This window comes from Streptomyces sp. S4.7, assembly GCF_010384365.1.
In the GTDB taxonomy this organism is placed as follows: domain Bacteria; phylum Actinomycetota; class Actinomycetes; order Streptomycetales; family Streptomycetaceae; genus Streptomyces.
On sequence record NZ_CP048397.1, the window covers coordinates 5425813 to 5541155 of the forward strand.

Annotated in this window: 90 protein-coding genes and 3 pseudogenes (1 of these 93 running past the window's edge); 62 read left to right on the forward strand and 31 right to left on the reverse strand. The window is 70.6% G+C overall.

All coding sequences use genetic code 11. The annotated features are described in order from the left end of the window. The 7 genes from SSPS47_RS24285 to SSPS47_RS24315 all read left to right on the forward strand — a co-directional run. A protein-coding gene (locus SSPS47_RS24285) for an ABC transporter substrate-binding protein (RefSeq protein WP_164252862.1) crosses the window boundary here: on the forward strand, positions 1–93 show its final stretch. 1578 nt of this gene lie to the left of the window's left edge; only the last 93 of its 1671 coding nucleotides appear in the window; its start codon lies off the left edge, out of view; it ends in the stop codon at positions 91–93. A 182-nt stretch (positions 94–275) separates the two neighbouring features. Beyond that, positions 276–1280, forward strand: a complete 1005-nt coding sequence (locus SSPS47_RS24290; protein ID WP_164252863.1) for an ABC transporter permease — start codon at positions 276–278, stop codon at positions 1278–1280. A 19-nt stretch (positions 1281–1299) separates the two neighbouring features. Further along, positions 1300–2253, forward strand: coding sequence for an ABC transporter permease (locus SSPS47_RS24295; RefSeq protein WP_147873755.1), 954 nt, complete (start codon positions 1300–1302; stop codon positions 2251–2253). 6 nt (positions 2254–2259) lie between these two features. Further along, positions 2260–3357 (forward strand): ABC transporter ATP-binding protein, encoded by a 1098-nt coding sequence (locus SSPS47_RS24300; RefSeq protein WP_164252864.1) that lies wholly within the window; start codon positions 2260–2262, stop codon positions 3355–3357. Then, on the forward strand, positions 3354–4439 hold the full coding sequence (locus SSPS47_RS24305) for an oligopeptide/dipeptide ABC transporter ATP-binding protein (protein ID WP_164252865.1): 1086 nt from the start codon (positions 3354–3356) through the stop codon (positions 4437–4439). Before SSPS47_RS24300 ends, SSPS47_RS24305 begins: the two co-directional genes overlap by 4 nt. Before the next feature lie 438 nt (positions 4440–4877). Continuing rightward, positions 4878–5552, forward strand: coding sequence for a trimeric intracellular cation channel family protein (locus SSPS47_RS24310; protein WP_147873728.1), 675 nt, complete (start codon positions 4878–4880; stop codon positions 5550–5552). 38 nt (positions 5553–5590) lie between these two features. Next, positions 5591–6457 carry a thioesterase family protein gene (locus tag SSPS47_RS24315; RefSeq protein ID WP_164252866.1) on the forward strand — a complete coding sequence of 289 codons (867 nt, stop codon included), beginning with the start codon at positions 5591–5593 and terminating at the stop codon, positions 6455–6457. A 76-nt stretch (positions 6458–6533) separates the two neighbouring features. Here SSPS47_RS24315 and SSPS47_RS24320 read toward each other — a convergent pair whose 3' ends face one another. Both SSPS47_RS24320 and SSPS47_RS24325 read right to left on the reverse strand, forming a co-directional pair. Further along, the gene (locus tag SSPS47_RS24320) at positions 6534–7367 is read right to left on the reverse strand and encodes an alpha/beta hydrolase (RefSeq protein ID WP_164252867.1); all 834 of its coding nucleotides are present in this window, start codon (positions 7365–7367) and stop codon (positions 6534–6536) included. A gap of 66 nt (positions 7368–7433) precedes the next feature. Beyond that, the gene (locus SSPS47_RS24325) at positions 7434–7985 is read right to left on the reverse strand and encodes a DinB family protein (RefSeq protein WP_164252868.1); all 552 of its coding nucleotides are present in this window, start codon (positions 7983–7985) and stop codon (positions 7434–7436) included. Positions 7986–8161: 176 nt separating this feature from the next. On the opposite strand from SSPS47_RS24325, the gene SSPS47_RS24330 reads away from it, so the two are divergent. Further along, on the forward strand, positions 8162–9325 hold the full coding sequence (locus SSPS47_RS24330) for a cysteine desulfurase family protein (protein WP_164252869.1): 1164 nt from the start codon (positions 8162–8164) through the stop codon (positions 9323–9325). A gap of 417 nt (positions 9326–9742) precedes the next feature. Here the strand turns inward: SSPS47_RS24330 and SSPS47_RS24335 are convergent, their stop codons facing one another. Further along, on the reverse strand, positions 9743–10486 hold the full coding sequence (locus tag SSPS47_RS24335; protein ID WP_164252870.1) for an N-acetylmuramoyl-L-alanine amidase: 744 nt from the start codon (positions 10484–10486) through the stop codon (positions 9743–9745). A gap of 60 nt (positions 10487–10546) precedes the next feature. On the opposite strand from SSPS47_RS24335, the gene mnmA reads away from it, so the two are divergent. The 5 genes from mnmA to SSPS47_RS24360 all read left to right on the forward strand — a co-directional run bounded on the left by mnmA (position 10547) and on the right by SSPS47_RS24360 (position 17849). Continuing rightward, a complete protein-coding gene (gene mnmA / locus SSPS47_RS24340) occupies positions 10547–11677 on the forward strand; it encodes a tRNA 2-thiouridine(34) synthase MnmA (RefSeq protein ID WP_164252871.1) in 1131 nt (376 codons plus the stop codon). A gap of 121 nt (positions 11678–11798) precedes the next feature. Further along, a complete protein-coding gene (locus SSPS47_RS24345) occupies positions 11799–13073 on the forward strand; it encodes an AAA family ATPase (RefSeq protein WP_239065038.1) in 1275 nt (424 codons plus the stop codon). Then, positions 13070–13960: an RloB family protein gene (locus tag SSPS47_RS24350; protein ID WP_164252872.1), complete on the forward strand. Its 891-nt coding sequence runs from the start codon at positions 13070–13072 to the stop codon at positions 13958–13960. Before SSPS47_RS24345 ends, SSPS47_RS24350 begins: the two co-directional genes overlap by 4 nt. A gap of 54 nt (positions 13961–14014) precedes the next feature. Next, complete coding sequence (locus tag SSPS47_RS24355) at positions 14015–16627, forward strand: class I SAM-dependent DNA methyltransferase (protein ID WP_164252873.1); 2613 nt, start codon at positions 14015–14017, stop codon at positions 16625–16627. Then, the gene (locus SSPS47_RS24360) at positions 16611–17849 is read left to right on the forward strand and encodes a hypothetical protein (protein ID WP_164252874.1); all 1239 of its coding nucleotides are present in this window, start codon (positions 16611–16613) and stop codon (positions 17847–17849) included. The genes SSPS47_RS24355 and SSPS47_RS24360 overlap by 17 nt, the downstream gene beginning before the upstream one ends. 28 nt (positions 17850–17877) lie before the next feature. On the opposite strand, the gene SSPS47_RS24365 is transcribed toward SSPS47_RS24360, so the two are convergent. Then, positions 17878–18087: a DUF397 domain-containing protein gene (locus SSPS47_RS24365; protein WP_239065039.1), complete on the reverse strand. Its 210-nt coding sequence runs from the start codon at positions 18085–18087 to the stop codon at positions 17878–17880. Continuing rightward, entirely contained in the window at positions 18084–18938 is an 855-nt protein-coding gene (locus SSPS47_RS24370) for a Scr1 family TA system antitoxin-like transcriptional regulator (RefSeq protein WP_164252876.1), read from the reverse strand. Before SSPS47_RS24370 ends, SSPS47_RS24365 begins: the two co-directional genes overlap by 4 nt. A 296-nt stretch (positions 18939–19234) precedes the next feature. On the opposite strand from SSPS47_RS24370, the gene SSPS47_RS24375 reads away from it, so the two are divergent. From SSPS47_RS24375 to SSPS47_RS24395, 5 genes are all read left to right on the forward strand, one after another. Then, positions 19235–19789, forward strand: coding sequence for an ATP-binding protein (locus SSPS47_RS24375; RefSeq protein ID WP_343234901.1), 555 nt, complete (start codon positions 19235–19237; stop codon positions 19787–19789). Positions 19790–19913: 124 nt separating this feature from the next. Continuing rightward, positions 19914–23630 carry a DEAD/DEAH box helicase family protein gene (locus SSPS47_RS24380; protein ID WP_164252877.1) on the forward strand — a complete coding sequence of 1239 codons (3717 nt, stop codon included), beginning with the start codon at positions 19914–19916 and terminating at the stop codon, positions 23628–23630. Positions 23631–23685: 55 nt separating this feature from the next. Beyond that, positions 23686–24420, forward strand: a complete 735-nt coding sequence (locus SSPS47_RS24385) for a YgjP-like metallopeptidase domain-containing protein (protein WP_164252878.1) — start codon at positions 23686–23688, stop codon at positions 24418–24420. Between the two features lie 281 nt (positions 24421–24701). Continuing rightward, complete coding sequence (locus SSPS47_RS24390; RefSeq protein ID WP_164252879.1) at positions 24702–27242, forward strand: beta-galactosidase; 2541 nt, start codon at positions 24702–24704, stop codon at positions 27240–27242. Positions 27243–27434: 192 nt separating this feature from the next. Then, the gene (locus tag SSPS47_RS24395) at positions 27435–28358 is read left to right on the forward strand and encodes an acetamidase/formamidase family protein (protein WP_164252880.1); all 924 of its coding nucleotides are present in this window, start codon (positions 27435–27437) and stop codon (positions 28356–28358) included. 90 nt (positions 28359–28448) lie between these two features. Here the strand turns inward: SSPS47_RS24395 and SSPS47_RS24400 are convergent, their stop codons facing one another. Both SSPS47_RS24400 and SSPS47_RS24405 read right to left on the reverse strand, forming a co-directional pair. Next, the gene (locus tag SSPS47_RS24400) at positions 28449–29243 is read right to left on the reverse strand and encodes an alpha/beta hydrolase (RefSeq protein ID WP_164254946.1); all 795 of its coding nucleotides are present in this window, start codon (positions 29241–29243) and stop codon (positions 28449–28451) included. Positions 29244–29331: 88 nt separating this feature from the next. Continuing rightward, positions 29332–29667, reverse strand: coding sequence for a DUF427 domain-containing protein (locus SSPS47_RS24405; RefSeq protein ID WP_164254948.1), 336 nt, complete (start codon positions 29665–29667; stop codon positions 29332–29334). Between the two features lie 119 nt (positions 29668–29786). Between SSPS47_RS24405 and SSPS47_RS24410 the strand changes: the two genes are divergently transcribed. The 12 genes and pseudogenes from SSPS47_RS24410 (at position 29787) to SSPS47_RS24465 (ending at position 43266) form a co-directional block, all read left to right on the forward strand. Continuing rightward, positions 29787–30326, forward strand: coding sequence for a TIGR00730 family Rossman fold protein (locus SSPS47_RS24410; RefSeq protein ID WP_164252881.1), 540 nt, complete (start codon positions 29787–29789; stop codon positions 30324–30326). Positions 30327–30399: 73 nt separating this feature from the next. Then, positions 30400–31089: an SDR family oxidoreductase gene (locus SSPS47_RS24415; protein ID WP_164252882.1), complete on the forward strand. Its 690-nt coding sequence runs from the start codon at positions 30400–30402 to the stop codon at positions 31087–31089. A gap of 86 nt (positions 31090–31175) precedes the next feature. Beyond that, positions 31176–32129, forward strand: a complete 954-nt coding sequence (locus SSPS47_RS24420; RefSeq protein WP_239065330.1) for a methionine synthase — start codon at positions 31176–31178, stop codon at positions 32127–32129. A gap of 70 nt (positions 32130–32199) precedes the next feature. After that, entirely contained in the window at positions 32200–34464 is a 2265-nt protein-coding gene (gene ligA, locus SSPS47_RS24425) for an NAD-dependent DNA ligase LigA (RefSeq protein ID WP_239065331.1), read from the forward strand. Positions 34465–34699: 235 nt separating this feature from the next. Next, a complete protein-coding gene (locus SSPS47_RS24430) occupies positions 34700–36826 on the forward strand; it encodes a bifunctional diguanylate cyclase/phosphodiesterase (RefSeq protein WP_164252885.1) in 2127 nt (708 codons plus the stop codon). 141 nt (positions 36827–36967) lie between these two features. Beyond that, positions 36968–37264, forward strand: a complete 297-nt coding sequence (gene gatC, locus SSPS47_RS24435) for an Asp-tRNA(Asn)/Glu-tRNA(Gln) amidotransferase subunit GatC (protein ID WP_015036350.1) — start codon at positions 36968–36970, stop codon at positions 37262–37264. A 5-nt stretch (positions 37265–37269) separates the two neighbouring features. Beyond that, a complete protein-coding gene (gene gatA / locus SSPS47_RS24440; protein WP_164252886.1) occupies positions 37270–38775 on the forward strand; it encodes an Asp-tRNA(Asn)/Glu-tRNA(Gln) amidotransferase subunit GatA in 1506 nt (501 codons plus the stop codon). Beyond that, positions 38772–39014, forward strand: coding sequence for a hypothetical protein (locus SSPS47_RS24445; protein ID WP_147873715.1), 243 nt, complete (start codon positions 38772–38774; stop codon positions 39012–39014). The genes gatA and SSPS47_RS24445 overlap by 4 nt, the downstream gene beginning before the upstream one ends. Positions 39015–39039: 25 nt before the next feature. Continuing rightward, positions 39040–40557, forward strand: coding sequence for an Asp-tRNA(Asn)/Glu-tRNA(Gln) amidotransferase subunit GatB (gene gatB, locus SSPS47_RS24450; RefSeq protein WP_164252887.1), 1518 nt, complete (start codon positions 39040–39042; stop codon positions 40555–40557). A gap of 421 nt (positions 40558–40978) precedes the next feature. Next, positions 40979–42213 (forward strand): annotated as a pseudogene (locus SSPS47_RS24455) (SLC13 family permease). After that, on the forward strand, positions 42210–42674 hold the full coding sequence (locus SSPS47_RS24460; RefSeq protein WP_329036013.1) for a universal stress protein: 465 nt from the start codon (positions 42210–42212) through the stop codon (positions 42672–42674). Before SSPS47_RS24455 ends, SSPS47_RS24460 begins: the two are co-directional and overlap by 4 nt. A gap of 37 nt (positions 42675–42711) precedes the next feature. Then, on the forward strand, positions 42712–43266 hold the full coding sequence (locus SSPS47_RS24465; protein ID WP_164252888.1) for a tetratricopeptide repeat protein: 555 nt from the start codon (positions 42712–42714) through the stop codon (positions 43264–43266). A gap of 185 nt (positions 43267–43451) precedes the next feature. On the opposite strand, the gene SSPS47_RS24470 is transcribed toward SSPS47_RS24465, so the two are convergent. Continuing rightward, positions 43452–44069 (reverse strand): NAD(P)H-binding protein, encoded by a 618-nt coding sequence (locus tag SSPS47_RS24470; protein WP_164252889.1) that lies wholly within the window; start codon positions 44067–44069, stop codon positions 43452–43454. Between the two features lie 299 nt (positions 44070–44368). Between SSPS47_RS24470 and SSPS47_RS24475 the strand changes: the two genes are divergently transcribed. The 6 genes from SSPS47_RS24475 (at position 44369) to SSPS47_RS24500 (ending at position 53818) form a co-directional block, all read left to right on the forward strand. Then, positions 44369–46516, forward strand: a complete 2148-nt coding sequence (locus tag SSPS47_RS24475) for a phospholipase C, phosphocholine-specific (protein WP_164252890.1) — start codon at positions 44369–44371, stop codon at positions 46514–46516. 128 nt (positions 46517–46644) lie between these two features. Beyond that, complete coding sequence (locus SSPS47_RS24480) at positions 46645–48927, forward strand: MMPL family transporter (protein ID WP_164252891.1); 2283 nt, start codon at positions 46645–46647, stop codon at positions 48925–48927. 23 nt (positions 48928–48950) lie between these two features. After that, positions 48951–49511: a GNAT family protein gene (locus SSPS47_RS24485; RefSeq protein ID WP_164252892.1), complete on the forward strand. Its 561-nt coding sequence runs from the start codon at positions 48951–48953 to the stop codon at positions 49509–49511. Positions 49512–49557: 46 nt separating this feature from the next. Continuing rightward, positions 49558–50220 carry a hypothetical protein gene (locus tag SSPS47_RS24490; RefSeq protein WP_164252893.1) on the forward strand — a complete coding sequence of 221 codons (663 nt, stop codon included), beginning with the start codon at positions 49558–49560 and terminating at the stop codon, positions 50218–50220. A 240-nt stretch (positions 50221–50460) separates the two neighbouring features. Continuing rightward, on the forward strand, positions 50461–50652 hold the full coding sequence (locus SSPS47_RS24495) for a hypothetical protein (protein WP_164247431.1): 192 nt from the start codon (positions 50461–50463) through the stop codon (positions 50650–50652). Between the two features lie 124 nt (positions 50653–50776). Beyond that, positions 50777–53818 (forward strand): helix-turn-helix transcriptional regulator, encoded by a 3042-nt coding sequence (locus tag SSPS47_RS24500; RefSeq protein ID WP_164252894.1) that lies wholly within the window; start codon positions 50777–50779, stop codon positions 53816–53818. 27 nt (positions 53819–53845) lie between these two features. Here the strand turns inward: SSPS47_RS24500 and SSPS47_RS24505 are convergent, their stop codons facing one another. Next, entirely contained in the window at positions 53846–55000 is a 1155-nt protein-coding gene (locus SSPS47_RS24505; RefSeq protein ID WP_164252895.1) for a PQQ-dependent sugar dehydrogenase, read from the reverse strand. Between the two features lie 92 nt (positions 55001–55092). After that, a complete protein-coding gene (locus SSPS47_RS24510) occupies positions 55093–56085 on the reverse strand; it encodes an aldo/keto reductase (RefSeq protein WP_147873706.1) in 993 nt (330 codons plus the stop codon). A gap of 174 nt (positions 56086–56259) precedes the next feature. On the opposite strand from SSPS47_RS24510, the gene SSPS47_RS24515 reads away from it, so the two are divergent. The 6 genes from SSPS47_RS24515 (at position 56260) to serA (ending at position 66225) form a co-directional block, all read left to right on the forward strand. Then, complete coding sequence (locus tag SSPS47_RS24515; protein WP_164252896.1) at positions 56260–57198, forward strand: 2-hydroxyacid dehydrogenase; 939 nt, start codon at positions 56260–56262, stop codon at positions 57196–57198. A gap of 176 nt (positions 57199–57374) precedes the next feature. After that, entirely contained in the window at positions 57375–60491 is a 3117-nt protein-coding gene (locus SSPS47_RS24520; RefSeq protein ID WP_239065040.1) for an EAL domain-containing protein, read from the forward strand. Positions 60492–60701: 210 nt separating this feature from the next. Next, the gene (locus tag SSPS47_RS24525) at positions 60702–62588 is read left to right on the forward strand and encodes an acetolactate synthase large subunit (protein ID WP_164252898.1); all 1887 of its coding nucleotides are present in this window, start codon (positions 60702–60704) and stop codon (positions 62586–62588) included. A 35-nt stretch (positions 62589–62623) separates the two neighbouring features. Then, entirely contained in the window at positions 62624–63151 is a 528-nt protein-coding gene (gene ilvN / locus SSPS47_RS24530) for an acetolactate synthase small subunit (protein WP_078074922.1), read from the forward strand. A 153-nt stretch (positions 63152–63304) separates the two neighbouring features. After that, a complete protein-coding gene (gene ilvC, locus SSPS47_RS24535) occupies positions 63305–64306 on the forward strand; it encodes a ketol-acid reductoisomerase (protein ID WP_164252899.1) in 1002 nt (333 codons plus the stop codon). 314 nt (positions 64307–64620) lie between these two features. Beyond that, positions 64621–66225: a phosphoglycerate dehydrogenase gene (gene serA, locus SSPS47_RS24540; RefSeq protein ID WP_147873700.1), complete on the forward strand. Its 1605-nt coding sequence runs from the start codon at positions 64621–64623 to the stop codon at positions 66223–66225. A gap of 289 nt (positions 66226–66514) precedes the next feature. Here serA and SSPS47_RS24545 read toward each other — a convergent pair whose 3' ends face one another. From SSPS47_RS24545 to SSPS47_RS24560, 4 genes are all read right to left on the reverse strand, one after another. Next, positions 66515–67765, reverse strand: coding sequence for an FAD-dependent oxidoreductase (locus SSPS47_RS24545; RefSeq protein ID WP_164252900.1), 1251 nt, complete (start codon positions 67763–67765; stop codon positions 66515–66517). Further along, complete coding sequence (locus tag SSPS47_RS24550; RefSeq protein ID WP_164252901.1) at positions 67741–67935, reverse strand: hypothetical protein; 195 nt, start codon at positions 67933–67935, stop codon at positions 67741–67743. The genes SSPS47_RS24545 and SSPS47_RS24550 overlap by 25 nt, the downstream gene beginning before the upstream one ends. 76 nt (positions 67936–68011) lie before the next feature. Further along, entirely contained in the window at positions 68012–69130 is a 1119-nt protein-coding gene (gene tal / locus SSPS47_RS24555) for a transaldolase (protein WP_164252902.1), read from the reverse strand. Positions 69131–69253: 123 nt separating this feature from the next. Further along, entirely contained in the window at positions 69254–70396 is a 1143-nt protein-coding gene (locus SSPS47_RS24560) for a PucR family transcriptional regulator (RefSeq protein WP_164252903.1), read from the reverse strand. 175 nt (positions 70397–70571) lie between these two features. On the opposite strand from SSPS47_RS24560, the gene SSPS47_RS24565 reads away from it, so the two are divergent. Beyond that, positions 70572–71498 (forward strand): proline dehydrogenase family protein, encoded by a 927-nt coding sequence (locus tag SSPS47_RS24565; protein ID WP_164252904.1) that lies wholly within the window; start codon positions 70572–70574, stop codon positions 71496–71498. Positions 71499–71576: 78 nt separating this feature from the next. After that, a complete protein-coding gene (gene pruA, locus SSPS47_RS24570; protein WP_164252905.1) occupies positions 71577–73208 on the forward strand; it encodes an L-glutamate gamma-semialdehyde dehydrogenase in 1632 nt (543 codons plus the stop codon). 148 nt (positions 73209–73356) lie between these two features. On the opposite strand, the gene SSPS47_RS24575 is transcribed toward pruA, so the two are convergent. From SSPS47_RS24575 to SSPS47_RS24590, 4 genes are all read right to left on the reverse strand, one after another. Then, positions 73357–74190 carry a DUF1206 domain-containing protein gene (locus tag SSPS47_RS24575; protein WP_164252906.1) on the reverse strand — a complete coding sequence of 278 codons (834 nt, stop codon included), beginning with the start codon at positions 74188–74190 and terminating at the stop codon, positions 73357–73359. 80 nt (positions 74191–74270) lie between these two features. Further along, positions 74271–75737 (reverse strand): lysophospholipid acyltransferase family protein, encoded by a 1467-nt coding sequence (locus SSPS47_RS24580; RefSeq protein ID WP_239065041.1) that lies wholly within the window; start codon positions 75735–75737, stop codon positions 74271–74273. Next, the gene (locus tag SSPS47_RS24585) at positions 75734–76612 is read right to left on the reverse strand and encodes a phosphatidate cytidylyltransferase (RefSeq protein WP_164252907.1); all 879 of its coding nucleotides are present in this window, start codon (positions 76610–76612) and stop codon (positions 75734–75736) included. Before SSPS47_RS24585 ends, SSPS47_RS24580 begins: the two co-directional genes overlap by 4 nt. Continuing rightward, the gene (locus SSPS47_RS24590) at positions 76609–77184 is read right to left on the reverse strand and encodes a CDP-alcohol phosphatidyltransferase family protein (protein ID WP_164252908.1); all 576 of its coding nucleotides are present in this window, start codon (positions 77182–77184) and stop codon (positions 76609–76611) included. The genes SSPS47_RS24585 and SSPS47_RS24590 overlap by 4 nt, the downstream gene beginning before the upstream one ends. A 100-nt stretch (positions 77185–77284) precedes the next feature. Here SSPS47_RS24590 and SSPS47_RS24595 point away from each other — a divergent pair, with 100 nt between their 5' ends. Beyond that, positions 77285–77830: a GNAT family N-acetyltransferase gene (locus SSPS47_RS24595; protein WP_164252909.1), complete on the forward strand. Its 546-nt coding sequence runs from the start codon at positions 77285–77287 to the stop codon at positions 77828–77830. A 57-nt stretch (positions 77831–77887) separates the two neighbouring features. Here the strand turns inward: SSPS47_RS24595 and SSPS47_RS24600 are convergent, their stop codons facing one another. Together SSPS47_RS24600 and SSPS47_RS24605 are read right to left on the reverse strand one after the other, a co-directional pair. After that, a complete protein-coding gene (locus SSPS47_RS24600; RefSeq protein ID WP_164252910.1) occupies positions 77888–78658 on the reverse strand; it encodes a hypothetical protein in 771 nt (256 codons plus the stop codon). Next, positions 78655–78993, reverse strand: coding sequence for a PadR family transcriptional regulator (locus tag SSPS47_RS24605; protein ID WP_147873688.1), 339 nt, complete (start codon positions 78991–78993; stop codon positions 78655–78657). Before SSPS47_RS24605 ends, SSPS47_RS24600 begins: the two co-directional genes overlap by 4 nt. Positions 78994–79286: 293 nt before the next feature. On the opposite strand from SSPS47_RS24605, the gene SSPS47_RS36035 reads away from it, so the two are divergent. The 5 genes from SSPS47_RS36035 to cimA all read left to right on the forward strand — a co-directional run bounded on the left by SSPS47_RS36035 (position 79287) and on the right by cimA (position 84687). Further along, entirely contained in the window at positions 79287–79418 is a 132-nt protein-coding gene (locus SSPS47_RS36035) for a hypothetical protein (RefSeq protein WP_107433819.1), read from the forward strand. Between the two features lie 179 nt (positions 79419–79597). Further along, positions 79598–80638, forward strand: a complete 1041-nt coding sequence (locus SSPS47_RS24610) for a 3-isopropylmalate dehydrogenase (RefSeq protein ID WP_164252911.1) — start codon at positions 79598–79600, stop codon at positions 80636–80638. Between the two features lie 226 nt (positions 80639–80864). Further along, entirely contained in the window at positions 80865–81968 is a 1104-nt protein-coding gene (locus SSPS47_RS24615; protein WP_164252912.1) for a branched-chain amino acid aminotransferase, read from the forward strand. A 160-nt stretch (positions 81969–82128) separates the two neighbouring features. After that, the gene (locus SSPS47_RS24620) at positions 82129–82728 is read left to right on the forward strand and encodes a TetR/AcrR family transcriptional regulator (RefSeq protein WP_164252913.1); all 600 of its coding nucleotides are present in this window, start codon (positions 82129–82131) and stop codon (positions 82726–82728) included. A gap of 351 nt (positions 82729–83079) precedes the next feature. Then, complete coding sequence (gene cimA / locus SSPS47_RS24625) at positions 83080–84687, forward strand: citramalate synthase (RefSeq protein WP_164252914.1); 1608 nt, start codon at positions 83080–83082, stop codon at positions 84685–84687. A 128-nt stretch (positions 84688–84815) separates the two neighbouring features. Here cimA and SSPS47_RS24630 read toward each other — a convergent pair. Then, a pseudogene (locus tag SSPS47_RS24630) lies at positions 84816–86663 on the reverse strand (RICIN domain-containing protein). Positions 86664–87007: 344 nt separating this feature from the next. Between SSPS47_RS24630 and SSPS47_RS24635 the strand changes: the two are divergent. From SSPS47_RS24635 to SSPS47_RS24675, 9 genes and pseudogenes are all read left to right on the forward strand, one after another. Further along, positions 87008–87982: pseudogene (locus tag SSPS47_RS24635) on the forward strand (LacI family DNA-binding transcriptional regulator); the annotation flags it as partial. A gap of 319 nt (positions 87983–88301) precedes the next feature. Next, a complete protein-coding gene (locus tag SSPS47_RS24640) occupies positions 88302–89972 on the forward strand; it encodes an ABC transporter substrate-binding protein (RefSeq protein ID WP_164252916.1) in 1671 nt (556 codons plus the stop codon). A gap of 12 nt (positions 89973–89984) precedes the next feature. Further along, positions 89985–91133 carry an ABC transporter ATP-binding protein gene (locus SSPS47_RS24645; RefSeq protein WP_164252917.1) on the forward strand — a complete coding sequence of 383 codons (1149 nt, stop codon included), beginning with the start codon at positions 89985–89987 and terminating at the stop codon, positions 91131–91133. Beyond that, positions 91130–92110: an ABC transporter permease gene (locus SSPS47_RS24650; protein ID WP_164252918.1), complete on the forward strand. Its 981-nt coding sequence runs from the start codon at positions 91130–91132 to the stop codon at positions 92108–92110. Before SSPS47_RS24645 ends, SSPS47_RS24650 begins: the two co-directional genes overlap by 4 nt. A 3-nt stretch (positions 92111–92113) precedes the next feature. Beyond that, entirely contained in the window at positions 92114–93247 is a 1134-nt protein-coding gene (locus SSPS47_RS24655; protein ID WP_239065042.1) for an ABC transporter permease, read from the forward strand. After that, positions 93244–94356, forward strand: a complete 1113-nt coding sequence (locus tag SSPS47_RS24660) for an ABC transporter ATP-binding protein (RefSeq protein ID WP_164252919.1) — start codon at positions 93244–93246, stop codon at positions 94354–94356. The genes SSPS47_RS24655 and SSPS47_RS24660 overlap by 4 nt, the downstream gene beginning before the upstream one ends. Before the next feature lie 89 nt (positions 94357–94445). Next, a complete protein-coding gene (locus tag SSPS47_RS24665; RefSeq protein WP_164252920.1) occupies positions 94446–95855 on the forward strand; it encodes a GH1 family beta-glucosidase in 1410 nt (469 codons plus the stop codon). Between the two features lie 142 nt (positions 95856–95997). After that, on the forward strand, positions 95998–97305 hold the full coding sequence (locus SSPS47_RS24670; RefSeq protein WP_164252921.1) for a discoidin domain-containing protein: 1308 nt from the start codon (positions 95998–96000) through the stop codon (positions 97303–97305). 220 nt (positions 97306–97525) lie between these two features. Then, positions 97526–98884, forward strand: coding sequence for a hypothetical protein (locus tag SSPS47_RS24675; protein WP_164252922.1), 1359 nt, complete (start codon positions 97526–97528; stop codon positions 98882–98884). 122 nt (positions 98885–99006) lie between these two features. Here SSPS47_RS24675 and SSPS47_RS24680 read toward each other — a convergent pair whose 3' ends face one another. After that, on the reverse strand, positions 99007–99633 hold the full coding sequence (locus tag SSPS47_RS24680) for a YceI family protein (protein ID WP_164252923.1): 627 nt from the start codon (positions 99631–99633) through the stop codon (positions 99007–99009). Positions 99634–99853: 220 nt separating this feature from the next. Beyond that, a complete protein-coding gene (locus SSPS47_RS24685; protein ID WP_187280040.1) occupies positions 99854–101065 on the reverse strand; it encodes a glycoside hydrolase family 64 protein in 1212 nt (403 codons plus the stop codon). Between the two features lie 480 nt (positions 101066–101545). Here SSPS47_RS24685 and SSPS47_RS24690 point away from each other — a divergent pair, with 480 nt between their 5' ends. Together SSPS47_RS24690 and SSPS47_RS24695 are read left to right on the forward strand one after the other, a co-directional pair. Beyond that, positions 101546–103129, forward strand: a complete 1584-nt coding sequence (locus SSPS47_RS24690; RefSeq protein ID WP_164252924.1) for an acyl-CoA carboxylase subunit beta — start codon at positions 101546–101548, stop codon at positions 103127–103129. 74 nt (positions 103130–103203) lie between these two features. Beyond that, positions 103204–103416: an acyl-CoA carboxylase subunit epsilon gene (locus SSPS47_RS24695; protein ID WP_147873672.1), complete on the forward strand. Its 213-nt coding sequence runs from the start codon at positions 103204–103206 to the stop codon at positions 103414–103416. Between the two features lie 200 nt (positions 103417–103616). Here SSPS47_RS24695 and SSPS47_RS24700 read toward each other — a convergent pair whose 3' ends face one another. The 8 genes from SSPS47_RS24700 to SSPS47_RS24735 form a co-directional block, all read right to left on the reverse strand. Further along, the gene (locus SSPS47_RS24700; protein WP_031229389.1) at positions 103617–104198 is read right to left on the reverse strand and encodes an ATP/GTP-binding protein; all 582 of its coding nucleotides are present in this window, start codon (positions 104196–104198) and stop codon (positions 103617–103619) included. Then, entirely contained in the window at positions 104179–104811 is a 633-nt protein-coding gene (locus SSPS47_RS24705) for a DUF742 domain-containing protein (protein WP_164252925.1), read from the reverse strand. The genes SSPS47_RS24700 and SSPS47_RS24705 overlap by 20 nt, the downstream gene beginning before the upstream one ends. A 95-nt stretch (positions 104812–104906) precedes the next feature. After that, positions 104907–105320 (reverse strand): roadblock/LC7 domain-containing protein, encoded by a 414-nt coding sequence (locus SSPS47_RS24710; RefSeq protein WP_078079450.1) that lies wholly within the window; start codon positions 105318–105320, stop codon positions 104907–104909. A 10-nt stretch (positions 105321–105330) separates the two neighbouring features. Beyond that, on the reverse strand, positions 105331–108822 hold the full coding sequence (locus SSPS47_RS24715; protein WP_164252926.1) for a nitrate- and nitrite sensing domain-containing protein: 3492 nt from the start codon (positions 108820–108822) through the stop codon (positions 105331–105333). A 339-nt stretch (positions 108823–109161) separates the two neighbouring features. After that, a complete protein-coding gene (locus tag SSPS47_RS24720; RefSeq protein ID WP_078074889.1) occupies positions 109162–109743 on the reverse strand; it encodes an ATP/GTP-binding protein in 582 nt (193 codons plus the stop codon). Further along, positions 109724–110131 (reverse strand): DUF742 domain-containing protein, encoded by a 408-nt coding sequence (locus tag SSPS47_RS24725; RefSeq protein ID WP_023538417.1) that lies wholly within the window; start codon positions 110129–110131, stop codon positions 109724–109726. Before SSPS47_RS24725 ends, SSPS47_RS24720 begins: the two co-directional genes overlap by 20 nt. Before the next feature lie 109 nt (positions 110132–110240). Continuing rightward, positions 110241–110654 carry a roadblock/LC7 domain-containing protein gene (locus SSPS47_RS24730; RefSeq protein ID WP_023538416.1) on the reverse strand — a complete coding sequence of 138 codons (414 nt, stop codon included), beginning with the start codon at positions 110652–110654 and terminating at the stop codon, positions 110241–110243. 9 nt (positions 110655–110663) lie between these two features. Continuing rightward, the gene (locus SSPS47_RS24735; RefSeq protein WP_164252927.1) at positions 110664–114557 is read right to left on the reverse strand and encodes a nitrate- and nitrite sensing domain-containing protein; all 3894 of its coding nucleotides are present in this window, start codon (positions 114555–114557) and stop codon (positions 110664–110666) included. Positions 114558–115136: 579 nt separating this feature from the next. On the opposite strand from SSPS47_RS24735, the gene SSPS47_RS34910 reads away from it, so the two are divergent. Next, positions 115137–115313 (forward strand): hypothetical protein, encoded by a 177-nt coding sequence (locus SSPS47_RS34910; protein WP_203557921.1) that lies wholly within the window; start codon positions 115137–115139, stop codon positions 115311–115313. Positions 115314–115343 lie beyond the last annotated feature (30 nt).

The following is a 115343-nucleotide window of genomic DNA, read 5'->3' on the forward strand; positions in this document are numbered from 1 at the left end:
TCGCCGCCGGCGATCGCCTTCGCCGCCGACGTCAACCCGCCGAAGGTCTCCCCGCTGACGCAGGAGAACTTCGCCGAGGTGTCCTTCAAGTAAGGACAGCGCGCACGCCGGGTCCGCCCGGTCGCGGAGCACGTCCCGACCGCGGCCGGGCGGACCCGTCTCGCTGACGGCCCGTCCCGCGCACGGACATGCCCGGGTCGGTCCCACGCACGGACGACCCGGACGAACACGGATGAACGACGCCAGGAGTACGCAATGAGAAAGGGGCACGCGGGGTGCTGCGACTCGTCGCACGACGACTGCTACAGCTGATACCCACCCTGCTCGGTCTGTCGGTTCTGCTCTTCCTGTGGCTGAACCGGCTGCCCGGCGGACCCGCTTCGGCGATCCTGGGTGAGCGGGCCACCGACGCCGAAGTGGCCCGGATCAACCGGGCGCTGGGACTCGACGAGCCGGTCTGGGTCCAGTACTGGCGGTTCATCAAACGGATCTTCGAACTGGACCTCGGTACCTCCACGCAGACCGGCCAGCCGGTGTGGGAGGAATTCACCCTGCGCTTCCCGGCGACCGTCGAACTCAGCGTCGCCGCGATACTCATCGCGGTCGTGATCGGCGTCCCGGTGGGCTACTTCGCCGCGCGGCGCCGCGGCAGCTGGCTGGACGTGACCGCGGTCTCGGGCTCGCTGCTCGGCATCTGCATCCCGGTCTTCTTCCTGGCGCTGCTCCTCAAGGGCCTCTTCGCCGTCAACCTCGGTCTCTTCCCGAGCTACGGCCGGTTGTCGACCGGCATCGACGCGACGAAGATCACCGGATTCGCGGTCCTGGACGGCGTGCTGACGGGCGAGTTCGACGCCTCGTGGGACGCGATCACGCATCTCGTACTCCCGGCGGTCGCGCTCGCCTCCATCCCGCTCGCCGTCATCGTGCGGATGACCAGGGCCAGCGTGCTCGAAGTGCTGGGCGAGGACTACGTACGCACGGCCGAGTCCAAGGGCCTGGACAAGCGTGTCGTACGCGGCCGCCACGTCCTGCGGAACGCGCTCCTGCCGGTGATCACCGCCATCGGCCTGCTCACCGGCAGCCTGCTGTCCGGCGCGGTACTCACCGAGTCGGTCTTCACCTTCGGCGGGATCGGGTCCTTCATCCGCACGTCGATCGACGCCCGCGACTATCCCGTGCTCGTCGGCTTCATCCTCTTCATCGCGCTGGTGTACGTCCTGATCAATCTGCTGGTCGACGTGGCGTACAGCCTCATCGACCCGAGAGTGCGGGTGCACTGACGTGAACGCCGTCCCGAACATGACGAAGAAGGCCGACAAGATCGACCGGCTCGCGCAGCTCACCGAGCGGACCGAGAGCACCTCGGGCGCCGGACTGTGGCGCGAGGCCTTCCGGCGGCTGCGCACCAGTAAGACCGCGATCATCGGCGGTGTCGTGATCGGCCTGTTCGTGCTGATCGCGATCGTGGGCCCGTGGCTCGCCCCGTACAGCCCCACCGCGCAGGACTGGCGCGGCGAGGTCTTCCCCAACCAGGGACGCTTCGTCGGACCGCGCGGCGAGAACTGGTTCGGCCTGGACCACCTGGGCCGCGACGAGTTCTCCCGGATGCTCGTCGGTGCCCGCCAGACCCTGCTCGTGGGCGTCGTGTCGATGCTGATCGGCCTGGTGGCCGGCGCGATCGTCGGCGCCGTGTCCGGCGCCGCGGCAACGCTCGGCGGCGAGGCGGGCAAGCGCGTGGACACCGTCATCATGCGCGTCACCGACATGATGCTGGCGCTGCCCTCGCTGCTGCTGGCGGTGTCCGTCGCCGCCGTCCTCGGCCAGTCGCTGACCACGGTGATGATCGCGGTGGGCGTGGTCCAAGTGCCGGTGTTCGCACGGCTGCTGCGTGGCTCGATGCTCGCGCAGGGCAACTCGGACTATGTGCTGGCCGCCAAGGCGGTGGGCATCCGCAAGCGCCGTATCGTCCTCACCCAGATCCTGCCCAACTCGCTCAGCCCGGTGATCGTCCAGGCGACGCTCAGCCTCGCCACCGCGATCATCGAGGCCGCCGCCCTGTCCTATCTGGGCCTCGGCAATCCGGACCCGGCGATCCCGGAGTGGGGCGTGATGCTGTCACAGGCACAGCGCTTCTTCGACAACGCGCCGATGATGTCGGTCTATCCGGCGGTCGGGATCATCGTCACCGCTCTCGGCTTCACGCTGCTCGGTGAGGCGATGCGGGAAGCTCTCGATCCGAAGCTGCGAGGCTGAAGTCCCATGTCACTTCTCTCAGTTGACGCACTGTCGGTCACCTTTGCCGGGCACGCGACGGGCCGGGGCGCGGGGCGCGACACCCGGGCCGTCGACGGCGTCTCCTTCGACGTCGACGAGGGCCAGGTCGTCGGTCTGGTCGGCGAGTCGGGCTGCGGCAAGTCCGTCACCGCGCTCGCCCTGATGGGCCTGCTCCCGCGCAAGGGGGTGAGCGTCGGCGGGCGCGCCGAGTACGACGGCGCGGACCTGCTGTCCATGGACGAGAAGAAGATCCGAGACCTTCGCGGCAGTCGGCTCGCGATGATCTTCCAGGACCCGCTCTCCTCGCTCAACCCGGTCGTCCCCATCGGCATCCAGGTCACCGAGATCCTCAGCCGCCACCGGGGGCTGAAGGGCGAGCCCGCCCGCAAGGAGGCGGCCTCGCTGCTCGACCGCGTCGGCATCCCCGACCCGAACAGGCGGCTCAAGGAGTACCCGCACCAGCTCTCCGGCGGAATGCGGCAGCGCGCGCTCATCGCCATGGCGGTCGCGTGCGCGCCGCGCCTGCTGATCGCGGACGAGCCGACGACGGCGCTCGACGTCACCATCCAGGCCCAGATCCTCGAACTCCTCAAGGAGTTGGTGGACCAGGAGGGCACGGCCCTTCTGATGATCACTCATGACCTGGGTGTCGTCGCCGGCTTGTGCGACCAGGTGAACGTGCTCTACGCGGGGCGCGCGGTGGAGACGGCGGGCCGCCGCGAACTGTTCGCGCACCCCACCCATCCGTACGCGCACGGCCTGCTCGGCTCCATCCCGCGCCTCGACGCACCGCGCGGGGAGCCACTGAGGCCGATCCGCGGCTCGATCAACGACAAGATCGCGTGGGCCGACGGCTGCGCGTTCGCGCCGCGCTGCGACTTCTACACGATGGAGTGCCTGACGGGCACTCCGGAACTCACCGAACCGCGTGCGACCGGCCATCAGGTGCGCTGCGTCAACCCGGTCCTGCCGGCGGACCCCGCGGACGCGGTGGCCGGGGCCGAGGCGGCCGACGAGGCCGACGCGGCCGACCCGACCGGGCCGGCCGGTCCGGCCGAACCCACGGCGGAGGTCTCCTCATGAGCCTGCTCGAACTGGACGGTGTGAAGGTCCACTTCCCCGTCAAGAAGGGCGTCTTCTTCGACCGTACCGTCGGTCATGTGTACGCCGTCGACGGTGTCTCGCTGAAGGTCGAGGCCGGCCAGACGTACGGCCTGGTGGGGGAGTCGGGCTGCGGCAAGACCACCCTCGGCCGCGCCGTCCTGCGCCTCGTCGACATCACCGAGGGTGAGGTCGTCTTCGACGGCACGGATCTGGCGAAGCTTCCCGAGGAGGAGATGCGCAAGATCCGGCACCGCCTTCAGATGGTCTTCCAGGACCCGCTCGGCAGCCTCAACCCCCGGCAGAACATCGAGTCGATCCTCTCCGAGGGCATGGCGGCGCACGGCATCGGCGCCGACCAGGAGGAGCGCCGCGAGCGGATCAAGAAGATCCTCGCCGAGGTCGGCCTGCCCACCAACGCGCTCTCCCGCTACCCGCACGAGTTCTCCGGCGGCCAGCGCCAGCGCATCGGCATCGCACGGGCGCTGGTCCTCGAACCGGACGTGATCATCTGCGACGAGCCGGTCTCCGCGCTCGACGTCTCCATCCAGGCGCAGGTGATCAACCTCCTTGAGGAACTCCAGGAGTCCAAGGGTCTGACGTATCTCGTCATCGCCCACGACCTGGCCGTGGTCCGCCACATCTCGGACGTCATCGGGGTGATGTATCTGGGCTCCCTGGTCGAGGAGGCCCCGAGCGACGCGCTGTACGCCGAGCCGAGGCACCCGTACACGAAGGCGCTGATGTCGGCGGTACCGGTGCCCGACCCGGAGGCGGAGGACCGGCGCGAACGGATCCTGCTCCGCGGCGACCTCCCCTCCCCGGCGGCGCCGCCGGCCGGCTGCCGCTTCCACACGCGCTGCCCGTGGAAGCAGGAGACCCGGTGCGCGACGGAGCGCCCGGAGCTGACGGTCCTGGGCGACGGCCACCGGGTGGCGTGCCACTTCGCGGCGGAGATCGCGGCGGGGACGGTGGAGCGGACGAGGGCGACGGGGATCGCGGCGGTGACGGAGACCGGGGCCGGTGACGAGGCCGGGACAGAGGCGGTGTCGGAGCCGGTCTGAGGCGGGCGCTGACGCGGAGGCGGCGGGCCGGGCCGGTCGCCGGGTCGCGGCCCTAGGCCCTGTCCGGCGGATCTTCGGGGGCCCGGGACGCCTGGCACGGCACCTCGCCGCGTTGTCAAAGTCGTCCGAGTACGTCCAGTACGAGCACGATCCTCCGCCTTGCGGTGCACCGCACCACGTGGCACCAGCCGCTCCGCGGCGGGCCCGGGCTGATCCCCGAAGATCCGCCGGACAGGACCTAGCCGGGCGCGGCGCCGCTGCCCGCCGGCGGCCCGGTGGGTGGGCGCCTGAGGTGCGCGGCAGGCGGTCGGTGCCGACCCGCCGCACTTCCGTCCCGACGGGGGGAACGCGCCTGCCGACGGCGCCACCGCCGCCCACCACGAGCCCGGGGCGGCAGGCGCCTGTCCGGCGTTCACCCGGCCCAGGTAGAACTGTCGGGTGTTCCAGGAACTGTTCAGCCCCTCCGTCCAGCACTCGCTCGACCTCGCCGGCATCTTCGTCTTCGCGATCTCCGGCGCGCTGCTCGCCGTCCGCAAGAACTTCGACGTCTTCGGCATCGCGGTGCTCGCCGAGGTCACCGGGCTGGGCGGCGGGCTGATCCGGGACCTGGTCATCGGAGCCGTACCGCCGGCCGCGTTCACCGATCTCGGGTACTTCACCATGCCGCTGGTGGCCACCGTCCTGGTGTTCTTCCTGCACCCGCACGTCGAGCGCATCCAGGGCGCGGTCAACGTCTTCGACGCGGCGGGGCTCGGGCTGTTCTGTGTGACCGGCACGGTGAAGGCGTACGAGTACGGGCTCGGCCTCACCGCGTCCGCCGCGCTCGGGCTCGCCACGGCGGCGGGCGGCGGTGTCCTGCGTGACGTGCTCGCCAACGAGGTGCCGTCGCTGCTGCGCTGGGACCGGGACCTGTACGCCGTCCCCGCGATCGTCGGGGCGACGACGGTCGTCGTCTGCATCCGTTTCGACGCGCTGAACGGGCTGACGAGCGGGCTCGCCGTCGTCACCGCGTTCGTGCTGCGGCTGCTGGCGATGCGCTTCCACTGGCGGGCGCCGCGTGCGTACAACCGCCGTTCGACGGCGGCCGAGGACCCGGCGGGACCGAACATATAAGCTACCGCTCAGTAATGCACTGTTGTACCGTGCTTCACATGGCACAGGCAGCGCAGGCACCCACCGCGGACAACGAGTTCGACCGCGACACCTCCGTCACCCTTCGCGAACCGGGCGTCTACGACGCGGACCTCTCCGAGGGCTGGGCGATCCTCTCCGCCGTCAACGGCGGCTATCTGCTGGCGATCGTCGCCCGCGCGCTGCGCGACGCGCTGCCGCACCCCGATCCGTTCACGGTCACCGCCCACTACCTGACCCCGTCGCGGCCCGGCCCGGCCGTCGTGCGCACCGAGACCGTACGCGGCGGGCGCACCCTCGCCACCGGCCAGGCGTCGCTGTTCCAGTACGAGCCCGACGGCACGGAGGTCGAACGCGTCCGGGTCCTCGCGGCGTACGGCGCGCTGGACTCCCTCAGCGACGACGTCCGCACCTCGGTGAAGCCGCCCACGCTGCCGCCGCCCGAGGAGTGCCTGGGGACGGAGGACGGCCCCACCGCCTTCCCCGGCGACTCCGGCTTCACCCGGCGCGTGGTGGTCAAGCTGGCTCCCGAGACCACGGGCTGGGCGGTCGGCGAGCCGTCGGGGAAGGGCGAGGTGCGCGGCTGGTTCTCGCTGGCCGACCCGCGCGAGCCCGACCCGCTCTCCCTGCTGCTGACCGTGGACGCGTTCCCGCCGACCGCCTTCGACCTCGGGCTCACCGGCTGGACCCCGACGGTCGAACTGACCACGCACATCCGGTGCCGCCCCGCGCCCGGACCGCTTCGGGTCTTCGTGACCACGCGGAACCTGGCGGGCGGCTATCTGGAGGAGGACGCGGACGTCTGGGACAGCGCCGACCGCTTGGTCGCCCAGTCCCGCCAACTGGCCAGGGCGCCAAGGGAAGGCAGGGTGCCCGGGGCGCGGTGATCGGGCGCCACGTGCTTGCGGCATGGATGGCGAGCCCTCGTGGGACCGCGGCGTACGCGCCGGGCCACCGTCGCGGTTACGGAGCTGTACGGAGGAAGTCGCCCAGCGCCAGGGTGAGTTCGGCGGGGGCGTCCTCCTGTACGAGATGGCCCGCGCCCGCCACGGGACGCAGCTCGGCGCCGGGGATCAGCCCGGCGAGCTGCCTGCCCTTCGCCGGCGGGATCCAGGTGTCCTCCTCGCCCCAGCAGATCAGCACCGGCAGGTCCAACTCGCCGTAACGGCCCTCGATCTCATCGGTGAAACGCTGGTCGTTCTGCGCGATCTGCCGGTAGAACGCGGCCTGTCCCGCCTCCGTGCACCACGGCTCCACCAGCGCGTCCAGGATGTCGGCGCGCAGCCCGAGGTGGCCGGCCGAGCCGACGTACTCCCGCACGAGCGCGCGGTGCAGCCCGGCCGGCAACCGCGAGAAGACGTCGCCGTGTTCGCCCAGCAGCCGGTACGTGGGCGAGCCCCACGGCGCGAGCGCCACGGGATCCACGAGGGCCAGCCGCTCGTACACCGCGCCGTGCAGCAGCGTCGCGCGCAGGGCGACGCACCCCCCGAAGTCGTGTGCGACGACGGCGGGCCGCTCCAGCCCCCAGTGCGCCAGCAGGTCGCCGAAGACCCGCGCCTGCGCGCCCAGCGACACGTCCTGCCCCTGCCGCATCTCCGACGCCCCGAACCCGGGCATGTCCCACACGTACACCCGGCGCCGCCCCGCGAGGGCCCGCGCGACCCCCCGCCACACGTACGACGAGAACGGCGTGCCGTGCAGCAGCACGACGGGCGGTCCGCCGGCGGGCCCGAGAGAGGCCCACCTGACCTCCCCGGAGGAGCTGTTGAACGTGCGGTCCAGAGTCCATCCATCCATGCGCACCAGGCTAATTCCCGGGTCCGACAATTTCCCGGGCGCCGTGGGGTGGGCGGCGCCGCCCCGTCACAGCCCCCGCGCGCCGTCGATCCGCTCGCGGAGCAGGTCGGCATGGCCGTTGTGCCGGGCGTACTCCTCGACCATGTGGACCAGCACCCAGCGCAGCGACACCGCGCCGCGCCACGCGTCCTCGCCCACGATGTCGAGGCCGGGCGCCGCCGCGACGAAGCGGTCGGCGAAGGCCACTTCCGCGCGCCAGGCCTCCCACGCGGCGGCGACCACGGCCGGATCGGGGACCGCGCCGTCGAAGTCCCCGTCCGGGTCCGCCCCCGAGGAGAACCGGGGCGGCGCGTCCTCCCCGGCCATGACAGACCGGAACCAGCGCCGCTCCATGTCCGCGAGATGGCGCACGAGGCCGAGCAGCGAGAGCGTCGACGGCTGTACCGCGCGCTGCGACAGTCGCAGCTCCAGGCCGGCGCACTTCACCTCCAGCGTGGCCCGCTGGGCGCCGAGGAAATCCGCGAGCATCGCGCGCTCGTCGCCGGTGGTACGGGTGTCGAACCGCCGGTCGGGTCCGGCGGTGACGAACATCTCGGCTCTCCTGCTGGGACGGGTCATGGGGCCATCATTCACATGGCGGGCCCGCCCGCCCGTACCGGCCCCGTCCGGCCCTCTTCCGGATCCGGACCGGGGCCCCGGGCGCCCGCGGCCCGGCGCCCCGAGCACCGTCCGGGGCGCCCCGGCCAAGCCCAGGGCGACCCGCGCCCACCACGGCTCGTAGAATCGTCGGCACCATGGCTTATCTCGACCACGCCGCGACCACCCCCATGCTTCCCGAGGCGATCGAGGCGATGACCGCGCGGTTCGCCGACGTCGGGAACGCGTCCTCGTTGCACGCCGCCGGGCGGCGGGCCCGTCGTACCGTCGAGGAGGCGCGCGAAGAGCTCGCCGAAGCCCTCGGCGCGCGGCCCAGCGAGGTCGTCTTCACCTCCGGCGGTACGGAGGCCGACAACCTCGCGGTGAAGGGCCTCTACTGGTCCCGCCGCGACGCCGACCCGGTCAGAACGCGCGTGCTCGCCAGCCCCGTGGAGCACCATGCCGTCCTCGACGCCGTCGACTGGCTCGGCGAGCACGAGGGCGCGAACGTCGAGTACCTGCCCGTCGACGGCTACGGCAGGGTCTCCCCGGCGACCCTGCGGGAGGCCATCGAACGCAACCCCGACGACGTCGCCCTGGCCACCGTCATGTGGGCGAACAACGAGATCGGCACGATTCTCCACGTACACGGACTCGCCGAGGTGGCGGCCGAGTTCGGCGTGCCGCTGCACTCGGATGCCGTCCAGGCCTTCGGGCAGACCGAGGTCGACTTCGCCGCGTCCGGACTCGCCGCGATGACCGTCACCGGACACAAGATCGGCGGGCCCTACGGTGTCGGCGCGCTGCTCCTCGGCCGCGAGTACACCCCCGTCCCCGTTCTGCACGGCGGCGGCCAGGAACGCCACGTGCGCTCGGGCACGCTCGACGTTCCCGCGATCGCCGCGTTCGCCGTCGCGGGGCGGCTCGCCGCGGAACGGCGGGGCGAGTTCGCACGCGACGTCGGCGCCCTGCGCGACGAGCTGATCGCCTCCGTACGGAAGGCCGTGCCGGACGCGGTCCTCGGCGGCGACCCCGTCGACCGTCTCCCCGCCAACGCCCACTTCAGTTTCCCCGGCTGCGAGGGCGACTCCCTGCTCCTGCTGCTGGACGCGCAGGGCATCGAGTGCTCGACCGGATCGGCGTGTACGGCGGGGGTCGCGCAGCCCAGCCACGTACTGCTGGCCACCGGCACCGACCCCCAACTGGCGCGCGGCACGCTCCGGTTCTCCCTCGGCCACACCTCTACGGAGGCGGACGTCAAGGCGCTCGCGGCGGCGATCGGGCCGGCGGTGGGGCGGGCGCGGACGGCGGGGCTGTCTTGACGGGGTCGGTGTCGGCGCGTGCGGGTTGGTGGTGGGGGTGTCCTCACACCGGTGGCCCCGACGGTCACCTACCACCGTCCACCTCCCGCGGGAGGGAAGGGGGACGCGCAGGGGTCGTGGCCGGACACTCAGGCTGATTTGTGGCGCGTGGACAACCCGGCTCCCCCGAGACCAACGAGCCTTGCACGCGCCGTAAATCACGCCGTCCGGCCATGACCCCGGAGCGGCCCCCGGCCACCCACCCGCACCCACCCAGCCCGTCCGGCGCTTGAGGACACCCCACCACCGGCCCGCGGATTTGAAGCCCGTCCGGCGTTTGAGGACAACGACCACCGGCCCGCAGGCGCGGGCACACCCGGACCCCGCACCCCCGCCGGACGGCACACGCGGACCCCGCACCCCGCCGGACGGCAGTGGCTAGCGCCGCGCAACCCCCACCGCCCGCACCAGCTTCATGTAGCGGTCCCAGTCCCAGTGCGGACCCGGATCCGTGTGGTCCGTTCCCGGCACCTCCACGTGGCCGATGATGTGCTTCCGGTCGACCGGTATCGCGTACCGCTCACAGATGCCCGCCGTGAGCCGCGCCGACGACTCGTACATCTCGTCCGTGAAGTCCTCCGGCCGGTCCACGAACCCCTCGTGCTCGATGCCGACGCCGCGTTCGTTGTACGCGCGGTTCCCCGCCTGGTACGCCACGTCCAGCTCGCGGATCATCTGCGCCACGTGCCCGTCCTTGCGCACCACGTAGTGCGTGGCCGCCTGGTGCGCCGGGTCCTTGAAGACCTTCAGGGCCGTCAGGAAGCTGCCCTGCACGACATGGATGATCACCCTGTCCACGGTGTAGTCGTCGGGCCGGTCTGCCCGGCGCCAGTTCGCCGACGACGCCGCCACCCACTCGGCGCCCGCGTGATCCAGCTCACCCGGCTTGCGCGGCTTCTCCACCCCCGGCACCCGGTACCAGAGCCTCGTCGCGTCGTCCTGCCCCGCCACGATCGCGGTCGCTGTGCCGCCCACCACCACGGCCACGCCGCCGATCAGCAGCGTGCGCCGCCCGATCCCCGGCCCTTCTCCGGCCGGGGCCCCGCCCGTGCCGGAGCCTTCCGCACCGGCGGTGTCACCGCTCGCGCCGCTGCCCGCGGCGCCCCGCTTCCTCTTGCCCATGGTCCGACAACGGATACTCGCGCGACTCTGGTTCCCCGGCACCCTTACGCTGGTGTGGCTATGACTCAGACACCCCAGCGCCCCCTCCGTGTGCTCGCCGCCATGTCCGGCGGTGTGGATTCCGCCGTCGCCGCCGCCCGCGCCGTCGACGCCGGTCACGATGTGACCGGCGTCCACCTCGCGCTCTCCGCGAACCCGCAGTCGTTCCGTACGGGCGCGCGGGGCTGCTGCACCATCGAGGACTCGCGCGACGCGCGACGGGCCGCCGACGTCATCGGCATCCCCTTCTACGTATGGGACCTCGCCGAGCGCTTCCGTGAGGATGTCGTCGAGGACTTCATCGCCGAGTACGAGGCAGGGCGCACCCCGAACCCGTGTCTGCGGTGCAACGAGAAGATCAAGTTCGCGGCGCTGCTCGACAAGGCGATCGCGCTCGGGTTCGACGCCGTCTGCACCGGCCACTACGCGACGGTCGTCACCGGCCCCGACGGGGTCCGTGAGCTGCACCGCGCGAGCGACATGGCCAAGGACCAGTCGTACGTCCTCGGTGTGCTCGACGAGCGCCAGCTCGCGCACGCCATGTTCCCGCTCGGGGACACCCTCACCACGAAGGACGAGATCCGCGCGGAGGCCGAGCGCCGCGACCTGGCCGTCGCGAAGAAGCCCGACAGCCACGACATCTGCTTCATCGCCGACGGCGACACCCAGGGCTTCCTCGCCGCCCGTCTGGGCAGGGCCGAGGGGGACATCGTGGACGAGGCGGGCGCCAAGGTCGGCACCCACGACGGCGCGCACGGTTTCACCATCGGCCAGCGCAAGGGCCTGCGGATCGGCCACCCGGCGCCGGACGGCAAGCCGCGCTACGTGCTGGACATCTCGCCCGTCGACAACACCGTGACGGTCGGCCCCGTGGCCGCCCTCGACATCGGCGCCCTGACGGCCATCAGGCCCCGCTGGTGCGGCGGCACCGCCCCGTCCGGCCGCGGCACGTACACGGCGCAGCTGCGCGCCCACGGCGACGAGACGGCGGTCAGGGCCGAACTGATCGACGGCACCCTGCACGTCGAGTTCGCCGAGCCCGTACGGGGCGTGGCGCCGGGCCAGGCGATCGTGCTGTACGACGGCACGCGCGTGGTCGGCTCGGCCACGATCGCGACGACGGAGCGCCGCACGGGAGCCCTGGCAGGCTGACCGGCCGGTCAATCGATCAACAGGGCTGGCCCCGTCCGTCCGCCCGTCATAGGCTGCCCATGCGGATCGTCCGCACGTGTACCTATACGGCGGGGACTCTCCCCGTTCCGTCGGGAGGTCGATGGTGCTCCTGCGATTTCGGGTGGCCAATCACCGCTCGATTCGTGACGAGCGCGAGCTGTCGCTCATCGGCACGGACCTGAACGAGGGCACCGCTCGTGATACCGGCCTGCGCCATGACGAGCGTGCCGTGACGGCCCTTCCGGCCATCGGCGTCTTCGGAGCCAACGCCTCCGGCAAGACCAATCTGATGAGCGCGCTGCGCGACATGCGTGACGCCGTCAGGGTCTCCTTCGCCGACTGGCAGAAGTCGCCCGGCGTGCCCCGTAAGCCTTTCAAGCTCGATCCTGGCTCTGCCGAGGAAACAAGCCTTTACGAAGTCGATCTCACACTCGGCCGGAAGCCGGTCCGTTTCACCTACGGGTTCGAGCTCTCGGACGACCGCGTGGAGGCCGAATGGCTGCACGCGTACCCGCGGGGCGTGCGTGAGATCTGGTTCGACCGGGAGGCCGACCGACCGGAGTCGGAGGGTGGCGAGTTCGTCTTCGAGAGCGACACCTTCACGGGGCAGCGGGAAGCGCTGGTCGGCTTCACCCGGCCCGATGCCCTCTTCCTGTCCACCGGCGCCACCGCCAACGACCCGCAGCTGTCCGCGCTGTACCGGTGGTTCCTCGACAACCTGTGGCTGATGACTCCTGGTGAGGACGTTGTCCACCGGACCAAGTGGACTACAGGTCTCCTCCAGGACCCGGGCCTCAAGGGCGGGTACAACGAGCGGATCCTGCATCTGCTGTCCGTGGCCGACCTCGGTGTGACAGGTATTGAGATCGACCGTGAGACGGATGAGATCCGCCTGCGGCACCGCACGACAGGGGGCAAGGACGTATCGCTGGACTTCCTTGCCGAGGAGTCGTTCGGCACGCACGCGTGGTTCGCCTTCCTCGGCCCGATGCTCACCGTGCTCGACAAGGGTGCGGTGCTCCTCGTGGACGAGCTGGATTCCAGCCTGCACCCCACGCTGGCGGCGGAGGTGGTACGGATCTTCCAGGATCCCAAGGCCAATCCGAACAACGCCCAACTGATCTTCACCACACATGACGCCACCCTGCTGGGCAGCGAGGTTCTGGACCGGCCGCTCGGCCGCGACCAGGTGTGGATCACGGCGAAGGACCGGTCGGGAGCGACCGAGTTGTATCCGCTGACCGCCGCCCACCCGGCGGACGGCGAGAACCTGGAACGCGGCTATCTGCGGGGCCGGTACGGCGGTGTGCCGCGGGTGAGTGCGGGCGAGATCGCCCGAGAAGTGTCCTGGCAGGAGGCGAAGGCGACAGCGTGAGTACGCGGGGTGGCGGGCAGCGGGATGGCGAGTCGGGGGAGAACACGACGCCGAAGCGGAAGAAGCGCAGGGGGAGCAAGGGGGACGAGCAGCCGCTGGCACCGCCCCCGCCTCCGCCGCCGACCGAATCCCGTGCTGAGCGTGTGCTCTATGTCGGCTGCGAGGGCGAGTCCACCGAGCCTGACTACCTCAACCTCCTCAACTCCGCGTTCGGGGGCGGCAGTGGGCACGAGGGCCAGCGCTTCCGTATCCAGCCGGTCTATGCCAAGAACGGCATGACCCCCGCGCAGGCCGTCGCATCCGTACGCGACACCGCGAAGGAGGACGAGGCATGGGCCCTGTTCGACCGCGACGGCCACCACGACATTCCACAGGCGCTGCGGGAAGCCGCCGAGGACTCGACGGAGATCTGTTTCTCCCATCCGTCCTTCGATCTGTGGCTGCTGCTCCACTTCCAGGCGTTCGGCGGGAGTCAGAGCGGGAGCAGCAAGCTCGTGGTCGAGAAACTGCGGCAGGCCCATCCGGCCTTCAAGGGATTCGACAAGAGGAACGACAAGAGCATCAAGGACGACCGGCGCGCGGCGCTGAGTGACCCGCAGAAGGTGAAGGACGCCGTGTCCAACGCCAAGAGCCTGGTCAAGCAGTGCGAGCACGGATCATGCAGGGCGGACAACGCCAAGACGCACCCTTACGATCGCGACAAGCCGGCGAAGTCGACTACCGCGTGGTCCGCACGCTCCGGGCACGCCCCCGAATGCGAAGTACTCCGAAGGGACCCGTCGACCGACGTATGGCGGCTGGTGGTGAGTCTGGGGATCGTTCCGGATTCCACACGGTCGGCATCGCGCCGAGGATACGGTTACGCGGGAGCGGGCCAGGGCGCTTAGGCTGCCGGAGCACTCCGGAGCACTCCGGCCTCCCAGCGTACGAAGGAATGGCGCGTGGCCAGAATCACCCTGCCCGAACTCGAACGGCACCTCTTCTCGGCCGCTGACATCCTGCGCGGACGGATGGACGCCTCGGAGTACCGCGACTACATCTTCGGGATGCTGTTCCTGAAGCGGGCCTCGGACGAGTTCGAACCCGAGTGGACGCGGGAGTACGAGGCGGCGCTGGAGAAGTTCGGCGACGAGGCCAAGGCGCTGAAGCGGGCCAACGACCCGGATCGCTACCCCCGGGTGTTCTTCGTGCCGCCACGGGCGCGCTGGTGGAAGGGCCCGCATGTCCTTGATCCCGAGCGTCCGGACGAGGCCGTGCCCGGAGTCGGCCGCCTCACCAGCCAGGTGGGCGAGAAGCTGGACCAGGCGCTGGACGCCCTTCAGGAGGGCAACAGGAAGCTGGCCGGAGTCACCTCACACATCACGTTCAATGAGGTCGTCGGCACGAAACCCCGCTTCACCGACCCGGAACTCCGTTCGCTGATCCGCCACTTCAGCCTTTACCGGTTGCGCAACGAGGATTTCGAGTTCCCGGACATGCTGGGTGCCGCGTACGAGTACCTGCTCGGCCGGTTCGCGGACTCGGCCGGGCAGAAGGGCGGCGAGTTCTACACGCCGCGCGCGGTGGTGCGGATGATGGTCCGCCTTGTCGATCCGAAGCCCACGGAGTCCGTCTACGACCCGTGCGCGGGATCGGGCGGCATGCTGATCGCGGCGCGCGAACATGTCGAGGAGCACGGCGGCAACCCCGAGGAGCTGGGCGTCAACGGGCAGGACAAGAACGGCCCTTCCTGGGCAATGGCCAGTATGAACATGGTGCTTCACGGCATTCGCGACGCCGACTTGAAGCACGGCGACACACTCACGGAGCCACTGCATCTGGATGGGGACAAACGGCTCCGCACCTTCACCAAGGTGCTCTCGAATCCACCGTTCTCACTGAACTACGACGCGGACGCGGTGGCACGTGCCGACAAGGACCACGGCACGCGGATGGAATGGGGCTGGGCGCCCGAGAGCGGCAAGAAGGCCGACCTGATGTTCGTCCAGCACATGGTGTCCGTGCTGGAGGAGCGCGGTGTGGCGGCGATCGTCATGCCGCACGGCGTGCTGTTCCGGGGCGGTAAGGAACGCGACATCCGTAAGGCGCTGCTCGCGAAGGACTGCGTCGAGGCGGTGATCGGCCTCGGTCCGAACCTGTTCTACGGGACCGGTATCCCGGCGTGTGTGCTCGTGCTGCGACGGCCGTACCAGAAGCGGGGTAAACGGGAGAAGAAGGTCCTGTTCATCAACGCGGACCGCGACTATACGGTGGGTCGAAACCAGAATGAACTGGGCCCCGAGCACGTGGAGAAGATCGTCACCGTCTTCCACGAGTGGCGCCAACTCCCCGGCTACTCACGAGAAGTGAACGTGGCGGACCTGCTGGCGGTGGATGCCAACCTCAACATCCGCCGGTGGGTGGACAATTCACCGCCGGCCGAGACCCAGGACGTACGAGCGCACTTGTACGGGGGCGTTCCGGTGGCGGAGGTCGCGGACCAGAAGCCGCTCTTCACGGCGTACGGGGTCGACGCGGCGGCGCTCTTCGCCGAGCGGGAGGACGACCCGGAGTACTACGACTTCCTGGACGAGGGACCGGAGGCGACGGCGAAGCGCATTCCCGGCCTCGCGGCGGAGTCCGAGAAGCGGTTGTGGGTGGAGTACGAAGACTGGTGGACGAAGCAGAGGCCCCGCTTCGGCCAACTGGCGGCGGACCGACGGCTGATGGAGCTTCGCGGTTCGCTGGTGAGCGGGTTCACCTCGTCGGTGGGCGGGGTCGGTGTCCTGGACGATTACACGACGGCCGGCATCATGGCCGACTGGTGGATGGCGAACCGCTACGACCTCAAGGCGTTGGCGGCGGGTGGGTTCGAGCGGGTATTGACGGGCTGGGTCGACGCGGTCGAGGCGATCGTGGATCCGGTGATGCCGCCGGATCCGGAGAGCGACGGTGGCACACCGGCGAAGAAGCCGACGGTCCCGACGGCGGACCGCCGCCGCGCGATGGACCACCCGGTGGTACGGGAGCTGATCCCCGAGTTCCTGGACGCGGTCGCGACGGCCGACTCCGCGGTGGCGACGGCGGACACGGCGCAGCGGACGGCGCTGGATCGGTTGGCGGAGGCCAGGCCGGCGCCGGTGGCCGAGGACGACGAAGGTGAGGACGGCGCGGAGGAGCCGGGCGACGAGGTCGCGGCGGCGGAGCCGGTGTCCCCGGAGGAGATCACCCGGCTGGAGAAGGTGCTTGCGGCGCGGAAGCGGGAACTGACGGCCGCCAAGAAGAAGCGCAAGGCGCTGGACGACCAGTTCCTGAAGGACCTGCGCGCGGCTGCGGATGTCGCGATCGCGACGGAGGGTGAGGCGGAGCGGGTGGTGCTGGAGGTCCTGGACGGCGACTTGAGCCGCCGCTTGGGCGCGGCGGTCGCTTCGGGGCGGCGGGAGTTGGTGGCGGCGTTCCGTCGTTGGGCGGAGAAGTACGAGGTGTCCCTGACGGAGCTTGAGGCGGAGAGCGACGGGGCGGCGGGGGAGCTGACGGGGTGGCTGAGGGAGCTGGGTTATGCGCGCACCAACTAACTCGGACGGCAGGGTCGGCCGGACAGTGCTCGCTCGTTACCTGCGGGGCATTGAGACGGGAAAGAGTCCCGTCGCGGAGGACACTCCTGCTGGTGATGGCGAGTGGGGGGTACTCAAGGTGAGTGCGGTTCAGCCTGGCGGTTTTCAGGCGTTGGAGAACAAAGTTGTCCGAGATGCAGTGCATATCCGCCCATCATTTCAAGTGCGGTCGGGCGATCTGCTTATGACGCGAGCCAATACGGAGGCGCTCGTCGGACTGGCTTGCGTGGTGGACTCACCTCCCCAACGATTGATGCTGAGCGACAAGACACTCCGCCTTCAGGTCGATGAGGATGTAGCTGATCCGAGATTCGTTGCGCTGGCCTTGTTGCAGCCCGCTACGCGCGCGCAAATTCGAGGGTTGGCGACCGGTACGAGCGCCAGCATGAAAAATATCAGCCAGGCTCATATCCGCTCGCTCCGGGTGCCGGAGATTCCTCTGACTCAGCAGCAGAGCATCGTTGCCGCTCACACGGCGTTCGCGCGGCGGATCGGCGCTCTGGAAGGGGTGCTCGGCAAGCTAGGTGTTGCTGAAGAGGCCATTGTCTCACGAGTGATGACGGATGCCGTTGACAGAATTCCGCTAGGGAAATGGCTCGACCGGATCGAGGCGGGAAAGAGTCCCCTGGCCGAGGACACTCCCGCAGGAGACGCGGAGTGGGGAGTGCTCAAGGTCAGTGCAGTGCAGGCGGGTTGGTTCAAGAGCATGGAGAACAAGACCGTCCGAGACCCTGCCCTCATCAATCCGCAGTACGAAGTTCGTCATGGTGACCTGATCATGACTCGTGCCAACACCGAGCAACTGGTCGGACTGGCATGTATCGCACGCAATCCGGAGCCCCGACTGATGCTGAGCGACAAGACTCTGAGACTTGTACCGGATGAAGCGGTAGGGGACTCCGGATTTATAGAACTCGTACTGCTTAGCGCTGGAGTTCGCAGGCAGGTGAAGGCGAGGGCAACCGGTACGAGTGGCAGCATGAAGAACATCGGGCAGGCCGCAATTCGTCAATTGCTTGTGCCCGATGTGCCGACGGAGGAGCAGCGTCAGATTGTCGCTGCCGTAGAGGCAAGCCGACGTCGCGTCGAGAATCTGCGGGGAAAGATCGCGAAGCTGCGAACCGTACAGCAGGGCCTGGTCGAGGACTTGCTTAGCGGGAAGGTGTGCGTTCCGGCGACCTGAGCGGTCAGGTAGCGGACATCCGCCGGTGTCATGTCAGAGGTGTGAACACTCCGGCTTTCACCCCGCGTATCAGCGCACGGAAGGCAACCTCCTTGGTCGTGAACGACCCGCTCGGCCTGCTGCTGTCGCGAAGGGCGCGGCCGTCCTCCGTCGTGGCGACTTCAACGCAATTGTTGCCGCCCCCCGCGCAGAACGATGAGCGCCGCCACTTGCTGTCAGTCAATGTCGTGCCTCTCACAAATCGCGGGCGATGGACCTGATGAGCTTCTGTGACTCGTCAGGAGGAAGCGCGGAGCGCTCCATGAGGTCCAGCAGCGAACGATAGTTCGCCAGCGGCGTCGGGGCATCTACGAAGTGGGCACCGAACGACGTATCCAGCTGGACTGTGTCCAACTCCGGCACAACTCCGTCGGCGTAGAGGATCGACTGGCCCGCGCCGTGGAAAGCGCCCGCACTGAAGGGAATGACCAGCAGCGTCACGTGAGGTTGGTCGGCTGCGTCGGCCAGATGGTGCAGCTGCTGGCGAGCGACTTCATGTCCGCCGAACTCCAGCCGGAGCGCCGCCTCATGGATGATGCCGACGTAGGGGGTCGGGTTCTCCCCTGTGAGGATGGATTGACGCCCCATGCGATGCGCGACTCTCAGCTCGACCTCCAGTCGTGGCAGCTCCGGCACAGCGAAGTCGAAAATCGCCCGCGCGTGCTCCTCGGTCTGTAGGAGGCCGGGCAAGTGCACGGTCTGTGCTGTTCTGATGGCTGCGGCGTGGTACTCGATCTCGGAAACATCGAGGTAGCCATCAGGAAGCTTGCCCCGGTATTCAGCCCACCAATATCGAGTTCGGCGGGTGGCGGCCATGGCGGCCAACGCGTCGATCAGTGCTGTGTCCGGACACTTGTAATGGCAAGCGATCTGCCGTACCCGGTCCTCGCTCAGTCCCGTCCGGCCGGCTTCGATGTTGGAGATCATTGTTCGGTCCGCGCCCAACATGGAGGCCGCACCCTGGATGGAGATGCCGGCCTGCTCGCGCATGCGGCGCATTTCGCTTGCCAGGCGCCGCTGACGGCCGGTGGGGGCGTTTCGTTGGGCCATGAGTCCTCTTCCCGTGCGCGCACAAGTGTGTCAGGGCGATCAGCCCGACGCCAGTGAGTCGACGATCGACTCACTCATTCGTGAATGATGACTCACATGTGAGTCGCAATGTTCTAGTGTGTGACTCGCGCCGCTCACCCCGCGTCAACGGAAGCGCACCGGCTCCCCCTGCCCGCCCGGGACGGCAGGTCCACACCGGCATTGCCACCGCCGACGCCCGCACCGCAAGACACCCGCAACTCCGAGCGGCCCAACGCAACCCACCCACGTCACGTCACGCACCCAGGAGGTGCCTCGTGAGCACTGACCCGCAACCGAAGCCCGTCGCGGGCCCCGAGTTTGATCTGGGCCCCGACGCGAACCCTCAACTGCACCCCGTCCCGATCCCGTTCACCGAACCCTGGCAGTACGAACTCAGCTTCCCCTGCGATCCGCGCGGCCCCCGTATCGCCCGTACCACCCTGCGGGCCGTCCTCAGCGCCCACGGGCTCACCGAACTCACCTACCGCGCCGAGCTGTTGGCCTCCGAGCTGGCCACCAACTCCGTGCGGCACACCAAAGGGCCGGCCGCCGTGCGCCTGCACTGGCTGTTTCCCGTCCTGCGCGTGAGCGTCTGGGACATGAGCCCGGATCTGCCAGAGCCCCGCCGCCGGCCCGGCGGCCCGCGCGGGGGCGCCGAACAAGAAGGCGGGCGCGGGCTGGTGATTCTCGATCTCGTCGCCGACCGGTGGGGCGGCTGCGCCATAGGGGAGGGGCCGTACGGGCCGGGCGGTAAGACCATCTGGTTCGAACTCGCCCTGAACTCGGGCCCGCCACCCGACGCTGGAGCCGCCTCCTCCCTCGCGGCCTAAGCCTTCCGCCGTACCCGTCCGTGCCACCGGCGCCCTCGATCACCCGCGGGTAGAGTTCCGCGTACGTCCCTTCGGGTGGCGCGCGGGACGCACGGTGACGGGGCGAGGGCGGTGGGAGGCCAGCGTGGGGCAACCGGAGTACGACAAGACCGAGAAGCCGCTGATCGACCAGCTGGTCGCCATGGGGTGGGAACACCTCCAAGGCGCGCCGCCGGGTGAACCCGCCACACGACCCGCCGCCTCCGGCCGTACCTCGTTCGCCCAGATCGTCTACGCGGACCGGTTCCGTACCGCCGTGGCTCGTTTCAACCCCGGTCCGACCGGCGGCACTTGGCTCTCCGGCGCGCAACTCGACCACCTGCTCGCGCGAGTCAGTGGCACAGCCCCCGGCCAAGGCCCCGTGGAGCACGGCGTGGCGGGCAACGCGGAAGTGACCAAGCTGCTCAGGCTGGGAGTCAACTCCCGGACCGTTCCCGGCTGGCGCAAGGGGGACCCGGAGCACATCCGGCTGGTCGACTGGGACGGGGAGTTCGCCACGGGGGCCGGACAGAAGAACGGAGGCGGACAAGGAAGCGGACAGGGAAAGGGACGGTACGGCGGGAACGACCTCCTCCTCGTCTCCCAGTTCCGCGTCGAGCGCGACGGCGTCCAGGCCGCCACGCCGGACCTCGTCCTGTTCGTCAACGGCCTGCCCTGGGTGGTCGTCGAGTGCAAGGCGCCCTTACTGACCGCGAACGACAGTCGCGCCGCGCTCGACGCGGCAGTCGAAGAGGCGGTCGGCTACGCCGGAGTCGGCGCGGCGACGGCCGTGGGCGAGTTCGTCCGGTACGCGCAGGTCCTCGTCGGCACGGATCGCGATCACGCCGAGCTGGGCACCGTCACCGCCGAGCCGCAGCACTTCGCTCCCTGGCGGACAGTCAGCCCGTACACCGAGGCTCATGTACGGCAAGAGGTAGGGAAGGCCGCGACCGTACCTCTCACTGCCCAGGACGTACTCGTCGCCGGAGTGCTGCGCCCCGCCCATCTGCTCACTCTCGTAAGGGACTTCACCACCTGGACCGGGAGCGGCTCCCGCACTGTCAAGATCATCGGGCGCTATCAGCAGTTCCGGGCCGTGTCGACCATCGCGCGGCGGCTCCGGAACCGGAACGCCGCCGTCTCGGCGGGGTTGGTGACCGATCAGCGGGGCGGGGTCGTCTGGCATACGCAGGGCTCGGGCAAGAGCCTGACCATGGCGTTTCTCGTACGGCACCTGCGTAGCAACCCGGACCTGTCCGGGCACAAGGTGGTCGTCATCACCGACCGGATCGACCTGGAGAAACAGATCCGGACCAGCCTCGCCGCGAGCGACGAGAAGGTACACCGGGCGGGAAGCGTCAAGGGCGCCCGCAGTTCTCTGGCCGTCCCTGTGCCTGATCTCACGCTGGTGATGATCCAGAAGGCGCAACGGGACGACACCGCGTATGACGGGACGGCGGAGTCCCTGGGAGAGGAGGAGACGGCGGACAGTGCGGACGGTCAGGAAGAAGACGAATCCGACGCACAGCACACCGGGCCCCACCTCCACAACCAGGTCGCCAACGCGGACCACGAGATCGTCGTCCTGATCGACGAAGCCCACCGCGGCCATGCCCGCTGGCAGCATGCCCGGCTGCGCGCCATGCTGCCGAACGCCGTACTGATCGGCTTCACCGGCACTCCCATCATCGACAAGCGTCGAAAGACGACCGAGGAGATCTTCGGGCCGTTCGCCGACACCTACACGCTGCGGGACGCCGAGCGGGACCGCTCGGTGGTGCCCGTACGGTACGAGGCGTTCAGCGTGCCGCTCGAAGTGGTCGAAAAGGCCGCACTGGACGCCGAGTTCGACGAGAAGGTCCCGGACGACCCGGAACGGCGCGTCCGGGTGCTCAAGAGGTTCGCACGCAGGAAAGAGATCCTGGAAGCACCCTCCGTCATCGCGGAGAAGGCCGACCACATACTGCGGCACTGGGCACGCTCAGCTCTGCCGGACCGTTTCGGGGCGCAAGTCGTGGCCGTGTCCAGGCTGGCCGCTGTCCGCTACCAGGAGGCTCTGCTCGACAAGCGCGACCTGCTACTGGCACGTCTCGACGCGCTGCCTCCGGACCTCATCCACGATCCCCTCGCCGCGCTGAACGCCACGGAGGAGCAGCGCGAGCTGCTCGACATCCTGCCGCACCGCGACGTTCTCGCGTCCATCGACGCCGCGGTGGTGATCTCCCCGGCCCAGCCCGGCAAGCCCAAGGACCCCGAGTGCTGGAGCGCCTGGACGGCCAAGTCCCACCAGGACGCGCACATCGAGCGTTTCAAGCGGGGTGTCGGCGACCCGCACGCCGCAACGGACGACCCCTCGTGGTACGTCGACCCGCATGGAACGGTGTCGCCGGGGTGGGGCACGGCGACCGGGAGCGGAGAGGTCTGGCACGAGAACCGCGTCGATGATACGAGCGAGAAGAGAGATGAGAACGCGGCGAGGGGCGCGGCCGGATCTCCGGAGACAGAGGAGGGGCCGATGGCCTTTCTCCTCGTCCAGTCCATGCTGCTCACCGGTTTCGACGCGCCTGTGGAACAGGTTCTCTACCTGGACAGGGGCATGGCGGGTGCGGGGCTCCTTCAGGCCGTCGCCCGCACCAACCGCCCCCACCACGCCAAGGCATGGGGCCAGGTCGTCGACTTCGTCGGCATCGGCCCCGAGCTGGCACGCTCCCTCGCGGCATACGACCAGGCGCATCTGCGCCACGTGTACGGCTATGACGAAGTGACGGTCGACCACCTCAACCGTGCGGACTCAAGTGACGGTTCGCACGGGGAGCCCCGAGGCGAACAGCAGCCGCGCGAGGGTCTGTTGCTCCAGTCCGACGCCGCCGCCGATGCGCTGCTGGCCGATCTGGAACGGAGGATCGGTGAGTTCCTGGCGCTGCGAGGCATCGAGGACGTCACCGACCTTGCCGACGAAGGCCCCAGCGAGGACCTGCTCGCCTCGCTCGCGGATCCATACCTGCGGGGTGAGTTCGACGAACTCGTCAGGGACTTCCTCACCTCGGTCAACGCGGTGCTGCCGCGCCCCGAGGCGCTGCGCCACGAACACGCCGCACGACTGCTTGGCGAGACCCAGATCCTGGCCAGGCACCGATATCTGGACGGGCGCGACCAGTTCAGCCCGCGACGTTACGGGGCCAAGGTGCGGCAGCTGATCTCGCAGCACCTCAAGGTCACCGGAATCGAGCAGCGCATCCCACCCCTCGAGATCTCCGACCCCACTTTCATGGCGCGCGTCGACGCCAACAGCGACACACGTGCCAGGACCGCGTACATGACGAGCCGGCTCAGCCTGCACATCACGGCGGAGATCGCTGCCGACCGGGGCCGGTACACGAAGTTCAGTGAACGGCTCGAAGAGATCACCCGCCGCATGGCGCAGGACTTCGAACAAGCCGCGGCCGACCTGACCCGCCTGATCGGCGATGTGAACACGGCGGAGGGAGAGCAGGACGACTCAAGTGGACTGGCCCCGCACACCGAACAGCCCATCTACCGGTTGCTGCGGCAGCGGCTCGTGGACGCCGGGGCCGTCGAGATGCCGCCAGGTGTGGACTTCCACCAGGCGGCACGGGGGCTGGCGGCCGACATAGCGCTGTGGGTACGGCCGCCCCAGTTCCTCACCGGCGATGACGCCCAGGACCTGGTGCGCCGGAACCTGCGCGCCAGGCTCGAAGAAGGCCTGGGCATGGACTGGGACGACACCAGCCCCCTCGCGAACCACCTGCTGGAACTCGCGCTGCGGCGGAGGGACGATTTCCTGGGCCACGGGGGTGGATGAGCGCCGCGACCGAGCCCGGGGCGGCTCTGTCCGGGGCGAGTGGTAGGAATGGCCGGTGACCACTTCCGTCCAGCAGGCGATCGCGGCTCTTCCGGTACCTGGGGATTGGCTGTGGCAGGTCGTCGTACGGCCCCGTAGGCGCACCTTGGGCATTGAGGTGGCGCCTGACGGCGGAGTGCTGTTCGCGGTACCGGCGAATGCCGACCCGGCGGCCGTCGCCGACGCCGTACGGTCCCGTTTGCCGCGACTTGTGCATGAGGTAAGGCGCAGGCAGGAGCGGTCGGCGGAGCCGGTGAAGGAGCTGGTGGGAGGCACGGGAATGGCCTACCTCGGGCGTCGCCACCGGCTGAAGCTCGTCCCTGCGGGGGAGGGTCAGCGGGTGCGTTTGTACCGCGGCCGGCTGGAACTGCCCCGGCCGGACACGCCGGACGAGGGGGCGCTGCGGATCGCCGAGTGGTACGCGGTGTGCGGCAGCCGGTGGCTCTCGGCGCGTATCCCTTCTCTCGCGTCGCGTGTAGGGGTGACCCCAGGCTCGGTCAGGGTGCGCGATCTCGGCCGCCGTTGGGGCGCTCGTGAACGCGACGGATCGATCACGGTGCACTGGGCGACCATGCAACTGGCCCCGGCTCTGGTGGACTTGGTCCTTGTCCACGAGTTGTGCCATGTGCGCGCCGCGGGACACGGCGCCGCGTTTCGGCGGGAGGTGCGCCTCGCACTCGCGGACGCCGAGGAGCGGGAGCGTTGGTTCGAGGAGGAAGAGCCTCATCTGTGGCGCGGGGCGGTTCGTTAGCGGCCGTGCGGTGTGCCGAGCTGCAACTCTGCCGCTCGGGCCTCGCCGCCCTTCGGGGCTGACCGGCTCCTGGAGGGCTCCCTGCCGAGGAGCGCCGGCCGCGCCGCGCGGGGGCTTCAGCCCGCCGTGCCCGTTACCCAAGCGTGATCAGGCGGACTCTTGTGCCCCGTGAGGGGCCTGCTCCAGGGTGCATGTATGCGCATACAGGCAGCGCATACATGCCGCCCTCCAGCTCCGTCGAGCCGCCCCCCGTTCTGCTCCCCCCAAGGAAGTACGACGCCATGACGCATGTCCCCGCCCCACGCCGCCGAACCGTTCTGGGCGGGGCCGCCCTCGGTACGCTCGCCACCGCGGGCCTGTCCGTACAGGAAGCCCTGGCCGCCCCGGTCGCAGCTCCTGCCGCCCCCGGCGACACCGCCCCGGGGGCGGTCACGTACCGGAACAAGCAGATCCTCATCGGCGGCAAGCCCGTGCTCGTACTCGCCGGAGAGATCCACTACTTCCGTCTGAAGAAGGCCGACTGGCAGTCCAGGCTCGACAAGGCCAAGGCCGCCGGCCTCAACACCATCGCCACCTACATCCCCTGGATGTGGCACGAACTGCCCGACGGCACCATCGACGTCACCGGCCGCACCCGCCCGGAGCGCGACCTCGGCGCCTTCATCGACCTCTGCCACCGCAACGGCTTCCTCTTCATAGCCCGCCCCGGTCCCTTCACCATGGCCGAGCTGAAGGGCGAGGGCGTCCCCGAGCGGGTGCGTAAGGACCACCCCGAGATCGTCTCCACCGGCTGGAACGACGCTCCCGCCACCACACCCACCGTCGACTACCTCGCGCCCGCGTTCCTCAAGGAGATGCGGCACTGGTACGCGGCGGTCATGCCCGTACTCGCGGAACGGCTGCACGGCAGCGGGGGCCCCGTCATCGCCGTACAGCTCGACAACGAGATCGGGATGCTCGCCTGGGTCAGCAACTCCCCCGACCTCACCGACCACTTGACGGCCGACTTCGACGGCTGGCTGCGCGAGGAGTACGGCGACGGGCTCGCCGGGCGCTACCCCTTCGCGGGCGAGGACCTGGCCGGGCGGCGCAAGGCGATCCGCAACCCGAAGGACGCGTACGGCGCCGCTCTGATGCACGACCTGGGCCGTTTCATGCGGGGCCGCTTCGCGCGGTATGTCGCCGAACTGCGCTCTGCCGCCGGGGAGTACGGGGTCACCGGCGTCCCGTTCGTGATCAACATCCACGGCACCTCCGACAGCCGGGCCGAGCCGTTCCCCATCGGCATCAGCCAGCTGATGGAGACCTACGGGGGGATCGAGGGGACGATCTCCGGCGCGGACTTCTACCTCGGCGATCTGACGCTGCGCAATGTCACCGACCTGTATCTCATCAACGCCTTCATGGACGCGGTCAACGACAAGGATCAGCCGGTCACGGCGCAGGAGTTCGATGCCGGGCACGCCGACTACGGCCAGAACCTGGACAGTCAGACCAGCCCCTCGGGCGTGGATCTGAAGACCCGTCTGTGTATCGCGCAAGGCGCGAAAATGGTCAACTACTACCTGTTCGCGGGCGGGTTCAATCCCAAGCTCGACAAGCCGACGGGCGACGGTAACGACCGGATCGGCATCACCGGCGAGCGCCACGGCTTCGCCGCGCCGGTCGATCCGGAGGGCCGGCCGGGGGTCAGCTACGAGCCGACGCGGCGGACGGTGCGCGCGATGGGCTCTCTCGCCGATGTCCTCGCACCGATGCGCACGACGTACGACGACGTGGCGCTCGGCTTCGTACCGGATCACTATCTGACCGAATACCACCCGCCCGAGCTGGCCTCCGTACAGAGCGTGCTGGACGAAGCGGTGGACACGCGCGGCGCCGGCCCGCGCGGCACCCTGGCCCGCGCGATGCTGCTCGGCGGCTTCCGCTACCCGAGCGTGAACCTCCAGGCGGGCGACCTCGACCCGAAGTCCGTACCGGTGCTCGCGCTGGCCACGGGCGAGCACCTGGGGGCCGAACTCCAGCGGCGCCTGGTCCGCTACGTCGAGGCGGGCGGAAAGCTGCTGCTGTCCGGGCGGCTGCCGGTCAAGGACATGGCCGACAAGCGCTGCACCGTGCTCGCGGACGCGCTGGGCCTCAAGGCCGGGAAGACACTCACCGACGCGAACCGCTTCTGGCTGTCGGTCACCGCCCACGGCTGGGCGGCGCCGCTCCCCGAAGTGCGGCTGTCACGGACCCAGTTGTGCGAGCCCTCCCGGGGCAAGACCGTGCTGCGCGAGCTGTCCACGGGCAAGGGCTGCGGCTTCGACATCCCGCTCGGCCGGGGGCGGGCCGTCGTGATCACCACGGACTACCAGTGCGACCTGACCTTCTGGGGCCGCGCCTTCCGCGCCCTGGGCGCCGCCCCCGCCCTCCGGCACAGCGCGACCGACCCGGGAGTCTTCCTGCTGACGACGGCCGACGGCGAGCGCGGACGGCTGCTGCACGCCTTCAACGTCTCTTCGGGCTACGACCAGGACTTCACCGTCACGGAGAACGGCAAGCCCCTCTTCGGCGGCGAGAAGCTGCACCTGCCCGGTCGTACGGCGGCGATCCTGCCGCTCGGGCTGACCGCGGGCGGGCTGCGCGTCGCGTACGCGACGGCGGAGATCACCGGCGCCGCCGACGGCCGGGCGGCCTTCCGCGCGCTCGGCGCTCCCGGCGGGGAATCGGTGGTCGTGGTGGAGGGCGCGGCGCGGTGCGACGGCGCGCGTGTCTCGACCGAGGGCGGCCGGACCGTACTGCGCGTACGCCGGGCGGAGTTCACCGTGCGCCGCGGCTGACCCAGGACCGCGCGGCCCGGGGACTCCTCCGCACCCCGGGCCGCGTGATCGCGTCCTGCGGGGGCCGGCGGGGGCCGGGCCGCGGGGCGGATTACGGTGACGGGGCGCCGGTCACGGGCTCCGTGCCCGCACCGTGCGCGCCGGACGTCCCGTACCGACCGCACCCGTCTCTCCGACCGAAGGAAGCCCACCGTGGCCGAGCACATCCTCGAATCCGTGCCCGGCACGGTGAGCGACGTCTTCTCGCGCGAACTGCCCCCGGTGCTGACCGTCGACCCCGGGGACACCCTCACCGTCCACACGCTCGACTGCGCGGGCCATCTGGAGCGGCGCCGTACGGCGGACGAGAACGTGCCGCGCATGTTCGACGAGCGGCGCGGCCACTGTCTGGTGGGCCCGATCGCCGTACGCGGCGCCGAGCCGGGCATGGCCCTGTCCGTAGGACTGGAGTCGCTGCGCCCCGACGAGTGGGGCTTCACCGCGGCGGCGACGTCCGACACCCCGCTCGCCCGCCGGCTGGGCATGGCCGCCGAGGACGCCGAGTGGCTGCTGTGGGACCTCGACGCGGACAAGGGCACCGGAACCGACCAGTACGGCCACACGGTCTCCCTCGCGCCCTTCCTCGGCGTCATCGGCACACCCCCCGACGAGCCGGGGGAGCACTCCACGACGCCGCCCCGCACCCTCGGCGGCGGGAACATCGACTGCCGCGAACTGGTCGCCGGATCAACCCTGTTCCTGCCCGTCACCGTGCCGGGGGCGTTGCTCGGCATCGGTGACGGCCATGCCGCGCAGGGCGACGGCGAGGTCTCCGGCACGGCGATCGAGTGCGGCATGACGACCCGCCTCACCGTCGGCCTCCGGCACTCCCCGCCGATCCCGACACCGCACGCGGTCACCCCGGCGGGCCGGATCACCTTCGGTTTCGACACGGACCTCAACGAGGCTTCCGCGCGGGCCCTGGACGCGATGCTGACGTGGATGACGTCGCTGTACGGGGTGAAGAGGGGGACGGCGCTGGCTCTGGCGAGTACGACGGTCGATCTGCGGGTGACACAGGTGGCCAATCAGGTGTGGGGCGTGCACGCGGTGCTGCCGGACGGCGCGATCCGCTGAAGCCCACGCGCCCGTGCCGGTAGCGGGCGTGGGAGGCGAGCACGCCGCCGGTCACCGTTCCCGGCGTCACCGTTCCCGGCGTCACCGTGCTCACGCCGCCCCGGCGAAGTACTCCGCGAGGACCGGCGCCAGCACATGCGGCGCCACCTCGTGCACCTGGCCCGTCAGGGTGCGGTGTCGACCGCGCGGCAGCGCGGCGGCCACCGCCCGCGCCGCCACCCGCATCGGCGGCGGGCTCGCGCCCCCGTCCACGACCATCACGCGCGCGGTGATCCGCGCGAGCCGCTCCGTCGGGACGGGGCCGGGACCCATCACGGCGTTGTCGTACGCGAGGGTGTGCGCCAGCGCCGTCATGCCCCGCCACATCGTCGCCCGGCGCATCCTCGCCACCACGTCGGGCGGCACCCCGACCATCGACAGGAACAGCTCCACGGCCTCGTCCCGCCGTCCCCGCACCAGCAGGTCGTCGAGCCGCGCCGTGTACGCCGCGCCGTCCGTGGCATTCACCGCGCCGGTGCCGTACGGAGGCTCGTACACCGCGAGTTGGGTGATCGGCAGCCCCGCCGCGGCTGCCTCCAGCGCCAGGGCCGCGCCCGACGACATGCCGTACACCGAGGCAGTGCCGCCCGCCTTCTTCAGGAGGGCGGCGATGTCCTCGACCTCGCGCTCCACCGCGTACGGCGCCGTGTCACCGCTGCCGCCGCGCCCCCGCCGGTCATAGGTGATCACACTGAAGCGCGGTGCGAGGAGCGCCGCCAGCGGTGCCTCCGCCTCCGCCGTGCTGAACGCCCCTCCCACCATGATCACCGGCGGTCCGCCGCCGCTCGTCCGCCGGTACGCGATGAGGGTGCCGTCACCCGACTCCGCCTTGCCCACTTGGTCCATACGCTGGTGGACCGGCGGGCTCACCGGAACTCATCGCCGACGGGCGGAAATCTGAGAAGTTTTTTTTCGGGCGGTCCCCGCCCGCCGCTCAGCTCCCGACGGCCTCGGGCTCGTAGAAGCAGAAGTGGTCCCTGATCCGCGCCACTTGGTCCTTCGGCTCGGGATACGCCCAGACCAGGTCCGGCGCGCCGGGCAGCGACCAGTAGGAGGCGTCGCCCTTGAACGGGCAGTGGGTCGTGGTGTCCGAGGGGCTCAGCAACTCCGTACGTACGTCCTCCGGCGGCAGGTAGTACCGGACCGGCAGCCCGGTCTCGTGCAGCAGCAGCGGGCGGCGGCTGTCCGCGACGACCTGTCCGTCGCGCACCACCCGTACGTGCTCCGTGCCCTGCTCGACGGTGATGGTGTGGCCCTTGGCCATGGCGATCCGCTCCTTCGGTGGACTCGGTCCCTGTCGTGACGCCGGTGTCACGCTGGTCCCTTCTACCGTCAGCAACGGCCGGGCACGCCCTCTTCCCAAGGAGGTCACCCGGATACCGTGGATCCATGAATATCTGTGTCTTCCTCTCCGCCGCCGATCTCGACGAGCGCTACACCCGCCCCGCCCGGGAGTTCGCCGAACTCCTCGGCAAGGGGGGGCACACGCTCGTCTGGGGCGGCTCGGACGTCGGCCTGATGAAGGTCGTCGCCGACGGCGTGGAGGAGGCCGGCGGGCGGCTCGTGGGTGTCTCCGTCGGCTTCCTGGGCGCTTCCGTACGGGAGCGGGCCGACGAGATGGTGATCGCCCAGGACCTCCCCGAGCGCAAGGCGCTGCTCCTCTCGAAGTCCGACGCCGTAGTGATCATGGTCGGCGGTACGGGCACGCTGGACGAGGCGACCGAGATCCTCGAACTGAAGAAGCACGGCTTGCACGACAAGCCCGTCGTGCTGCTCAACACGGCCGGCTTCTACGACGGACTCAAGGAGCAGTTCGTCCGTATGGACCGCGAGGGCTTCCTCCCGCTGCCGCTGACCGAGCTGGTCTTCTTCGCGGAGGAGGCGGTGGGAGCCCTCGCCTATCTGGAGGAGTCGGTCGGCGTCCGCTGACCGGCGACGGGGCCGTGGCGGACCGGGGGCGGGACCGTACGACCGCGGCATGGGGTGATGCGAACATGACCCCATGGCTACCCATCTGATCACCGGTGCGGGCTCCGGCATCGGCGCCGCCGTCGCGCGCCGGCTGCACGAGCGCGGCGACGACCTGCTGCTCTTCGCCCGCGACGCGGCCCGCGGCAAAGAACTCGCCGCGGCCCACCCCGGCTCCCGTGCGCTCGTCGGCGACCTCACGAATCCCGACCGGCTGTCCTGGGCGCTGTCGCACCAGACACTCCCCGACCGGCTGGACTCACTCCTGCACATCGCGGGCATCGTCGACCTCGGCCCGGTCGGTGAGCTGACCCCCAAGGCGTGGACGAGCCAGCTGAACGTGAATCTCGTCGCGCCCGCGGAGCTGACCCGGCTCTTCCTGCCCCAACTGCGCGCCTCGCAGGGCCAGGTGGTCTTCGTGAACTCGGGCGCCGGTCTGACCGCCCACGCGGGGTGGGCCGCGTACGGCGCCTCCAAGCACGGACTGAAGGCGCTCGCCGACGCCCTCCGTCAGGAGGAGCGACCGAACGGCGTCCGCGTCGCCTCGGTCTATCCGGGCCGCACGGCCACGCCCATGCAGCTCAAGGTGCACGGGCAGGAGGGCAAGGAGTACGACGCCTCCCGCTGGATCGACCCGGAGTCGGTCGCGACGACGATCCTCACCGCCCTGGACCTGCCGCGCGACGCGGAGATCAACGACCTGACGGTGCGGCCGGGACGATGAACGCGACCGACAGCGCAACCCACGACGAGAGCGGCACCCGCGCCCCGGCGAAAGCCCTGTGGGGCGCCGCCACCGGCGTCGGGTCGATGCCCGGCGAGGACGCGCGTGAGACGGCCAAGGGCGTCACCGGCACCTACGAGGACTTCCCGCACCTCGCCGAACTGCCCGCGCGCGGCCCCGGCGCCGACATGATCGGCCGGACCGCCGGCCTGCTCGTCGAGGTCTTCGCCCGTGTGGAGCCCAGCGGCTGGCGCATCGGTGACCGCCCCGGCCGCGACACCCGCCGGGCCCGGTCCTGGCTCGGCGAGGACCTGGACGCGCTCGAAGAGTTCACCCAGGGGTACGAGGGCCCGCTCAAGGTCCAGGCGGTCGGTCCGTGGACGCTCGCCGCCGCGCTGGAACTGCGCAACGGCGAGTCGGCGCTCAGCGACCCCGGCGCCTGCCGCGACCTCGCCGGATCCCTGGTGGAGGGCCTGACGGCGCATCTCGCCGACGTACGGCGCAGGGTGCCCGGCGCCACGCCCGTGCTCCAGCTCGACGAGCCGTCCCTCACCGCCGTACTGCGCGGGCAGATCAGAACCGCCAGCGGCTACCGGACCCACCGGGCGGTGGACCGGCAGGTCGTCGAGGACGCGCTGCGCCAGGTGATGAGGGCGAACGACGGCCCCGCCGTCGTGCACTCCTGCGCCCCCGACGTGCCGTTCGCGCTGCTGCGCCGTGCCGAGGCGGCGGCCGTGTCGTTCGACTTCTCGCTCCTCACCGAGCGTGACGAGGAGCCGATCGGTGAGGCGGTGGAGGGCGGCGTGAAACTCCTCGCCGGAGTCGTGCCGGGCACGGACACCCCGTTGTCAGACCCGGGGGGTAGCGTCATGGGTATCAGAACGCTGTGGCGCAGGCTGGGGCTGGATCCGGGGACTCTCGCGGAGTCCGTGGTGATCACCCCGTCGTGCGGGCTCGCGGGTGCTTCGCCCGAGTATGCCCGTGCCGCGATGGCGCACTGTGTCAGGGCGGCGCGGTCCCTCGCGGACAACCCTGAGTGACATTTCCGAGACACGGGTCGCGCTGATCGCGGGACTCGCGGTGATCGCGGTGAAACGGGAGGACGAAACGGTGGCCGGCGAACAGCAGACGGCAGTGCCCGCGGAAGCGCGGGAGCGACACGCGCACCTCGCCGAACAGGTCGAGGAGCACCGGTTCCGCTACTACGTGAAGGACCAGCCGGTCGTCAGCGACGGCGAGTTCGACAAGCTGCTGCGCGCCCTGGAGGCGCTGGAGGAGCAGTACGCGCAGCTGCGTACGCCCGACTCGCCGACCCAGAAGGTCGCGGGGGCGTACGAGACGGAGTTCACCGCGGTCGAGCACCGCGAGCGCATGCTCTCCCTGGACAACGCGTTCGACGACGAGGAGCTGGCCGCCTGGGCGGAGCGCGTCGCCCGGGACGTGGGCGCGCCGGGTTACCACTTCCTGTGCGAGCTGAAGGTGGACGGACTCGCCGTCAATCTGACGTACGAGCAGGGCAGGCTGACGCGTGCCGCCACCCGCGGCGACGGCCGCACCGGCGAGGACATCACACCCAACGTCCGTACGATCGCCGAGATCCCGCACCGGCTGAAGGGCGACCGCGTTCCTGAGCTGGTCGAGATCCGTGGCGAGGTCTACTTCCCGATGGACGGCTTCCAGGAGCTCAACGCACGGCTGGTCGCGGCCGGTGACAAGCCGTTCGCCAACCCGCGCAACGCGGCGGCGGGTTCGCTGCGCCAGAAGGACCCGAAGGTCACGGCGTCGCGCCCGCTGCACATGGTGGTGCACGGCATCGGCGCGCGCGAGGGCTTCGACATCGACTGCCTGTCGCACGCCTACGAACTGCTGGAGGAGTGGGGCCTGCCGACCGCCCAGCACAACAAGGTCGTCGAAGACCTGGCGGGGGTGCGGGAGTTCATCTCCTACTTCGGGGAGAACCGCCACTCCGTCCAGCACGAGATCGACGGTGTCGTGGTCAAGCTGGACGAGATCTCCCTTCAGGGGAGACTCGGCTCGACCTCCCGCGCCCCGCGCTGGGCGATCGCCTGGAAGTACGCGCCGGAGGAGGTCAACACCAAACTGGTCGACATCCGGGTCGGCGTCGGACGCACCGGCCGGGTCACTCCGTACGCGGTGGTCGAGCCGGTCCATGTCGCGGGCTCCGAGGTCGAGTTCGCGACGCTGCACAACCAGGAGGTGGTGAAGGCGAAGGGTGTCCTCATCGGTGACACGGTCGTGCTGCGCAAGGCGGGCGACGTCATCCCGGAGATCCTCGGTCCGGTCGCCGATCTGCGGGACGGCAGCGAGCGCGAGTTCGAGATGCCGGCCGTGTGTCCCGAGTGCGGCACCGAGCTGCGGGCCATGAAGGAGGGCGACATCGACCTCCGCTGCCCCAACGGCCGCTCCTGCCCGGCCCAGTTGCGCGAGCGGTTGTTCTATCTCGGCGGCCGTAAATGCCTGGACATCGAGAACTTCGGATATGTCGCCGCCGCCGCGCTGACCAAGCCTCTGGAGCCTTCGACGCCCCCGCTGCTCGACGAGGGCGACCTCTTCACCCTCACCGTGGACCAGCTGCTGCCCATCAAGGCGTATGTGCTCGACATGGACAGCGGCCTGCCCAAGCGCGACCCAAAGACCGGCGAGGAGAAGGTCGTCACCGTCTTCGCCAACCAGGAGGGCGAGCCGAAGAAGAACGCGCTGGCGATGCTGGAGCACATCGCGGCCGCCAAGGAACGCCCCCTGGCCCGGATCATCGCCGGACTGTCCATCCGGCACGTGGGACCGGTCGCCTCGGTCGCGCTGGCCAGGGAATTCCGGTCCGTCGACCGGATCGAGCGGGCCACCGAGGAGGAGCTGGCGGCCGTCGAGGGCGTCGGCCCGACCATCGCCGCCTCGCTCAAGCAGTGGTTCGAGGTGGACTGGCACCGCGAGATCCTGCGCAAGTGGCGGGAGGCCGGGGTCCGGATGGAGGACGAGGGCGGCGGCGAGGACGAGGGTCCGCGCCCGCTGGCGGGTCTCACCGTGGTCGTCACGGGCACGTTGGAAAATCACACCAGGGATGGCGCGAAAGAGGCGCTCCAGACGCTCGGAGCGAAAGTCACCGGCGCCGTGTCGAAGAAGACCGCCTTCGTGGTGGTAGGTGAGAACCCCGGCTCCAAGTTCGACAAGGCGATGCAGCTGAAGGTGCCGGTGCTCGACGAGACGGGCTTCGCCGTCCTGCTCGCCGAGGGCCCCGAAGCGGCGCGAGAGGCCGCGGTACAGGCGCCACAGGCCCCTGAGGACGGTGCGCGGGAACCGGCCAAGGACGTCCCCCGGACGGCTGACGGTACGTCTGCCGAGAGCGGGACCGACTGACCGAACGGGCACAACAAGCCCTCGTAGGTCACCCGTTCGGACGCATACCAGATGGATACGGAAGGGCGGGTTGCATTCGGGCAACAGCGGTAGAGCGCTGCCCGCCGACGCCGTTCGCGGCCTACTGTTGAGGGGTACGCCTGTCGTGCACGGCTGCGTGTGGGAAATCAGCCGTGGTGGCATGACAACGTGCCATCGCGTGGTAACGGCACTGCCGGCTGTGAGAGGGACGGGAATGAAACCGACCGAGAGCGCCGCCCCGGTCTCACGCCCGCGTGGATTCGCGGGGCCTGGAGGCATGTCGGCCAGAGTGCCCCTCGTCGTGGTGGGACTCGCCGCCGCCGTGCTGGCACTGGGCGTATCCCTGAAGCTGCGGGACGGCGACGCGCTCTTCCCGGGCGGCACCACCGGCTGGTCGCTCGCCGTGCTCACCGGCATCGTGGTCGGTCATCTCGTCGCACTCGGCCGCGACCGCTGGTGGGGCGGCACGGGTTCCGGCGCCGCCCTCACCCTCGCAGTGCTGCTCCTGTACGGCTGGGTGGCCGCCGGACTGGTCAGCTTCGCGGTCGTGGTGCTGGTCGGCATCGCCCGCAGACACCGCTGGCGGCAGGGCGCGCTGCACGGCGCCGTGGACATCCTCGGCATCGGGGCCGCCGCGCTGGTCCTGCTCGCCTTCGACGACGTACCGACGGTCGCCGAGCCGTGGCAGCCCCTCCACTGGGGGATCGGCACCGTCCCCGAAATCGTCCTGGCGGCCGGGGCGTATCTGCTGGTGACCCGGCTGCTCCTGTGGTATTCGCTGACCCCGCAGGGCGGCGGCCTGCCCACCGTGGCCCGCACGGCACTCCTGCGCCAGGGCCTGCTCGCCGTCGCGCTGCTCGGGATCACCCCGCTCATCTGTGTGGTCGCCGTGTCCCGGCCGGTGGTGCTGCCGCTGTTCGCCGTCCCGCTGATCGCCCTCGACTCCACGCTCTGGATCGCCAGGGCGCGCGCCGAGGAGCAGCTGCGCGACCCCCTGACCGGGCTGCCCAACCGGCAGTGGCTTCTCGAACGGACATGGACGGCGCTGGAGGAGGCCAAGAACCTCGGCGCACGCTCCGCGCTGGTCCTGATCGACCTCGACCGGTTCCGCTCGGTCAACGACACGCTCGGCCATCTCGCGGGCGACAGACTGCTGTTGCAGATAGCGGACCGGCTCAAGCTGGCCCTGCCGCGCGGGGCGGAGGCCGCGCGGCTCGGTGGCGACGAGTTCGCCGTACTGCTGCCGCTGGTCGACTCCACGACCAGCGCCCAGCGCGTGGCCCGCCATCTCGCGGCGGAGCTGTCCTCGCCGCTCGATCTGGACGGCCTGACGCTCGTCCTGGAGGCGAGCGCCGGCGTCGCGGTCTACCCCGAGCACGCGGTGGACGCCGAAGGGCTGCTCCAGCGGGCCGACGTCGCGATGTACCAGGCCAAGCGGGACCGTACGGGCGTGGAGGTGTACGAGTCCAAGCGCGACTCCAACACCCCCGACCGGCTCGGTCTGTTGGGCGATCTGCGGCGCGCGCTCGACGCGGGTGACGTGGAGCTTCACTACCAGCCCAAGGTCCGCTTCGACGGCCAGGTCGTCGGTCTGGAGGCACTCGTACGGTGGGTGCATCCGGACCGGGGGAGGGTGCCCCCGGACGAGTTCATCGCCATCGCCGAGTCCTCGGGTCTGATGCCGTATCTCACCGAGTACGTACTGGAATCGGCTCTCGGCCAGGTCGCCCGCTGGCGGTCCCAGGGCCTGTTCGTCCCGGTGGCCGTCAACGTCTCGCCGCGTGACGTCCACACCCCGGGCTTCGCCGGCGCGGTCGCCGCGCGGCTCGCCCGGCACGGTGTCCCGGCCGGCGCGCTCCAACTGGAGATAACCGAGCACGTGCTGCTGGAGGACCCGCAGCGGGCCGCCGACACCCTGGCGGGTCTGACGGGCCACGGCGTGAAGATGTCCCTCGACGACTTCGGCACGGGCTACTCGTCGCTGGTGCATCTGCGCCGCCTGCCGGTGAGCGAGCTGAAGATCGACCGCTCGTTCGTGGCCCGCCTCGCCATCGACACCGAGGACGCGGAGATCGTCCGCTGCACCATCGACCTCGCCCACTCGCTGGGCCTGGTGGTCGTCGCCGAGGGCGTCGAGGACGACGAGACCTGGGAGCGCCTGCGCGATCTGGGCTGCGACGCCGTCCAGGGCTGGCTCGTGGCCGCCGCGATGCCCCCGCACGAGGCGACGTCCTGGCTGCTCGCCCGCGGCGAGACGGGCTGGCACCGCCCGCCGCCCGCACCGGCCCTGGAGCCCCCGCGCAGCGACGCGTCGGGCCCGTCCAGCCGCGTCGTCCAGTAGCCCGCGCCCGCGCCCGCCGAGGGCCGGGACAGGGACCCGGGCCGGAGCCGGATCCGGGATGCGGGAAACCGTTTCGTGGGCACGGTGCCGCGCCCCATAGGATTGGGTCAAAATCCCGACACTCACCCAGAGGATCGCTGCATGCCTGGCATCACGCGCGAGGAGGTCGCCCACCTCGCACGGCTGGCGCGTCTGGAGCTGAAGGGCGAAGAGCTCGATCACTTCGCCGGTCAGCTCGACGACATCATCGGCGCGGTCGCCCGCGTATCCGAGGTCGCCGACCAAGACGTCCCGCCGACCTCGCACCCGCTGCCGCTGACGAACGTCATGCGCGCGGACGAGGTACGCCCCTCGCTCACCCCCGAGCAGGCGCTCTCCGGCGCCCCGGCCCAGGAACAGCAGCGTTTCAAGGTGCCGCAGATCCTGGGGGAGGACTAACAGCCATGACGGACATCAAGACCGACATCATCAGGCTCACCGCCGCCGAGATCGCCGAGAAGGTCGTCTCCGGCGAGCTGACGGCCGTCGAGGTCACCGAGGCCCACCTCGCCCGTATCGAGGCCGTCGACGAGAAGGTGCACGCCTTCCTGCACGTCGACCGCGAAGGCGCCCTCGCGCAGGCCCGCGCCGTGGACGAGCAGAGGGCCAGGGGCGAGAAGCTCGGCCCGCTCGCCGGCGTCCCCCTCGCGCTGAAGGACATCTTCACCACCGAGGGCATCCCCACCACCGTCGGCTCCAAGATCCTCGAAGGCTGGATCCCGCCGTACGACGCGACGGTCACCCGGCGTCTGAAGGACGCCGGAGTCGTCATCCTCGGCAAGACCAACATGGACGAGTTCGCCATGGGATCCTCCACGGAGAACAGCGCGTACGGTCCCACGGGCAACCCCTGGGACCTCACCCGCATCCCCGGCGGATCCGGCGGCGGCTCGTCGGCCTCCCTCGCCGCGTACGAGGCGCCGCTCGCCATCGGCACGGACACCGGCGGCTCCATCCGCCAGCCGGCGTCCGTCACCGGCACGGTCGGCGTCAAGCCCACCTACGGCGGCGTCTCCCGCTACGGCATGGTCGCCTTCTCGTCCTCGCTCGACCAGGGCGGTCCCTGCGCCCGTACGGTCCTGGACGCGGCCCTGCTCCACGAGGTCATCGCCGGGCACGACCCGCTCGACTCGACCTCCATCGACGCCCCCGTGCCCCCGGTGGTCGAGGCCGCCCGCAACGGCACCGTCGCCGGTATGCGCGTCGGCGTCGTCCGGCAGTTCTCCGGCGAGCACTACCAGGCCGGCGTCATGCAGCGCTTCGCCGAGTCCGTCGACCTCCTGAAGGAGCTCGGCGCGGAAGTGGTCGAGCTGGACTGCCCGTCCTTCGACCTCGGCCTCTCCGCGTACTACCTGATCGCCCCCTCCGAGTGCTCCTCGAACCTCGCGCGCTTCGACGCGATGCGCTACGGCCTGCGCGTCGGCGACGACGGCACCCGTTCGGCCGAGGACGTCACCGCCCTCACCCGTGAGGCGGGCTTCGGCGACGAGGTCAAGCGCCGCATCATGCTCGGTACGTACGCGCTCAGCTCCGGCTACTACGACGCGTACTACGGCTCCGCTCAGAAGGTCCGCACCCTCATCGTCCGGGACTTCGAGAAGGCCTTCGAGCAGGTCGACGTGATCGTCTCGCCGACCACACCCACCACCGCGTTCGCGATCGGTGAACGCGCCGACGACCCGATGGCGATGTACCTTTCCGATCTGTGCACCATCCCGACCAACCTGGCCGGAAACGCCGCCATGTCGCTGCCCTGCGGACTGGCGCCGGAGGACGGTCTGCCGGTCGGGCTGCAGATCATCGCCCCCGCGATGAAGGACGACCGTCTCTACCGGGTAGGCGCCGCGGTCGAGGCGGCGTTCGTGGAACGCTGGGGACATCCGCTGTTGGAGGAGGCACCGTCGCTATGAGCGCAATGACCAAGAAGGCCAAGAGCTTCAAGAAGTCGAAGTCCGGCATGTACCTGTCGATCGGCACGACCGCTTTCGGAGCCGTCAGCGTTCTCAAGCAGGCCAAGCTGGCCCGCGAGGACAACGACACGCTGCGGCTGATCGACGCCGCCGTCTCCGCCGCCGCCATCGTCACCGGCATCGCTCTGCTCTACCGCGAGCTGAAGCGGCTGGGCGACGACGACGTCCTGCTGGGCTGAGCCCGCAGAGAGGGAAAGTTTCACCGTGACCGTCACTGAACACGTGTCGCTCGTCCCGTACGAGGACGCTCTCGCGACGTACGACCCCGTCATGGGCCTTGAGGTCCATGTCGAGCTCGGCACCAGGACGAAGATGTTCTGCGGCTGCTCCACCGAGCTGGGCGCCGACCCCAACTCGCAGACCTGTCCCACCTGTCTCGGCATGCCGGGGGCGCTCCCGGTCGTCAACGCGATCGGCGTGGAGTCGGCCGTCAAGATCGGTCTCGCGCTGAACTGCGAGATCGCCGAGTGGTGCCGGTTCGCCCGGAAGAACTACTTCTACCCGGACATGCCGAAGAACTTCCAGACCTCCCAGTACGACGAGCCGATCGCCTACAACGGCTATCTGGACGTTCAGCTGGAGGACGGGGAGATCTTCCGTGTGGAGATCGAGCGCGCCCACATGGAGGAGGACACCGGCAAGTCGCTGCACGTCGGCGGCGCCACCGGCCGTATCCAGGGCGCGTCTCACTCCCTGCTGGACTACAACCGCGCCGGCATCCCGCTCATCGAGATCGTCACCAAGCCGATCGAGGGCGCCGGGGCGCGTGCTCCGGAGGTCGCGAAGGCGTACGTGGCGGAGCTGCGCGAGCTGATCAAGGCGCTGGACGTCTCCGAGGCCCGTATGGAACAGGGCCAGATGCGCTGCGACGTCAACCTGTCGCTGCGCCCGCACGGCCGTTCGAAGTTCGGCACGCGCTCGGAGACGAAGAACGTCAACTCGCTGCGGAGCGTGGAGCGGGCGGCGCGTTACGAGATCCAGCGGCACGCCGCGGTTCTCGACGGCGGCGGCACGATCATCCAGGAGACCCGGCACTTCCACGAGGAGGACGGTTCCACGACGTCCGGCCGTGTGAAGGAGGAGGCGGAGGACTACCGGTACTTCCCCGAGCCCGACCTCGTCCCGGTCGCTCCCCCGCGCGAGTGGGTGGAGGAGCTGCGCGGCGGTCTGCCGGAGCTGCCCCGGCTGCGGCGTAAGCGGCTTCGCGAGGAGTGGGGCGTCTCGGAGCACGACATGCAGTCGATGCTCAACGCGGGCGCGGTCGAGCTGATCACCGCCACCGTCGAGGCCGGCGCCCCCGCCGACCAGGCGCGCAAGTGGTGGATGGGCGAGCTGGCGCGCAGCGCCAACGAGAGGTCCACGGACCTCGCGGCGCTCCCGATCACCCCGGCGCAGGTCGCCCGGGTGGCGGAACTGGTCACGGCGGGCGATCTGAACGACAAGCTGGCCCGGCAGGTCCTGGAAGGTGTCCTCGCGGGCGAGGGCGACCCGGACACCGTCGTCGAGAAGCGCGGCCTGAAGGTCGTCTCCGACGAGGGCGCGCTGGGCACGGCGGTGGACGAGGCGATCGCGGCGAACCCGGCGATCGCGGACAAGATCCGCGCGGGCAAGATCGCGGCGGCGGGCGCTCTGGTGGGAGCGGTCATGAAGGCCACCCGAGGCCAGGCGGACGCGGCACGGGTACGCGAGCTGATCCTGGAACGCCTGGGCGCGGAGGGCTGAGAGGGGGTCGGTGAACGGTCTTCGATTCCGGGCGGGCCGCATGTGCGGCCCGCCCGGCGTGTGAGGACACACCCTGCCCGTCCGGCGTTCGAGGACGACCGCGGCCGGTGGTCGCCCAACCCTGTCAACGCTCCTGGCACATCGAGCCCGTCCGGCGTCCGGGGACAGGCGCGGCCGGTGGTCGCGTATCGCTGCCAGGGGCCCTGGCATGTCCAGTCCGTCCGGCGTTCGAGGACAGGCGCGGCTCGTGGTCGCGCGACCCGGCCAACGATCCCCGCCCCAGGCACATCCGCCTCCCCGCGCACCCCGCCGGGGACGTTGCGGGGCAGACCCGCGCGCGGGCCGTAAGTTGGGCGGGCGTCGCGCCCGCGACCGCTCCGTCCCCCCACCCGCACCAGCGAGAAAGGCCGCGGCGCCGCCCGTGAACAGCCTCGTCGCCGAGATCGTGTCCGTGGGGCTCCTGCTCGGCGTGCTGGTCTTCGCCGTCGCGCGGCCGAGGGGACCGCCCGAGGCCCCCGCCGCCGGGCTGGTCGTCGTACTCGGCGCCGTCTCACCCGCCGAGGCGTGGGAGCAGACCCACACCCTCCTGCCCGTCGTCGGGTTCCTCGCGGCCATTCTCGTCCTGGCTCAACTCTGCGACGACGACGGTCTGTTCGACGCGGCAGGCGACATCGTCGCCCGGTTCTGCGGCGGGCACCCGCGCCGTCTGCTCGGCGGCGTCTTCGGCGTCGCCGCCGTCACCACCGCCGTACTGAGCCTCGACGCCACCGTCGTCCTCCTCACGCCCGTCGTCTTCGTGACCGCGAGCCGGGTCGGAGCCCACCCCCGCCCGCACGTCTACGCCTGCACCCACCTCGCCAACTCCGCGTCACTGCTGCTCCCCGTCTCCAATCTGACCAACCTTCTCGCGTTCACGGCCAGCGGTCTCTCCTTCACCCGGTTCGCCCTGCTCATGACGCTCCCGTGGCTCGCGGCGATCGCCGTCGAGTACGTCGTCCTGCGCCGCTTCTTCGCCGCCGACCTGGCCGTCGTGGCGCACCCTCCCAAAGAGGTCGAGCCGCGAGCCGTACCGACGTTCACGCTCGTCGTCCTCGGCCTGATACTCGTCGCGTTCGCCGTCACCTCCCTGATCGGCATCGAACCCCTCTGGGCGGCCTGCGCCGGTGCGGCCGTGCTCGCCGCCCGCGCGCTGCGGCGCCGACGCACCACGGTCCCCGCCCTCTTCCGCGCCGCGTCCCCGCTCTTCTGCCTCTTCGTGCTCGCGCTGGGCATCGTCGTCAAGGCCGTGTCGACAACGGCCTCGACACCGGAATCGACCGGATCCTCCCGAACGGCGAATCCCTGACCACCCTGCTCGTGATCGCCGCCGTCGCCGCGCTCCTGGCCAACCTGATCAACAACCTGCCCGCGATCCTGGCCCTGCTGCCCGTCGTCGCTCCCGCGGGCCCCGGCCCCGTACTCGCCGCGCTCATCGGGGTGAATCTGGGCCCCAACCTCACGTACGTCGGTTCCCTCGCCACTCTCCTGTGGCGGCGTGTCCTGCACGAACACGATTCCGCGCCCTCGCTGGGGCAGTTCACCCGGCTCGGACTGCTCACCGTTCCCGCGACGCTGATCGCTTCGACCGTCGCTCTGTGGGGCACGCTCCAGTTGTGAGTGACGTGAAGACAACCGCCCTCGTCTGGATCAGTCCGTCCACCTGGCCCGCGTGCGTCGACGCGGCGCGGGACAGGGCGCCGGACGACCACGTCGTGCTGCTGCACGTGGGTGACGACCGGATCGCCGCCGAGGCGCACCGCGCGTACGCGGGGCTGCTCGGCCGTGGCCACGGGCCCGAGCGCGACCCCGGCAGCCGACTGGAGGCGCTGTCCGGCGTGGCGGGCGCCGACCTCCTTGAGGAGGCCGCGCACCGCCTCGGCCGGCCCTGCGAACTGCTCGACCGGCACGGCAGTCCACAGGAGGAGGTCGTCCGCGCGGCGGCCGACGTGGACCTGCTGATCTGCGCGCGCGACGGCGACCCCGACAGACCGGGTCCGCACAGCCTCGGCCCCGAGTCCCGCTTCGTGGTCGATCACGCGCCGTGCCCGGTCCTGTTGGTGTGGCCGCACCGGAACTGAGCGGCGGCGCCCACCGGCCCGGTGCGACAATCCCCGCGTGACCACAGAGAAGACAGAGAACGCGGAGCACGCGCAGAGCGCGGAGAGCGGGCCGGGCAGGGACGAGCTGCTGGCCGAAGCCGTCGCACTGCGCACCCGCGGGGAGGCGGAGCAGGCCCGGGAGCGACTGGTGGCCCTCGCCGACCGTTACCCCGGCGACGCCGTGATCGCCTATCAGACCGCCTGGACCCACGACGGCCTGGGCCTGGAGGCGGAGGCCGTCGCCTACTACGAAACCGCCCTGGCCGGAACGGACTTGTCGGACGAGGACCGACGCGGCGCGCTGGTCGGTCTCGGCAGCACGTTCCGCATCCTCGGCCGGTACGAGAAGGCCGTGGAGACCCTGCGGGGCGGGCTGGCGGAGTTTCCCGACGACGGCGCCCTGCGGACCTTCCTGGCGATGGCGCTGTTCAACACCGGGCAGCACGACGAAGCGATGCGGATCCTGCTGGAGCTGCTCGCCTCGACCAGCGAGGACCCCGGTGTGCGTTCCTACCGCTCAGCCATCAGCCACTACGCCAAGGACCTGCGCGAGGTCGTTCAGGGCCCGTGAGCGTGCCGCTGGGCCCTGTCTTCAAAGTGGCGTCGTCCGCCCGCAGGGCGGGGCTCACGGCGTCCGGTGCGTGCGATCGCAAGGCGGAGGATCGCATCCGTTCTGTGCGTACTCGGGCGAGTCCGACAACGCGGCGGGCGTGCGTGCCAGGCGTCGTGAGCCAGACGCCAGTTCGAAGACAGGACCTAGGGGTACAGGTCCCGGCCGTACGTCGCGGGGTCGTCCAGCGCGTCCAGGACGAGGTCGGCGAGGTCCGCGTAGGTCGTACGGGGCGCGAGGCCCCGGTGCGGCGTGAACGACCGGGACCGGTTGCCCCGCGCGGGGCCGTGGTGCAGCACCCCGGACCGTACGACGGTCCAGTCCAGACCGCTGGTGAGGATCACCGCGTCCTGCGCCTCCCGTTCCCGCAGGAGGGGGCGGGCCGTCGCCCGGTAGAGGGCGGCGATGGTCCGGCCCGAGAGGCCGCGTACGTGCGAGCCGTAGCCGGCCTCCGAGACGACGATCAGCCGCCGTACGCCGGGCTCGCGCATCGCGTCCACGATCAGTTCGGTGCCGCGTGAGTACAGAGGCGTCGTCCGGTTGCCCTTGAGGCCGAAGGCGATCACCGCGACGTCGGCTCCGGTGAGGGCGTCGGACACGGCGCTCTCGTCGAAGGGACTGCCGGTCACCACCCGGTCGACGGGGGCGCCGCCGAGCCGCGCGGGGTCCCGCACCTGTGCGGTCGTGCGGTGCCCGGAGCGTGCGGCGGCGGTGAGGAAGGCTTGTCCGGTACGCCCGGTGGCGCCGAACACGGTGACATTCATGGGCCGGCTGTTCCTGTCGTCTTCATGGGTCTTCTCATCATGGGTCCCATCATCGGCCCCGCCCGTGTTCGGCCCGCGAGGGCTTCTTCGGGAGGTGCGGTCGGCGGACCCGCACAGCTTGCGCCACGGGGCGTCCGGACCGCTACGGATCGGCCCGGACCCCGCGGCCGGAACGCGCTTCGACATGGCGCCGGCGGGGGCGACTCCCGGACGTTCACCGGCGGGCCGTCCATGGGTCTTCCCGCCGCCACCTGCGGTGGCTAGCTTCCGGGCCGTAGCACCTGACTCGGGAGGACCTCTTGGCCACTGACATCTCACGGCGCCGGCTCTTCGCGCTCGGCGGTGGCGCCGTCGGCGCCGCCGCGGCGGGCTCCCTGCTGCCGCCGTCCCTGCGGGCCGCCATCGCCGCCGGGGCGCCGGCCGGGGGACTGGACGCCGTCAGACATGTCGTGGTGCTGATGCAGGAGAACCGGTCGTTCGACCACTACTTCGGCACGCTGCGCGGCGTACGCGGCTTCGGGGACCGCAACGCCGTGGAACTGCCCACCGGCCGCCCCGTGTTCGCCCAGCCGAGCGCCGCGCCCACGGCGCGGGGCGACGACGACACGACCGTCCTGCCCTTCCCCGTACGCGACGCCGCCGAGGCGCAGCACAAGGACCTTCAGTACATAGGCGACCTCGACCACTCCTGGAGAGGCGGCGCCAAGGCGTGGAACAACGGCTGGATGGACGGCTGGGTCTCCGCCAAGACCGCCGCCACCATGGCGTACTACGACCGCGCCGACATCCCGCTCCACTACGAGCTGGCGGACACCTTCACCGTCTGCGACGCCTACCACTCGTCGATCCACACCTCCACGAGCCCCAACCGCAACCATCTGTGGAGCGGTTGGACCGGCCACGAGGCCGACGGGCGGCGCGCGGTCGGCAACGACGCGTACGACGAGGGCAGGCACCCCGGCTACGCGTGGCCCACGTACGCCGAGCGGCTGGAGAAGGCCGGGCGGAGCTGGAAGACGTACACCGAGTGGGAGAACTTCACCGACAACAACATCGAGTTCTTCACCTCCTTCAAGAAGATCGCGCGCAAGGCGCTCGCCAAGGCCCGTGAGCTCGAAGGCGCCGGCGACTTCGGCTACATGGAGTCCTTCTACGCCGCCGTGCGCGAGACGGACGACCCCGCCGTACGCGCGAGGCTCCTCGCCGCGCTCGACGAGGGTGTGGAGGCCCTGACCGCCCGCGAACGCTCGCTCTTCGAACGCGGGCTGCGGCGCGTCGAGTCGGGCACCCTCGCCGCGGCGTTCCGCGCCGACGTGGCCGCCGGGCGGCTGCCCGAGGTGTCGTACCTGGTGCCGTCGGCGGTCGACTCCGAGCACCCCGGCGCCTCCTCACCGGTCGCCAGCGCCGGCCTCGTCCACCAGGTGCTGGACGCGCTCGGCTCGCACCCGGAGGTCTGGCGGCACACGGTCGTACTGATCAACTACGACGAGAACGACGGCTTCTTCGACCACGTGCCGCCCCCCGTGCCGCCCGTGGACGACCCCGACGAGCGCTGGGAGGGCCGTCCGACGGGGCTCGGCATCCGTGTACCGCTGCTCGTCGTCTCGCCCTGGACCGTGGGCGGTTACGTCTGCTCGCAGGTCTTCGACCACACGTCGGTCGTCCGCTTCCTGGAGACGTGGACCGGCGTGAAGGAACCCAACATCACGCCGTGGCGGCGCGCCGTCACCGGCGATCTGACGTCCGCTTTCGACTTCGGACGGGGCCGGCCGCGCCCGGACGTCGAACAGCCGGGGCCCGTCCCCCCGTTCACGGGGCGCTGGCGGCCCGTGCCGCCCACCGTGCAGCGGATGCCGGTGCAGGAGCCCGGCACGCGCCCCGCCAGGCCGCTGCCGTACCAGCCGGACGTCCACGGCCGCCTCGCGACGGGCGATGCCGGGGAGCGGGTCCTGCGGCTCGAACTGCGCAACACGGGCCGGGCGAGCGCGCACCTGGCGCTCTATCCGTACGAGGGCGAGTTCGACGTCCCGCAGCACCGGGACGTCAGGGGCACGGCGCACTGGACGGTGCCCCTCACCGGCGACGCCTACCGCTTCACGATCACCGGCCCCAACGGCTTCCGCCGTGAATTCGCCGGCCCCGTCGCGGGCGGCGGCGCCGAGGTCACCTCGTCCGTCGACCACCACGACCGCGATCTCCATCTCACCCTCCGTAATGAGGGTGATCTGCCCCTCACCTTCACGGTGCGCTCGCTCGGTTACGCCGACGAGGCCGATCTCCGTGACTGGAAGCGCGAGTTCACGGTCAAGCCGGGACGGCGCCGCAGCGTGGTGCACTCGGCCGCGGACGCGCACGGGTGGTACGACATCGAGGTGACGGCGGGCCGGGGCTTCCGGCGACGGCTGATGGGGCACATCGAGAACGGCAAGCCGAGCGTTTCCGGCTGAACCGTAATTCTCCCCTCCGGCCGATCGAAGGCCAGGTCAACACTGTGTGAGTAACCCCACCAAACGGGCAAACGATCACGATTCGATGTCAGAATCGGGCTCTCCGAACCACGCAGGGGAGCAGACCGTTGGCAGCAGTCGCGCGGTGGTGCGTCAGGCACCGGCTCCTGGTCGTACTCCTGTGGCTGCTGGCCCTCGGCTCCACCGCCGTCGGCGCCGTCTCGGCCGGAACCTCGTACTCCAACGACTACGAGGCACCCGGCACCGAGTCCGGCCACGCCGTCGAACTCCTGGAGAGCGGATTCCCCGGCGCCGGCGGCGACAGCGACACCGTGGTCTGGCACACCGAACGCGGCTCCGTCCGCGCGCAGGACGTCGAACTGCGCATGGGCGTCACGCTCGGTGAGATCGCCAAGCTGCCCGGCGTGGCCTCCGTGACGAGCCCGTACGCCCTCACCGACGGTGCCGGGACGCCCCCGTACACACCCGGCCCGGACGACGGCGAGGGCGCCCGTCAGATCAGCGAGGACGGCCGCACCGCCTTCGCCGTCGTCACCTTCGAGCAGCAGGTCGACAACATCCCCGTCGCCCAGGCCCGGGCCGTCGTCGACACGGCGAAGAAGGCCGCCACCGACGACCTCCAGGTGGAGCTCGGCGGCAGCGCCGTCGCCCTCACCGAAGGCACCACCACGCACACGGCGGAGATCGTGGGCGTCGCCATGGCCGCCGTGGTCCTCTTCCTCGCCTTCGGCTCGCTCGCGGCGAGCCTGCTGCCCATCGCCACCGCGCTGGTGTCGGTCGGGACGGCGTACGCGGGCATCGCTCTCCTCGGTCACCTCATGACCGTGGCCGACTTCGCGCCCTTGCTCGGTCTGCTCGTCGGGCTCGGCGTCGGCATCGACTACGCGCTGTTCATCGTGACCAGGCACCGCAAGGGCCTCAAACAGGGCCTCACGGTCACGCGGGCGGCCACGGATGCCGTCGCCACCACGGGGCGCGCCGTCGTCTTCGCCGGGGCCACCGTCTGTATCGCACTGCTCGGGATGCTGGTGCTGCGGCTGAGCTTCCTCAACGGCGTCGCCATCGCCGCCTCGCTCACCGTCGCGCTGACGGTGGCCGCGTCCGTGACCCTGCTGCCGGCCCTGCTCTCGTACACCGGAGGGCGCGCGCTGAGCCGCCGCGAACGCGCCCGGCTCGCCGAACACGGTCCGCTGCCCGAGACCCCCACCGGCTTCGCCGCCCGCTGGTCCGCCTTCGTGGCACGCCACCCCCGGCTGCTCGGCGCCGCCGCCGTGGTCGTGATGCTCGTGCTCGCCCTGCCCACGTTCTCGCTCCACCTGGGGACCTCGGACCAGGGCAACAACCCGGCGACCAGCACCACCCGGCAGGCGTACGACCGGCTCGCCGAGGGATTCGGACCCGGCGTCAACGGTCCGCTGACACTCGTCGCCGAGCTGGACGGTGCCGACGACCGGCTCGCGATGGACCAACTCCCGGACACGTTGCGCGAGTCGGAGGGCGTCGCCTCCGTCGGGCCGATCGTCTTCAACGGCAGCGGCGACACCGCCCTGCTGACCGTCGTCCCCGGATCGTCTCCGCAGTCGGAGCACACCAGCGATCTCGTCGACCACCTCCGTAAGGATGTGCTGTCCCGCGCCGAGGCGGGCACCTCCCTGGAAGTGTCGGTCGGCGGGGTCACCGCGAGCTACGACGACTTCGCCGACGTCGTCGTCGGCAAACTCCCGCTCTTCGTCGGCGTCGTCGTCGCCCTCGGCTGTCTGCTGCTCCTGCTGGCCTTCCGCTCCGTCGGCATCCCACTGAAGGCGGCGGTGATGAACGTGGCCGCCGTCGCCTCTTCCTTCGGGATCGTCGTCGCGATCTTCCAGTGGGGCTGGGGGAGCGAACTCCTCGGCCTCGGCAGCGCGGGCCCGATCGAGCCGTTCCTGCCCGTGATCATGGTCTCGGTCCTCTTCGGCCTCTCCATGGACTACCAGGTCTTCCTGGTGAGCCGGATGTACGAGGAGTGGCTGGAGACCGGTGACAACAGACGTGCCGTGCGGGTCGGCCTCGCCGAGACCGGCCGCGTGATCAACTCGGCCGCCGTGATCATGATTTCGGTCTTCCTCGCCTTCGTCCTCACCGGGGACCGCGTCATCGCGATGTTCGGCGTCGGACTGGCCGCGGCGGTCGCGCTGGACGCCTTCGTACTCCGTACGCTCCTCGTCCCCGCCCTGATGCATCTGCTCGGCGGCGCCAACTGGTGGCTGCCGCGCACGCTGGACCGCTGGCTGCCGCGGATCAGCATCGAGGCGCCCGCCGCCCGCCGTCGTACGTCTGGGAAGATCCCCGCACGGCGCGAGGAGCACGCGGAGCGTGCGGAACACGTGCCGGGGAGCACGGGCCGAAACTGAGCCCGCCGGACAGGAGGAGCGCGATGTTCGCGACATCATTGGGTGACAACGCGGAACTGAGACCGCTGGAGCCGTGGCAGGCCGAGGAGTTCCTCACGCACATGGACCGTGCGAGGGAGCTGGTGACCGAACACGTCGGGCTCGCCGACGCCGTCACCGACCTCGAATCGGCGCGGAACTTCCTCACCTCGTACGCGAACAAGCAGGCCGCCGACGCCGGACGGATCTACGGGATCTGGCTCGACGACATCCTCGTCGGCGGCGTGCTCTTCCGGATCTTCGACGCGCCGGGCGGTAACTGCGAGGTCGGCTGCTGGCTCGAACCGGCGGCCACGGGGCGCGGTCTGGTGACTCGCGCGATAACCGTGCTCATCGACTGGGCGGTGGACCGGCGCGGCATCCACCGTGTGGAGTGGGTGGCCTCGTCGGCCAACCTCGCGAGCGTCAGGGTTGCCCAACGGCTCGGCCTGCGGCTCGACGGAATCCTGCGCGAGAGCAGCCTCCACCACGGCCGCCGGCAGGACCACGAGGTCTGGGCCGTACTGGCTCCCGAGTGGCGTGAGCTGCGGCGCGACACCCCTTGAGGAAACTCTCATGGATCTCTCATACGGGCCGCCTACCGTGCGGCGCATGAACCCCACGACCAAGCCAGAAGAGCCCGCGGACGAAAGCGGCGACAACAAGGCGGAGCGTGCCGTTCCGGCCGTCGCCGACAAGAACGACGCACCGGGCCCGAGCCTGGCCAAGGACTCGGGGGAGAGCCCTCAGGCGGGCGGCGCGCAGGGCGCCCACCGTGCCGGCGACGCGGACGGCGACGGCGCCGCCTCGGACGACGACGGCGACGACGGTGATCTGCTCGTCGACGACCCGGACGGCGAGTACACCCCGCCGCCCTCCAGCGGCCTCGCCGCCGCGTCCACGGCCCTGATCTCCGTACTGCTCTCGCTCGTCGCGCTCATCGGCACCTGGTCCGGCAAGGTGATCGCCGAACGCGAGACGCTCGTGGGCCAGATCGACCTCGGCCAGACCGGCACGGCGCAGCAGCAGATCTCCGAGATCTACGGCGACGCCTGGCACGCCACCGCGCTGACCAACGGCATCTTCGCCGTGCTCGCGCTCATCGTCGGCCTCGCGGCGCTCGGCCTGCCGCAGCGCAAGAGCTGGGTACAGCCCTTCGCCGTCGCCGGTATCGCACTCGGCGCGCTCGCCCTGCTGATCTCGATCGGCATGTACTTCGACGTCTTCGTCTCCCTGCCGGAGCCGCCCCCGGCCGCCCCGCCGACCACCGGCTGACACGGTCCCACCGGGCCCGCCGGGTCCTTCACGGACCGCCGAGAGCCCACCTCCTCACGCGCCGCACGGGCACCACCCCGTGCGGCGCGTGAGGCGTTTCGGGGCAGGGCCTTAGGCCGCCGCCGGGCCGCCACGCGTCCGCCTAAGGCGCACGCGCCGCGAAGATGCGGCACTCGCCCGATGCGGGCGTACCCCCTGGGAGACGAATGTTGAGGCATCGCAAGGACGCCGAAGCACTTCGTGAACAGGGGAGTCGAGATGTTCGAGTACGAGATGCACCAGATGAAAGCGGCCGATCTGATCCGTGAGGCCGACAACCGGCGGCTGGTCCGCCAGGTCCGCAAGGCCCGCAAGGAGGCCGCGCGCAACGCCGGGAACGAGGGCGAGAGGCGGGTGGAATCGCACCGGGGCCGGTTCGTCAGCGCGGCGTGACGGGCGTACGGAGATGGCCGCCCGCCCCGACCTCCGAAGGACGCCGGATCCAGGGCCGCCGAGGGTGCCAACGGCACCCGCGGCGACCGCGATAACGAGTGCCGCGCTGTCATACCCCTGTGCGATGCTCGGAACCGTGGAGACCAAGTCAGTCAGTCCCGTGTTCGTCGGTCGCGACGGCGAGCTGACCGCACTCACCGAAGCGCTCGCCCGCGCCGCCGCGGGCCAGCCGCAGGCGCTTCTCGTCGGCGGTGAGGCGGGGGTCGGCAAGACGAGGCTCATCGAGGAGCTGATCTCGGTGGCCTGCCGCGACGGCGCCGTCGTCGCGGTCGGCGGCTGTGTGGAGATCGGCGGCGACGGCCTGCCCTTCGCGCCCTTCTCCGCGGCCCTGCGCGGCCTGCGGCGACTGCTGCCCGAGGAGATCGCCGCCGCCGCGGACGGCCAGGAAGGCGAACTGGCGAGGATCCTGCCCGAGTTGGGCCCCTCGGCGAGCGACGCCCTGGGTGAGCACGGCACCGCGAGCCTCTTCGAACTGACCGTCCGGCTGCTGGAGCGCGTAGCCGCCGACCGCACGGTCGTCCTCATTCTGGAGGATCTGCACTGGGCCGACGCCTCCACCCGCCATCTGCTCGCCTATCTGTTCCGCACGCTGCGCCGCGGACGGCTCCTCGTCATCACCACCTACCGCACCGACGACATCCACCGCCGCCACCCGCTGCGCCCGCTCCTCGCGGAGCTGGACCGGCTGCGCACGGTCAGCCGGATCGAGCTCTCCCGCTTCAGCCGGGCCGAGGTCCGGCGACAACTGCACGGCATCCTGGGTGACGAGCCGGCGCCGCAACTCGTCGACGAGATCTTCGGGCGCTCCGACGGCAACGCGTTCTTCGTGGAAGAACTGGCCGTCGCCATCGAGTCGGGCTGCCGCTCCGGACTCACCGACTCCCTGCGCGATCTGCTGCTCGTCCGGGTCGAGACCCTGCCGGAGAACGCCCAGCGGGTGGCCCGGATCGTCGCCGAGGGCGGCGCCACCGTCGAGTTCCCCCTGCTGCTGGCCGTCGCACAGCTCTCCGAGGACGACCTGATCGACGCGCTGCGGGCCGCCGTGGGCGCGAACATCCTCCTCCCGGTGGACGGCGACGGGTACCGCTTCCGGCACTCGCTCGTACGCGAGGCGATCAGCGACGACCTGCTCCCCGGCGAACGCTCCCGGCTCAACCGCCGCCTCGCCGAAGCCCTGGAGGCCGACCCCTCGCTCGTACGGGGCGACGAGAGCACCACCCGCCTCGCCGGGTACTGGTACCACGCGCACGACGCGGCCAAAGCCCTGCCCGTCGTCCTGCTCGCCTCCGTCGAGGCCCGCCGGCGCTACGCCCACGCCGAGCAACTGCGGCTGCTGGAGCGCGCCATGGAGCTCTGGGACGCCGCACCCGAGGACATCCGCGCCTGCCTCAGACCCCCGGACGACACCGAGGTCTACCCGCCCACCGCCGAGGGGGCGAGCGCCCCGCTGCGCTATCTCGACCTGCTGGCCGAGGCGACCGTCGCCGCCCGCTCCGGCGGCGAACGCGAGCGGGCCCTGGCGCTGTCCAAGAAGGCCATGCGGGTCCTGGAGACCGTGGACGACCCGCTGCGCGCCGCCTGGTTCTGGACGCAGCGCTCACGGCTGGTGCAGGACCTCACCCGCGGCGACGGCTGGGACGAACTGGCCACCGCCCAGGACCTGGTGCGCGGCCTGCCTCCGTCCGCCGTGCACGCCTCCGTCCTCTCCGACGTCGCGAGCTGGGGCGCCCTGCACCGGCCGGGCCCCAACAGCCTGGCCGCCGCCGACCGCGCCGTGGAGTACGCGCGCCTCGTCGGCGCCGAGCACATCGAACTGAACGCCAGGGCGACCCGCGGCTGGCTCGCCACCGAGTCGGGATCCATCGAGGAGGGACTCGCCGAGATGTACGCGGTACGGGACCGCGTCTTCGAACTCGGCAACCTCGGCACGCTCGGCATCCTGGGCCGCATCAGCATCAACCTGCCGTCCACGCTGGAGAGCGTGGGCCGCTCGGAGGAGGCGGTCGCCGCCGCCGAGCTCGGCATCACCCTCTGCCATCAGCGAGGCCTGTCCGACAAGGAAGCCTGGGTCCGGGTCAATCTGAGCGAATCGCTGTTCGCGCTCGGCCGCTGGAACGAGTCCCGGACGGCGATCGACGAAGCGGCTTGGATCGCGCACGCCCCCAAGGCCCGCGCACTGGTGGCCGTACGGCGCGCGCTGCTCGCCCTCGGGCGCGGCGACGCCGCGGAGGCCGCGAGCCAAGTGACCCTGGCCCGGGCGGTCTTCGGTCCGCACGACCCCCAGCCGCAGCATGTCATCGCGCCGGCCAGGCTGGCGATGGTCAGCGCCGCGCGCCAGGGCCGGCTCGCCGAGGCCCGCGCCGAGTTCGAACAGGTCGCCGCGCAGGGCTTCCCGCCGGGCATGCAGCGGTACGCGCTGCCGCTGCTCTGCTCGGCCGCGGCGATGGAGGCGGACGCGCGCGGGCTGCCGGAGGCCGACGCGGGGCGGGCGGCGATCCTGGCGATCGTCCGCGACCACGCGAAGCGACTGCCCGCCCTCGTCCCGATCTGGCGGGCGTACGACCTGCTGCTCGAAGCCGAACTCGCCCGCGCCGACGGCATCGTCGCCCCGAAGCTGTGGGCCCGCGCCGTGGCCGCCTTCGAGGCGCTTCCACGTCCGTACGAACTCGCCGAGGCCCGCCACCGCTGGGCGGCGGACCTCCTCGCCGCGTCGGCGGACCGGGAACAGGCCACCGCGCTCCTGATCCAGGCCCACGCCGCGGCGAAACGGCTCGGCGCGCGGCACCTGGTCGAGGAGACGGAACTCCTCGCGGGCCGGGCACGGATCAGTCTCTCCACCACCCCGGAACTCGCCCCGGCCCCCGCCCCGGAGACCGACGCCGTCAGCTCTCTGGGTCTGACCCCCCGCGAACAGGACGTCCTGCGCCGGGTGGCCGACGGCCTCAGCAACCGCCAGATCGCCGAGGAGCTGTACATCTCACCCAAAACGGCGAGCGTGCACGTCTCCAACATCCTGGCCAAGCTCGGCGTCTCGGGCCGCACGGAGGCGGCGGCGATGACCCACCGCCTCCACCTCTTCAGCGACCTGGAGCCGACACGCACCTAGGAGACGCCTCGACCCACGTCGCCCGCGTCACGTCACGTCCACCCGAAGGATCTTGTCGTCTCCGGGCTTCGCGCTGCCCCGGCCGTCCGTGTTGCTCGTCATCAGCCACAGCGCACCGTCACCCGTCGCCACCACCGTGCGCAGACGGCCGTACTCGCCCTCGAAGAAGGCCTGTGCGGCGGCCGACGGTTTCACGCCCGCCAACGGGATCCGCCACAGCCGCTCGCCGCGCAGCGCCGCCATCCAGATGGAGCCCTCGGCGAAGGCGATACCGCTCGGTGAGGCGTCGCCCGTCCGCCACTCCTCCACCGGATCGACGAAGCCCGACTTCCCGGCCTTGCCCTCGGCCTCCGGCCAGCCGTAGTTCTTGCCCGGCTCGATCAGATTGAGCTCGTCCCAGGTGTTCTGGCCGAACTCCGACGCCCACAGCCGCTTGTCGGAATCCCAGGCGAGACCCTGCACATTGCGGTGCCCGTAGGTGTAGACGACCGAATCCGCCTCCGGATTGCCGTGCGCCGGCCGGCCGTCCGGCGTCATCCGCAGGATTTTCCCGCCCAGGGACTCCTTGTCCTGCGCGAGTCCCGTCTCACCCGTCTCGCCCGTGCCCGCGTAGAGCATCTTGTCCGGGCCGAAGGCGATCCGGCCGCCGTTGTGGATGTTCCCCTTCGGAATGCCCCGCAGGATGGTGTCGGGCGCGCCCAGCTGCCGGCCCACCGGCCTCTTCGGGTCGTACAGCATCCGGGCGATGCGGTTGTCCGATTCCGTCGTGAAGTAGGCGTACACATAGGTGTCCGAGGCGAACGACGGGGAGATCGCGAGGCCCAGCAGACCCCCCTCGCCGCCCGGAGCGACGCCGGGCACCGCGCCCACTTCCGTCTTTTCGCCCGTCTCCGAGTCGACCCGCGTGATCGTCCCCTCGTCGCGCGAGGAGACCAGCAGATCGCCCTCGGGCAGCGCCGCCAGACCCCACGGCGACCTGAGGCCCTCCGTCAGCGTCGACACCACCTTCGCCGAACCCTTCGCGGGCGGCGCCGACGGCTTCGCCGCGCCGTTTGGGGGCGTCGACCCGTCGGACACCGACGAGGACGCGGAACCCGACGGGCTCCCCGGCCGCGCCGTGTCGTCGGAGGACGAGCAGGCGGTCACGACGAATAGCGCCGCTGTGGCCAACACGGCGGTCACTGGAGCACGTTGCACGGTCTTGATCCCTTCGACGGCTGCGTCTCTACGTTTCATACACCGCGGCCCGCGTCCAGGTTCCCATCCGGCCGGTATCAGTGCCACGACTCCCACGCCGGGGGCAGCGCGGCGATCTCGGCCAGATCCGCCGCCGACAGCGCCAGCCCGGCCGCCGCCGCGTTCTCCACCGCCCACCGCTCCCGCTTCGCCCCCGGAACAGGCACCACCTGGGGCCCGCGCGCCAGCACCCACGCCAGGGCCACCTGCGCCGGTGTCGCCCCGTGCCGCTCGGCGACCCGCCGCAGCCCCGCCACCACCGGCTGGTTCGACGCCATCATCTCGGCGGTGAAGCGCGGATGCCTGGCCCGTACGTCGTCCGGCTCGAAGCCCTGCCCGGGGGTGAGCGTGCCGGTCAGATAGCCGCTTCCCAGCGGCATCGCCGCCAGGAGCCCCACCCCCCGCGCCGCGCACCACGGCAGCAGCCGCTCCGTCGCCTCCGGCGCCCACACCGACAGCTCCGCCTCCACCGCGCTCACCGGAAACACCTGCTGCATCCGCTCCAGCAGCGCGATCGTCGCCCCGTAACGGTCCGTGCCGGTACGGCGTGGCGCGCGGGCGTCCACCGCGCACAGCCCCAGGGCCCGTACCTTCCCCGCCGCCACCAGCTCCGCCATCGCGCCCCAGGTCTCCTCGACCGGCACCTCCGGATCGGCCCGGTGCAACTGGTAGAGGTCGATTACCTCCGTGCGCAACCGCCGCAGCGACGCGTCGCAGGCCCGGCGCACATAGCCGGGACGGCCGTTGGCGACGATGTGCTGATCGCCCACCAGCAGACCGCACTTGGTGGACACGAACGCGTCGTCGCGCCGCTGCGTGAGCACCCGCCCCAGCAGCAGCTCGTTGGTGAAGGGGCCGTACATGTCGGCCGTGTCGAGCAGTGTCGTACCGGCGTCGAGCGCCGCGTGCACGGTCCGCGACGAACGGTCGCCCCGCTGCTCGGAGGCGCTGTAGGCCCAACTCATCGGCATACAGCCGAGTCCGACGGCGCCCACCGTGAGTGCTGCCGCACCGATCGCCCTGCGCTCCAACTGCCCCGCCCCTCCCGCTTCCTGGCGTGTCCGCTCCCACCGGACACACCCCAGCTAACCTCATGGGCCCGCCGACGCCGCTGCGCCCCGGTGCCCCTCCGCCCCGGTGCCGGGCCGTACCGGTCCCTGGAACGCCCTTCATCGACGCCATGGGCTTCGCATAGCCTCCTGCCCATGACTTCAGACGTATGGCTGCCGATACCGGCCGACGAGATCGAAGGGCTTCCCGCCGGCCTGGACTATCTCCACTGGGACGGTGCTCCCGAGTTCCCCGGCGACCCGGCCGACTGCGCCTTCTACGTGGTCCCGTACATGAAGGGCATGGACATCGCGCTCCGGCCGCTCGCCGCGATGACCTCCGTACGCGTCGTACAGACCCTCTCCGCCGGGATCGACCACGTGGCGCCCGGACTCGGCTCGCTGCCCCCCGGTGTGCGTCTGTGCAACGCCAAGGGCGTCCACGAGGCCAGCACCGCCGAACTCACCGTCGCGCTCGTCCTCGCCTCGCTGCGCGGCATCCCCGGCTTCGTCCGGGGCCAGGATGCCGAGGAGTGGCGGTCCGGCTTCTACCCGGCGCTCGCCGACAAGTCCGTGCTGATCGTCGGCTACGGCTCCATCGGCGCCGCCATCGAGGACCGGCTCGCGCCGTTCGAGTGCGCGCGGGTGGCGCGGGTGGCGCGCTCCGCGCGTGCCACCGAGCGCGGCCCCGTGCACGCACTCACCGATCTGCCGGGCCTGCTGCCCGAGGCCGACGTCGTGATCGTGTCGACGCCACTCACCGAGGAGACGAAGGGCCTGGCGGGCGCCGGGTTCCTGGCCCGTATGAAGGACGGCGCGCTGTTCGTGAACGTCGCACGGGGCCAGGTCGCCGACACCAAGGCGCTCCTCGCGGAGCTGGAGAGCGGGCGGATCACGGCCGCGCTCGACGTCACCGATCCGGAACCCCTCCCGCCGGGTCATCCCCTCTGGCATGCTCCGGGTGTTGTCATCAGCCCTCACGCGGGCGGATCCACCTCGGCCTTCATGCCGCGCGCCAAGCGTCTGCTCGCCGACCAACTCACCCGCTACGCCGCGGGGGACGCTCTGCGCAACGAGGTGCTCACCACCGGCTGAGCCACCGTCGGTCCGCGCTGAAGGGCGACAACTCCGCTGCTCGTCACGGAGAGTAGAAGAACTATGTCCCTGAGTGACGAGTCTGGTGTATCGTCCCGATCTGGGGGTCGCGTCGCGCGAGGGGCGACGTGGCGGAGCGATCAGAATCCGAGGGGGCGACGGGCGATGTACTGCCGATGCGCGAACGATCCGACGCGGAAGGGCCGTCCACGGCGGCCTTCGAACCCAACGACACAAGGCCACACGCCGACGGCCCAGGCTCCGGCCCGGACCCCGGCGAGGCGCACCTCACCGACGCGTACGTCACCGGAGCGCCCCTCCACGGCGCGAGGACCCGCCGCGGCGGCGGTGACGGCGACACCCCCCGAGGTGGCCCCGTGAGCCCCCCCGGGGCGCTCCTCGGCCCCCGCGTCGCCCCGGAGGACGGCAGCGACCCCGGCAGCGGCGCCGACGCCGGCGGAGGCGGCACCGGCCTCCTCGCGCAACTCCTCCTCGCCCTCATCTGCGGGGGCTACGCGACCGGCGCGGCACTCGGCTGGGGTTCCCCCGAAGTGGCCCTGTTCATGGGCGACTTCGGCCTCAGCATCGCCGCCCTCATCGCCTCGGTCTCCTGCTTCCTCTACGCCCGCGGGAACGACAGCCGATTCCGCCCCGCCTGGATGCTCTTCTCGCTCTCCTCCTTGATGGCCGCCGGCGGGAACGCGGTCTGGGGCTGGTACGAGGTCGTGCTCGGCCGCCCCGTACCGAGCCCCTCCCTCGCCGACCTGTTCTTCCTCTGCTTCGCGCCACCCGCCATCGTCGGTCTGCTCGTCCTCGCCAAACGTCCCGTCAGCAAGGCCGGCTGGGTCTGTCTCTGCCTCGACGCCTGGCTGATCGGCGGCTCGCTCCTCACGCTCTCCTGGAGCCTGGCCCTCGCGCACACCACGCACTTCGACGGCGAGACCGTCGCCCACGCCGCTCTCTCCCTCGCCTATCCGCTGCTGGACATCGTGCTCGTCAGCATGGTGCTCGCCCTGCACTTCCGGCGCTCGACCGGCAACCGTACGGCCATCAACTCCGCCATCGCCGCCCTCGCCCTCACGGTCCTGTGCGACGCCCTGTTCACCTCCCCGCTGCTCCGGGAGAACTACCGCTCGGGCCAGCTGCTCGACGCGGGCTGGTTCGCCGGGTCCCTGCTGCTCGCGTACGCGCCCTGGGGCGTGCGCAAGACCGCCGAGATCGTCCCCGAGCCGGTACGGCCGCCCCGCGCCCCCCGGCAGCCCGGCAGGCCCATCGCGGGCTCCCTGGCCGCGCTGACGCCGTATCTCGCCGCCGCCGTGTGCACCCTGGGGATCCTGTACAACGTCATCGAGGGCCGCCGGGTCGACCGCGTCGTGGTCCTCACCGGCTGCACGGTCGTCCTCGCCCTGGTCGTACGGCAGGGCATCATGCTCGTCGACAACATCGCGCTCACCCATGAACTGGCCCAGAAGGAGAACCACTTCCGTTCCCTGGTCCAGGGATCGAGCGACGTCATCATGATCGCCGGGCCCGAGGGCACCCTGGACTACGTCAGCCCCGCGGCGGCCGGCGTCTACGGACGCGAGGCGGACGGCCTCGTCGGCGCGGCACTGGAATCGATCATCCACCCGGACGACCGGGGCCGGGTCAAACGCGAGGTACGCCGCTTCCTGGCGGCGCCTCCCACGGAGGAGCCCACCACCCGCATCGAGTGCCGCTTCAAGTCCGGCACCGGCGACTGGCTGAACGTGGAATCCACGGTCAACCGCCACCAGGGCGGCCTGATCCTCAACAGCCGCGACGTCACCGAACGTGTCAGGCTCCAGGCCCAGTTGCAGCACAACGCCGAGCACGACCCGCTCACCGACCTGCCGAACCGCGCCCTGTTCACCGAGCGGGTCCGCCAGGCACTCTCCGGGCGCCGGTCGGGCGACCCCGGCACAGCGGTCCTCTTCATCGACCTCGACGGCTTCAAGGGCGTCAACGACCGCCTCGGCCACCAGGTCGGCGACGAACTGCTGATCAACGCGGCCCGCCGCCTCCAGGACTCGGTACGCGCCGGGGACACCGCAGCCCGCCTCGGCGGGGACGAGTTCGCCGCCCTCATCCTCGGCGACGGCACCGACGACCAGACCGCCCGCGAGTACCAGGTCCACGAGATCGCCGACCGGCTGCGCCTGAAGCTGTCGCAGCCGTACCGCATCGAAGGCAACGATGTCCGCGTCGCCGCCTCCATCGGAGTCGCGTTCGCCGAGCCCGGGATAACCCCCACCCACCTCATGCGCAACGCCGACCTCGCCATGTACCGCGCCAAGGCCGGCGGCAAGGACCGCGTCGAGCTGTACGCCCCCCAGATGCAGGCCGACGTGGTCCGCAGGACCGAACTGGCCACCAGGCTCCGCACCGCCCTGCGGGACGGCGAATTCGCCCTGCTCCACCAGCCCGTCGTCGACCTCTCCACCGGACAGGTCTCCGCCGTCGCCGCCCAGGCCCGCTGGCGCTCCGCCCAGGGCATCCTCTTCACCCCCGCCGAGTTCTTACGGGTCGCCGACGACAGCGACCGCACCGCCGAGTTAGGGCGCTGGCTGCTCGAAGAAGCCGTCGAGCAGGCCGCCGAGCGCGGCAGGACGGGCCACCTCGTACCGGTGACCGTCCGTCTCTCCGCCCGCAGACTGCTCGACCGGTCCATGCCACTGGGCTCCATCGAAGCCCTCCTGACCCGCCACGGGCTCCCCTCGGGCTCCCTGCTGATCGAGCTGGCGGACAGCGACCCGCGCACGTCCCTGGACGAGCTGGAGCACCGCCTGCTCGCGCTGCGCCGTCTGGGCGTACGGATCGCCCTCGACGGCTTCGGCAGCGGCTACGCGGCGATCAACGCGCTGCGCCGCCTCCCCGTCGACGTACTGAAAGTGGACCGCGGGCTGGTCGAGGGCGTCGTCGAGTCCGCCAGGCTGCACAAGATCACCGCGGGGCTGCTCCGGATCGCCGGCGATCTGGGCATGGTCTCGGTGGCCGACGGCGTCGACGTACCGGAACAGGTCCTCGCGCTCCGCGCCATGGGCTGCACCCACGGCCAGGGCATGGCCTTCTCCGGCCCCCTCGACGAGTACCGGCTGCGCCGTGCGCTGATCCGCGGCGAATTCCCCCTCCCCGGGGCCACCCCGCTGCCCGTGCTCAGCGGCGGCTCGCTGCCCGTCCGCCGGACCTGGGCGGCCACCCCGGACATGATCCCCCGACCGATCACCCGTCCGTCCGTCCGCTCAAATGTTGAGACGCCAGTCCCACCCACTTGACAGTGGTAGCGCGTCGGAGGGAGGGTCAATGCCATGCGCACCCGAATTCTCGTACTTGGACAGCGCGTCGGCTGAAGCAGTGGCCCTCACCGGTTCTGCAGACCGCACCGACGCGCTCCCCTCGCCTGCCTCCCGGCACGAGGGGTTTTTTGTTGTACCAGCACAGCCCAAACCCCCGCAAAAACCCTCAGCCTCGAGAAGAGAATGACGATGACCGAGCAGGCCACCGGGGCACACCCGACGCCGCGCGCCCGTAACGGCGGACCCTCGTCCGCCACCGTTGAGCACGTCACGGGCGCGCAGTCCCTCATCCGCTCTCTTGAGGAAGTCGGGGCCGAGACGGTATTCGGCATCCCCGGCGGCGCCATCCTTCCGGCCTACGACCCGATGATGGACTCCACCCGGGTCCGTCACATCCTGGTCCGCCACGAGCAGGGCGCCGGCCACGCGGCCACCGGCTACGCGCAGGCCACCGGCAAGGTGGGCGTCTGTATGGCCACCTCGGGCCCCGGCGCCACCAACCTGGTCACCCCGATCGCCGACGCGCACATGGACTCCGTGCCGCTCGTCGCGATCACCGGCCAGGTCGCGAGCAAGGCGATCGGCACGGACGCCTTCCAGGAGGCGGACATCTGCGGCATCACGATGCCGATCACCAAGCACAACTTCCTGGTCACCAAGGCCGAGGACATCCCGCGCACCATCGCCGAGGCGTTCCACATCGCCGCCACCGGCCGCCCGGGACCCGTGCTGGTCGACATCGCCAAGGACGCACTCCAGGCCAAGACCACCTTCAGCTGGCCGCCCACCCAGGAACTGCCCGGCTACCGCCCGGTCACCAAGCCGCACGCCAAGCAGATCCGCGAGGCGGCGAAGCTGATCACGCAGGCCAAGCGGCCGGTGCTGTACGTCGGCGGCGGCGTCATCAAAGCCGGTGCCACCGCCGAACTGCGCGTTCTCGCCGAACTGACCAACGCCCCCGTCACCACCACCCTGATGGCGCTGGGCGCGTTCCCCGACAGCCACCCGCTGCACGTGGGAATGCCGGGCATGCACGGTGCGGTCACCGCCGTCACCGCGCTGCAGAAGGCCGACCTGATCGTCGCCCTCGGAGCCCGCTTCGACGACCGCGTCACCGGCAAGCTGGACAGCTTCGCCCCGTACGCGAAGATCGTCCACGCCGATGTCGACCCGGCCGAGATCGGCAAGAACCGCGCCGCCGACGTGCCGATCGTCGGCGACGCCCGCGAGGTCCTCGCCGACCTCGTCCAGGCGGTCCAGGCCGAGCACACCGAGGGCAACGTCGGTGACTACAGCGCCTGGTGGCGCGACCTCAGCCGCTGGCGCGAGACGTACCCCCTCGGCTTCGACCAGCCGGCCGACGGCAGCCTCTCCCCGCAGCACGTCATCCAGCGCATCGGCCAACTCGCCCCGGACGACACGATCTACGCGGCGGGCGTCGGCCAGCACCAGATGTGGGCCGCCCACTTCATCGACTACGAGCAGCCCGCCACCTGGCTCAACTCCGGCGGCGCGGGCACGATGGGCTACGCGGTCCCGGCCGCGATGGGCGCCAAGGCCGGGCAGCCGGAGCGCACGGTGTGGGCGATCGACGGCGACGGCTGCTTCCAGATGACCAATCAGGAACTGGTCACCTGCGCGCTCAACAACATCCCCATCAAGGTCGCGATCATCAACAACGGCGCGCTGGGCATGGTCCGCCAGTGGCAGACCCTCTTCTACAACCAGCGCTACTCCAACACCGTCCTCCACAGCGGCCCCGAAGTGGCCGCCGGCGGCTCCTTCGAGGGCTCGGGCCGCGCGGACGACGCCAAGCCCAACGGCGGCACCCGTATCCCGGACTTCGTGAAGCTGTCCGAGGCGATGGGCTGCGTCTCGATGCGCTGCGAGTCCCCGGACGAGCTGGACGCCGTGATCGCCAAGGCCAACTCCATCAACGACCGCCCCGTGGTGGTCGACTTCATCGTCCATGAGGACGCCCAGGTCTGGCCGATGGTCGCCGCGGGCACCTCCAACGACGAGGTCCTGGCCGCCCGGGGTGTGCGCCCCGACTTCGGCGACAGCCTGGACGACTGAGCCGGATGCCGAGAGCGAGAGAAAGAACGACGAAAATGTCTTCCAAGCACACCCTCTCCGTCCTGGTGGAGAACACCCCCGGCATCCTGGCCAGGATCGCCGCGCTGTTCTCCCGGCGCGGTTTCAACATCGACTCACTCGCGGTGGGTGTCACCGAGCACCCCGACATCTCCCGCATCACCATCGTGGTCAACGTCGAGGACCTGCCGCTCGAACAGGTGACGAAGCAGCTCAACAAGCTGATCAACGTCCTGAAGATCGTCGAACTCGAGCCCGGCGCCGCGATCCAGCGCGAGCTCGTCCTGGTGAAGGTCCGCGCCGACAACGAGACCCGCTCCCAGATCGTCGAGATCGTGCAGCTCTTCCGCGCCAAGACCGTGGACGTCTCGCCCGAGGCCGTCACCATCGAGGCCACCGGATCGAGTGACAAGCTCGACGCGATGCTGAAGATGCTGGAGCAGTTCGGCATCAAGGAGCTGGTCCAGTCCGGCACGATCGCCATAGGGCGCGGCGCGCGGTCCATCACCGACCGCAGCCTGCGGGCGCTCGACCGCAGCGCGTAGGCACCCGCTCCGACGGCGCGCGGAGCCCGCGCCGTCGGAGCCGTACGGCACCCCGGTTCGCATGCCGAGACCGTGAGACTCCCTTCACCCGCTCCGCCGTACGGTGGGGCTCACACCGCGACACCCCAGTTTGCACACCAAGGAGAAGACCCAGTGGCCGAGCTGTTCTACGACGACGATGCCGACCTGTCCATCATCCAGAGCCGCAAGGTCGCGGTCATCGGCTACGGCAGCCAGGGCCACGCCCACGCGCTGTCGCTCCGTGACTCGGGTGTCGACGTCCGGGTCGGCCTGCACGAGGGTTCCAAGTCCAGGGCGAAGGCCGAGGAGCAGGGCCTGCGCGTGGTGACGCCCGCCGCCGCGGCGGCCGAGGCCGACGTCATCATGATCCTGGTGCCGGACCCGATCCAGGGGCAGGTCTACGAGGAGTCCATCAAGGACAACCTGAAGGACGGCGACGCGCTCTTCTTCGGACACGGCCTCAACATCCGCTTCGGCTTCATCAAGCCGCCCGCCGGTGTCGACGTCGCCATGGTCGCCCCGAAGGGCCCCGGCCACCTCGTCCGCCGTCAGTACGAGGAGGGCCGCGGCGTGCCGTGTATCGCGGCCGTCGAGCAGGACGCCACCGGCAAGGGCTTCGAGCTGGCGCTGAGCTACGCGAAGGGCATCGGCGGCACGCGCGCCGGCGTCATCAAGACGACCTTCAGCGAGGAGACCGAGACCGACCTCTTCGGTGAGCAGGTCGTCCTCTGCGGCGGTACGTCCGCGCTGGTCAAGGCCGGCTTCGAGACGCTGGTCGAGGCCGGTTACCAGCCGGAGATCGCGTACTTCGAGTGCCTCCACGAGCTGAAGCTGATCGTGGACCTGATGTACGAGGGCGGCCTGGACAAGATGCGCTGGTCGGTCTCCGAGACCGCCGAGTGGGGCGACTACGTCACCGGCCCGCGAATCATCACGGACCAGACCAAGGCCGAGATGAAGAAGGTCCTCGCCGAGATCCAGGACGGCACGTTCGCCAAGAACTGGATGGACGAGTACCACGGCGGTCTGAAGAAGTACAACGAGTACAAGAAGGCCGACAGCGACTCGCTGCTGGAGAGCACGGGCCGCGAGCTGCGCAAGCTGATGAGCTGGGTCGACAACGACGACGCCTGAGGCGTTCACGGTGCCGGGCCCAAAGCGCGGGCCCGGCACCGGACCGGCCGTCGAACGGCCCGTCGCCAGGCCCTCGAAGAGGTCGCCGGACGGCCGTCGGTGAGCGCTTGTGGCGGGGTCCGACCACGTACGGGTGATCTGCCCGCCGAGGCGGGAAACCCCTGCCGCCGACACCACTACACTGCTGCATACATCCGCGTCAGGCCCACAATGTCGTGCGTCTTCCACGCGATCAGGCCCGGACCAGGGCCTGGCACCCTCCGCCGCCTGCGGCCGTCGGGACGGCCGTCCGCAATGGACTTGTGAGGACCCACGTGAGCTCGCGTTCCAACGAAAAGCCGGTTGTACTCATCGCCGAAGAGCTGTCGCCCGCCACTGTCGACGCGCTCGGCCCGGACTTCGAGATCAGGCACTGCAACGGCGCCGATCGCGCCGAACTGCTGCCCGCCATCGCCGACGTGGACGCGATCCTCGTCCGCTCCGCGACCAAGGTCGACGCCGAGGCCGTCGCCGCGGCGAAGAAGCTGAGGGTCGTCGCCCGCGCCGGTGTCGGTCTCGACAACGTCGACGTCTCCGCCGCCACCAAGGCCGGCGTCATGGTCGTCAACGCGCCGACCTCCAACATCATCACCGCCGCCGAGCTGGCCTGCGGTCTGCTGGTGGCCACGGCGCGCAACATCCCGCAGGCCAACACCGCCCTGAAGAACGGCGAGTGGAAGCGCAGCAAGTACACGGGCGTCGAGCTGAGCGAGAAGACGCTCGGCGTCGTCGGCCTCGGCCGCATCGGTGTCCTGGTCGCGCAGCGCATGTCGGCGTTCGGGATGAAGATCGTCGCGTACGACCCCTACGTGCAGCCCGCGCGAGCCGCGCAGATGGGCGTCAAGCTGCTCTCGCTGGACGAGCTGCTGGAGGTGTCGGACTTCATCACCGTGCACCTGCCGAAGACCCCCGAGACCCTGGGCCTGATCGGGGACGAGGCGCTGCACAAGGTCAAGCCGACTGTGCGGATCGTCAACGCCGCACGCGGCGGGATCGTGGACGAGGAGGCCCTGGCCTCCGCGCTCAAGGAGGGTCGCGTCGCGGGCGCCGGTCTGGACGTCTACGCGAAGGAGCCCTGCACGGACTCCCCGCTGTTCCAGTTCGACCAGGTCGTCTGCACCCCGCACCTCGGCGCGTCGACGGACGAGGCGCAGGAGAAGGCGGGCGTGTCGGTCGCCAGGTCGGTGCGCCTCGCGCTCGCCGGTGAGCTCGTGCCCGACGCGGTCAACGTCCAGGGCGGGGTCATCGCCGAGGACGTACGGCCGGGTCTGCCGCTCGCCGAGAAGCTGGGCCGGATCTTCACGGCGCTGGCGGGCGAGGTCGCCGTACGCCTCGATGTCGAGGTCTACGGCGAGATCACGCAGCACGATGTGAAGGTGCTCGAACTGTCCGCGCTGAAGGGCGTGTTCGAGGATGTCGTCGACGAGACGGTGTCCTACGTGAACGCCCCGCTGTTCGCGCAGGAGCGCGGCGTGGAGGTACGCCTCACGACGTCGAGCGAGTCGCCCGACCACCGCAACGTGGTCACCGTGCGGGGCACGCTCTCGGGCGGCGAGGACGTGTCGGTCTCCGGCACGCTGGCCGGTCCGAAGCACCTGCAGAAGATCGTCGCGATCGGTGAGTACGACGTCGACGTGTCCCTGGCCGACCACATGGTCGTCCTGCGGTACGAGGACCGTCCGGGTGTCGTCGGCACCGTCGGCCGGATCCTCGGTGAGGCGGGGCTCAACATCGCGGGGATGCAGGTCTCGCGCGCGGAGGAGGGCGGCGAGGCACTGGTCGTCCTGTCCGTCGACGACAACGTGCCGCCGGCGGTGCTGGCGGAGATCTCCGCCGAGATCGGTGCGAACTCGGCGCGTTCGGTGGATCTGACCGACTGATCGGCCGCGCCCGACCGTTGAACACGGCGAGGGGCCCCGGGAGAGCATCCCGGGGCCCCTCGCCGCGTCCCTCACCGCGCCGCGGGCGGGGGCGGTCTGTCGGTGGCGACGGGCGTCCGCGCCGGCCGCTCGGCCAGGGCGCTCGGCCAGGGCGCGGCGAGTCCCGCGTTCGAACGTGCCACGGGCGCTTCCGAGCGTCGACTCGCCAAGACGGTGCGGGAGTTGGCCGCCAACAGCGGACTCGCGCCGCTCATGCCCGACAGGCCCGCGAGGGGTCGCCGTCGCCCGGTCAGCCGGTCTTCTCGGCGCGTGCGAGAAGGTCCGTCAGGGGCACGTCCGTGTCGGCGAGTTCGTTCGCGTCGACCGTCCGGCCGGAGGTGACGAGGTCGCGGATCGGGTCGGTGACGTCCCAGACGTTGACGTTCATCCCGGCCAGCACACGACCTCCGGCGAGCCAGAACGCGATGAACTCCCGCGTCTGCGTCGAGCCGCGGAAGACGACCTGGTCGTAGGAGCCGGGTTCGGCGTAGCCGGTGTACTCCATGCCCAAGTCGTACTGATCGGTGAAGAAGTAGGGCACGCGGTCGTACGTCACGTCCTGGCCGAGCATCGTCTTCGCCGCGGTCCGGGGCTGGTTGAGGGCGTTGGCCCAGTGCTCGACGCGGATGTGCTTGCCCAGCAACGGGTGGAAGGCGTTGGCGACGTCCCCCGCGGCGTGGACGTCCGGCCGGGACGTGAGCAGATGGGCGTCGACGCGGATGCCGTTGTCGACCTCCAGGCCGGCCGCCGCGGCGAGTCGGGTGTTGGGGGTGATGCCGACGCCGACGATCACCGCGTCGGTGTCGAGGCGGCTGCCGTCGGCCAGCAGCACACCGGTCGCCCGGCCGTCGGTGCCGGTGATTTCCGAGACCTTGACGCCGCAGCGCAGCTCGACCCCGTTATCGGTGTGCAGACGGGCGAAGATCCGGGCGGCTTCCCGGCCCAGCACCTGGAGCAGCGGGAGTTCCGCCGTCTCCAGGACCGTGACCTCAAGTCCGGCCGCGCGGGCGGCGGCAGCCGTCTCCAGGCCGATCCAGCCCGCGCCGATCACCACGACCCGGGACGCGGACCCGAACGTCTCCTTGATGCGGTCGCTGTCGGCGAACCGGCGCAGATGGAGCACCCCTCCGAGGTCGGCTCCGGGCAGCGACAGACGGCGGGGCGAGGAGCCGGTGGTCAGGAGCAGCTTCGCGTAGCCGACGCGGCCGCCGTCGGAGAGCGTGACCTCGTGGGCGGCCGGGTCGATCGCGGTGACCGTGGTGCCCAGCCGCAGATCGACGTCGTGCTCGGCGTACCACCCGGAAGGGTGGACGAAGGCGGTCTCGCGTTCGTCCTTGCCCTGCAGATAGCCCTTGGAGAGTGGCGGCCGTTCGTAAGGGCGCTCGCTCTCCTCTCCGAGCAGCGCGATCGGGCCGTCGAAGCCCTCTTCACGGAGGGTCTCCGCTGCCTTCGCTCCGGCCAGGCCGGCTCCGACGATCACGAATGCTGGGTTGGCGGCCATGCTCTCTCCTCTGCTGCGTCGGCTGCCCGCAGGTCGATGGTGGTGCGCTCGGCGATCGGGTCCCTGTCGGCGGCGCGCGCGGCGAGGTCATCGTCGTTCATGACGGTGGTCCGGGGGCGGTTGGTCTGTTCACCGGTGTGTCCGAGCGCGGCCACAGCCGCTCGAGTCATCGGTGATCGCGTGCTCGGTGGTGATCGCGTGCTCGGTGAATGGTGCGCCGTGACCGGTGACCGGTGACCGGCGGCGTCAGGCGGCGGCCGGGTGTGTGGCGTGCAGCTCCGAGTCCAGTTGCCCGAACAGCTCCTCGCCGGAGGCGGCGAACTTGCCGACGCCCTCGTCCTCCAGCACCCGCACCACGTCGTCGTAGGACACTCCGACGGCCCCCAGATCGTCCAGCAGCCGCCGGGACGCCGCGTACGTGCCGTGGACGGTGTCACCGCTGACGCGCCCGTGATCGGCGACCGCGCGCAGGGTCTGCTCCGGCATCGTGTTGACCACCATGGGCGCCACCAGTTCGTCGACGTAACGGGTGTCGGCGTACGCGGGATCCTTCACCCCGGTGGAGGCCCACAACGGCCGCTGCGGGCGCATCCCGGCCGCCGCCAACGCCTGCCACTCCTCGGACGCGGCGGCCCGCTCGAAGTGCTGGTAGGCGAGGCGCGCGTTGGCGATCGCGGCCCGTCCGCGCAGCGCTCGCGCCTCGGGCGTGCCGATCTTGTCCAGCCGGCTGTCGACCTCGGTGTCCACCCGGCTGACGAAGAAGGAGGCGACCGACGCGATGGACGCCAGGTCACGGCCTGCCGCGCGTGCTCGGGCCATGCCGTCGAGGAAGGCGCGCCGCACCTGGTCGTAGCGGTCGAGGGAGAAGATCAGCGTCACGTTGACGCTGATGCCCTCCGCGAGCGCGGTGCTGATCGCCTCCAGCCCGGCCTCGGTGGCGGGGATCTTCACGAACATGTTCGGTCGGTCCACCAGCCACCACAGGGCGCGCGCCTCGGCGATCGTCGCCGCCGTGTCGTGGGCGACGCGCGGGTCCACCTCCAGCGACACCCGTCCGTCCGCCCCGTCGCCTGCCTCGTACACCGGTCGCAGTACGTCACAGGCCCAGCGCACGTCGAACGCGGTCAGCGCCCTGACGGCTTCCTCGACCCGTACGCCGCGCCGGGCCAGATCGGCGACCTGTGCGTGGTAGCGGGATCCCGAGCGGATCGCCTTGGCGAAGATCGTCGGATTACTGGTGATCCCCACGACCCGCTGTTCGCGCACCAGTTCGGCCAGCTCGCCACCGGCGAGCCGCTCCCGGTTCAGGTCGTCGAGCCAGATCGCCACACCTTCGGCGGTCAGCCGGTCCAGGTGGGCATTCATGATCAACTTTATGCGTCGGTGCGGGGACGTTCGCGCGCCGTCGGGTGGGTCGGAGCTCCCGCCTCCACGGTAACGCCGATTTACGCTTATTTGACAGGATATTTACTGGATCCCCAACGGTTCTCAGGACCTCAGCCGGGCGGACTCCAGGCGGGCGGACTTCAGCGCCATGTGCAGCAGCAGCCGGTCCTCGCCGTCCGCCAGGTCCAGGCCCGTCAGCTGTTCGATGCGGGACAGCCGGTAGTAGAGGGTCTGACGGTGGATGCCCAGCTCCGACGCCGTACGGCCCGCCTGGCCCGCGAGGTCGAGGTAGACCTCCGCCGTGTGTGTCAGGTCCGTGTGCGCGGGTGTCAGCAGCGGGCGCACCACCGGGTCGGTGACCGCGGGCACCGAGGTCAGCAGCCGGTACGGGCCGATCTCCGACCACTGGGCGACGGGGCCGTAGCGGGGCTGCGCCGCCGAGGCGTGGGCCGCCGAGAGCGATTCGTGCCAGGCGTCGGGGAGTTCGGCCAGGCCGCGGCGCGGCGTCGCCGCTCCGGCGGTGGCTTCCGGGCCCGCGGCGTCACGCAGCCGCTCCGTCGCCGCCAGCGCGGGGCCCAGGGCGTCGGCCGACCGGAGCCGTACGAGCAGGGCCAGCGACAGATCCGGCAGCGTGCACAGCGCCGCCGTGCCCGCCACCGCGCGCACCGTCGGGTCCGCGCCCCGCCACGGCGTGACGCACAGCACCACGTGCGGCCCGTCCCCGCCCGGCCCCAGCGCCGTACGCAGCGCGTCCACCGCCATGTCGCGCTGCCAGCCGCGCTCCGCCATCAGTACGGCACGGAACTCGCGCGCCAGGTCCGTGCCCGCCCGCACCTCCTCCGCGAGCAGTGCCCCGATCCGCCCCGTCACCTCCATGGCCGCCGCCAATCGGTCGTCGGTGAGGCCCCGGCCGGTGTCGTCGAGCAGCCATACGTAGCCGAGCACCGTGCCCCGGTGCCGTACGGGCAGACAGATCCGCCCCCGGAAGACCCCGGCGTCCGGCGCGGCGGGGATACGGACGGGGCCGGTCGCCCGGGTGATACCGAAGCCCTCGAACCAGTCGCGCACCGCGGGGGTGGACTTCCGCGTCAGGATCGACCGCGTCCTGACGGGATCCATCACGCCCTCGTCGTCGCTGTCGTGCACCCCGAAGGCGATCAGCCCGAAGTCCCGGTTCTCCAGCGTGAGCGGCATGCCGAGCAGCGCCGAGATCTCGTCGACCAGCTCCTGGTAATCGTCCTTCATCCGGATATTCTCGCACCGCCTTCAGACATATGTCTGAGATCCCGGCCACGGATGCGTGACAGGTGTCGATGGCAGAGGATCGGAGCGGTCCCTAGATTTCGCAGTGGTTCTCCGTGCCGCGGCCGGGCGTTCGCGCCCCGTACGGCCTGCTCGTTCTCTTCCGTGGAGGTGCCCTGTGCTGGGTCCCGTGATTCTCGCCGCGTCGCGCAGCGACACGATGCGGCGCGTCGTCTCGGCCGCGCCGGTCACCAGGCCCGTCGTGCACCGTTTCATCGCCGGCGAGACCGTCGACGGTACGACGCCCGTCATCCAGGACATGGCCGACAGCGGCCTCGAAGTCACCATGGACGTCCTCGGCGAGGACATCACGGACCCGGCCGAGGCACTGCACGCCCGCGACGCCTACCTGAAGCTGATCGAGGCCCTCGCGCCGCTGGGCCTCGGCACCCGCGCCGAGATGTCGGTGAAGCTCTCCTCCTTCGGACAGACCCTGCGCGGCGGCCACGACCTCGCGCTGCGCAACATCACCACCGTCGTCGAGGCGGCCTCCGAGATCGGCACCACCGTTACGCTGGACATGGAGGATCACACGACCGTCGATTCGACGCTCGCCATCCACTCCACGCTGCGTGAGCGCTTCCCGGAGACCGGCGCCGTCGTCCAGTCGTACCTCTTCCGTACGGAGGACGACTGCCGCGCGCTCGCGGCTTCGGGCTCGCGAGTACGGCTCGTCAAGGGCGCCTACAAGGAACCCGCACGCGTCGCGCACCAGGACAAGGGCGAGGTCGACAAGGCGTACGTGCGCTGCCTCAAGACCCTGATGGCCGGCGAAGGACACCCGATGATCGGGACGCACGACCCGCGCCTGATCGCGATCTCGCAGGAGCTCGCGATACGGGCCGGACGCACGCCCGACGCGTACGAGTTCCAGATGCTCTACGGCATCCGGGAGGCCGAGCAGCGCCGTCTGGCCGCCGAGGGCCACCGGGTGCGTGTCTACATCGCGTACGGCACCGACTGGTACGGCTACTTCATGCGCCGGCTGGCGGAACGCCCCGCCAACCTCGCCTTCTTCCTGCGCTCGCTCGCCACCCGCGGCTGAGCACCCGTCACGACGGCGCCACCGCCGCCCACGACCGTCGACCGTGAACCGTCTACTGATCAAGGAGATTCGGCAACCATGGACGCTGTGACCCAGGTCCCCACGCCGGTCAACGAGCCGGTGCACGGCTACGCCCCCGGCTCCCCGGAGCGCACCCGCCTCGAAGCCAAGCTCAAGGAGCTGGCCGACCACCCCGTCGACCTGCCGATGACCATCGGGGGCGTGAAGCGGATGGGCGGCGGCGAGCGCTTCGACGTCGTACAGCCGCACAACCACCAGGCCGTTCTCGGTACGTACGGCAATGCCACCGAGCAGGACGCCCAGGCCGCCGTGGACGCCGCTCTCGCCGCTGCGCCGGGCTGGCGCGCGATGGCCTTCGACGACCGCGCCGCGATCATCCTGCGCGCGGCCGAGCTGCTCTCAGGGCCGTGGCGCGAGACGCTGGCCGCCTCGACGATGCTCGGCCAGTCGAAGACCATTCAGCAGGCCGAGATCGACACCCCGTGCGAGCTGATCGACTTCTGGCGCTTCAACGTCTCCTACGCGCGCGAGATCCTCGCCGAGCAGCCGCGCGCCAACTCGACGGGCGTGTGGAACCGGCTCGACCACCGGCCGCTCGAAGGCTTCGTCTACGCGATCACGCCCTTCAACTTCACCGCCATCGCGGGCAACCTGCCGACCGCGCCCGCGCTGATGGGCAACGTCGTCGTCTGGAAGCCGTCGCCCACCCAGACGCACGCCGCCGTCCTGCTGATGAGCCTTCTTGAAGAGGCGGGGCTGCCCAAGGGCGTCATCAACCTGGTGACCGGCGACGGACTGGCCGTGTCCGAGGTGGCGCTGGGCCACCCCGAGCTGGCGGGCATCCACTTCACCGGCTCCACGAAGACCTTCCAGCACCTGTGGAAGACCGTCGGCGGCAACATCGAGAAGTACCGCTCCTACCCGCGCATCGTCGGCGAGACCGGCGGCAAGGACTTCGTCGTTGCCCACCCGAGTGCCGACCGCGGTGTCCTCAAGACGGCGCTGACCCGCGGGTCGTTCGAGTTCCAGGGCCAGAAGTGCTCGGCGTCCTCGCGCGCGTACGTCCCGGCCTCGATCTGGAACGACGGCTTCAAGGAGGAGTTCGGCGCGGAGGTCGACGCCATCGCCATGGGCGACGTCACCGACCTGTCGAACTTCATCGGCGCCGTGATCGACGAGCGGGCCTTCGCGAAGAACAAGGCCGCGATCGACCGTGCCGCCGCCGACCCGACGTGCACCATCATCGCCGGTGGCACGTACGACGACTCCGTCGGATACTTCGTACGCCCCACGGTCATCGCCTGCACCGACCCGGCCAACGAGGTCTTCACGACCGAGTACTTCGGCCCCATCCTCGCCGTCCACGTCTACGAGGACGCGGAGTACGACGCGATGCTGACGCAGATGGAGTCCGTCTCCGCGTACGCGCTGACCGGCGCCGTCATCGCCGGTGACCGTGCGGCGGCGGCCGACGCGATGGCCAAGCTCCGCTACGCCGCGGGCAACTTCTACATCAACGACAAGTCGACCGGCGCCGTGGTCGGCCAGCAGCCCTTCGGCGGCGGCCGTGCCTCCGGCACCAACGACAAGGCGGGCGCCCCGCAGAACCTGATGCGGTGGACCCTGACCCGTGCGATCAAGGAATCGCTCGTGTCCCCGACGGACTACCGCTACCCGCACATGGGCTGAGCCGCCCCGGCCCGTCGGCCCCACAACCCCCGCCCCCGTGCCGGCCCGAACCCCGGTTCGGGGGCGGTGTCTTCCTGACAAAGAGGTCGTGCCGGTGCCCTCACCTCCGTACGGAGGTGAGGGCACCGGCACGACCCGGTTGCCCGGCTCAGACCTTGCGGTAGCGCGCCATGCCGAACGAGAACATCCCGAAGAGCACCAGCCCCAGCGCCACCAGCACGAGCAGCCAGGGACCGGCGGGGGTGTCCGTGAACGAGCGCAGCGTGGCGTCGAAGCCCTTCGCCTTGTCGGGCTCGTAGTCCATGGCCGCCTTGATCACGAACCAGCCCAGCGCCGCGAACAGCACCCCGCGCGCGAGTCCGCCGCCGACCCCGGTCACGTCGATGTAGCGCTTCGCCCCCCGGGACATCTGACCGAGCTTGAGGTGCTTGTGGTACGACCGCTTCGCGGCGCGCACCCCGATCCACAGACCGGCGCCCAGGATCCCGATACCGGCGGCGCCGACCAGCCACTGACCGGCGGGCAGCTCCATCGCCTTGGCCGTGACGTCCTGCGACTGCTGGTCGCCCGACGAACCGCCCTTGTCACCGGCGGCGAAGGTGAGGACCGAGTAGGCCACGAAGCCGTAGAAGAGGAAGCGCCCGGCCGACAGCAGCCGCGTGCTCGTCTTGTGGCCGTCGGGCCCCGAAGCGCCGAACAGCGCCTCGGACAGCCGCCACAGGCACATTCCGACGAGACCGATTCCCAGTGCCCACAGGACGAACGAGCCCATGGGCTTCTCGCCGATCTCGGCCAGCGCGCCACCGCGGTCGGCCTGCTGTCCGCCGCCTCCGAACGCGATCTGCAACGCCAGCAACCCGATCAGCAGATAGATGACGCCGCGCGCGGCGAAACCCCAGCGTGCCGCGGCGTCCATCGCCGAACTGTTCGCCGCCTGACGGCCCTTGCCACGGCCTCTGAGTGACATCGTGTCTGCGTTCATTTGGCACCCTCCCCATCGTCCGTCGAGTGCCCCCGACTCGGGCGCGGAAACGGGGCCCGGAAACGGCGCGGCGGGTCGGCTCAGCTCCAGCCCGCGACGATGAGGGAGAGACCGGCGGCGAAGCCGGCACCCAGGAGAGCCACGTACGCGCCGTAGTATCGGCGGAAACGGTGCAGCAGCAGACCGAGCATTCCGAAGCCGGCGCCGACCGTCAGGGTCCGCGCGCCGCGCGCTCGCGCGGACTCCGCGAGCCAGTCGCCCGCCGACACATCGGCGCGGCCCGCCTCGGCGGCGTACACCTTGAACGGGATGCCGTTCCACGGCTGGTGGCGTACGGCGGAAGCCGACTCGGCCGCGAGCTCGTGCCGAACCTCCGCGCGCATCCGGTCCGTCGTCAGCGGCGCGGGCAACTGGTGCCCCGTGTTCGCCAGTTGGAGGGCCAGCAGCCCACCGGCGAGGCTTCCGGCGAGCGCGGCGAGGGAGAGCCGGGGCGCCGCACGGGGGAGGGCCACGCACGCGATGCCCAGCAGCAGTTCGGGCATCAGCGGCCAGCTCAGCGCCTCTGCGAAGGCCCACGCGACGGCCAGCGGCAGCCCCCAGCGGGACGCGGCCACCGCCGCCACGCGGCGCCGTACGGGGGAGTCGCGCGGCGGCTCCGCACCTGTCCGGGCGTGCAGTGCCGCGACCGCCGCCCGAGCGTCCTGCGGTGTCGCCGACGGCGGCAGCGGGTCCCCGATCCGTACCCGCACCAGCGAGGAGCGCAGCCGCCCGTGCTTGGGCAGCAGCCGGTCCGTGCCCGCGATCCCCACCGGGACGACCGGGACACCCGCGCGCTCCGCGAGCACCAGGGCGCCGCGGTGGAAGGCCCCGACCCCGCCGTCCGCCCCGCGCGTGCCCTCGGGGAACAAAACGACCGCGCGGCCGGCCCGCAGCCCGTCCGCCATCGACATCAGGTCATCCATGCCGCCGCCGGTGCGCCGTACCGGGAACCCGGCGGCGAGCACCCGGCAGACGCGCCGTCGCCACGGCGAGGCGAACCAGTAGTCCGCCGCCGCCCCGATGGCGGGACGGTGCCGGGCGCCGAGCGCCGCCAGGAGCGCGGCGGTGTCGGCGTGCGAGGAGTGGTTGGCCACAACTACGCAGCCACGGGGCGGCAGTTGGCCCCGTCGCCGCACGCCGCCGGTGACGGTGAGGACCACCCACCACAGAGCGCGCCGCAGGACCGCGCCGAGGAGCGAGGGCGCGAGGGCGGGCGCGGGCGCCGGACCGGGGCCGCCGGAGACGGCGCGCCGCCCTCGCCCTCGCGTCCGCCCACGGTCGAACGCGGGACCGCGCCGCCCGGCTCCCCGAACCCGCCGTGACTCGCGCCCGCGGACATCACCGGCCCGGCCGGCCGCGAACGCGACCGCCGCCGCGCCCGAACCAGTGCCGCCGGCCGCCCCCGCGCGCCCACGTCGCTGCCCGGCCATCGCCGAGCGCCGCCGCAGCCGTCGCGGCCTCGTACGTGCCCCGGCCCCCTCGCGGGAAGCGAAACGCGCCGCCGTCATGCCGTCACCACCATCGCGAGCAGCAGAGCCAGCAGCAGGGAGTCGATCCGGTCGAGCAGCCCGCCGAAGCCCGGCAGCCAACTGCCCGCGTCCTTCACGCCCGCCTCCCGCTTGACCATGGATTCGAGCAGATCGCCGAGTACGCAGCCGGCCAGCACGGCCGCCCACAGCAGCGGCGTGAAGGCTCCGACGGCGGCCAGGACGAGCGCGGTGGCACCCGCCGCGCCGAGCACCCCCGCCCATGTCTTGCTGGGGGAGAGGGGCGACAGCGGCCGGGCGAGCGGGCCACGCCGCCCCAGCGCCGTACCGCCGCACCACGCCCCGACGTCGCCGAGCGCCACCGCCAGCCCGACCGCGACCGCCGTGTCCCCGAGCACCACAAGTCCGGTGAGGGGAAGGGGAATCCACAACAGGGCGAAGGCGGTGCGCGCGGAGCGGGTGAAGCCCCGCTCGTGGTCACCGGCCAGCAGCGCCGGGAGCGCCGCCGCCACGAGGAACAGCGCCACCACCCTCAGATCGACCGCCCGCGGGTCCAGCGCGTCCGGCACCAGCCACGCCAGTGCCGGGAGTACGACGGCGGCCACGGCCAGCACGGCGTGCTCCGCACGCGGCAGCCCCGTCATCCGTACGTACTCGCTCACCGCCGTCACCCCGAGCGCCGCGGCGAGCGCGAACGCGCCCCCGGCGCCGAGGAACAGCGCCCCGAGGAACACCGGAGCGGCGATCGCCCACGTCCGCCACCGCTTGCGCAGCTCCGCGCGCAGCGCGACCCGTGACGGCAGCGTCGCCACCGCGATCCCGCTCGCCCCGAGGGCGCCGGCGACGAGGGGGACGGCGCGCCCCACGGCCTCGCCCGCGATCGTGACGGCGCTCACGCGAGCTTCCTCCAGACCCAGCAGAACCGCACGACCGCGGTGAGCGCCGAGCCCGCCGCGATCACGACGAGCACGGGCACCGCCCAGCCCGTCGCGGCGGCGATGACGACGAGCAGGCAGCGTTCGGTCTTGCCGACGGGGCCCCCGTTACGGCGCGGCGCGCCCGCCGCCGTACCCGCCAGTGACACCCAGGACGGCAGCGTCGCCGCCAGAGCGGCCACCGCGACCAGCCACAGCGGCGCCAGCGCGAGGAAACCGGCCAGGACGACCAAGTCGGCCGCGCGGTCGCCGAGTTCGTTGAGGACGGCGCCGCGCCGCGTCGTCCGGCCGCTGTCGCGGGCCAGCGCCCCGTCGAGATTGGCGAAGGCCAGCCGGGCGGCGAGAAGGGCGGCGACGGGGAGCGCGGCGAGCGGTCCGGCGGGCAGCCACGCCACGGCGGCTGCCGCACCGGCCGCGCTGACGACACCCGCCGCGGTGAGCGTGTCGGGCGACACCTCACGATGGACGAGAGCGGCCCGGACTCCGGAGAGCCGGGACGCGTACCAGGGCTTGAGTGCGTAGAGGCCGTTCATGCGCCAACTGTCGCGGCGGGCACGTTTTTTCGACACGGAGCAACTACTCAACCGCGCACTGAGTACGTGCGCGGGCGCCCGGCCTGGAAGAGTGAGAGGCATGTCGGACCCGCTGCGCACCGCCCACACCTTCGAACTCGACCCGGCGACCCTCGGCGAGATCCGCGCCCTCCTGGACGACGCCTTCGACGGGGCCTTCAGCGAGGAGGACTGGACGCACGGGCTCGGCGGCGTCCATGTCCTCGTACGGGACGGGACAGGCGCGCTCGTCGCCCACGGCAGCGTGATCCAGCGCCGGTTGACGCACGCGGGGTGTTCATACCGAGTGGGTTACGTCGAAGCGGTGGCCGTGCGCGCGGACCGGCGCGGGGACGGGCTCGGCGGCCGGGTCCTGGAGGTACTGGAGCGGGTGATCGCCCGGGCGTACGACCTGGGCGCGCTGTCCGCGTCCGACTCCGGCGCCGGGCTCTACGGCTCGCGCGGCTGGCACCTGTGGCAGGGCCGGGTCGAGGCGCTGAGCCCGGACGGGGTCGTACGGCTGCCGGAGGAGGAGGGCACAACCTGTCTCTGGCCGGTGCCGGGGCGTGAACTCCCGTCCGCCGACGACGCGTTGATCTTCGACTGGCGCGACGGCGACGTGCTGTAGTCCGCGGACCCGCACACTGCCGGCCTTACGCCGCGGGCCGCCGCCCGGCGGCCCCGTTCAGCCCCTCTTCCCCCGGTCCTTGTCCTCGGCGCCGTCGATCACGTCCTTCCGGACACCGGACTGGGCCGCGATCCCCGCGGCGAGGGCGATCGGGATGAACAGCGCCAGGTTGAACTCCGAGGCCCCGGAGACGTACAGGAACGCCAGGATCAGCGCGCTCACCGCGGTCACGGCCAGCAGTGCGCGTGTCTTCCTGCCGAAGTAGAAGCCCCACCGGGGCGTCCCGGGCCGCGTGGTGACCGTCGCGGCCGGTCCCGTGCTCGCCGCCCCGGGCCGTTTGAGATACAGGTAGTACGTCCACTGTCCGCACGGCTCCCAGCCGTCCGGGGCCAGCTCCGCCTCCACCGTGCCGCGCCCCCGGCCGGTCAGCACCTCGCGCCGGTACTCCCAGCGCAGCGCCGCGCCGACGGTGCGGCGGCACACGAAGCGGCCGAAGGAGTCCAGCCGTTCGACCTCCCAGCCCTGGGCGCCGTAGACGTTGAGCAGCCTGCGGTCGTTGTAGATGTCGGTGGTCCACTTCCATGTCTCGGCCGTGGCCTCCGGCTCCTCGGGCCCGCCGTCGGCGCCGTCGCCACCGGTGAGACGCGCGGCGAACTCCTCGACCGGCCCGAACTCCTCCTCGGCGGTCGAGTCCGTCTCCGCCAGATACGCCGTCAGGTCGGTGACGGTGACGCCCACCTCGCGCTCGGCCATGCCGCCGGCGCGCAGGGCGGTGGCCAGTTCCTCGAAGTAGCCGGTCCCGTTGGTGGACGGCTTCCGGTCGCTCATGACGCCCCCTCGGCGCTCAGCATTTTCCGAACGGTGGTGTGGAACTCCAGCCAGTTGCCGCTCTCGGCGGCGAGCCGGCGCCGGCCTTCGTCCGTCAGCCGGTAGTAGCGCCGCCCCGGTCCGCGCTCGGCCGCGCGGAACTCACCGACGACCAGTCCGGCCTCTTCGAGCCGGTTGAGCACCGGGTAGAGCGTCCCGCCCTTGATGTCGCCGAGACCGGCACCGGCGAGGGCCTTGGAGATCTCGTACCCGTAGCTCTCCCCGCCGGTGAGACAGGACAGGACGAGAAGGTCGAGGACGCCCTTGAGCCAGCTGGATCTGCGGTCTGCTGCCATGCCTGCACTCCACCACCATCTAGGTAGGAATGCAATCTAGGTGGCGATGACGGATCGGTGCGGCCGTCTCAGATAGTAGGACGTCCGACTAACTGTGGAGACAGAACGGCTTCGCTCCCTTAGCTTTGTAGAAGCCGAACGACTCGCTCGACCCAGCGAACGGCGGACGCGAGCAATCGCCCCCACACAGGCAACCCCTGTAGCGCGTGCTCCCCGCCCAACCGGCGCCTCGCAGATGCCTCATACGGCTTCCCCCGGCCGTATGCCTCAGATGCCTCAAGGAGTCGATCACCATGGCCGAGACGACCATCCGCCGACGTGTCCGTCACACCCCCCGCAGCAGTGAGTCCGACCGCAAGAACGCCGCGGCGGCGCTCCAGCGTGCCCTCGACCGCAGGGACAACGGCGGCTCCACCGGCCACTGAGCCGGGGCCGCCCCACCCCACCGCCGGCGCCGTACCCTCGTGCTGCACTCCCGGGCCGTACGTGCGCCGCCGCCGTCCCGTGCACCGCGTTCACGGGCCCATGTCCGCGCGCAACACGCCTCCGTCCGAATCGTGGACCGCGCGTGTCAGGCACTGGGACGCGCAGTAAGGTGCCCGTCATGTCTCGCAGCATCAATCTCGCAGTGATCCCCGGTGACGGCATCGGCCAGGAGGTCGTGGCCCAGGGCCTGAAGGTCCTCGGCTCCGTGCTCCCGCAGGATGTGAAGCTGGAGACCAAGGAGTACGACCTCGGCGCCCGGCGCTGGCACCGTACCGGGGAGACCCTCCCGGACTCGGAACTCGCCGCGCTCAAGGCGCACGACGCGATCCTCCTCGGCGCCATCGGCGACCCGTCCGTGCCGTCCGGGATCCTGGAGCGGGGGCTGCTGCTGAAACTGCGGTTTGCCTTCGACCACTACGTCAACCTGCGCCCGTCGAAGCTCTTCCCGAACCAGGCGACCCCGCTCGCCGGCCGCCCGGACATCGACTTCGTCGTCGTCCGCGAAGGCACCGAGGGCCCGTACACGGGCAACGGCGGTTCCCTGCGCACCGATACGCCCGCCGAGGTGGCCACGGAGGTCAGCCTCAATACGGCATACGGCGTGGAGCGTGTCGTACGCGACGCGTACGAGCGTGCCGACTCCCGTCCCCGCAAGAAGCTGACGCTGGTCCACAAGAACAACGTCCTCGTCCACGCGGGCCACCTCTGGAAGAGGATCTTCGACCGGGTCGGCCAGGAGTACCCAGAGGTCTCCACCGACTATCTGCACGTCGACGCCGCGACGATCTTCTTCGTCACCCAGCCCGAGCGCTTCGACGTGATCGTCACCGACAACCTCTTCGGCGACATCCTCACCGACCTCGCCGCCGCCGTGACCGGCGGCATCGGCCTGGCCGCTTCCGCGAACATCAACCCCGACCGGGCGTTCCCGTCCATGTTCGAGCCCGTCCACGGCTCGGCGCCGGACATCGCGGGCCAGGGGAAGGCCGATCCCACGGCCACGATCCTCTCGGTCGCACTGCTGCTGCGGCACCTCGGCTTCGACGCCGAGGCCGTCCGCGTCGAGGAGGCCGTCGCGGCCGACCTCGCGGAGCGCGGCGGTGCGCCCCGTACGACCGACGAGATCGGTGACGCGCTCGTCGTACGAGTAGCGAGCTGACCCGACGACTCCCCACAGCCGCCGGGTCACAGCACCCGGCGGCTGTGCTTTGCGGCCACCGGGTGTCACCATCATCCGTAGGGCCGCATTCACCCCGTTTCATGCCCGGCCCCGCCAGACGCGATAATCGCTCTGGGCCGCGGCATGAGGGAAAGCTCGGACGTCCTAGTACCTGTAGCGGCGTGAGCGCGGTCCGTCACACACAACCGGTGAAGGACAAGAACTCATGACCACGCCCACGACACCGTTGCCCACGCTCGCGCTGAAGCCGTCGTCGAATCCGCTGTCCGACGCGAAGCGCGAGGCGATCCTGGCCGCCCCCGGCTTCGGCCGCCACTTCACCGACAACATGGTGACGATCAGGTGGACGGAGGGCCGGGGCTGGCACGACGCGCAGCTCGTCCCGTACGGCCCGCTCTCCCTCGACCCGGCCAACATGACGCTGCACTACGCGCAGGAGATCTTCGAGGGGCTGAAGGCGTACCGCCGCCCCGACGGCACCGTGGCCACCTTCCGGCCCGAGGCCAACGCCCGGCGCTTCCAGACCTCCGCGCGCCGGCTGGCGATGCCGGAGCTGCCGGTCGAGACGTTCATCGAGGCGTGCGACGCGCTGGTCCAGCAGGACCAGGCGTGGGTCCCGCCGCACGGCGGTGAGGCGTCGCTGTACCTGCGGCCGTTCATGATCGCGGCCGAGGTCGGCCTCGGGGTGCGGCCCGCCAACGAGTACCTGTTCCTCGTCATCGCCTCCCCGGCCGGCGCGTACTTCCCCGGCGGCGTGAAGCCCGTCTCCATCTGGCTCTCCGAGAACCGGGTGCGCGCCGTGCCGGGCGGCATGGGCGACGCGAAGACCGGCGGCAACTACGCGGCGTCCCTGCTCGCGCAGGCCGAGGCGGCGGCGGAGGGCTGCGACCAGGTCGCCTACCTGGACGCCGTGGAGCACAAGTGGGTCGAGGAACTGGGCGGGATGAACCTGTACTTCGTGTACGGGGACAAGATCGTCACTCCCGAGCTGACCGGCTCGCTGCTCGCCGGAATCACCCGCGACTCGCTGCTGAGACTGGCCGGCGACCTCGGCTACACGTCGCAGGAGCGCCGGATCTCCATCGACGAGTGGCGGCGCGACACGGAGAACGGCACCCTCACCGAGGTCTTCGCGTGCGGCACGGCCGCCGTCATCACCCCGGTCGGGCTCGTCAGGTCGGCGGGAGGCGAGTGGACACACTCGGGCGGGAAGTCGGGCGCGGTCACGTCGAGGCTGCGCGAGGCGCTGCTCGACATCCAGACGGGCCGGGCCGAGGACGTCCACGGGTGGATGCACCGGGTCGGCTGACGCGGCAGCCGTGACTTCACCGGCGACGGATGCGGAACCTCTCCGCGCAAAGAGAGGTTCCGCATCCGTGCCCGGTCCGTATCCGTGCGCAACGCCGTGCCGGGATTCACCGCGTGACCCACCGGCAACCCCGTGTGTCCGCATCGGGTACAACGGACGAGTGACACCCACCGCGCGCCGCCGCAACGCCGCCCCGCCCCGCGAGGCCGTGCTCTCCGCCGCCATGGACACCATCGCCGGGGGCGGGCTCGACGGGCTCACCATGGCGGGGCTCGGCCGTGACGTCGGGATGAGCAGCGGGCACCTCCTCTACTACTTCCGTACCAAGGACGAGCTGCTGCTCCAGACCCTGGAGTGGAGCGAGGCCCGGCGCGGCGTCGAGCGCCGCGGTTTGCTGTCCCGGCAGGCGACGGTGCGCGAGCGGCTGGACGCGTACGTCGATCTGTACGTTCCCGCCGGCCACCGCGATCCGCACTGGACGCTCTGGCTGGAGGTCTGGAACCGCTCGCAGGACGCCGCCGACGACGCCCGCGCCCGGCAGGCCGCGATCGAACGGTCCTGGCACCGGGACCTCGTCGCGCTGCTCGCCGAGGGGATCTCGCACGGCGAACTGCGGGCGGTCGACCCCGACAGATTCGCCGCGAGGCTCCGCGCGCTGCTCGACGGCTTCAGCGTCCATGTGGTGGTCGGCATACCGGGCACCGGCAGGGTCCAAGTCCTGCGACATGTTCGCGAGTTCATCGAGGACTCGCTGCTCTGAGCAGGGCGTGGAGCCGCTCCGCCGCCGCTGTCCCAGGACACCCGCACCACCCACACGGCGCACCCGCACCGCCCGCATCGTGAGACGGGGCTTCCGGCGGAGGGCAAACGTGCCAGACTGCTGGCGTGTTCTCGTTCGCCATGATTATGGGCAGCAGGCGCGCCGGTCCGCAGTGACCGCTACGTACCACCACGTACGGAGCGGGCATCGTGCCCCAGACCCGCGCGCAGACCTCTCGCACCCGCGAGGGGTCTTTTCGTTTTACGGCCCCACCCCGGCCGGAACGGGAAGCACGCGAAGACGGTGGCAGTGGAGCCAGACCCTCCATCACTCGACAGGAGTCACAGAGTCATGACCACAGAGCCAACGGTCACCGACGACAGTTTCCATGTCTTCGACACCACGCTGCGCGACGGAGCCCAGCGCGAAGGCATCAATCTGACGGTCGCCGACAAGCTGACCATCGCGCGGCACCTGGACGACTTCGGGGTGGGGTTCGTCGAAGGCGGCTGGCCGGGCGCCAATCCGCGGGACACCGAATTCTTCGCCCGCGCCCGGGACGAGATCGACTTCAAGCACGCCAAGCTCGTCGCCTTCGGCGCCACGCGCCGCCCCGGTGGAGCCGCCGCCGACGACCCGCAGGTCAGGGCCCTGCTGGAGTCCGGAGCCCCGGTGATCACGCTGGTCGCCAAGTCCCACGACCGGCACGTCGAGCTCGCGCTCCGTACGACGCTCGAAGAGAACCTGGCCATGGTCGCCGACACCGTCTCCCACCTGTGTGAACAGGGCAGACGGGTCTTCGTCGACTGCGAGCACTTCTTCGACGGGTACCGTGCCAACCCCGAGTACGCCAAGGCCGTCGTCAGGGCCGCCGCCGAGGCCGGCGCGGACGTCGTCATCCTCTGCGACACCAACGGCGGCATGCTGCCCGCCCAGATCCAGGCCGTGGTCGCCACCGTGCTCGCCGACACCGGCGCCCGGCTCGGCATTCACGCCCAGGACGACACCGGCTGCGCCGTGGCCAACACCCTCGCCGCCGTCGACGCGGGCGCCACGCACGTGCAGTGCACCGCGAACGGCTACGGCGAGCGCGTCGGCAACGCGAACCTCTTCCCCGTCGTCGCCGCGCTGGAGCTGAAGTACGGCAAGCAGGTCCTGCCCCCGGGCGCGCTCGCCGAGATGACCCGGATCTCGCACGCCATCGCCGAGGTCGTCAATCTGACGCCCTCGACCCACCAGCCGTACGTCGGCGTCTCCGCCTTCGCGCACAAGGCCGGGCTGCACGCCTCCGCGATCAAGGTCGACCCCGACCTCTACCAGCACATCGACCCCACCCAGGTCGGCAACACCATGCGGATGCTCGTCTCCGACATGGCGGGGCGCGCCTCGATCGAGCTCAAGGGCAAGGAACTGGGCATCGACCTCGGCGAGGACCGCGATCTGGTCGGCCGCGTCGTCGGCCGGGTCAAGGAGCGCGAGCTCAAGGGCTACACGTACGAGGCGGCCGACGCCTCCTTCGAACTGCTGCTGCGCGAGGAGGCCGAGGGCAGGGCCCGGCGCTACTTCCGTACGGAGTCGTGGCGCGCGATCGTCGAGGACCGCCCCGACGGCTCGCACGCCAACGAGGCGACCGTGAAGATGTGGGCCAAGGGCGAGCGCATCGTCGCCACCGCCGAGGGCAACGGCCCGGTCAACGCGCTGGACCGGGCCATGCGGGTCGGCCTGGAGCGCATCTACCCGCAGCTGGCCAAGCTGGAGCTGGTGGACTACAAGGTCCGCATCCTGGAAGGCAAGCACGGCACGGAGTCCACGACGCGCGTCCTGATCACCACGGGGGACGGCACCGCGGAGTGGTCGACCGTGGGCGTCGGGGAGAACGTGATCGCCGCGTCGTGGCAGGCCCTGGAGGACGCGTACACCTACGGGCTGCTGCGGGCGGGAGTCGAACCGGCCGAGTAGGGGCGAGCGTCGTACGTACCGCGTACGGGGTGTCGGCGACCGCCCGGCCACCGACACCCCTTCCGTAAGAGGCGGAGCCCGCGAGAGGACCCGCGAGCCCCGGCTCCTGCCCCCTGCTGCCACCCCGGCTAGGCCTGGAGCCGCCACTTCTGGTTGGCCGCCCCGGTGCAGCTCCACAGCTGCGCCTTCGCCCCGTTCGCCGAAGAATTCCCGGTGATGTCGAGGCACTTGTCCGCCGGAGCGTTCACCAGATCACCGCTGCCGGACTCGTATCTCCACTGCTGCGCCCCGGAGCCGTTGCAGTCGTACAGCTGCACCTTCGCTCCGTTCGCGGTCGACCCGGACGCGACGTCCAGGCACTTGCCGAGCGAGCGCACCGTCCCGTCGCCGCCGACCGTCCAGCGCTGCGCCTGTGAGCCGTTGCAGTCCCAGAGCTGGACCGCCGTCCCGTTGGCGCTGCTCCCGTCGGCCGCGTCGAGGCACTTGCCGCCGAGACCGTTCAGGGTGCCGGAGGTGCCGCCACCGCCGCCGGACTGGCCGCCGGCCCAGGTGAAGGTGGCCGACGTCTTGCCGGGCAGCGAGTAACCGAAGTTCTGGCCGCCCCAGTTGACCCGGATCTCCCGCGCCTGCGACGACTCGTTGTACGCGATCAGCGCCTTGGAACCGTTCGGGTTCTGCCAGGCCACATTGGGCACGGTGGTGCCGGCGGTGGACTCGATACGGTGCGCGCCCGGCGTCACGAACTTGGTGAGGTGCCCCATCGTGTAGTACTCGATGTTGTACTTCACCTGACCGTGCTGGGCCCCGCCGTTGTTGACGGTGATCAGCCCGTCGCAGGTGCCGCAGCCACCGTTGTGCGGACCGCGGTTCTGGTCCACGGCCAGGGACCACTTGGTCACCGACTTCGCCCAGTTGCGGGTGTAGTTGATGATGTTGGACATGTCCTCGGTCTGCTGATCGCCGATCCAGGTGCCGCCCGAGTGCTCCGTCTGGAAGGCGTCCAGCTGCGGGTACTGGTTGTGCACCTGCGTCTGCTTCGCGACGTCGCCGCCGTAGCCGTGCCAGGCGATGCCACCGAAGTTGGGGTGGCTGCGGATCGCCGCGTCGTTCACCGTCTCCGCCGCGTACGCCTCGTAGGTGTCCCAGTTCCAGTCGTGCGCCATGACCTTGGTGGGCAGGCCGGCGGCCTGGAGACCGGGCAGCAGCTCGGCCTTGGTGAAGTACGCGAGCCCCGAGGCGTTCCAGCTCATGGACGGGTACGACGAGCAGCACGTCGGCTCGTTCTGCGCCGAGACGTAGTCGATCGGAACGCCCTGATCGCGGTACGCCTGGAGGTACTTGACGAAGTAGTCGGCGTAGACGCCGTAGTTCTCCGCCTTCAGCCAGCCGCCGTTGAGCTGGCCGTTGTCCTTCATCTACGCCGGGGCGGTCCAGGGCGACGCCATCGTCGTCAGCGCCGGGTTGAGCTGCTTCGCCTGTTTCGTCAGCGGCAGCACGTCCTGGAGATCATGTGCGATCGAGAATTCCGACAGGTCCGGGTCGGTCTGGCCGGCCGGCATGTCGTCGAACGTGTAGCCGAACCGCGCGAGGTCGGAGCCGCCCAGCGGATTGCGGATGAACGAGAGCCCGATGCCGCCGGTCGGCGAGAACAGCTTGCGCATCGTGTCGTCGCGCGTGGCCTGGGAGAGCGCGCCGCTGCCCTTCATCAGCCAGGCGGCCGTGTCCGTGAACGAGGCGCCGCCGCCGGTGAAGGTCTGGTACTTGGTGTTCTCGTTGACGGTGAGATTCGTGCCGCTGCCGCCGTTGCCCGGCTGGAACGCGACCGGCGTCTGCGGCTGGAGGCCGCGGGTCACGGTGCGGCCACCGCCGTCGCTGGTGGTCGTCAGCCAGATGTTCACCTGCTCGCCCGCGGCCTGCGCCGTACCCGCGGAGACGCCGGTGAGCCCGGCCGTCGTGAGCGCACCGGCGAGAAGCATCCTCGTCAGCCGCCGCCGGGGGCTTCTCTGTCCGCTCCGGCCGCTCCGTCTGCTCGTGCCACTCGGTCTGATCATGGGGCGCTGCCCTTCTTCGACAGAGGGGTGGGGGGGCTTCCATGGATCGTGAGGCGAGCGTGAACTCCGATATGAACTCCAGTCAAGGGATTGAACATTCAGAACCTGAACGCATAACCCCCTCTGAGCCCCCAGGAGTCACCTCCCGAGTAATTTCGGTGTGAAGTCTTGACGACGTTGGTCTGGACCGGTTAACTCACCGCTCAAATTGGAACCGGTTCCGGTACCGGTACCGGAACCGGTTCCACCCAACGATTCGAGGCCCTCCGATGCGCGTCACCATTGCGGATGTGGCCCGCGCGGCCGGCGTCAGCAAGACGACCGTGTCCCGGGTCATCAACACCAAGGGCGAGGTCGACGGAAAAACGGCCGCGCGGGTCCGTGACGTGATCGCATCTCTTGGATACGTGCCCAGCTCGGGCGCCGTCGGACTGGCCCGCGGCAACAGCCGTACGGTCGGGATGCTGGTGCCCTCGCTGACCTGGGCGTGGATGGGGGAAGTCCTTCAGGGCGTCGTGGACACGGTGGAGGCGGCCGGCTACGGCCTGCTCCTCTTCACCTTCAACCGCGGCGCGGACTCGGTCGAGCGCTTCACGACCCAGGTCTCCGCGCGGGCCTTCGACGGACTGCTCGTCGTCGAACCCGAGAACACGCTCGACAAGATCATCGCCCTGAGCCACAAGGGGCTGCCGGTCGTGCTCATCGACGACCGGGGCAGTCACCCCGACGAATTCCCCTCCGTCGTGACCACCAATCACGAAGGAGGTGCGTCCGCCGCCGGCCATCTGCTGGCCGACGGACGCAGCAGACCCCTGGTCATCACGGGGCCGGAGCGGTTCGGCTGCGTACGTGACCGGCTCGGCGGCTTCCGCGAGATCCTCCCGACCGACCTGGTGGCCGTGGGGGACTTCACGGAACTGTCCGGGCGCCTCGCCGTCGAGCGACTCCTCGCCGCCGGTACCCCCTTCGACTCCGTCTTCGCGCACAACGACATCAGCGCCGCGGGGGCGCTGAGAGCGCTGCGCGCGGCGGGGCGGTCGGTGCCGGACGACATCGCGGTGGTCGGGTTCGACGACATTCCGATGGCCCGGCACACCGAACCGCCCCTGACCACCGTCCGCCAGCCCACCCGGCGGATGGGGGAGACGGCGGCGCGGATGCTGCTCGGGCACCTGGGAGGGACGACCGCGCCGGACGAACCGGTCGTTCTCCCCACCGAGCTGGTCGTACGGCAGTCGGCGCCGCTGGCGGGGGCGAGGTCCGGCAACAACTCCGGTGCGTCAGCCGCGACTTCGCCGACCGTCCTGCCCATCGGCTCCGTCCCCGCGTAACGCCGCACAGCCGCAACGCCGTAACGGTGCACAGCTCCCACCGTGCACCCGCGCAACGCCGCACAGCCGCAACGCCGAACAGTCCCATCCAGGCACACCCGCGATTCAGCAACCCAGCACACCCGCACACCCGCACACGGCACCTGGTACCCGCACCAGAACCTGGTCCCAGGCAGGCCCCCAGCCCCACGGCCCACGTTTCACAGAGCCGCATTCCCTTTCTGGAGTCGCCATGTCCGCACACCGCAAGCTCCGGGCGCTGGCCGCCACCACCGTCGTGGCCGCGCTCGCCGCCGGATGTTCCTCGGCCAACTCGGATGCCAACCGGTCATCAGGCGGCGCCTCCGGCGTCCTCACCGTCGGTATGCCGAACGGCCCGCAGACCAACAACAGCAACCCGTTCCTCGGCACTTCCGCCGGTGCGTCGCTCGGCTACCGCTACATGATCTACGAGCCCCTGGTGATGACGAACCTGGTGCGCCCCAGCGAGAAGGGCAAGCCCTGGCTGGCGAGCGAGTGGAAGTGGGAGGAGAACTTCACCAAGGTCACCTTCACCATCGACGAGCGGGCCAAGTGGTCGGACGGCAAGAAGCTGACCGCCGAGGACGTGGCGTTCACCTTCGGGCTGATCAAGAAGTTCCCGGCGCTCAACGGCAACGGCGTGCCCTACGACGGCATAGCCGTCGAGGACGGCAAGGTCGTCCTCACCTTCAAGGACTCGCAGTTCGTCAACCAGAACAAGATCACTACGACGTTCGTCGTGCCGAAGCACATCTGGGAGAAGGTCAAGGACCCGGCGACCTGGCCCAACCGCGAGCCGCTCGGCTCGGGGCCGTACAAGCTCAAGACGTTCACGCCGCAGACCACCACGCTCGACACCACGTCCTCCTACTGGAAGGGCAAGACGCAGGTGAAGGAGCTCCGCTTCACCTCGTACAACGACAACAGCGCGCAGACCACCGCACTCGCCAACGGCAAGGCCGAGTGGTCGTTCGTGTTCATGCCGAACTACAAGCAGCTGTACGTCGCCAAGGACCCCGAGAACAACAAGCTCTGGTTCCCCTCCGGACTCGGCATCCACGGCCTGTGGTTCAACACCACCAAGGGCCCGCTCGGTGACCCGGCGCTCCGCAAGGCCATGGCCATGGTGATCGACCGCAAGGCGATCCACATCCAGGCGCAGGCCACGCTCTACCCGGAGATCACCAACCCGACCGGCATCCCGCTGCCCGCCGGTGAGTCCTTCCTCGCCCCCGAGTACAAGGGCGTGACGATCAAGCCCGACGTCGCCGGTGCCAAGAAGGTGCTGGAGGAGGCCGGTTACCAGCTCGACGGCAGCGTCCTGAAGGACCCGGACGGCAAGGCCGTGAAGCTCACCTTCACCGACCCCGCCGGCTGGAACGACTACATCACGGGCCTGTCCATCATCAAGGACAACATCAAGCCCCTGGGCATCGAGGCGAAGGTCAAGACGCAGACCGCCGAGGCGTGGACCGCCGACGTCGGCAACGGCAACTTCGACGCCACGCTGCACTGGACCAACTCCGGTGCCACGCCGTACGACATGTACCAGAACATCATGGACGGCGCGCTGCTCCAGCCCATCGGCAAGAACGCGCCGCTCGGCAACTTCGGCCGGTTCGACAGCCCCGAGGCGACCAAGGCGCTGAAGGAGTACGCCAACGCGACGGAGGACTCCGCGCGTACCACGGCCCTCAACACCATCCAGAAGATCATGGTGGACGAGGTCCCGATGATCCCGACCGCCGCGGCGCCCATCGGGGCGGAGTACTCCACGAAGAACTGGGTGGGCTGGCCGACCGAGGCCGACCCGTACGCCCCGCCGCAGCCGACCCAGCCCAACGCGCTGGACGTCGTCCTGCACCTCAAGCCCGCGAAGTAACGAGGCCGGCCGATGACCAACCACGACCGAGACCCCGCCGAGAACGGACCCACTCGGGCCGACGACACCGACATCGTGCTCGAAGCGCGCGGCGTCACCAAGCACTTCCCCGTCAGACGGACCGTCGGCGACCTCGTCGGCCGCCGGCGCCGTACCGTCCACGCCGTCGACGACGTCTCGTTGCGCCTGCGGCGCGGCAGCGTCACGGCGCTGGTCGGGGAGTCGGGGTCGGGCAAGTCGACGGTGGCCCGGCTGCTGTCACAGCTGTATCAGCTCACCGAGGGTGAGATACGGCTCGGTGGCGTCCCGGTCAAGGCTGGTCGCGGCCGGTCCTTCCGGGCGTACGTGAAACAGGTCCAGCTGATCTTCCAGGACCCGTTCGCCTCGCTCAATCCCGTGCACACGGTGCGCTACCACCTCACCCGCTCGCTGAAGATCCACGGCAAGCAGGCCACCGAGGCGGAGGCGTGCGAACTGCTGGAACGCGTCCAACTGCTGCCACCTGTTCAATACTTGGACAAATTCCCGCACGAGCTGTCCGGCGGCCAGCGCCAGCGCGTCGCCATCGCGCGGGCGCTGGGGGCCGACCCCAAGGTGCTCCTCGCGGACGAGCCCGTCTCGATGCTCGACGTATCGATCCGGCTCGGCGTACTCAACCTGCTGCGTGACCTCAAGGAGCGCCTGCACCTGGCGATCCTCTACATCACGCACGACATCGCGTCCGCCAGGTACTTCGCGGACACGACCCTGGTGATGTACGCCGGCCGGATCGTGGAGGGCGGCGACAGCGAGACCGTCACCCAGCAACCCGCGCACCCTTATACCCAGTTGCTGATCGCCTCGGCCCCCGACCCCGACCGGGTCGCGGACGAGGAGGTCCAGGAAGAGACCGGAAGCGGCGAGCCCCCTTCACTCATCTCCCCGCCGGGGGGCTGCCGCTTCCACCCCCGCTGTCCCAAGGCCATGGAGCGCTGCCGCACCGAACTGCCGCCGCGCTTCGAGCTCGACGGCGGCCAGTGGGCGGCGTGCTGGCTGTACGAGGACCGCCCCGTCACCACGGACGTCCCCGGCGCCCCCGCGCAGGGCGACGGCGCCGACGGCCCCGCCGGCACCACGGACTGCGGGCCCGCCCCGAGCACGACGGAGGTGGCGGCGAAGTGAAGTTCGTCCTCCAGCGGATCCTCTTCTACGTCATCACGGCGTGGGCGGCGATCACCATCAACTTCCTGATCCCGCGGCTGATGCCCGGTGATCCGGTCCAGGCCCTGATCGCCCGGTTCCAGGGCCAGCTCGACACCAGCGCGATCGCCTCGCTCAAGGCCCTCTTCGGCCTCGACACACAACGCTCGCTCTGGCAGCAGTACACCGACTACTGGGGCCAGCTCTTCCAGGGCGACCTCGGGCTCTCCTTCACCTTCTTCCCGACGCCCGTCAGCGAGGTCATCTCGCAGTCGCTGCCCTGGACGCTGGTACTGGTCGGTCTCACCACCCTGATCAGCTTTCTGCTCGGCACCGGCATCGGGGTCTACAGCGGCTGGCGGCGCGGTTCCTGGACGGACAGCCTGCTGCCCGTCACGACGTTCATCTCCTCGATCCCCTACTTCTGGCTCGGGCTCATCGCCATCGCCCTGTTCGCCGTGAAGTGGCCGATCTTCCCGGCCGCCGGCGGCTACGACAGCTCGCTGGTGCCCGCGTTCGACGTGCCGTTCATCTCCAGCGCGCTCTACCACGGCTTCCTGCCCGGCGTCACGATCGTCCTCAGCGCCATCGCCGGCTGGATCCTCGGCATGCGCAACATGATGGTGACCGTCTCGTCCGAGGACTACGTGATGGTCGCGCAGGCCAAGGGACTCTCCGAGCGCCGCGTGATGTTCTCGTACGCCGCGCGCAACGCGATCCTCCCCAACATCTCCGGCTTCGCCCTCTCCCTGGGCTTCATCGTCGGCGGCACGCTGCTGGTGGAGATGGTCTTCTCCTATCCGGGCATCGGCTATCAGCTCTTCCAGGCCGTCGGCGCCAAGGACTATCCGCTGATGCAGGGCGTCTTCCTGATCATCACGCTCTCCGTGCTCGCGGCGAACCTGCTCGCGGACCTGGTCTATCTGTTCCTCGACCCGCGCACCCGGAAGGAGGCCTGAGCCATGTCCATTCCCGCAACAGAGGTCGCCGTACTCGACGCGGCTCCGGCGCCGACGCCCTCGAAGCGAGCCAGGCTGCGCTTCCTGCGCGGAGGCAAGACCCTCACCGGGATCTCGATCCTGGGGTTCTTCACCCTGCTCGCGGTCATCGGCCCGTGGATCGCCCCGTACGACCCCGACATGATGAGCGACCAGCTGCTCCAGCCCCCGTCGGGCGACCACTGGTTCGGCACCACGCAGACCGGTCAGGACGTGCTGTCGCAGATCCTCGTCGGCACCCGGGGTGTGCTCCTGGTGGGCTTCATCGCCGGATTCTTCGCGACGGTCCTGTCCGTGCTGATCGGCGTCACCTCCGGGTTCCTCGGCGGCGTCATGGACGAGATCCTCTCGGCCCTGTCCAACATCTTCCTCGTCATCCCGGCGCTGCCGCTGATCATCATCATCGCCAGCTTCGTCTCCGACGCGGGCGACCTGCTGATCGCCGCCGTGATCGCCTTCACGTCGTGGGCCTGGGGGGCGCGGGTGCTGCGCGCCCAGACGCTCTCGCTGCGCAAGCGCGACTACGTCGAGGCGGCGCGGGCGACCGGCGAACCCACGTGGCGGATCATCGGCTTCGAGATCATGCCGAACCTCACCGCCGTGATCGCGTCCGGCTTCGTCGGCACCGTCATCTTCGCCGTCCTGCTGGAGATCACCCTCGCCTTCATCGGCGTCGCCGACATCTCCAACTGGAACTGGGGCACCGTCCTGTTCTGGGCGCAGTCCAACCAGGCGCTCGCGCAGGGCGCGTGGTGGTGGTTCGTCCCCGCCGGGCTCTGCATCGCACTCCTCGGCACCGCGCTCGCGCTGATCAACTTCGGTATCGACGAGTTCGTGAACCCGCGACTGCGCACCGAGACCGGCGCCTCGCGGAAGATCCGGATGCGGGTCGGCTTCACGCCGGTCGCGCGCACCGACCGTACGAACGGGGCCGACGGAGCCGGGGGGACCGACGGGTCCGGGGCGGTGAACGGGTCACGGGGCGCCGGCGTCGCCAGGAGCGGCGCGAACGGCAGCGGCCCCGCCGGGGCCGCCCCGCCCGAACGCACCCCCGCACGGACGCCCGACCGCACGCCCGACAAGGAGCCCCGCTCATGACGACCGGTCGCCCCGTCCTCACCATCAGCGGCCTCAATGTCGATTACGGCACCGGCCCCGGCGCGGTCCACGCGCTGCGCGACATCGACCTGACCCTGCACCGCGGCGAGGTCCTCGGCCTCGCCGGCGAGTCGGGCTCCGGCAAGTCCACGCTCGCCTACGCCGTGACCCGGCTGCTCTCCCCGCCCGGGGTGATCACCGGCGGCGACGTCCACTACCACCCGCCGGGGGACGACGCGGCCCCGGTGGACCTGCTGACGCTCACGCCGCAGCAGTTGCGCGCCTTCCGCTGGCAGGAGCTGTCGATCGTCTTCCAGGGCGCGATGAACTCCCTCAACCCCGTGCACACGGTGCACAGTCAGCTCACCGACGTGCTCAGGGCGCACCGTCCGGCCATGCGGTCGGCCGAGCGCACGGCGCGCGCCGAGGAGCTGCTGACCCTGGTCGGAATCTCCCGCGACCGGCTCGGCGCGTTCCCGCACCAGCTCTCGGGCGGCATGCGCCAGCGCGTGATGATCGCGATGGCGCTCGCCCTGGAGCCCGAGATCGTCATCATGGACGAACCGACCACCGCCCTCGACGTGGTGATGCAGCGTCAGATCCTGCGCAAGCTCGTCGCCCTCCGCGAGGAGCTGGGCTTCTCGGTCGTCTTCATCACCCACGACATCTCACTGCTGATCGAGTTCTCGGACCGGATCGCGATCATGTACGGCGGCCGGATCGTCGAGGAGGCGGGCGCCGCCGAGATCTACCGCGACCCGCGTCACCCCTACAGCGACGGGCTGCTCCACTCCTTCCCCGCGCTGCACGGCCCCCGCAGGGAGCTGACCGGCATCCCCGGCTCGCCGCCGCACCTGACGGCGATGCCGAAGGGCTGCGCCTTCCATCCGCGCTGCGGCAAGGCGTTCGACCCGTGCTCGGAGCACGTACCCGCGCTGTCCGCGCCGGACGCCGCCCAGGGCGGCGCCCCCGAACGCACCGTGGCCTGCTGGCTCCACCGGTCCCCGCCCGCCGCCTCTGCCGCGGAGCCCCCGGCCGCGACGGCGTCCGAGCCCGCCGCCGGAGCCCCGGAGCCGGCCGACGACGCGTCGGCGGCCCGCTCCGGCTGATTTGCCGCTCGACCACCCCCGGCCACGTCTCGTGCTCCACGCGCCCCGCCCCCGCCGCGCCGTGCGCTCACCGATGAACCAGGAGACCCATGAACGCCATCCCCGTCCAGGACCTCGCCCGCCCCGCCGCGGCGATCAAGGGCCTGCCCGCCGACTTCCGCTGGGGCGTCGCCACCTCCGCCTACCAGATCGAGGGAGCGGCTGCCGAGGACGGCAGGACCCCCTCGATCTGGGACACCTTCTGCCGGGTACCGGGAGCGGTGGAAGGTGGTGAGCACGGCGACGTGGCGTGCGACCACTACCACCGGATGCCGCAGGACGTGGAGCTGATCGCGGGCCTCGGCGTCGACACGTACCGCTTCTCGCTCGCCTGGCCGCGCATCCAGCCCGGCGGGCGCGGGCCGGCCAACGCGAAGGGCCTGGACTTCTACAAGCGCCTCGTCGACGAACTGCACGGCAGGAACATCACCCCCTGGATCACGCTCTACCACTGGGACCTGCCGCAGGAGTTGGAGGACGCGGGCGGCTGGCCCGCCCGTGACACCGCCTACCGCTTCGCCGACTACGCGGCGCTCGCCTACGACGCGCTCGGCGACAGCGTCAAGCACTGGACCACGCTCAACGAGCCCTGGTGCTCGGCGGTCCTCGGCTACGACGCGGGTGTCCACGCCCCCGGCCGCAAGGACTTCGGCGACTCCATCCGCGCCGTGCACCATCTCCTGCTCGGCCATGGACTCGCCTCCCGGCGCATCCGCGACGCCGCCGGCGACAACCCGCTCGAACTCGGCGTCACCCTCAACCTCGGTACGGCCACGCCCGAGACCGACAGCGAGGCCGACCGCGAGGCGTGCCGCCGCGCCGACGGCCAGGGCCGGCGTCTCTACCTCGACCCGCTCGTCCACGGCCGCTACCCCGAGGACGTCGTCGCCGACCTGGCGCTGCGCGGCGCCGAACTGCCCGTCCAGGACGGCGACCTGGAGATCATCGCCGATCCGCTGGACGTCCTCGGCGTCAACTTCTACCGGGGGGCCCTGTTCTCCGGCGTCACCGAGAGCGGCTCCCCGGTGGACGACAACGGGCTGCCCGTCACCCGCGGCGTGCCCCGTGACCTGCCCCGTACCGCCATGGACTGGGAGATCACGCCGACCGAACTCACCGACCTCCTCCTGGGCATCCAGGAGGACTACGCCATCCCCACCGTCATCACCGAGAACGGAGCGGCCTTCGACGACACCGTCGCCGCCGACGGCTCCGTCCCGGACACGGACCGGACCGCGTACCTGGCGGACCATCTCGCCGCCGTCGCCGAAGCGCGCGCACAGGGCGCCGACGTACGCGGCTACTTCGCCTGGTCGCTGATGGACAACTTCGAGTGGGCGTACGGCTACGACAAGCGCTTCGGCATTGTCCGCGTCGACTACGACACCCAGGTCAGGACCCTCAAGGACAGCGCCAAGTGGTACCGCGACACGATCGGACTCACCCGCGAGGCGCGATAGGTCCGACCGGACCCCCGGCTCCCGCTCCCGCCCCGGCGACGGCAACCCCACGGGCGGGGGCGGGATCCGCCCGCACGCATCGATCGCGGTAACACCCTCGTACGGACATCGCTCCATTCACCCGCTTTCCACGGAGTAGTCGATGCCCCCACGTACGTCCTTACTCGCGACCACGACCCTCGCCCTGCTCGCGCTGTCGGCCCCGCTCGCCTTCAGCGCGCCGCCGCAGCCGCGCGCCGTCCAGGCCGTCGCGGCCTGGAACACCGACCGCGCGGCGGAAGCCGTCGCGGCCAGACCGGCGGCCGTCACCACCTCCGGCAGCGAGAACGCCGGCACCCCCGCCGGCGCCGCCTTCGACAGCAACCCCACCACGCGGCGGGCCAGCAACTTCGCCGACAACGCCTGGATCCAGGTCGACCTCGGCAGCGTCATCCGCGTCAGCCAGGTCAAGCTCGAATGGGAAGCCGCCTACGGCAAGCAGTACGTCCTGGAGATCTCCGGGAACGGCACCGACTGGACGGACTTGCACACCGAGGACGAGGGCACCGGTGGCACCGTCACCGCGCACACTTACCCGCAGGAGGCCACCGGGCGCTACGTCCGGATGCGCGGCGTCGAGCACGCCACCGCCTGGGGCTACTCCCTCTTCTCCTTCCAGGTCTTCGGCGGCGAACCCGCCCCCGCCTCCACCACGGGCACCAACCTGGCGCTGAACCACCCCGCGTACGGCAACCTCTACCAGCACGCGGGCAACTCCCCGGCCTTCGTCACCGACGGCGGCCGGCCGGCCGACCTCAAAACCGACCAGTCCCGCTGGTCGAGCGACTGGAACCAGAACCGCTGGGTCGGGGTGGACCTCGGCGCACAGTCCACGATCCAGTGGGTCGACCTCTACTGGGAGGCGGCCTACGCGGTCGACTTCGACCTCCAGGTCTCCGACGACAACCGCAACTGGCGCACCGTGTACCGGCCTTCGGCCGCGCAGATCGCCGAGCGCCGGGCGAACATCAAGTCACCGGGCGACGCCGTCGGCAGGCACGACACGATCGATCTGCCGACCCCGGCGACCGGCCGCTACGTGCGGATGCTGGGCAAGGAGCGCCGCTCCTTCTGCAACCCGGCGCCGTCCACGGCGCAGTTCGGCTACTCGCTGTACGAGTTCCAGGTCTGGGGCACCGGCGGCAGCGCGGCGGCGGCGTACCCCGCACTGCCGCAGAACCCGGGCGGCGCCTACCGGCAGACCTTCTTCGACGACTTCACCGGATCCGGCCTCGACCGCTTCGACCACAACCAGTACGTGATCCTCAACCTGGCGCTGGGCGGCGCCTACCCGGCCGGGCACAACCAGGTCACCACGCCGTACTGGGGCCTGCCCCAGTCGAGCGTCGACAGGGTCGCGCAGGGCGGGGTGAAGGCGGAGATCGACTGGGTGCGGGTGGAGCAGAAGTAGACGACCGGATGTGACGGCGCGGACGCCGCGCCGTCCGGACCCCCATGAGTGACGCACCCGGGCCTCTCCGCCCGGGTGCGCCGCTCGTTCCGGGCCGCGCCTGTGCCTGCGCCGGGGGCCAGGGTCCGGGGCCGGGGGCCGGGCGGCGGCCCCGTTCTGTCCTCGTTCCGTCATATTCGGCCCACTCCGGATCGTGCCGCCCTCCGGTACCGTCGGTGATATGAGGACGAGGCTGTTCACCACTCTGTCCGGGTTGCTGCTCGCCGTCTCGGGCGCCGCCGTTGTCGCGGCGCCGGGCGCGCAGGCGGCAGCCACCGGCCCCGATGCCGTGGCCGAGGCCTTCAAGAAGGGCCCGGTCTATGTCGACCCGCGCGCCTCCGACCAGCTCTCCCGCTCGGACGCCGACGCGCTGACGAAGAAGATCAAGGACGCGGACAAGCCGGTCTTCGTCGCCGTCCTGCCGCAGGCCGCCGATTTCAACCCGGACAACACACTGCTGAACAGGCTCCGGGACGCGACAGGGGTGTCCGGCGTCTACGCCGTCCGCCTCGGCGACAAGTTCGACGCCGCCGCCGACGCCCGTGTGCTGGCGCCGGACGCCGTCCGTTCGATCACGGACGGGGCGAGGGGCACGGGCCCCGTCGCGGCGTCGACGGAACTCAACAACTTCGTGGACCAGGCCCTCGCCGAGGCCCGCGGCCAGGCGCCGGCGGGCTGGGACACCTCCTCCGGCGACGGCACCGGCGGCGGAGACGCGGCGACCGGGCTGATCACGCTCGGTGGCATCGTCGTGCTGGGCGGCGCCGGTGTGTACGCGGTGCTGCGCCGCAACCGCCTCCGTAAGGAGGAGCGCGACAGGCAGGCCCTCGACAAGCTCAGGGTCGTCGTGGACGAGGACATCACCGCCTTCGGTGAGGAACTCGACCGTCTCGACTTCCACCCGGGCGAGAAGGGCGCCGACGACGCGATGCGCGCCGACTACGAGCACGCGCTGGACGCGTACGAGAAGGCGAAGTCGCTCATGGCCGCCGCCGTGCGCCCCGACGACGTACGCGGGGTGACCGAGGCGCTGGAGGACGGCCGGTTCTCGCTCGCCGCGCTGGCCGCTCGACGGGAGGGCGCGCCGCTCCCGGAGCGCCGTTCGCCGTGCTTCTTCGATCCCCGGCACGGCCCCTCGGCCAAGGATGTCGACTGGTCACCGCCTCCCGGCGGCGCCGTGCGCCCGATCCCCGTCTGCGCCGCCGACGCCGCGCGCCTGGAGCACGGCGACGACCCGATGACACGGATGGTGCAGACCGAACACGGTCCGCGACCGTACTACGACGCCGGACCGGCGTACGGCCCCTGGGCCGGAGGCTACTTCGGCGGCGGTATCCTCCCCGGCCTGCTGGTCGGCACCCTGCTCGGCACCGCCCTGAGCACCCCCGCCTACGCCGCGGACTTCGGCGGCGGCGACTACACCGGCAACGACGGAGGGTCCGGCGGGGACTGGGGCGGCGGTGGCGGATACGACGGCGGTGGCTTCGGCGGGGGAGGGGACTTCGGAGGAGGCGGTGGATTCGACGGAGGCGGCTTCTGACGCCCGCCCCGTGGCGCTCCCGCCCGCGTTCCTCTATGACCGCCCGAGTTCCTCTTGGGCCGACGCTCGACGGCTGCTCCGGGCCACATGGCCCGGAGCAGCCGTCCTGCTGTGCGCCCGGGTCAGGCGGCTTCGGGCTTGTTCTTGATCGCCGAGATGTCGAAGACCAGCTTCACCTTGTCACTGACCACCACGCCGCCGGTCTCCAGCGCCGCGTTCCAGGTCAGGCCCCAGTCGGAGCGCGAGATCGTGGTGCCGCCCTCGAAGCCGACGCGCTCGTTGCCGAAGGGGTCCGTGGCCTTGCCGTTGAACTCCAGGTCGATGGTGAGCGGCTTGGTGACATCCTTGATGGTGAGGTCACCGGTGACGCGGTACTCGTCGCCGCCGAGCTGCTCGGCGCTCGTCGAGCGGAAGGTCATCTTGGGGAACGTCTCGGCGTCGAAGAAGTCGGCGCTGCGCAGGTGACCGTCACGGTCCGGCGCACCGGTGTCGACGCTCTCGATCTCCACATCGATCGACGCGGAGGAGTTCTCCGGCTTCGAGCCGTCCAGGCTCAGCGTCCCCTCGTGCTTGCCGAAGGTGCCGCGGACGTTGGTGACCATCGCGTGGCGCACCTGGAAGCTGATGCTGCTGTGCGTCGGGTCGATGGTGTATTCGCCGGTCAGCGCGGCCAGCTCGGGGTTCACCTCGGTGGCGGTGGCGGTGGCGGTGGCGGAGCCGGTCTCGGACTTGCGGTTGAAGAGTGACATGGTTTCTCCCGGTAAACGCTTGTTTAGGCTTCAAGTACATTCACCGTAGTACTACCTCGTTCAAATTTCAACATCTTCCGCCGATCGGGTGACGCCGTCCGGAGCCGCGCGCCCTCGAGCCCGCCCCCGGAACCGCCCCTGAGCACGCATGACGGTGCCCCGTCACCCCCTCACGAGGAGGGAGTGACGGGGCACCGTCGGACCGCTGCGGCTCCGGGTCTCAGGAACCGACCGACACGGTGAAGCGCACCGGGTTCCCGTCGTGCGCCGCGCCCGAGACGTCCGGCTCGCCGTCCGGCCGTACGTCGTCGTACGGGAACGCGTACCCGATCGGGGTGTTCGCGTGCAGCACGCGCGCCCAGTGGTTGGTGGACGGGTCCTTGTAGTAGTCCGCCGCGTTGGCACCGTTCGGCTGGTCGGGGTGGGTGAGCAGCGTCGAGCGGTTGAATCCCGCCGCCAGCCGCGCGAGGAGCGCCTTCTTGTCGTCCGAGTCGCCCGGATTGTTGGTGAAGGGGCCGTGGTTGCAGGTGAAGATGTCCTTGGAGGACGGCTTGGAGAAGGTGTGGCCACCGGCGAAGGTGAGCGTGTCACCGCTGACCCGGCCGGCCAGCACGCCGCGACCGCCCTGGAGGTCGATCTTCAGGTCCTCGCCCGCGTACTTCTGCCAGACCTGGTCGATGTAGCCGTCGAAGACGTCCCTGAAGGGCATCTCGTCGGGCTTGTCGAAGTACGGCGCCATCGCGTTCTGCGGCGCGATCACTCGCAGGACCTGACCGTCGGCGCCGCGCGTGATCAGCTTGTCCCACGGCTGTCCGTCCGCCGCGGCCTGCGCGGTCAGACCGTCGGCGATCTTCTGGAGCGCGCCCTCGGGCAGCGGGGCGACCTCGTGCTTGGCGTCGCCCTCCAGCGTGATCCCGATGGGCAGCGCGGTCACCAGGTCGACGTAGCTGATGTTGGAGTACAACTGCTGCGGGTTGAAGGTGAACTCGCAGAACGACCACGTGCGGCCGTAGTTGGGGTCGTCCTCGCTCGCGAACGCCGGCTCGACCAGCGACGGACCCGGGTTCAGGAAGAAGTCCAGGGTGTCGTCGCGTACGAAGTAGACGCGCGCGCCGAACATCTGGGGCAGCGTCAGCGTCACCGCGGCGCCGCCCGCCGCGTTCAGCGGAATGGCGCAGTCGGCCGGCAGGGGGGTGTTGGCCTCGGCGGGCGACTCGGGCTTGTAGACGGTGCCGTCGGCACGGAGCAGCACCCAGCGGTCGGTGCCCTGCTCGTGGCCGGTGACATAGGCGTTGACCGAACCGGGCAACGACTTGTTCACCAGGGCGATTTCACAGGTCTCGGCGGCGGCCGCCGCGCGGGGGCTGAGAGCGCTTCCCCAGGCGGGGTAGGTGAGCGCCGTGGCCGCGGCGGCCGTGCCGGTCAGAAACATCCTGCGCGATATCACGGATTGTTCTCCTGGGATGTGGGGGGAACGCGGTGGGGCGCGGTACATGGGGGCGCGCCTCGCGTCTGCGCCCCACTCTCGCCAGGTGCCCGGGACGCGTCAAGAGTTGCGACTGAGAGCGCTCTCAAAAGTTTGCGAGTCTTCACAACCTGACGTCAATCGCTCACCCGCGGCCATCGGCGGCGGCCCTGTCCGGGCGTTCTCGGTCGTACGGTGACGAGGGCGTACGCCTGGTCGGGCACCGGCCCGCTCTTCGATCGACCGCCACCCGACTCCCCGACCGCCGCCCGACGTCCGCCCGACTTCCGGCTGACATCTGGAGGAACCTCACAAGCCCGAGGGGTTGCGGGCTGTCGATTCGGCCCGCGCGCATCCTGGTTCTGTCCAGCCCCACCAGGAATCCGGGCAGGAGACTGTGTGGAGTCGACGGCGGCTTTTCGCCTCCGATGTTCGTAGGGTCGGTACATGACCGTTGTGGACCAGACGCCGAGTGAGCCCGTCGACGCCCGTGGGCGCGTGGCCGAACTGCACTCGCTGCGGGGGCAGGCGCTGAGCGGGCCGAGCGACCGCGCGACCGAGGCGCAGCACGCCAAGGGCAAGCTGACCGCCCGCGAGCGCATCGCGCTGCTGCTCGACGAGGGCTCCTTCCGGGAGGTCGAACAGCTGCGCAGGCACCGGGCCACCGGGTTCGGCCTGGAGGCGAAGAAGCCGTACACGGACGGGGTGGTCACCGGCTGGGGGACCGTCGACGGCCGCACGGTCTTCGTGTACGCGCACGACTTCCGGATCTTCGGCGGCGCGCTGGGCGAGGCCCACGCCACCAAGATCCACAAGATCATGGACATGGCTCTCGCGGCCGGTGCGCCGCTCGTCTCGCTCAACGACGGGGCGGGCGCGCGTATTCAGGAGGGCGTCTGCGCCCTCGCGGGTTACGGCGGCATCTTCCAGCGCAACACCAGGGCTTCCGGTGTCATCCCGCAGATCAGCGTGATGCTCGGCCCGTGCGCGGGCGGCGCGGCCTACAGCCCCGCCCTGACCGACTTCGTGTTCATGGTCCGTGAGACGTCGCAGATGTTCATCACCGGCCCCGACGTCGTCAAGGCGGTCACCGGTGAGGAGATCACCCAGAACGGCCTCGGCGGCGCGGACGTGCACGCCGAGACCTCGGGCGTCGCGCACTTCGCGTACGACGACGAGGAGACGTGCATCGCCGAGGTCCGCTACCTGCTGGCGATGCTCCCCTCCAACAACCGCGAGAACCCGCCCACCACCGAGTCCGAGGACCCGGCCGACCGCCGCTCCGACGTGCTCCTGGACCTGGTCCCGGCGGACGGCAACCGCCCCTACGACATGCGCAAGGTCATCGAGGAACTCGTCGACGACGGCGACTTCCTGGAGATCCACGAGCGCTGGGCCACCAACATCATCTGCACGCTGTCCCGGCTCGACGGCCGCGTGGTCGGCATCGTCGCCAACCAGCCGCAGTCCCTCGCCGGTGTCCTGGACATCGAGGCGTCCGAAAAGGCCGCGCGCTTCGTCCAGATGTGCGACGCCTTCAACATCCCGATCGTCACCCTGCTGGACGTGCCCGGCTTCCTGCCCGGCGTCGACCAGGAGCACGGCGGCATCATCCGCCACGGCGCGAAGCTGCTGTACGCGTACTGCAACGCGACCGTGCCCCGGATCTCGCTCATCCTGCGCAAGGCGTACGGGGGTGCTTACATCGTCATGGACTCCCAGTCCATCGGCGCCGACCTCACCTACGCCTGGCCCACCAACGAGATCGCGGTGATGGGCGCGGAAGGCGCCGCCAACGTCATCTTCCGCAAGCAGATCGCCGAGGCCGAGGACCCCGAGGCCATGCGCGTACGCATGGTCAAGGAGTACAAGGCCGAGCTGATGCACCCCTACTACGCCGCGGAGCGCGGTCTGGTCGACGACGTCATCGACCCGGCCGAGACCCGCGAGGTCCTCGTCTCGGCCCTCGCGATGCTCCGTACGAAGCACGCCGACCTGCCGTCCCGCAAGCACGGCAACCCGCCGCAGTGAGCCCGCGCCCGCCGGACGCGGCACCCGCGCCCATCACGCCGCCCGCCCACCGAGAAGACGGAGACACGAGCCCGATGAACAACGCCGCCGACAACTCCCTGCTCCGCGTCGAGAAGGGGCACGCCGGCCCCGAGGAGCTGGCCGCCATCACCGCCGTCCTCATGGCGCGCGCCGCGGCCCGCTCCGACGCGGACGCCGCCCCGGCCCACCGGGGCCGCTCCACGGCCGGCTGGCGCCGTCTGGAGCGCACGCCGGGCTTCCGGGCGCCGCACAGCTGGCAGGGCTGATCCCAGGCGCCCCAGCGGGCGTACAGCGCCGCGAGAGCCCCGTACTCCTCGGAGTGCGGGGCTCTCGCGTTGCCCCGTCCCGAAGGCACCGGCGGCGCGATGCGTCCGACGGCGGCGGCCCCGCACTCCGAGGAGTACGGGGCCGCCGCCGTCGCCGGTCGACTCCGGGCCGATGGCCCGAGGACTCCCGGCGGGAACGCTCAGCGAAGTCGAGCCATGAGTGCGTGTTCGACGAGGGTGATGAGTCCGCTCTTCGCGTCGGCGCGGTGGCGGGCGTCGGTGGTGATGATCGGGGTGTCGGGGCCGATCTGGAGCGCCTCGCGTACCTCGTCCGGGGTGTAGGGCTGGTGTCCGTCGAAGCCGTTGAGGGCGATGACGAAGGGGAGTCCGGAGTTCTCGAAGTAGTCGACGGCGGGGAAGCAGTCGGCGAGGCGGCGGGTGTCGACGAGGACGACGGCGCCGATGGCGCCGCGTACGAGGTCGTCCCACATGAACCAGAAGCGGTCCTGTCCGGGGGTGCCGAACAGGTAGAGGATCAGGTCCTGGTCGAGGGTGATGCGGCCGAAGTCCATGGCCACGGTGGTGGTGGTCTTGTCTCCGGTGTGGGTGAGGTCGTCGATGCCGGCGGAGGCGCTGGTCATGACGGCTTCGGTACGCAGCGGGTTGATCTCCGAGACGGCGCCGACGAACGTGGTCTTGCCCACGCCGAATCCGCCCGCCACCACGATCTTCGCGCTGGTGGTTGAGCGGGCTGCACCGCCGCTAGAGCTTGCGAAGTCCACTGAGCACCCTTTCGAGCAGTGTCACATCTGGTTGGCCCCCGGCGGTCTCGTCGCCGCCGGGTTGATGAATGGCGACAAGTCCGGCCTCCGCCAGGTCGGCTACGAGGATCCGGGCGACGCCCAGGGGGATGGAGAGCAGTGCCGAAATCTCGGCGACCGATTTGATCTCGAAACAGAGCCGGCAGATCCGCTGGTGCTCGGGCAACTGCCCTTGCAGCCTTGACGGATCGGCCGTCGTGCTGACCAGCGCCTCGATGGCGAGCTGGTACCGCGGCCGCGTCCGGCCGCCGGTCATGGCGTACGGACGTACCAACGGGTTGTGCGCGGCGTACTCCGGCTCCTGATGGCGCCTCGGCTGCACCGGCTGGATGCGGGGCGGCTGCTGCCCGTACTGCGGCTGTTGCTGTCCCTGTCCGTACGACTGCTGTTGTCCGTACGGCTGTTGAGGCTGATAAGGCTGCTGCTGCGGATGATACGGCTGCCCGCCGTCCCGCCGCCCACCCTGACCGCCGTTCCCGCCCGGCGTGGAGGGGGAGTTGAAGTGGTTCCGGGCATGCTCACCCGGAACCTGTCGGCCACCTTCGTAAGGGTGCCCGCCTGGGGGTGTTGCCACCGTTGCCTCCTCCGACTCCGATCGCCGGTAACTGTTCTGTGGAGTCGCGCCACCGAACCCTATGGTGCGATGGCGCGAAACGCACTGTCTGTCTGTTAGTTGAGAAGACTTCCCTGGAGTTCGGCGCGCAGGTCCGGTGTCAGCACCGTCCCCGCCCGGTCGACGAGCAGAGCCATTTCATAGCCCACCAGGCCGATGTCGGCCTCGGGGTGCGCGAGGACGGCCAGCGAGGAGCCGTCCGAGATGGACATCAGGAAGAGGAACCCGCGGTCCATCTCCACCACGGTCTGTGTGACGGCGCCGCCCTCGAAGATCCTGGACGCCCCCGCGGTCAGCGAGGTCAGCCCGGAGGCGACAGCCGCCAGCTGGTCGGCGCGGTCCCGCGGGAAACCCTCGGACATGGCCAGCAGGAGTCCGTCGGCGGAGACCACCACGGTATGGGACACCCCGGGGGTGTGGTCCACGAAATTGGTGATCAACCAGTTGAGATTCTGCGCCGCCTGGCTCATCGGGCTCACACTAACGCTCCTGGTTGTAGGTACTGCCCGGGCCTCGACCCGGTCCGTTCGTATCCGTCCCCGTGGTTCCCCCGTTGCCGGTGTTGCCCGCCCCCGCGTTGCGGCCCCGCTGGACGCCGCGCCGCAGGTTGCTCAGCCTGCCACGTACGTCCTCCGGCGCGCGCGAGACCTGGGGGCCGTTCTGCGGCGTCGACTCCGCCGTTCCCTCGATCAGGTTGGCCTTGGGAACGCGCCGGGGGAGTCCCGAAGGAGTGATCCCGCCGGCCTTGGGCTCGCGGAGCTTCTCGGCCCGCTGCCACCGGTCGTCGTTCGTCGAACGCCACTCCTCGGGGCCGTTCGCCTCACTCTGGCCGTTCTGCGGCTGCGGGGTTGCTGTCGGTGCGTACGTCTCGTCTCTCGGGTTGCTGTCGGTGGTCGGTGCCGGCTGTTCGGAAGCCCGCGCTGTCTCCCGCGGCGTACCGGCCGACGGTGCGGTACCGCCGAAGAGATCGGTCCCACCGCCGTGTCCGTTGCGCTGCCCGTCGTCCTCACCGGTGGGCGGCCACGAATCGGTCTTCGGCGGCTGCGGGGCGCCGCCACGGCGTGGCAGTCCTGCTCCGGTCATCTCGTGACTGGTGCTCGGGGAGGGACCCGGACGTTCGAATTCTACGCGTTTCCCGGTGTCCGCCGCAGCGCCGCCGGAGGATTCCGATTCGGTCCGGCTCGCCGCCCCGTACCCGCCCTGGAAGCCGCTCCGGTCACTCCAGCCACCCTGGTCGGCCTGGGGCGCGAAGAGGTTGTCGTAGCCCGCCCCGTCGTTGCGGGGAGCCTCGTAGGCACCTTCCGTATATCCGCCGCCCAGGGGGTCCTGCTGGTCCGGGTACCCGTCGGGTGTCCCGTATCCGTCGCCGGAGCCGGACGCCGGGTAGCCGTCGGCGCCTGTGTACGTGCCGTAACCCGCGCCGTCGTACGTCTGCCCGGTCTCGCCGCCACCCTGCTGGGTGGCGTAGCCGTTCTGGTCGTACGACGCCTCCTGCGGCGCGTACATGCCGTCCGTCTCCTCGCGGTACTGCCCGTCGACCTGGTCGCCGTAGAGCGGGCGGTCACCGCCGGGCAGGGCCGCGGCGGCGCCGTTGCCCCCGCCCAGCGCCGCACGGCGCTCGTCGCGCATCAGGGAACGGTTCACAGGGTCGAGGCTGCGCGGATTCGCCGCCCCGGCCCCGGCCCCGTCGTCGTATCGCGAGTCGTCGAAGCCGAGTTCGGCCGCCGTCAGCATCGGCGTCCGATGCGCCTGCGACTCCGGCTCGAAGGCCGGCACCTGCTGCTCCGGAATGATCTGGGAGACCGTGAAGTCGTCCGGCGGGAGCTGCTCGCCGCCGCCGCCGTGGGTGATCGCGTCCGGGAGCATGACCAGCGACGTGGTGCCCGCCTGCTCGCCCGAGGGCCGCAGCTGCACCCGTACGCCGTGCCGGTCGGCCAGCCGGCCGACCACGAACAGGCCCATGCGCTGGGACACCGCGGCGTCCACGGTCGGCGGATTGGCCAGCTTGTGGTTGATGTCGGCGAAGTCCTCGGCGGTGAGGCCGATGCCCTTGTCGTGGATCTCGATCATCACGCGGCCGTCGGGCAGCCGGGTCGCGGTGACCCGCACCTTGGTCTGCGGCGACGAGAACGTGGTGGCGTTCTCCAGCAGCTCGGCGAGCAGATGCACGAGGTCGGTCACGGCCTGGCCGTGGATCTCGGTCTCGGGCACGCCCGTCAGCTCGATGCGCTCGTAACTCTCCACCTCGGAGGACGCGGCGCGCAGCACGTCGACCAGCGGCACCGGCTGGTTCCAGCGGCGGCCCGGCTCCTCACCGGCGAGGACCAGCAGGTTCTCACCGTTGCGGCGCATACGGGTGGCGAGGTGGTCCAGCTTGAAGAGGTTCTCCAGCTGCTCGGGCTCGGCCTCGTTGTTCTCCAGGTCGGTGATCAGGGTCAGCTGGCCCTCGATCAGCGACTGGTTGCGCCGTGAGAGGTTGGTGAAGATCGCGTTGACGTTGCCCCGGAGCATGGCTTGCTCGGCGGCGAGCCGCACCGCCTCGCGGTGCACCTGGTCGAAGGCGCGCGCGACCTCGCCGATCTCGTCCCTGGAGTCGATCGGGATGGGCTGTACGCGGGTGTCGACCCGGCCGGGCTCGGTACGGGACAGCTGGTCGACCAGCATCGGCAGCCGCTGCTCGGCGATACCGAAGGCGGCCGTACGGAGCTGGCGCATGGACCGGCTCATCTGCCGCGCCATCATGCCGGCCAGCACGAAGGCGGCCAGCAGGGCGATCAGCACGATCGCGCCGTTGATGATCGCGTCGTTCCTGGCCTCGTCGGAGATCTGCGCGGCGTCGCCGACGGCGTTGTCGACCAGGGCCTTCTCGATGATCGTGTAGGCGTCGAACTTGGTGGTGGTCGCCGCCATCCACGTCCTGGGGGTGACGCCGCGCTCCTCCAGCCGGGAGGGGCTGTCGCCGGTGGCGATCGCGGCCACCATGCCGTCGACCACCGAGCCGTCCTGGGCCGGCGGGGCGACGAAGTCCTCACCCGCCGCGGCGGCCTGCTGCCGCGCCGTGGCGAGCATCCTGGCGCCCTCGGCGGCCTTCTCCTCCATGATCTTGCGGAGCTTGGCCTCGTCCGCGTCCGTGCCGCCGGAGATGTACTCGGCGACCGCGATGTCCTCCAGGTACGCGTACGACGAGAAGGCGACCGACTGGCCCGACCGGACCGCCGGCTTCTCGCTCGGCCGCACCAGCAGGTGCAGACCGATGGAGCGCTGGAGCGACATGGCGGCCTTGGAGAGCTGGATGGCGTAGACGGTGCGGCCGTAACTGGTGATGTTGCCGGTACCCAGACCCAGTTCGTTCGAGAACTCCATGAGGGAGTGCTGGACCAGCACGTAGCCCTCTTCGGTCGCCACCGGACCGCCGTTGCGGCCGGTCTTGTCGGGCGTCTCGACGCCCGCGGTGTACGCCGTCTTGCGGATCGTCTCCAGCTTGGGCTCTTCGGCCCGGAAGAGGCGCAGGCGCCGCTCCAGGCCCTCGTCCTGCGGCAGGGACTCGACGGCGCGGTCGAACGTGGCCTTGGCGGCGTCCGTGGTGGCCCTGGCGTCCACGACGACCTTGTCGTCGCGCTTGTTGGTCAGCAGCGGCTGGGCGGTGAGGTCGCGCTCGTTGAGCAGGGCCTGGCCGTACTCGGACGCGGCCCGTACGACGAGCGCGGTGCGCTCGGCGTCCTGCGCCTCCTGCCAGGTGTCGACGGAGCCCTTGACCTGGAAGCCGCCCATCACGAGGCCGACGAGAACGGGTATCAGGAGGATCGCGTTGAGCCGGGTCGGCACCCGCCAGTTGCGCGGGGCCAGCCGACTGGTGCTGCCGGGTGCCGGAGGCTTCCCTGGCGCGTCCGCAGGCGGCGCCGCTGTACGCCGCGGCGGGGTGAAGTTACCCCGCGCCGCCTGCTCCGCGGTGCTCGTCTTGCTACGCCTCACTCGACCAACAACCTCTCGGCGTCGGCACCTACGCTGTGCCGTTTTTCGTTCAGGGCTGTACTACTCGGGAGTTCATCGAATTCCAGCACGTGAGGCGGTCCCGTTCCAAACAGTGGGAATCAGCCATTCCGAGTGGTCCATACCGCAGATAAAACGGGCATAAAGAACGAGCTCCGCCAAAAGGCGAAGGCAATATGAGCGCAGGGATACCAGTCGAACGCGTCGGGTGTCCGAACGGCGTGAATTCTCTTCTCAAACGTTATGAACACCGAGGTGGGCCGTGTCAAACGACACAGCCCACACCCGATTGGGCATACGGCAACTGCCGTATGCCGTCGTCTACTTGAGTCGAGCCATGAGTGCGTGTTCGACGAGGGTGATGAGTCCGCTCTTCGCGTCGGCGCGGTGGCGGGCGTCGGTGGTGATGATGGGCGCGTCCGGGCCGATCTGGAGCGCCTCGCGCACTTCCTCCGGGGTGTAGGGCTGGTGTCCGTCGAAGCCGTTGAGGGCGATGACGAAGGGGAGTCCGGAGTTCTCGAAGTAGTCGACGGCGGGGAAGCAGTCGGCGAGGCGGCGGGTGTCGACGAGGACGACGGCGCCGATGGCGCCGCGTACGAGGTCGTCCCACATGAACCAGAAGCGGTCCTGTCCGGGGGTGCCGAACAGGTAGAGGATCAGGTCCTGGTCGAGGGTGATGCGGCCGAAGTCCATGGCCACGGTGGTGGTGGTCTTGTCTCCGGTGTGGGTGAGGTCGTCGATGCCGGCGGAGGCGCTGGTCATGACGGCTTCGGTACGCAGCGGGTTGATCTCCGAGACGGCGCCGACGAACGTGGTCTTGCCCACGCCGAACCCGCCCGCCACCACGATCTTCGCGGAGGTCGTCGATCGTGCCGCTCCGCCGCTAGAGCTTGCGAAGTCCACTGAGCACCCTTTCGAGCAGTGTCACATCCGGCGTGCCGCCGGCCTCTCCGTTACCCGGCTGGTGGATGGCCACCATGCCTGCCTCGGCCAGGTCGGCGACGAGGATGCGTGCCACTCCGAGTGGCATGGACAACAGCGCCGACACCTCGGCGACGGACTTCACCTCACGGCAGAGATGGCAGATCCGCTGGTGCTCGGGGAGCAGCCCGGCGAGATGCGCCGGATCGGCCGTCGTGCTGACCAGCGCCTCGATGGCGAGCTGGTACCGCGGCCGCGTCCGGCCGCCGGTCATGGCGTACGGACGTACCAACGGCTGATCGCCTTCAAGTCCGTAGGACGCGTCGACTGAGGCGCCGTACGGATCGTGAGAGGCGGGTGGCGGGGTCATGAATCCTCCGGGCGTGACAGCAAGATGTCTGCGTGCCGTCTGACTGGGCCGGGGTGGGGCCGGTTGGCGGCCTGACGGTGTGTGGTGCTGTGGGCGGTACCTGGAAGTCTCAGTGCAGCAGGCTCCCCTGGAGCTCGGCGCGCAGGTCCGGTGTCAGCACCGTCCCCGCCCGGTCGACCAGGAGGGCCATCTCGTAGCCGACCAGGCCGATGTCGCAGTCGGGGTGTGCGAGCACCGCCAGTGAGGAACCGTCGGAGACGGACATGAGGAAGAGGAACCCGCGATCCATCTCGACGACGGTCTGGGTCACAGGCCCGCCCTCGAAGATCCGGGACGCCCCTGCGGTCAGCGAGGTCAGCCCGGAGGCGACGGCCGCGAGTTGATCGGCACGGTCGCGCGGGAAGCCTTCGGACATGGCCAGCAGCAGGCCGTCGGCGGATACGACCACTGTGTGGGACACCCCGGGGGTGTTGTCCACAAAGTTGGTGATCAACCAGTTCAGGTTCTGCGCCGCCTGGCTCATCGGACTCAACTAACGCTCCTGCTGGTGAGAGGGGCCGAGGTTGAAACTGCCGGTCGTCGAGCTGTCGGCGGTACGGCCGCCGGCCTGACGACCTTGCTGAATGCCCCGGCGAAGGTTGGTCAGCCGGCCGCGTACGTCGTCCGGCGCACGCGAGACCTGCGGACCGGTCTGATTGCTCTGCTCCTGCGCGGTTCCCGGCACCAGGTTGGCACGCGGGACCCGACGGGGCAGGCCTGAGGTGGTGATTCCGCCCGCGGCGGGCTTCTTTACCCGCTCGGCCTGGCGTACCAGCTCGTCATTGGGTGACGTGCGCCAGGAGGACGTGACGGCGCCGTTGCCGTTCGCGTTGCCGTTCGCGGGCTGCCGTTGCGGCATCGGGGGAGGAGAGGACGCCGGTCGGTCCGGCAGCCCCTCCGGGGAGTACTGCGGGGGCGCCGGGCGCTGCTCCGGTCCCTCGGGCTGATCCGGACGGCCGGAGCCGCCGTTCTGCTGCCCGTGGAACCAGTTCGTCTCCAGCGTGTCGAACAACGGCGTACGGCCGTCGCCCGGCCCGGCCGGGGGCAGTGCCTCCGGCTGCGGCTGCTGGGGGAGCTCGCCGACAGGCGGGCGCGGGGCGTCGAAGTCGGCGCCGTTCGGGCCGTTCTGACCGAAATCCGCACCGTTCGGGCCGTTCTGGCCGAATGCGGGGCGGCCCTGCGCCTGGTTCTGGTCGGTGCCCGGGCGGCCCTGTCCGGGCGGCGGGGTCTGACCGAAGAGGTCGACGCCGGGTGAGCCGGGCGCGGCCCCCGGCGCCGGGGGACGGGGCGCGTTGAAGTCCGGCCGGGGGAACTGGGCCGTGGAGCCCTGTCCCTGGTCCTGCCAACCGCCATTGACGTCGCCCGAGTTGGGCAGCTGGTGGGATCCGGTGTCACCGAATCCGTTGCCACCGCCGGCGCCGTCGGCGCCGGTGTTCAGGGTGTTCAGGTCCGGTCGCGGACCGTCGAAGTCGGGACGCTGGAACTCGGCCGTGGAGCCGGGACCCTGCCCCGCCGACGGCACGGCGAACTGACCGGTGGTCTCCGGCTCCTCGTGGCCGCGCGGGGCGTCCGGCGAGAACCGCTGCGGCGCGGGCGGCTGTTGGCCGCCCCAGCTCGTGGTGCCGGGACGCTGCGGGCGCTGCGGCGGCTGCGGGTTGCCCCCGGGCAGCTCGGCGCGCGGACCGCCGGGCGGCGGCAGCTGACGGCCGCGGTCGACCGGCGGAGGTCCACCGGCCGAGGCGTTGGCACCCTGCGGGAACCCGCCGCGGTCGCGGTTGCCGGGGCCGCCGCGTCCGTTCGGGCTGGAAAGGCTCTGACCGGGCCGGGCGAGCCGGCCGCCGGCCTGCGGAACGGGACCCGAGGGACCGGGACCGCCCTGGCCGCCCGGACGGCCCGGTGCGCCCTGTTCGCGGGGGCTCGTACCGAACAGGCTCGGCTGATCCGAACCCTGCCCGGAGCCCTGACGCTGCGGATCCTGCGGCGGACCGGACTGCTGCGGCCGGGTGGGCAGGCCGCTCTGCGCCCCGTTCCTGGCCGGCAGCGCGGCGCGGGGCCCCGTACCGGCGCCGACCTGGCCGCGGGAGGGCGGGGTGGCGAGACGACCCGCTCCGGCCGCACCGCCCGCGAGCCCGGCGGCGATGCCGGACTGCTGGCCGCCGCCGAGGCCGCCCTGTCCTGCGGGCCCCTGTCCGCCCGCACCGTTCTGCGCGCCGGCGCCGGGGCGCGGCGGCATCTTCTTGCCGCCGTTGGCGACATCGACGGGCAGCATGACCAGCGCGGTCGTGCCGCCGGAGTCGGAGGGGCGCAGCTGGATCCTGATGCCGTGGCGCAGGGAGAGCCGGCCGACCACGAACAGACCCATGCGGCGCGACACCGAGACGTCCACGGTGGGCGGCGAGGCGAGCCGTTCGTTGATCGCGGCCAGGTCCTCGGGGGAGAGGCCGATGCCGGTGTCGTGGATCTCGACGAGCACACGCCCGTCGGGCAGCGCGTGGCCGGTGACGCGGACCTTGGTCTGCGGCGAGGAGAACGACGTCGCGTTCTCCAGCAGCTCGGCGAGCAGGTGCACGAGGTCGTTGACGACGCGGCCGGCGACCTCGGTCGTGGGCACCGAGGCCAGTTCGATCCGCTCGTACTGCTCCACCTCGGAGGCCGCGGCACGGAGCACGTCGACAAGCGGGACGGGGCGCGTCCAGCGACGGCCCGGCTCCTCACCGGCGAGGACCAGCAGGTTCTCACCGTTTCGGCGCATACGGGTCGCGAGGTGGTCCAGCTTGAACAGAGAGGACAGCTGGTCCGGGTCGGCCTCACGGGATTCGAGCTCGGAGATCAGCGACAGCTGACGCTGGATCAGGCCCTGGCTGCGGCGCGAGAGGTTGGTGAACATCGCGTTGACGTTGCCCCGCAGCAGCGCCTGCTCGGCGGCCAGCCGGACCGCCTCGCGGTGCACGTCGTCGAACGCCGCGGCGACCTTGCCGATCTCGTCCCTGGAGTGCACACCGACGGACTTGACGGAGGTGTCCACGTCCTGCGGGTCGGCCTCGGAGAGCTGCTTGACCAGCTCGGGCAGCCGGTCCTGGGCGACCTTGGTGGCCGTCTCCTGGAGGCGCCGCAGCGAGCGGATCATGGAGCGGGCGACGACGAAGGCGCCGACGAGCGAGACGCCGAGCACCACGAGGATCAGCGCACCGTTGATCAGCGCGTCCTGCTGCGACTTCTCGCGCAGCTGACGCGCCTTGTTCTCCATCTCACCCAGCAGCGTCTGCTCGATGATGTTCATCGCGTTGATCTTGGCGGACGCCTGGTCGGTCCAGTCCAGGTACGAGCGGTTCGGCCGCCCCTCCAGACCGCCGGAGATACCGAGCACCCGGTCCGCGTACTCGTCGGCCGCGTTGATCTCGGGGTTGCCCTTGCCGCTGAGCGGTGCCGTCAGCTCCTCGGCGTTGCCGCCCATCGACTCGTACAGGGCGTCGAAGGAGGCGAGGGCGTTGTCGCCCTTGGTGGCCGCCGCCAGACCGTAGAGCCGGTCGTTCTCGTTGAGATCGCCCTTCTCCTTGGGAGAGGCGGGCAGCGCGGAGGCGATGATCGCGCGCTGGATCGACGCGTACTCCTTGGCGGAGGAGAAGGCCGCCAGGGCGCGGGTGCGCTTGATCATGTCCGGGTTGCTGGTCGCCTGCGCCATGTCCTGCGAGAGGCTCAGCAGCGAGTCGATGAGACCGCTGTACGCGTCGACCGTCAGGGAGTGCGTGGCTTCCGTGTCGTACGCGTCCTTGCGGATTTCCTGGATCTTGTTGACCTGGGTCGCGATCTGGCTGACGTTGGCGCGGATCGACTCCAGCGCCTGGTCGCCGTCGGTGTTCCCGATGTCGACAGTGGCGCCGAGGAAGGCCTTCTTGGCGCGGTCCGTCTTGGTGCGGCGGTCCTGGACCTTGAAGTCCTTGGGGTTCGCGCCGTTGGTGAGCGGACCTGCCGACTCGTCACGCTCCGCCTGGAGCGCGGCGGCGAGGCTGGTCGCCTCCTTGGTCATCTTGGTCAGCAGCTGCATGTGCTCCAGCTGCTGCATGTCGTTCATGGACTCGTTGATACGCAGTCCGCCCAGCGTGGTGGCCGCGACCACCGGCAGGGTGAGCAGTGCCACCAGACGGGTACTGATGCGCCAGTTGCGCAGCGCTATTCGCGAACCCGCGTCGGTCGACGCCGACTTGGGGGCGGGGTTCGGGGTGTCGCCACCAGGTGCCGCACCGGACTTGGCGCCCCGGTCGCCACCCTCGCCGGCCTGACCCGGGCCCGGGTTCTGGGTGTGCTGGGGCGAGGAGCCGCGGTCGGTTCCGCCGCGGGGCTCCTGCTCCGCCGCAGCGCTGCTATCCCTCTTGAAACGTCCCTGCACTAGCGTCGCAACCTCTGGACCAGGCGTCCCCCCGCAGTACGGCGGAACGGTGTCGGCGTCGTGGAGCGCAGAGTGCGCTCCAAGGTGGTCGTTGAGTGACCGGCGATGCTCCCCTTCCCCGCATGCCACTCGGCGCCGCGTCGCGCCTTTACGCGCCGGCCTGAAGAACCCGCGGCGGTGCGTGGAATTCCAGCACAGAGCCGGATCTCCAACAAGGGCCGCGTACCGGGCTGTGACCTGGGTGACGCGTTGTGAGTGGGGTGTGACGATCGGTAGAAGCCGATCGGGGAGGAAACGGACTTCTTGTGACGAGTCCCTGACAGTCGGGGGGTGCCCCAGTCCTGATGATCAGGAGCGGAATGGAGGGTTCGATAGGGCAATGTCCGTTTCCGTAGGTCTCGACCTCTGTCCGTGATGGGCGAAATGCCCGGCAGGTCGTGAGCAAACTCACACGGAGATCGTTGCTGCATCAGGGCTCTGGCGGGGAATTACGTGTTTAGCCTGACGCTTTACAGAGATGACACATCTGACAACCGGTGCTCGTGGGCACCCGTATCCCGACAAGGTCTGAAACAACCGATGAAGACGACGAAGCTGTTCCGCAACACCGCCAACCCCCGCCGCACCACGCTGGCGAACCTGGAAGACGCCGGGGAGCTCCTCCCGCCCGTGCAGCCGGAACACTCCGTCGACCTGCCGCTGCGCACGGCCAACCCGCGGCGTACGACGCTGATCGACGCCCCCGTCGCACCCTAGGGCACGGCCCGCGGCGCCCACGCACCGCGT

Bases quoted from the DNA above. Each gene is read 5' to 3' on its own strand.
- SSPS47_RS24295 (WP_147873755.1), top strand. From the start codon at position 1,300: ATGACGAAGAAGGCCGACAAGATCGACCGGCTCGCGCAGCTCACCGAG.
- SSPS47_RS24300 (WP_164252864.1), top strand. From the start codon at position 2,260: ATGTCACTTCTCTCAGTTGACGCACTGTCGGTCACCTTTGCCGGGCAC.
- SSPS47_RS24305 (WP_164252865.1), top strand. From the start codon at position 3,354: ATGAGCCTGCTCGAACTGGACGGTGTGAAGGTCCACTTCCCCGTCAAG.
- SSPS47_RS24315 (WP_164252866.1), top strand. From the start codon at position 5,591: ATGGCACAGGCAGCGCAGGCACCCACCGCGGACAACGAGTTCGACCGC.
- SSPS47_RS24320 (WP_164252867.1), bottom strand. From the start codon at position 7,367: ATGGATGGATGGACTCTGGACCGCACGTTCAACAGCTCCTCCGGGGAG.
- SSPS47_RS24325 (WP_164252868.1), bottom strand. From the start codon at position 7,985: ATGACCCGTCCCAGCAGGAGAGCCGAGATGTTCGTCACCGCCGGACCC.
- SSPS47_RS24330 (WP_164252869.1), top strand. From the start codon at position 8,162: ATGGCTTATCTCGACCACGCCGCGACCACCCCCATGCTTCCCGAGGCG.
- SSPS47_RS24335 (WP_164252870.1), bottom strand. From the start codon at position 10,486: ATGGGCAAGAGGAAGCGGGGCGCCGCGGGCAGCGGCGCGAGCGGTGAC.
- mnmA (WP_164252871.1), top strand. From the start codon at position 10,547: ATGACTCAGACACCCCAGCGCCCCCTCCGTGTGCTCGCCGCCATGTCC.
- SSPS47_RS24345 (WP_239065038.1), top strand. From the start codon at position 11,799: ATGGTGCTCCTGCGATTTCGGGTGGCCAATCACCGCTCGATTCGTGAC.
- SSPS47_RS24360 (WP_164252874.1), top strand. From the start codon at position 16,611: ATGCGCGCACCAACTAACTCGGACGGCAGGGTCGGCCGGACAGTGCTC.
- SSPS47_RS24370 (WP_164252876.1), bottom strand. From the start codon at position 18,938: ATGGCCCAACGAAACGCCCCCACCGGCCGTCAGCGGCGCCTGGCAAGC.
- SSPS47_RS24390 (WP_164252879.1), top strand. From the start codon at position 24,702: ATGACGCATGTCCCCGCCCCACGCCGCCGAACCGTTCTGGGCGGGGCC.
- SSPS47_RS24400 (WP_164254946.1), bottom strand. From the start codon at position 29,243: ATGGACCAAGTGGGCAAGGCGGAGTCGGGTGACGGCACCCTCATCGCG.
- SSPS47_RS24410 (WP_164252881.1), top strand. From the start codon at position 29,787: ATGAATATCTGTGTCTTCCTCTCCGCCGCCGATCTCGACGAGCGCTAC.
- SSPS47_RS24415 (WP_164252882.1), top strand. From the start codon at position 30,400: ATGGCTACCCATCTGATCACCGGTGCGGGCTCCGGCATCGGCGCCGCC.
- SSPS47_RS24420 (WP_239065330.1), top strand. From the start codon at position 31,176: ATGCCCGGCGAGGACGCGCGTGAGACGGCCAAGGGCGTCACCGGCACC.
- SSPS47_RS24430 (WP_164252885.1), top strand. From the start codon at position 34,700: ATGAAACCGACCGAGAGCGCCGCCCCGGTCTCACGCCCGCGTGGATTC.
- gatC (WP_015036350.1), top strand. From the start codon at position 36,968: ATGCCTGGCATCACGCGCGAGGAGGTCGCCCACCTCGCACGGCTGGCG.
- gatA (WP_164252886.1), top strand. From the start codon at position 37,270: ATGACGGACATCAAGACCGACATCATCAGGCTCACCGCCGCCGAGATC.
- SSPS47_RS24445 (WP_147873715.1), top strand. From the start codon at position 38,772: ATGAGCGCAATGACCAAGAAGGCCAAGAGCTTCAAGAAGTCGAAGTCC.
- SSPS47_RS24470 (WP_164252889.1), bottom strand. From the start codon at position 44,069: ATGAATGTCACCGTGTTCGGCGCCACCGGGCGTACCGGACAAGCCTTC.
- SSPS47_RS24485 (WP_164252892.1), top strand. From the start codon at position 48,951: ATGTTCGCGACATCATTGGGTGACAACGCGGAACTGAGACCGCTGGAG.
- SSPS47_RS24490 (WP_164252893.1), top strand. From the start codon at position 49,558: ATGAACCCCACGACCAAGCCAGAAGAGCCCGCGGACGAAAGCGGCGAC.
- SSPS47_RS24500 (WP_164252894.1), top strand. From the start codon at position 50,777: ATGCTCGGAACCGTGGAGACCAAGTCAGTCAGTCCCGTGTTCGTCGGT.
- SSPS47_RS24515 (WP_164252896.1), top strand. From the start codon at position 56,260: ATGACTTCAGACGTATGGCTGCCGATACCGGCCGACGAGATCGAAGGG.
- SSPS47_RS24520 (WP_239065040.1), top strand. From the start codon at position 57,375: ATGCGCGAACGATCCGACGCGGAAGGGCCGTCCACGGCGGCCTTCGAA.
- SSPS47_RS24525 (WP_164252898.1), top strand. From the start codon at position 60,702: ATGACCGAGCAGGCCACCGGGGCACACCCGACGCCGCGCGCCCGTAAC.
- ilvN (WP_078074922.1), top strand. From the start codon at position 62,624: ATGTCTTCCAAGCACACCCTCTCCGTCCTGGTGGAGAACACCCCCGGC.
- SSPS47_RS24545 (WP_164252900.1), bottom strand. From the start codon at position 67,765: ATGGCCGCCAACCCAGCATTCGTGATCGTCGGAGCCGGCCTGGCCGGA.
- SSPS47_RS24550 (WP_164252901.1), bottom strand. From the start codon at position 67,935: ATGACTCGAGCGGCTGTGGCCGCGCTCGGACACACCGGTGAACAGACC.
- tal (WP_164252902.1), bottom strand. From the start codon at position 69,130: ATGAATGCCCACCTGGACCGGCTGACCGCCGAAGGTGTGGCGATCTGG.
- SSPS47_RS24560 (WP_164252903.1), bottom strand. From the start codon at position 70,396: ATGAAGGACGATTACCAGGAGCTGGTCGACGAGATCTCGGCGCTGCTC.
- pruA (WP_164252905.1), top strand. From the start codon at position 71,577: ATGGACGCTGTGACCCAGGTCCCCACGCCGGTCAACGAGCCGGTGCAC.
- SSPS47_RS24575 (WP_164252906.1), bottom strand. From the start codon at position 74,190: ATGAACGCAGACACGATGTCACTCAGAGGCCGTGGCAAGGGCCGTCAG.
- SSPS47_RS24580 (WP_239065041.1), bottom strand. From the start codon at position 75,737: ATGACGGCGGCGCGTTTCGCTTCCCGCGAGGGGGCCGGGGCACGTACG.
- SSPS47_RS24590 (WP_164252908.1), bottom strand. From the start codon at position 77,184: ATGAACGGCCTCTACGCACTCAAGCCCTGGTACGCGTCCCGGCTCTCC.
- SSPS47_RS24595 (WP_164252909.1), top strand. From the start codon at position 77,285: ATGTCGGACCCGCTGCGCACCGCCCACACCTTCGAACTCGACCCGGCG.
- SSPS47_RS24600 (WP_164252910.1), bottom strand. From the start codon at position 78,658: ATGAGCGACCGGAAGCCGTCCACCAACGGGACCGGCTACTTCGAGGAA.
- SSPS47_RS24605 (WP_147873688.1), bottom strand. From the start codon at position 78,993: ATGGCAGCAGACCGCAGATCCAGCTGGCTCAAGGGCGTCCTCGACCTT.
- SSPS47_RS36035 (WP_107433819.1), top strand. From the start codon at position 79,287: ATGGCCGAGACGACCATCCGCCGACGTGTCCGTCACACCCCCCGCAGC.
- SSPS47_RS24610 (WP_164252911.1), top strand. From the start codon at position 79,598: ATGTCTCGCAGCATCAATCTCGCAGTGATCCCCGGTGACGGCATCGGC.
- SSPS47_RS24615 (WP_164252912.1), top strand. From the start codon at position 80,865: ATGACCACGCCCACGACACCGTTGCCCACGCTCGCGCTGAAGCCGTCG.
- cimA (WP_164252914.1), top strand. From the start codon at position 83,080: ATGACCACAGAGCCAACGGTCACCGACGACAGTTTCCATGTCTTCGAC.
- SSPS47_RS24640 (WP_164252916.1), top strand. From the start codon at position 88,302: ATGTCCGCACACCGCAAGCTCCGGGCGCTGGCCGCCACCACCGTCGTG.
- SSPS47_RS24645 (WP_164252917.1), top strand. From the start codon at position 89,985: ATGACCAACCACGACCGAGACCCCGCCGAGAACGGACCCACTCGGGCC.
- SSPS47_RS24655 (WP_239065042.1), top strand. From the start codon at position 92,114: ATGTCCATTCCCGCAACAGAGGTCGCCGTACTCGACGCGGCTCCGGCG.
- SSPS47_RS24660 (WP_164252919.1), top strand. From the start codon at position 93,244: ATGACGACCGGTCGCCCCGTCCTCACCATCAGCGGCCTCAATGTCGAT.
- SSPS47_RS24665 (WP_164252920.1), top strand. From the start codon at position 94,446: ATGAACGCCATCCCCGTCCAGGACCTCGCCCGCCCCGCCGCGGCGATC.
- SSPS47_RS24670 (WP_164252921.1), top strand. From the start codon at position 95,998: ATGCCCCCACGTACGTCCTTACTCGCGACCACGACCCTCGCCCTGCTC.
- SSPS47_RS24675 (WP_164252922.1), top strand. From the start codon at position 97,526: ATGAGGACGAGGCTGTTCACCACTCTGTCCGGGTTGCTGCTCGCCGTC.
- SSPS47_RS24680 (WP_164252923.1), bottom strand. From the start codon at position 99,633: ATGTCACTCTTCAACCGCAAGTCCGAGACCGGCTCCGCCACCGCCACC.
- SSPS47_RS24685 (WP_187280040.1), bottom strand. From the start codon at position 101,065: ATGTTTCTGACCGGCACGGCCGCCGCGGCCACGGCGCTCACCTACCCC.
- SSPS47_RS24690 (WP_164252924.1), top strand. From the start codon at position 101,546: ATGACCGTTGTGGACCAGACGCCGAGTGAGCCCGTCGACGCCCGTGGG.
- SSPS47_RS24695 (WP_147873672.1), top strand. From the start codon at position 103,204: ATGAACAACGCCGCCGACAACTCCCTGCTCCGCGTCGAGAAGGGGCAC.
- SSPS47_RS24710 (WP_078079450.1), bottom strand. From the start codon at position 105,320: ATGAGCCAGGCGGCGCAGAATCTCAACTGGTTGATCACCAATTTCGTG.
- SSPS47_RS24725 (WP_023538417.1), bottom strand. From the start codon at position 110,131: ATGACCCCGCCACCCGCCTCTCACGATCCGTACGGCGCCTCAGTCGAC.
- SSPS47_RS24730 (WP_023538416.1), bottom strand. From the start codon at position 110,654: ATGAGCCAGGCGGCGCAGAACCTGAACTGGTTGATCACCAACTTTGTG.
- SSPS47_RS34910 (WP_203557921.1), top strand. From the start codon at position 115,137: ATGAAGACGACGAAGCTGTTCCGCAACACCGCCAACCCCCGCCGCACC.